At 49.8% G+C, this 115,343-nt stretch carries 107 protein-coding genes (2 of these 107 running past the window's edge); 47 read left to right on the top strand and 60 right to left on the bottom strand.

The window, feature by feature from the left end; genetic code table 11:
* On the bottom strand, window positions 1–266 hold the 5' end (the start) of the coding sequence (locus tag MKQ68_RS08145) for a decaprenyl-phosphate phosphoribosyltransferase (RefSeq protein ID WP_264282864.1). 622 nt of this gene lie to the left of the window's left edge; 266 of the gene's 888 nt are visible here — the first part of the coding sequence; the start codon lies at window positions 264–266; its stop codon lies off the left edge, out of view.
* Between the two features lie 230 nt (window positions 267–496).
* On the opposite strand from MKQ68_RS08145, the gene MKQ68_RS08150 reads away from it, so the two are divergent.
* From MKQ68_RS08150 to MKQ68_RS08165, 4 genes are all read left to right on the top strand, one after another.
* A complete protein-coding gene (locus MKQ68_RS08150) occupies window positions 497–2,134 on the top strand; it encodes a hypothetical protein (protein ID WP_264282865.1) in 1,638 nt (545 codons plus the stop codon).
* Window positions 2,135–2,288: 154 nt separating this feature from the next.
* Complete coding sequence (locus MKQ68_RS08155) at window positions 2,289–3,230, top strand: erythromycin esterase family protein (protein ID WP_264282866.1); 942 nt, start codon at window positions 2,289–2,291, stop codon at window positions 3,228–3,230.
* 85 nt (window positions 3,231–3,315) lie between these two features.
* Entirely contained in the window at window positions 3,316–4,149 is an 834-nt protein-coding gene (locus tag MKQ68_RS08160; protein ID WP_264282867.1) for a helix-turn-helix domain-containing protein, read from the top strand.
* Between the two features lie 171 nt (window positions 4,150–4,320).
* Window positions 4,321–5,079: an SDR family NAD(P)-dependent oxidoreductase gene (locus tag MKQ68_RS08165; RefSeq protein WP_264282868.1), complete on the top strand. Its 759-nt coding sequence runs from the start codon at window positions 4,321–4,323 to the stop codon at window positions 5,077–5,079.
* A gap of 80 nt (window positions 5,080–5,159) precedes the next feature.
* Here the strand turns inward: MKQ68_RS08165 and MKQ68_RS08170 are convergent, their stop codons facing one another.
* Window positions 5,160–5,762, bottom strand: coding sequence for a phage virion morphogenesis protein (locus tag MKQ68_RS08170; RefSeq protein WP_264282869.1), 603 nt, complete (start codon window positions 5,760–5,762; stop codon window positions 5,160–5,162).
* 296 nt (window positions 5,763–6,058) lie between these two features.
* Here MKQ68_RS08170 and MKQ68_RS08175 point away from each other — a divergent pair, with 296 nt between their 5' ends.
* On the top strand, window positions 6,059–6,673 hold the full coding sequence (locus MKQ68_RS08175) for a CGNR zinc finger domain-containing protein (RefSeq protein ID WP_264282870.1): 615 nt from the start codon (window positions 6,059–6,061) through the stop codon (window positions 6,671–6,673).
* Window positions 6,670–7,578, top strand: a complete 909-nt coding sequence (locus tag MKQ68_RS08180; protein WP_264282871.1) for an EamA family transporter — start codon at window positions 6,670–6,672, stop codon at window positions 7,576–7,578. The genes MKQ68_RS08175 and MKQ68_RS08180 overlap by 4 nt, the downstream gene beginning before the upstream one ends.
* Window positions 7,579–7,653: 75 nt before the next feature.
* On the opposite strand, the gene MKQ68_RS08185 is transcribed toward MKQ68_RS08180, so the two are convergent.
* Window positions 7,654–8,301: an MgtC/SapB family protein gene (locus tag MKQ68_RS08185; RefSeq protein ID WP_264282872.1), complete on the bottom strand. Its 648-nt coding sequence runs from the start codon at window positions 8,299–8,301 to the stop codon at window positions 7,654–7,656.
* A gap of 100 nt (window positions 8,302–8,401) precedes the next feature.
* Here MKQ68_RS08185 and MKQ68_RS08190 point away from each other — a divergent pair, with 100 nt between their 5' ends.
* The 5 genes from MKQ68_RS08190 (at window position 8,402) to MKQ68_RS08210 (ending at window position 12,510) form a co-directional block, all read left to right on the top strand.
* A complete protein-coding gene (locus tag MKQ68_RS08190) occupies window positions 8,402–8,611 on the top strand; it encodes a hypothetical protein (RefSeq protein ID WP_244837930.1) in 210 nt (69 codons plus the stop codon).
* Between the two features lie 18 nt (window positions 8,612–8,629).
* A complete protein-coding gene (locus tag MKQ68_RS08195; protein WP_264282873.1) occupies window positions 8,630–8,869 on the top strand; it encodes a hypothetical protein in 240 nt (79 codons plus the stop codon).
* Between the two features lie 216 nt (window positions 8,870–9,085).
* Window positions 9,086–10,015 (top strand): phosphoribosylaminoimidazolesuccinocarboxamide synthase, encoded by a 930-nt coding sequence (locus MKQ68_RS08200; protein ID WP_264282874.1) that lies wholly within the window; start codon window positions 9,086–9,088, stop codon window positions 10,013–10,015.
* A gap of 81 nt (window positions 10,016–10,096) precedes the next feature.
* Window positions 10,097–11,884 carry an ABC transporter ATP-binding protein gene (locus MKQ68_RS08205; protein ID WP_264282875.1) on the top strand — a complete coding sequence of 596 codons (1,788 nt, stop codon included), beginning with the start codon at window positions 10,097–10,099 and terminating at the stop codon, window positions 11,882–11,884.
* A gap of 176 nt (window positions 11,885–12,060) precedes the next feature.
* Complete coding sequence (locus tag MKQ68_RS08210) at window positions 12,061–12,510, top strand: DUF3276 family protein (protein ID WP_244837920.1); 450 nt, start codon at window positions 12,061–12,063, stop codon at window positions 12,508–12,510.
* 194 nt (window positions 12,511–12,704) lie between these two features.
* Here MKQ68_RS08210 and pgi read toward each other — a convergent pair whose 3' ends face one another.
* A complete protein-coding gene (gene pgi, locus MKQ68_RS08215; RefSeq protein ID WP_264282876.1) occupies window positions 12,705–14,357 on the bottom strand; it encodes a glucose-6-phosphate isomerase in 1,653 nt (550 codons plus the stop codon).
* Between the two features lie 42 nt (window positions 14,358–14,399).
* Window positions 14,400–15,218: a TspO-related membrane protein gene (locus MKQ68_RS08220; RefSeq protein ID WP_264282877.1), complete on the bottom strand. Its 819-nt coding sequence runs from the start codon at window positions 15,216–15,218 to the stop codon at window positions 14,400–14,402.
* A gap of 218 nt (window positions 15,219–15,436) precedes the next feature.
* Between MKQ68_RS08220 and prfB the strand changes: the two genes are divergently transcribed.
* A protein-coding gene (prfB, locus tag MKQ68_RS08225; RefSeq protein ID WP_264282878.1) for a peptide chain release factor 2 occupies window positions 15,437–16,532 on the top strand; the annotation gives its coding sequence in 2 pieces (ribosomal slippage) (window positions 15,437–15,496 and window positions 15,498–16,532; 1,095 coding nt in all).
* 41 nt (window positions 16,533–16,573) lie between these two features.
* Window positions 16,574–18,205, top strand: coding sequence for an L-glutamate gamma-semialdehyde dehydrogenase (gene pruA / locus MKQ68_RS08230; RefSeq protein WP_264282879.1), 1,632 nt, complete (start codon window positions 16,574–16,576; stop codon window positions 18,203–18,205).
* 101 nt (window positions 18,206–18,306) lie between these two features.
* Here the strand turns inward: pruA and MKQ68_RS08235 are convergent, their stop codons facing one another.
* From MKQ68_RS08235 to MKQ68_RS08245, 3 genes are all read right to left on the bottom strand, one after another.
* On the bottom strand, window positions 18,307–19,320 hold the full coding sequence (locus MKQ68_RS08235; RefSeq protein WP_264280063.1) for an IS110 family transposase: 1,014 nt from the start codon (window positions 19,318–19,320) through the stop codon (window positions 18,307–18,309).
* A gap of 305 nt (window positions 19,321–19,625) precedes the next feature.
* Complete coding sequence (locus MKQ68_RS08240; protein WP_264282880.1) at window positions 19,626–20,135, bottom strand: peroxiredoxin; 510 nt, start codon at window positions 20,133–20,135, stop codon at window positions 19,626–19,628.
* A 96-nt stretch (window positions 20,136–20,231) separates the two neighbouring features.
* Window positions 20,232–20,870 carry a porin family protein gene (locus tag MKQ68_RS08245; protein ID WP_264282881.1) on the bottom strand — a complete coding sequence of 213 codons (639 nt, stop codon included), beginning with the start codon at window positions 20,868–20,870 and terminating at the stop codon, window positions 20,232–20,234.
* Window positions 20,871–21,040: 170 nt separating this feature from the next.
* On the opposite strand from MKQ68_RS08245, the gene pyrR reads away from it, so the two are divergent.
* Together pyrR and MKQ68_RS08255 are read left to right on the top strand one after the other, a co-directional pair.
* Window positions 21,041–21,583: a bifunctional pyr operon transcriptional regulator/uracil phosphoribosyltransferase PyrR gene (pyrR, locus tag MKQ68_RS08250; RefSeq protein WP_244837897.1), complete on the top strand. Its 543-nt coding sequence runs from the start codon at window positions 21,041–21,043 to the stop codon at window positions 21,581–21,583.
* Window positions 21,584–21,626: 43 nt separating this feature from the next.
* The gene (locus MKQ68_RS08255; protein WP_264282882.1) at window positions 21,627–22,568 is read left to right on the top strand and encodes an aspartate carbamoyltransferase catalytic subunit; all 942 of its coding nucleotides are present in this window, start codon (window positions 21,627–21,629) and stop codon (window positions 22,566–22,568) included.
* Between the two features lie 99 nt (window positions 22,569–22,667).
* On the opposite strand, the gene MKQ68_RS08260 is transcribed toward MKQ68_RS08255, so the two are convergent.
* On the bottom strand, window positions 22,668–22,925 hold the full coding sequence (locus MKQ68_RS08260) for a hypothetical protein (protein ID WP_244837892.1): 258 nt from the start codon (window positions 22,923–22,925) through the stop codon (window positions 22,668–22,670).
* 232 nt (window positions 22,926–23,157) lie between these two features.
* Between MKQ68_RS08260 and MKQ68_RS08265 the strand changes: the two genes are divergently transcribed.
* Window positions 23,158–25,308, top strand: coding sequence for a S9 family peptidase (locus MKQ68_RS08265; protein ID WP_264282883.1), 2,151 nt, complete (start codon window positions 23,158–23,160; stop codon window positions 25,306–25,308).
* An 85-nt stretch (window positions 25,309–25,393) separates the two neighbouring features.
* Window positions 25,394–25,783, top strand: a complete 390-nt coding sequence (locus MKQ68_RS08270; RefSeq protein WP_264282884.1) for a hypothetical protein — start codon at window positions 25,394–25,396, stop codon at window positions 25,781–25,783.
* Here MKQ68_RS08270 and MKQ68_RS08275 read toward each other — a convergent pair.
* The 3 genes from MKQ68_RS08275 to MKQ68_RS08285 are packed head-to-tail and all read right to left on the bottom strand — an operon-like array spanning window position 25,780 to window position 27,967.
* A complete protein-coding gene (locus tag MKQ68_RS08275) occupies window positions 25,780–26,430 on the bottom strand; it encodes a VIT1/CCC1 transporter family protein (protein ID WP_244837883.1) in 651 nt (216 codons plus the stop codon). The two genes, MKQ68_RS08270 and MKQ68_RS08275, sit on opposite strands and share 4 nt — an antisense overlap.
* A 4-nt stretch (window positions 26,431–26,434) precedes the next feature.
* Window positions 26,435–27,670, bottom strand: a complete 1,236-nt coding sequence (gene rocD / locus MKQ68_RS08280) for an ornithine--oxo-acid transaminase (protein ID WP_264282885.1) — start codon at window positions 27,668–27,670, stop codon at window positions 26,435–26,437.
* Between the two features lie 33 nt (window positions 27,671–27,703).
* Window positions 27,704–27,967 (bottom strand): acyl-CoA-binding protein, encoded by a 264-nt coding sequence (locus tag MKQ68_RS08285; RefSeq protein ID WP_264282886.1) that lies wholly within the window; start codon window positions 27,965–27,967, stop codon window positions 27,704–27,706.
* A gap of 154 nt (window positions 27,968–28,121) precedes the next feature.
* Here MKQ68_RS08285 and lepA point away from each other — a divergent pair, with 154 nt between their 5' ends.
* Entirely contained in the window at window positions 28,122–29,909 is a 1,788-nt protein-coding gene (lepA, locus tag MKQ68_RS08290) for a translation elongation factor 4 (protein ID WP_264282887.1), read from the top strand.
* A 120-nt stretch (window positions 29,910–30,029) separates the two neighbouring features.
* A complete protein-coding gene (locus MKQ68_RS08295) occupies window positions 30,030–30,572 on the top strand; it encodes a Dph6-related ATP pyrophosphatase (protein ID WP_264282888.1) in 543 nt (180 codons plus the stop codon).
* 168 nt (window positions 30,573–30,740) lie between these two features.
* Here MKQ68_RS08295 and MKQ68_RS08300 read toward each other — a convergent pair whose 3' ends face one another.
* Together MKQ68_RS08300 and manA are read right to left on the bottom strand one after the other, a co-directional pair.
* Window positions 30,741–31,334, bottom strand: a complete 594-nt coding sequence (locus tag MKQ68_RS08300) for a DUF6580 family putative transport protein (protein WP_264282889.1) — start codon at window positions 31,332–31,334, stop codon at window positions 30,741–30,743.
* Between the two features lie 40 nt (window positions 31,335–31,374).
* Window positions 31,375–32,586, bottom strand: coding sequence for a mannose-6-phosphate isomerase, class I (gene manA, locus MKQ68_RS08305; RefSeq protein ID WP_264282890.1), 1,212 nt, complete (start codon window positions 32,584–32,586; stop codon window positions 31,375–31,377).
* Between the two features lie 50 nt (window positions 32,587–32,636).
* On the opposite strand from manA, the gene MKQ68_RS08310 reads away from it, so the two are divergent.
* The 3 genes from MKQ68_RS08310 (at window position 32,637) to MKQ68_RS08320 (ending at window position 33,993) form a co-directional block, all read left to right on the top strand.
* Window positions 32,637–32,996 (top strand): YraN family protein, encoded by a 360-nt coding sequence (locus MKQ68_RS08310; protein ID WP_244837875.1) that lies wholly within the window; start codon window positions 32,637–32,639, stop codon window positions 32,994–32,996.
* Between the two features lie 315 nt (window positions 32,997–33,311).
* Entirely contained in the window at window positions 33,312–33,653 is a 342-nt protein-coding gene (locus MKQ68_RS08315; RefSeq protein WP_244837873.1) for a hypothetical protein, read from the top strand.
* Window positions 33,654–33,867: 214 nt separating this feature from the next.
* Complete coding sequence (locus tag MKQ68_RS08320; protein ID WP_255859924.1) at window positions 33,868–33,993, top strand: hypothetical protein; 126 nt, start codon at window positions 33,868–33,870, stop codon at window positions 33,991–33,993.
* Window positions 33,994–34,332: 339 nt separating this feature from the next.
* Here MKQ68_RS08320 and MKQ68_RS08325 read toward each other — a convergent pair whose 3' ends face one another.
* The 6 genes from MKQ68_RS08325 to MKQ68_RS08350 form a co-directional block, all read right to left on the bottom strand.
* A complete protein-coding gene (locus MKQ68_RS08325) occupies window positions 34,333–34,893 on the bottom strand; it encodes a biliverdin-producing heme oxygenase (RefSeq protein ID WP_264282891.1) in 561 nt (186 codons plus the stop codon).
* A 33-nt stretch (window positions 34,894–34,926) separates the two neighbouring features.
* The gene (locus tag MKQ68_RS08330; RefSeq protein ID WP_264282892.1) at window positions 34,927–35,916 is read right to left on the bottom strand and encodes an SGBP N-terminal domain-containing protein; all 990 of its coding nucleotides are present in this window, start codon (window positions 35,914–35,916) and stop codon (window positions 34,927–34,929) included.
* A gap of 165 nt (window positions 35,917–36,081) precedes the next feature.
* The gene (locus MKQ68_RS08335; RefSeq protein ID WP_244837870.1) at window positions 36,082–36,750 is read right to left on the bottom strand and encodes a hypothetical protein; all 669 of its coding nucleotides are present in this window, start codon (window positions 36,748–36,750) and stop codon (window positions 36,082–36,084) included.
* 63 nt (window positions 36,751–36,813) lie between these two features.
* Window positions 36,814–37,566 (bottom strand): SGBP N-terminal domain-containing protein, encoded by a 753-nt coding sequence (locus MKQ68_RS08340; RefSeq protein WP_264282893.1) that lies wholly within the window; start codon window positions 37,564–37,566, stop codon window positions 36,814–36,816.
* A 29-nt stretch (window positions 37,567–37,595) separates the two neighbouring features.
* On the bottom strand, window positions 37,596–38,372 hold the full coding sequence (locus tag MKQ68_RS08345) for an HmuY family protein (protein ID WP_264282894.1): 777 nt from the start codon (window positions 38,370–38,372) through the stop codon (window positions 37,596–37,598).
* 79 nt (window positions 38,373–38,451) lie between these two features.
* Window positions 38,452–39,432 carry a helix-turn-helix domain-containing protein gene (locus MKQ68_RS08350; RefSeq protein WP_264282895.1) on the bottom strand — a complete coding sequence of 327 codons (981 nt, stop codon included), beginning with the start codon at window positions 39,430–39,432 and terminating at the stop codon, window positions 38,452–38,454.
* A gap of 261 nt (window positions 39,433–39,693) precedes the next feature.
* Between MKQ68_RS08350 and MKQ68_RS08355 the strand changes: the two genes are divergently transcribed.
* Window positions 39,694–41,871, top strand: coding sequence for a TonB-dependent receptor plug domain-containing protein (locus tag MKQ68_RS08355; RefSeq protein WP_264282896.1), 2,178 nt, complete (start codon window positions 39,694–39,696; stop codon window positions 41,869–41,871).
* A gap of 1 nt (window position 41,872) precedes the next feature.
* Entirely contained in the window at window positions 41,873–42,532 is a 660-nt protein-coding gene (locus tag MKQ68_RS08360) for an HmuY family protein (RefSeq protein ID WP_244837857.1), read from the top strand.
* 267 nt (window positions 42,533–42,799) lie between these two features.
* Here the strand turns inward: MKQ68_RS08360 and purB are convergent, their stop codons facing one another.
* Complete coding sequence (purB, locus tag MKQ68_RS08365; RefSeq protein ID WP_264282897.1) at window positions 42,800–44,137, bottom strand: adenylosuccinate lyase; 1,338 nt, start codon at window positions 44,135–44,137, stop codon at window positions 42,800–42,802.
* 107 nt (window positions 44,138–44,244) lie between these two features.
* On the opposite strand from purB, the gene MKQ68_RS08370 reads away from it, so the two are divergent.
* The gene (locus MKQ68_RS08370) at window positions 44,245–44,985 is read left to right on the top strand and encodes a menaquinone biosynthetic enzyme MqnA/MqnD family protein (protein WP_244837853.1); all 741 of its coding nucleotides are present in this window, start codon (window positions 44,245–44,247) and stop codon (window positions 44,983–44,985) included.
* A gap of 153 nt (window positions 44,986–45,138) precedes the next feature.
* Window positions 45,139–45,795, top strand: a complete 657-nt coding sequence (locus MKQ68_RS08375; RefSeq protein WP_244837852.1) for an NADPH-dependent F420 reductase — start codon at window positions 45,139–45,141, stop codon at window positions 45,793–45,795.
* A 27-nt stretch (window positions 45,796–45,822) separates the two neighbouring features.
* Here the strand turns inward: MKQ68_RS08375 and MKQ68_RS08380 are convergent, their stop codons facing one another.
* Window positions 45,823–47,451, bottom strand: a complete 1,629-nt coding sequence (locus MKQ68_RS08380; RefSeq protein WP_264282898.1) for a M1 family metallopeptidase — start codon at window positions 47,449–47,451, stop codon at window positions 45,823–45,825.
* 67 nt (window positions 47,452–47,518) lie between these two features.
* On the opposite strand from MKQ68_RS08380, the gene MKQ68_RS08385 reads away from it, so the two are divergent.
* From MKQ68_RS08385 to MKQ68_RS08420, 8 genes are all read left to right on the top strand, one after another.
* Window positions 47,519–49,123 carry an ABC transporter substrate-binding protein gene (locus MKQ68_RS08385; protein ID WP_264282899.1) on the top strand — a complete coding sequence of 535 codons (1,605 nt, stop codon included), beginning with the start codon at window positions 47,519–47,521 and terminating at the stop codon, window positions 49,121–49,123.
* Between the two features lie 133 nt (window positions 49,124–49,256).
* On the top strand, window positions 49,257–50,006 hold the full coding sequence (locus tag MKQ68_RS08390) for an acyl-CoA desaturase (protein ID WP_264282900.1): 750 nt from the start codon (window positions 49,257–49,259) through the stop codon (window positions 50,004–50,006).
* A 104-nt stretch (window positions 50,007–50,110) separates the two neighbouring features.
* The gene (locus tag MKQ68_RS08395) at window positions 50,111–51,142 is read left to right on the top strand and encodes a polysaccharide deacetylase family protein (RefSeq protein WP_264282901.1); all 1,032 of its coding nucleotides are present in this window, start codon (window positions 50,111–50,113) and stop codon (window positions 51,140–51,142) included.
* A 745-nt stretch (window positions 51,143–51,887) separates the two neighbouring features.
* Entirely contained in the window at window positions 51,888–57,722 is a 5,835-nt protein-coding gene (locus MKQ68_RS08400) for a PKD domain-containing protein (RefSeq protein WP_264282902.1), read from the top strand.
* 246 nt (window positions 57,723–57,968) lie between these two features.
* Window positions 57,969–58,130, top strand: coding sequence for a DUF1328 domain-containing protein (locus MKQ68_RS08405; RefSeq protein WP_244837831.1), 162 nt, complete (start codon window positions 57,969–57,971; stop codon window positions 58,128–58,130).
* 103 nt (window positions 58,131–58,233) lie between these two features.
* Window positions 58,234–58,521, top strand: a complete 288-nt coding sequence (locus MKQ68_RS08410) for an Rdx family protein (protein ID WP_264282903.1) — start codon at window positions 58,234–58,236, stop codon at window positions 58,519–58,521.
* A gap of 63 nt (window positions 58,522–58,584) precedes the next feature.
* Window positions 58,585–59,361: a M90 family metallopeptidase gene (locus tag MKQ68_RS08415; RefSeq protein WP_264282904.1), complete on the top strand. Its 777-nt coding sequence runs from the start codon at window positions 58,585–58,587 to the stop codon at window positions 59,359–59,361.
* 11 nt (window positions 59,362–59,372) lie between these two features.
* A complete protein-coding gene (locus MKQ68_RS08420; RefSeq protein ID WP_264282905.1) occupies window positions 59,373–59,759 on the top strand; it encodes a VOC family protein in 387 nt (128 codons plus the stop codon).
* A 436-nt stretch (window positions 59,760–60,195) separates the two neighbouring features.
* Here MKQ68_RS08420 and MKQ68_RS08425 read toward each other — a convergent pair whose 3' ends face one another.
* The 6 genes from MKQ68_RS08425 to MKQ68_RS08450 all read right to left on the bottom strand — a co-directional run bounded on the left by MKQ68_RS08425 (window position 60,196) and on the right by MKQ68_RS08450 (window position 66,607).
* Window positions 60,196–62,889 carry a TonB-dependent receptor gene (locus MKQ68_RS08425; protein ID WP_264282906.1) on the bottom strand — a complete coding sequence of 898 codons (2,694 nt, stop codon included), beginning with the start codon at window positions 62,887–62,889 and terminating at the stop codon, window positions 60,196–60,198.
* A 79-nt stretch (window positions 62,890–62,968) separates the two neighbouring features.
* The gene (locus MKQ68_RS08430) at window positions 62,969–63,877 is read right to left on the bottom strand and encodes a FecR family protein (RefSeq protein ID WP_244837819.1); all 909 of its coding nucleotides are present in this window, start codon (window positions 63,875–63,877) and stop codon (window positions 62,969–62,971) included.
* A gap of 103 nt (window positions 63,878–63,980) precedes the next feature.
* On the bottom strand, window positions 63,981–64,502 hold the full coding sequence (locus MKQ68_RS08435; RefSeq protein ID WP_264282907.1) for an RNA polymerase sigma factor: 522 nt from the start codon (window positions 64,500–64,502) through the stop codon (window positions 63,981–63,983).
* Between the two features lie 72 nt (window positions 64,503–64,574).
* On the bottom strand, window positions 64,575–65,408 hold the full coding sequence (gene ygiD, locus MKQ68_RS08440) for a 4,5-DOPA-extradiol-dioxygenase (RefSeq protein ID WP_264282908.1): 834 nt from the start codon (window positions 65,406–65,408) through the stop codon (window positions 64,575–64,577).
* Between the two features lie 70 nt (window positions 65,409–65,478).
* Window positions 65,479–66,126, bottom strand: a complete 648-nt coding sequence (locus tag MKQ68_RS08445) for an NAD(P)-dependent oxidoreductase (protein WP_264282909.1) — start codon at window positions 66,124–66,126, stop codon at window positions 65,479–65,481.
* Between the two features lie 73 nt (window positions 66,127–66,199).
* Window positions 66,200–66,607: an Rrf2 family transcriptional regulator gene (locus tag MKQ68_RS08450; protein WP_264282910.1), complete on the bottom strand. Its 408-nt coding sequence runs from the start codon at window positions 66,605–66,607 to the stop codon at window positions 66,200–66,202.
* Window positions 66,608–66,722: 115 nt separating this feature from the next.
* Between MKQ68_RS08450 and MKQ68_RS08455 the strand changes: the two genes are divergently transcribed.
* The gene (locus MKQ68_RS08455; protein WP_264282911.1) at window positions 66,723–67,703 is read left to right on the top strand and encodes an aldo/keto reductase; all 981 of its coding nucleotides are present in this window, start codon (window positions 66,723–66,725) and stop codon (window positions 67,701–67,703) included.
* A 294-nt stretch (window positions 67,704–67,997) separates the two neighbouring features.
* Here the strand turns inward: MKQ68_RS08455 and MKQ68_RS08460 are convergent, their stop codons facing one another.
* The 4 genes from MKQ68_RS08460 to gyrA all read right to left on the bottom strand — a co-directional run bounded on the left by MKQ68_RS08460 (window position 67,998) and on the right by gyrA (window position 73,837).
* On the bottom strand, window positions 67,998–68,948 hold the full coding sequence (locus tag MKQ68_RS08460) for an NADP-dependent oxidoreductase (RefSeq protein ID WP_264282912.1): 951 nt from the start codon (window positions 68,946–68,948) through the stop codon (window positions 67,998–68,000).
* 199 nt (window positions 68,949–69,147) lie between these two features.
* Window positions 69,148–69,612 carry a hypothetical protein gene (locus MKQ68_RS08465; RefSeq protein WP_264282913.1) on the bottom strand — a complete coding sequence of 155 codons (465 nt, stop codon included), beginning with the start codon at window positions 69,610–69,612 and terminating at the stop codon, window positions 69,148–69,150.
* Window positions 69,613–69,949: 337 nt separating this feature from the next.
* Window positions 69,950–71,203 (bottom strand): tetratricopeptide repeat protein, encoded by a 1,254-nt coding sequence (locus tag MKQ68_RS08470; RefSeq protein WP_264282914.1) that lies wholly within the window; start codon window positions 71,201–71,203, stop codon window positions 69,950–69,952.
* A 42-nt stretch (window positions 71,204–71,245) separates the two neighbouring features.
* Window positions 71,246–73,837 carry a DNA gyrase subunit A gene (gene gyrA, locus MKQ68_RS08475; protein WP_264282915.1) on the bottom strand — a complete coding sequence of 864 codons (2,592 nt, stop codon included), beginning with the start codon at window positions 73,835–73,837 and terminating at the stop codon, window positions 71,246–71,248.
* Between the two features lie 378 nt (window positions 73,838–74,215).
* Between gyrA and MKQ68_RS08480 the strand changes: the two genes are divergently transcribed.
* Window positions 74,216–75,541, top strand: coding sequence for a saccharopine dehydrogenase C-terminal domain-containing protein (locus MKQ68_RS08480; RefSeq protein WP_264282916.1), 1,326 nt, complete (start codon window positions 74,216–74,218; stop codon window positions 75,539–75,541).
* A gap of 80 nt (window positions 75,542–75,621) precedes the next feature.
* Here the strand turns inward: MKQ68_RS08480 and MKQ68_RS08485 are convergent, their stop codons facing one another.
* The 7 genes from MKQ68_RS08485 to pdhA all read right to left on the bottom strand — a co-directional run bounded on the left by MKQ68_RS08485 (window position 75,622) and on the right by pdhA (window position 80,900).
* Window positions 75,622–76,305, bottom strand: a complete 684-nt coding sequence (locus MKQ68_RS08485) for an SIR2 family NAD-dependent protein deacylase (protein WP_244837790.1) — start codon at window positions 76,303–76,305, stop codon at window positions 75,622–75,624.
* Between the two features lie 29 nt (window positions 76,306–76,334).
* The gene (locus MKQ68_RS08490) at window positions 76,335–77,249 is read right to left on the bottom strand and encodes a DUF4349 domain-containing protein (RefSeq protein WP_264282917.1); all 915 of its coding nucleotides are present in this window, start codon (window positions 77,247–77,249) and stop codon (window positions 76,335–76,337) included.
* Between the two features lie 114 nt (window positions 77,250–77,363).
* A complete protein-coding gene (locus tag MKQ68_RS08495; RefSeq protein WP_264282918.1) occupies window positions 77,364–77,771 on the bottom strand; it encodes an EVE domain-containing protein in 408 nt (135 codons plus the stop codon).
* A 16-nt stretch (window positions 77,772–77,787) separates the two neighbouring features.
* Window positions 77,788–78,507, bottom strand: a complete 720-nt coding sequence (locus MKQ68_RS08500; RefSeq protein ID WP_264282919.1) for a (Fe-S)-binding protein — start codon at window positions 78,505–78,507, stop codon at window positions 77,788–77,790.
* A 39-nt stretch (window positions 78,508–78,546) separates the two neighbouring features.
* On the bottom strand, window positions 78,547–79,050 hold the full coding sequence (gene ribH / locus MKQ68_RS08505) for a 6,7-dimethyl-8-ribityllumazine synthase (protein ID WP_244837784.1): 504 nt from the start codon (window positions 79,048–79,050) through the stop codon (window positions 78,547–78,549).
* A gap of 39 nt (window positions 79,051–79,089) precedes the next feature.
* Window positions 79,090–79,809, bottom strand: coding sequence for a tetratricopeptide repeat protein (locus MKQ68_RS08510; RefSeq protein WP_264282920.1), 720 nt, complete (start codon window positions 79,807–79,809; stop codon window positions 79,090–79,092).
* 98 nt (window positions 79,810–79,907) lie between these two features.
* The gene (gene pdhA, locus MKQ68_RS08515; RefSeq protein WP_244837780.1) at window positions 79,908–80,900 is read right to left on the bottom strand and encodes a pyruvate dehydrogenase (acetyl-transferring) E1 component subunit alpha; all 993 of its coding nucleotides are present in this window, start codon (window positions 80,898–80,900) and stop codon (window positions 79,908–79,910) included.
* A 157-nt stretch (window positions 80,901–81,057) separates the two neighbouring features.
* Between pdhA and recF the strand changes: the two genes are divergently transcribed.
* Together recF and MKQ68_RS08525 are read left to right on the top strand one after the other, a co-directional pair.
* Window positions 81,058–82,137 (top strand): DNA replication/repair protein RecF, encoded by a 1,080-nt coding sequence (recF, locus tag MKQ68_RS08520; protein ID WP_264282921.1) that lies wholly within the window; start codon window positions 81,058–81,060, stop codon window positions 82,135–82,137.
* A 19-nt stretch (window positions 82,138–82,156) separates the two neighbouring features.
* Window positions 82,157–82,387 carry a DUF721 domain-containing protein gene (locus tag MKQ68_RS08525; protein ID WP_264282922.1) on the top strand — a complete coding sequence of 77 codons (231 nt, stop codon included), beginning with the start codon at window positions 82,157–82,159 and terminating at the stop codon, window positions 82,385–82,387.
* A 318-nt stretch (window positions 82,388–82,705) separates the two neighbouring features.
* Here MKQ68_RS08525 and MKQ68_RS08530 read toward each other — a convergent pair whose 3' ends face one another.
* The 4 genes from MKQ68_RS08530 to MKQ68_RS08545 form a co-directional block, all read right to left on the bottom strand.
* The gene (locus tag MKQ68_RS08530; RefSeq protein ID WP_264282923.1) at window positions 82,706–83,218 is read right to left on the bottom strand and encodes a DUF4252 domain-containing protein; all 513 of its coding nucleotides are present in this window, start codon (window positions 83,216–83,218) and stop codon (window positions 82,706–82,708) included.
* 144 nt (window positions 83,219–83,362) lie between these two features.
* Complete coding sequence (locus MKQ68_RS08535) at window positions 83,363–83,887, bottom strand: DUF4252 domain-containing protein (RefSeq protein WP_244837770.1); 525 nt, start codon at window positions 83,885–83,887, stop codon at window positions 83,363–83,365.
* Between the two features lie 56 nt (window positions 83,888–83,943).
* Window positions 83,944–84,447: a PG0215 family putative anti-sigma factor gene (locus MKQ68_RS08540; protein WP_244837768.1), complete on the bottom strand. Its 504-nt coding sequence runs from the start codon at window positions 84,445–84,447 to the stop codon at window positions 83,944–83,946.
* Window positions 84,434–84,949: an RNA polymerase sigma factor gene (locus tag MKQ68_RS08545; protein ID WP_264282924.1), complete on the bottom strand. Its 516-nt coding sequence runs from the start codon at window positions 84,947–84,949 to the stop codon at window positions 84,434–84,436. The genes MKQ68_RS08540 and MKQ68_RS08545 overlap by 14 nt, the downstream gene beginning before the upstream one ends.
* A 981-nt stretch (window positions 84,950–85,930) precedes the next feature.
* On the opposite strand from MKQ68_RS08545, the gene MKQ68_RS08550 reads away from it, so the two are divergent.
* Window positions 85,931–86,248: a T9SS type A sorting domain-containing protein gene (locus MKQ68_RS08550; RefSeq protein ID WP_264282925.1), complete on the top strand. Its 318-nt coding sequence runs from the start codon at window positions 85,931–85,933 to the stop codon at window positions 86,246–86,248.
* Between the two features lie 48 nt (window positions 86,249–86,296).
* Here the strand turns inward: MKQ68_RS08550 and MKQ68_RS08555 are convergent, their stop codons facing one another.
* Genes MKQ68_RS08555 through MKQ68_RS08570 form a run of 4 tightly spaced genes read right to left on the bottom strand, consistent with a single transcriptional unit; the run spans window position 86,297 to window position 89,733 of the window.
* Complete coding sequence (locus MKQ68_RS08555; protein WP_264282926.1) at window positions 86,297–86,965, bottom strand: FAD-binding oxidoreductase; 669 nt, start codon at window positions 86,963–86,965, stop codon at window positions 86,297–86,299.
* A gap of 5 nt (window positions 86,966–86,970) precedes the next feature.
* Window positions 86,971–88,026 carry an ABC transporter permease gene (locus tag MKQ68_RS08560; protein WP_264282927.1) on the bottom strand — a complete coding sequence of 352 codons (1,056 nt, stop codon included), beginning with the start codon at window positions 88,024–88,026 and terminating at the stop codon, window positions 86,971–86,973.
* Between the two features lie 9 nt (window positions 88,027–88,035).
* A complete protein-coding gene (locus MKQ68_RS08565; protein WP_264282928.1) occupies window positions 88,036–89,139 on the bottom strand; it encodes a BT_3928 family protein in 1,104 nt (367 codons plus the stop codon).
* A gap of 27 nt (window positions 89,140–89,166) precedes the next feature.
* Window positions 89,167–89,733: a DUF1599 domain-containing protein gene (locus tag MKQ68_RS08570; RefSeq protein ID WP_264282929.1), complete on the bottom strand. Its 567-nt coding sequence runs from the start codon at window positions 89,731–89,733 to the stop codon at window positions 89,167–89,169.
* 142 nt (window positions 89,734–89,875) lie between these two features.
* Between MKQ68_RS08570 and folP the strand changes: the two genes are divergently transcribed.
* Together folP and MKQ68_RS08580 are read left to right on the top strand one after the other, a co-directional pair.
* Complete coding sequence (folP, locus tag MKQ68_RS08575; RefSeq protein WP_264282930.1) at window positions 89,876–90,721, top strand: dihydropteroate synthase; 846 nt, start codon at window positions 89,876–89,878, stop codon at window positions 90,719–90,721.
* Between the two features lie 20 nt (window positions 90,722–90,741).
* Window positions 90,742–91,548, top strand: a complete 807-nt coding sequence (locus tag MKQ68_RS08580) for a diadenylate cyclase (protein WP_264282931.1) — start codon at window positions 90,742–90,744, stop codon at window positions 91,546–91,548.
* 64 nt (window positions 91,549–91,612) lie between these two features.
* On the opposite strand, the gene MKQ68_RS08585 is transcribed toward MKQ68_RS08580, so the two are convergent.
* Both MKQ68_RS08585 and MKQ68_RS08590 read right to left on the bottom strand, forming a co-directional pair.
* Entirely contained in the window at window positions 91,613–92,497 is an 885-nt protein-coding gene (locus MKQ68_RS08585; protein WP_264282932.1) for an FKBP-type peptidyl-prolyl cis-trans isomerase, read from the bottom strand.
* A 28-nt stretch (window positions 92,498–92,525) separates the two neighbouring features.
* On the bottom strand, window positions 92,526–93,530 hold the full coding sequence (locus tag MKQ68_RS08590) for a DHH family phosphoesterase (protein WP_264282933.1): 1,005 nt from the start codon (window positions 93,528–93,530) through the stop codon (window positions 92,526–92,528).
* A gap of 211 nt (window positions 93,531–93,741) precedes the next feature.
* On the opposite strand from MKQ68_RS08590, the gene MKQ68_RS08595 reads away from it, so the two are divergent.
* Complete coding sequence (locus MKQ68_RS08595) at window positions 93,742–94,158, top strand: nucleoside-diphosphate kinase (protein WP_248070090.1); 417 nt, start codon at window positions 93,742–93,744, stop codon at window positions 94,156–94,158.
* A gap of 102 nt (window positions 94,159–94,260) precedes the next feature.
* Here the strand turns inward: MKQ68_RS08595 and MKQ68_RS08600 are convergent, their stop codons facing one another.
* Window positions 94,261–97,716, bottom strand: a complete 3,456-nt coding sequence (locus MKQ68_RS08600) for a pyruvate carboxylase (RefSeq protein WP_264282934.1) — start codon at window positions 97,714–97,716, stop codon at window positions 94,261–94,263.
* A gap of 266 nt (window positions 97,717–97,982) precedes the next feature.
* Between MKQ68_RS08600 and xerD the strand changes: the two genes are divergently transcribed.
* Window positions 97,983–98,879, top strand: a complete 897-nt coding sequence (gene xerD, locus MKQ68_RS08605; RefSeq protein ID WP_264282935.1) for a site-specific tyrosine recombinase XerD — start codon at window positions 97,983–97,985, stop codon at window positions 98,877–98,879.
* Between the two features lie 124 nt (window positions 98,880–99,003).
* Here the strand turns inward: xerD and MKQ68_RS08610 are convergent, their stop codons facing one another.
* The 5 genes from MKQ68_RS08610 to MKQ68_RS08630 are packed head-to-tail and all read right to left on the bottom strand — an operon-like array spanning window position 99,004 to window position 102,426.
* Window positions 99,004–99,849 carry a DUF2911 domain-containing protein gene (locus tag MKQ68_RS08610; protein ID WP_264282936.1) on the bottom strand — a complete coding sequence of 282 codons (846 nt, stop codon included), beginning with the start codon at window positions 99,847–99,849 and terminating at the stop codon, window positions 99,004–99,006.
* A gap of 58 nt (window positions 99,850–99,907) precedes the next feature.
* Window positions 99,908–100,567 (bottom strand): response regulator transcription factor, encoded by a 660-nt coding sequence (locus MKQ68_RS08615; protein ID WP_264282937.1) that lies wholly within the window; start codon window positions 100,565–100,567, stop codon window positions 99,908–99,910.
* Between the two features lie 10 nt (window positions 100,568–100,577).
* Entirely contained in the window at window positions 100,578–101,372 is a 795-nt protein-coding gene (locus tag MKQ68_RS08620) for a sensor histidine kinase (protein ID WP_264282938.1), read from the bottom strand.
* A complete protein-coding gene (locus tag MKQ68_RS08625) occupies window positions 101,369–102,043 on the bottom strand; it encodes a hypothetical protein (protein ID WP_264282939.1) in 675 nt (224 codons plus the stop codon). Before MKQ68_RS08625 ends, MKQ68_RS08620 begins: the two co-directional genes overlap by 4 nt.
* A complete protein-coding gene (locus MKQ68_RS08630) occupies window positions 102,043–102,426 on the bottom strand; it encodes a hypothetical protein (RefSeq protein ID WP_264282940.1) in 384 nt (127 codons plus the stop codon). The genes MKQ68_RS08625 and MKQ68_RS08630 overlap by 1 nt, the downstream gene beginning before the upstream one ends.
* 457 nt (window positions 102,427–102,883) lie before the next feature.
* Between MKQ68_RS08630 and MKQ68_RS08635 the strand changes: the two genes are divergently transcribed.
* Window positions 102,884–103,738, top strand: coding sequence for a hypothetical protein (locus tag MKQ68_RS08635; RefSeq protein WP_264282941.1), 855 nt, complete (start codon window positions 102,884–102,886; stop codon window positions 103,736–103,738).
* Window positions 103,739–103,785: 47 nt separating this feature from the next.
* Here the strand turns inward: MKQ68_RS08635 and MKQ68_RS08640 are convergent, their stop codons facing one another.
* The 5 genes from MKQ68_RS08640 to MKQ68_RS08660 all read right to left on the bottom strand — a co-directional run bounded on the left by MKQ68_RS08640 (window position 103,786) and on the right by MKQ68_RS08660 (window position 109,985).
* The gene (locus MKQ68_RS08640) at window positions 103,786–105,486 is read right to left on the bottom strand and encodes a sodium:solute symporter family protein (RefSeq protein ID WP_264282942.1); all 1,701 of its coding nucleotides are present in this window, start codon (window positions 105,484–105,486) and stop codon (window positions 103,786–103,788) included.
* A complete protein-coding gene (locus tag MKQ68_RS08645) occupies window positions 105,483–105,614 on the bottom strand; it encodes a hypothetical protein (protein WP_264282943.1) in 132 nt (43 codons plus the stop codon). Before MKQ68_RS08645 ends, MKQ68_RS08640 begins: the two co-directional genes overlap by 4 nt.
* Window positions 105,615–105,618: 4 nt before the next feature.
* Window positions 105,619–105,786, bottom strand: a complete 168-nt coding sequence (locus MKQ68_RS08650; protein ID WP_264282944.1) for a hypothetical protein — start codon at window positions 105,784–105,786, stop codon at window positions 105,619–105,621.
* The gene (locus MKQ68_RS08655) at window positions 105,786–108,203 is read right to left on the bottom strand and encodes a PIG-L family deacetylase (protein ID WP_264282945.1); all 2,418 of its coding nucleotides are present in this window, start codon (window positions 108,201–108,203) and stop codon (window positions 105,786–105,788) included. The genes MKQ68_RS08650 and MKQ68_RS08655 overlap by 1 nt, the downstream gene beginning before the upstream one ends.
* Window positions 108,204–108,542: 339 nt before the next feature.
* Window positions 108,543–109,985 carry a DMT family protein gene (locus MKQ68_RS08660; RefSeq protein WP_264282946.1) on the bottom strand — a complete coding sequence of 481 codons (1,443 nt, stop codon included), beginning with the start codon at window positions 109,983–109,985 and terminating at the stop codon, window positions 108,543–108,545.
* 189 nt (window positions 109,986–110,174) lie between these two features.
* Here MKQ68_RS08660 and MKQ68_RS08665 point away from each other — a divergent pair, with 189 nt between their 5' ends.
* From MKQ68_RS08665 to MKQ68_RS08675, 3 genes are all read left to right on the top strand, one after another.
* Window positions 110,175–110,960: a hypothetical protein gene (locus MKQ68_RS08665; RefSeq protein WP_264282947.1), complete on the top strand. Its 786-nt coding sequence runs from the start codon at window positions 110,175–110,177 to the stop codon at window positions 110,958–110,960.
* Window positions 110,961–111,290: 330 nt separating this feature from the next.
* Complete coding sequence (locus MKQ68_RS08670; protein ID WP_264282948.1) at window positions 111,291–114,428, top strand: SusC/RagA family TonB-linked outer membrane protein; 3,138 nt, start codon at window positions 111,291–111,293, stop codon at window positions 114,426–114,428.
* A gap of 18 nt (window positions 114,429–114,446) precedes the next feature.
* On the top strand, window positions 114,447–115,343 hold the 5' portion of the coding sequence (locus MKQ68_RS08675) for a RagB/SusD family nutrient uptake outer membrane protein (RefSeq protein ID WP_264282949.1). Its footprint extends 546 nt past the window's final position; 897 of the gene's 1,443 nt are visible here — the first part of the coding sequence; its start codon is at window positions 114,447–114,449; its stop codon lies off the right edge, out of view.

Raw genomic sequence — 115,343 nt, forward strand, 5'->3', positions numbered from 1 at the left:
AAGAAGATGGCCAGCCCGGCAGGTTTACTTACCGCACCGCTCGCCAGCGGACGTTTGCTCTTTTTAGGATGCTTACGGTCGTTCTCGATGTCGCGGTAGTCATTAATAATGTAGATGCTGCTCGCTATCAGGCTGAAGGCGATGAAGCCTTTTACCAGTTCAATGATCTTTTCAACATTGGTAAGCTCGCCGGCGAAGAAGAGCGGAATAAACAGGAAAAGATTCTTGGCCCAATGCGAAGGGCGTAATAGTTTAAGATATTGCACGGGGATTAAACATTATTGTTGGCCGCAAAGATAGAAGCTTTTTTTGGCACCTCCCAGTCTGCGCATCTCCATTCATCCATTAAAACCGGCCATTCACTCATTTAAACGACTGGTTCACAATAATTTAATATGAATAAATATATTGATATTAATAAATGGCTACCAATTTTGCTTCTATATAAGATAATAATCTTCTATTTTTGAGCCTTCAATTTATAACCGCCCCAATTATGTCAGGCAATTTATTAAACCGCAGGCGCGCCACGATCATTGAATGTTTAATCATTATAGGACTGGCCCTCATACCTTTATTTGTAACATTCCCGTACCGGGTAAACATCTTCCTGTCGTGGGAGGGCGCTTATCGTATGTCGGAAGGGCAGCTGCCTTACCGCGACTTCGGCACACCACTGGGTTTTGGCTTCTGGCTGATGCCGGCGCTGTTCTTTAAGCTGTTCGGCGCGCAGATGATCTCCCTGGTGAAGGCGCAGATCGCATTGAACATCATGAGCGGGTTTGCGTTCCGTTCCATCCAGAAGAGCCTGAACGTGAGTTTAGGCGTACGCGTACTCGCCGTACTGGTGTTTGCGTTATCTTATTCCTTTTTCAACTTCTGGCCCTGGTACAACCACACCGTAATCGTGTACGAACTGGTGGGACTGGCCTTTTTGCTGGCGGCTATCACGAACGAACAGCCTTCTAAATGGCGCATTCCGCAGCTGCTGGCCGCGGCGTTCTTCCTGTTCCTGTCGTTCTTTACCAAGCAGGATGGGGGCGGACTGGCCTTGTTACTGGCGCTGGCGCTGATGGGCTACCATGTCATTCAATCAAAAAAATGGAAAGACGCGCTGTATTTCCTGGGTTTCTATATCGTAATCGCTGTCGTGACCTTCAAAAGTTTTGCCGGTTACGGTATCGGCTACTGGTTTAACCACGGTCAGCCGCCGCACAATTCCCGTTTATCCATTGGCGATATACTGGCCGAGGTGCTGGGCGCTTCGCAGTGGATCAAGTTCTACCTGTTACTGATCGTGTTGTTACTGGCACCTGCGGTGAAGGATATAAAGGCCGCATGGAATAACAGGCAGCTGATGTTCTTTTTGCTCGTGACGTTGGGCATCCTGGCCGAGGCAGCCATCTTCCAGGTGACCAGTTACACGCCGCCGGATAATAATATATTCTTCCACGCTTTTGCCTTTGCGTTCATCCTGAGCCAGGCGGCCGGTGTATTGAGGTTCAACCTGGAAGAGTGGAAACCATTCGTAGTAGCGGGTGCGCTCGTACTGCTCTGGTGGTCCGGATCCTACTGGAAGTACCTCGACCGCGTATTCTCCCGGTTCATGACGCCGGCCGAATCGGGCATCGTGCAGTCAGCCACGGGCGAGAACGTCATTTCCCGTAACAACTTCATGCTCAGCTACGATACCACGGACGTGCCTACGTCGGAGTGGATCTACACGCCATATAAAGAGTTTGCGAAAATATACATGCCGCCATCCACCGTACACGGTATGGCCCGCTTCCTGGAGATGCCGGAAATCAAAACCGCCAACGGTAACGCGAAAGTGCTCAACATGACGGAGCTAACACCGCTGGCGAGCATTACCCCCTTCAAACTGGAAACAGGCACCAACTACCCGCTCTGGTACCACCTGGGCGTGGGTATGTTCAATAAACAGCTGGATGAGTTTACCGGCAAGGTGCGCAATAAGTATTATGACGTGGTGCTGTATGAGTACGCACCTTATAATAATAACTTTTACCCATTCGCCCTGCGGGATGAACTGAAGAAGCATTACCGCCAGGTAGACAGCTTCCTCGCACCGCGCAGGCCCACAAATGCGATGATCGAGGTGTACGCGCGGTAAAAGCGCGAAGACAGGAGCGGAGGATTGCTTCCCTCGGTTATAAGGACGACGAGGGGAGACAGTCACTCCCACATTCGTCATTGCGACGAAGGAAGCAAACATCCGCTCCAGTCTCCACCGTTATGGAAAATCCCACCCCGCACATCTAACGGTTATGAGATACACGTTACTGATCCTGCTGTTCGCGATCAACACTACCTACGCCCAGCAACAGAAAATCGACTGGGTGAACGCACATGCACATCCACTAAGCACCGAATACGAAACGCCGGGTATAAAGGACTTGTCTTTCCTGGCCGACGAACTGGCGGGTAAGCAGGTAGTTGCGTTGGGTGAGGCTTCACATGGCACCCGGGAGTTTTACCTGCAGAAAGCACGGATCATCGCTTACCTCGTGATCCGGCAACAGTTTCGTGTGCTGACCTTCGAATTCCAGGATAGCCTGTTGCAACCCGTTAACCGGTTTGTACGAACGGGCGAAGGCAACCTGAAAGCCGCGATGAAATCGTTTGCCCTTTACAACACAGAGGAGATTTACCGACTGCTGATGTGGATACGCCAGTACAATACATCGCGCACACCCGCCGACCAGGTGACCATCCACGGAGTGGATCACGCAGATTACTGGCCCGACCCGTTTACCCGCGACAGACACATGGCTGCCAACTTGGTACGCCACTATGAAGCGCAGCCCCGCAAAACGATGCTCTGGGCACATAACGTACACATCATCAAGGATACCACCGCGAAATATCAAAGCATGGGAGCGTACCTCATGCGGCACTTCGGAGACCGCTTCTACGCACTTTGCATGGATACCTACAGCGGTTCTGTAAACGTGATCAACGGCGGCGGTTTCGAAGTACACCCGTTCTCCGGCATGCCGGATGGCTTCTCCTCCCTGCTGGCAAAGGCGAAACACGAGGCGTTCTACCTGTCGTTCCGGGGCAATCAACCGTTCGCTAATGATACCGTGTCGCTTACAACGATACATTCGAACTGGCAGGGTACCAAACCTTTGCCCGTAAAACCGGGTACCGACATGGATGCGCTCGTTTTTATCCGGAATAGTACGGCCTCCGTTAAAGTAGAATAAATGCCGGTTGCTGATAGCGGAGCGTTTATGTAGTGAATTTCCCTTATTTTTACCGGAACACCTTACTCGTAAAGCTCACTGGTGCATGAAGACAATGATCAACATCCCCGTCCACCAGCTTAATGACATTCAGTTCCTGGCCTCGGAACACAGCGTTACATTCGGCGAACATGAGCCGAATCACCGTATAGACTTCTACGCGCTCGTATGGTTCAAAGAGGATGCGGGTTCCCACTTCATCGATTTCGAAACTTATCCGATCCAGAAGGATACCGTGTACCTCATCGGTAAACACCAGGTGCACAGCATTCCCTCCAAAGACCGTCCCGATGCGCGGGTCATCGTATTTACCGAAGATTTTTACCATTTAATAGAGGAGCCTTACCTGCGTTTGCTGTTCCTGCCTTTTAATAATGTAGGCATCGTGATACCAGACGAAATGGTAGAACCGATGGCGGCGCTGTTTCGCCTCATCGTGCTGGAATACGAAGGCGGCGGCGAGCCGGCGTTATTATTAAAGTATATGACGGCTTTGCTGATGCACCTGTATCGCTTCAGTAAACAATCGCCGGGCGGCGTGGCCATGTACGACGAGCGTGTCGAGAAGTTGTTCCGCCTGCTGGATGAGAATTATAAGGAGGAACGTTCGGTTTCCTTTTATGCAGATAAAATAGGCATCACCCCTAAAAGACTGAACGAGATCGTGCGGGAGAAGTTCGGCTTTACCGTCAGCCAGATCATTTATCACCTGCTGCTCATAGAGGCTAAACGCGAAATCGGCCATGGGCGAAAGTCTATCAAAGAAATCGCCTACGAGTTAGGCTTTAGCGAACAATCCTATTTCTCCCGGTTCTTCAAGAAACAGACCGGCACCACCCCCGAAAACTTCCGTCAGCAGGCGTTGATGCCTGTAAGCTAGCTGCTTAGCTCCGCCGTTTAGCAACAACTTCGCTTAAACGGCTATCTATCAAAGAATTGTTAATGTTCGGATTGTGCTAGTTATTGGGCACATAGTACCTTTTTTCCCGTTTAAAAACCGGGAACTTTGTGATGTAATTGATAATCGAAGAACGACGAAAAACAGAAGAACATGAGCAGATTAGCAAACAAAACAGCCATCATTACCGGCGGTGCCGGTTCGATTGGCGCGGTAACCGCCCGCAAGTTCCTGGACTACGGTGCGAAAGTAGTACTGGTAGATTTGAGTGAAGAGGCGTTAAAGCAAACCGTAAAAGAGCTTAACAGCAAGGAAGTTGATTATATAGTGGCGGACGTAACCAAAAGCGCGGACGTGGAGCGATATGTGAAAGAGGCCGTGAAGCGCTTAGGTAAGATCGATATCTTCTTTAACAATGCAGGTATCGAAGGTGTGGTAAAACCCATTACGGACTACCCTGAAGAGGTTTTTGACAAGGTGATAGCAGTGAACGTGAAAGGCGTCTGGCTCGGATGTAAGTATGTGCTCCCCGAAATGAGTGACGGTGGCAGCATTATTATTACTTCATCCGTAGCCGGCGTAATGGGTTCGCCCGGCACCAGTGCTTACAACACCAGCAAACACGCCACAATAGGAATTATGCGCAGCGTAGCATTAGAAGCGGCGCCGAGGAAGATCCGGGTTAACACCGTGAATCCCAGCCCGGTAGATAATCGCATGATGCGCTCCCTGGAAGATGGATTTAGCAATGGACATGGAGAAGAAGCGAAAAAAGAGCTGGAAAAATCAATACCATTCGGCCGGTACGCACAACCTTCGGAAATAGCCGATACCGTTGTGTTCCTGGCATCTGATGATAGCAAATTTGTTTCGGGCACCCTTCATTTGGTGGACGGAGCCTCACAAGCTTAGAACCATTCCTGAGAAAGATAGAAAGATAGATTAAGGTGTGAAAATAGCCGGCCGGAATTTTTTCCATGCCGGCTTCTTTTTTATCGTTGGGCCGATGTGCTGTCGGTTGCCGTCTTTTTATCCTGCCACGACTTTACCGGCTGCCCGGGTATAGGTTGATAGCAGAACGAGTTGTATGCCTCCACGGAGGCCACCATATTCTTAAGCGCCCGCTTTTGATGAATAGCCCCGATAATGACCCCGGTGCCAATCACCACTGACCCTGCACCGATCTGGGTAAGCATTTTCCCCGTATGACGATGATGAATGTAAGGCGACGAAACAGCGATCAGCCCGCCGGCAATTCCCAGTCCAATCGACGCAATCTTAGCATGTTTCCGGTTTTTATTCATTTTATTAATGAAGTCCCGGGACTGCGGGCAGCGGTTGTAATACCGTGAAAGTACCAATCCCTGTTTATCGATCTTCAAAGGCTTAGCGCCGTTGATGCTGATCCACGGACGGGCGTGGGCAGATATGGACCCGACTTTTGCATCGTCGCGGTAGATCAGTTCCAGGTGAGTGGTGTTGGGTGTTTTTTTGGTAACCGGCTTTTGCGGTCTGGTAGAATCGGATTGTGCAAACAAGAGGGCCGGGCAAATAAGCAGGCAGCCCACTAACGGAGCAAATAGTTTGGGTGACATATTTCAGAAGTAAGGGATCAGAAAATTACTTGACGGGGGCGAAGATAGCTAACTGGTCGGGTTCTTTCTATTTTTTTGCTCAATTAAGGTTGATATTGTGTACGGCAGATATCGTTTGCGCACAGGTGCGGCAGCATTGCCGGATGCCAGGTTGACTTCTGTTAACCATTAATAGGCAAGGAGTTAACTTACAGGACTTGACAGGCTACTTGAAACCGGCTAAACACTTGGACGTACGGCCGAAAAGGCGTACATTTAACTAACCATCTAAAAGACTTTTACAGGTTAATTATATCATGGAAAAGCACCTTTCTAAACTGCGGCTCGACGGTGGCGCGCTTTGTCTCGATTTCACCAATACGATCCATGATCGTACGAAGGAAGGTTCGTTCGACTACCTGGGGAGTTACCAGGACGTGCTGAAGTGGTGCCGGCACGCTGGCGTACTGACGGCGCCCGTCATGAAAACCCTGGAGCGGCTGGCTAAAGCTTATCCGCCCAAAGCGGATGCAGTCTTTAGGAAGACGATCTTGTTGCGTGCGCTGTTGTTTCAACTTTTTTCAGACCAGGCAACCGGTAAAACGCCTGATCCTATGCTGGTTGAACAGTTAAATCCGTACCTTGCAGCCGCTTTTGAGCAATTGAGTCTTCAACATTTATCTAAAAAGACCCCTGCAACGCTTTCATTTATAACCCCGGAGCTGGATTTACCCTGGTGGCTCGTAGTGAAGTCGGCGGTGGATGTGCTGGTAAGTGAACAGCTGTTACGGGTACGACGTTGCCCGGCCTGTTACTGGCTATTTATCGACAAGAGCAAAAATCGGTCGCGCCGGTGGTGCAATATGGCTACCTGCGGCGACCTGCATAAAGTGAAACAATTCTACGAACGGAAAAAGCAAACAGACAAATGAACGCACCCGATCAACAGCATGGACAGCGGTCTACCGTGATGATCGCCTGCCTGGCAGCGGTTTATATTATTTGGGGATCTACCTACCTGGGAATGAAAGTGGCCACGGAAGTGCTGCCGCCATTCCTGTTATCGGCTTTCCGATTCTTTACTGCGGGGCTCATCATGTTCATTATCGGTATGGCGAAGGAAAAGGAATGGCCATCCGGTAAACAGTGGGCGTCGGCGTCGCTGGTGGGCGTGTTGCTCATCGGCATCGGTAACGGTGGCGTAGCGCTGGCGGTGCATTATATGCCCTCCGGCCTGGTGGCGTTGCTGATTGCTGCAGCACCGGCGTACTTCGTGGCGCAGGACTGGTTGTTTTTTTCGCGCAAGCGACCGGCCGCTATGACCTTATGGGGCATCCTGATCGGGTTCATCGGTTTGTTCTTCATATTCAATCCTTTCCGTTCGGGTGCTACCTATGACTTTCCAGCCTGGCCACTGCTCGTGATCGTAGCCGGTTGTATCTGCTGGACGCTCGGTTCCCTGCTGGTGCCACGACTGCCCATGCCACGGCAGCTTACCTCCACGGCCATCCAGATGCTGGCGGGCTGCGTATTTACGATTGTACTGAGTGTTTTCCTCGAACGGGATAACTGGCATACCGTATCTCAGATGAACCTGCGTACCTGGACCGCCTTCCTGCACCTGGTATTCCTCGGGTCGTTGGTGGGATATACGTCTTATAGCTGGCTGGCCAAGAACGCGCCACCCCGCATTACTTCTACCTACGCCTACGTTAACCCGGTGGTAGCCTTATTCCTCGGTTGGGTGGTGTTAAACGAAACCCTGAACGTGGACGGTATTATCGGCTCTATTATCGTGATATTGGGGGTGGTATTGATGACGTGGAAGAAGAAGTAGCCGCAAACGCTTTTGGATACCTGTAGCCCACTAACGGAGATTTTTTCATAATTAAATTTCATATCTCGTTATTTATCAATAGGTCACTTCCACATTAAAGCTGAATACTCTTTTTTCAGCTAAAAGATACTCATTCAGGTCGTCAAGGGCCGAAACTGAGCCGGTTATCTCGTATTTATATTCAAACCTATCGTCGTGACGGCTAATAACCAATGATTTAAATTTAAGACCTTTTTCGGCGAATATGGCTTCAAGTTGAATGTGAGATAGGTCTGGTCCGCAGTGGATCGAAAACTGTTTGCGCTTGCGTTGCAATTCGAGTCGGTGTTCGAGGTAACGGAGTCCGGTAAGGACGAGCAGCGATCCCGCGAGCGTGAGCAAAGCCAGCATATAGTGATTCATGCCTATCGCCATACCCAGGGCGGCAGCTATCCATATAGTAGTAGCGGTAGTTATACCATCTACCGAATATTTTCCTTTAAATATGACACCGGCACCAATGAAACCAACTCCCGTGAGGATGTTGGAGGCTACGCGGTCCATACTGTCCGGCGCGCCCATTTCCCGGGAAAGAACGGTAAAGAGGGTAGAGCCGGCGCTGATGAGGGCAATCGTGCGGATGCCGGCGGCCTTCCGGCGATACTCGCGTTCCAGTCCTAAAACAGATCCCATCGCCAGGGAAGCGAGAATTTGTAATGATTCATTAAATAAATGGAGGTCCATATAAGAAGGCATTCAAAAATGTGACCGGCCAGTTGGCATAATTATTATGGGATGGTAGGTAAGACACAACATCGTGTTCCCCAACTATATAAACGTTCGTATGAGGAAGAATAATATTATTGCTGGTTTTCTGAGAGCAGCCGTAACGGCCATGGTAGCCCTGTTTTTTATGATCCTGTTATACTCCTGCAGCAGCAGTTCCCGGACCAATAGTGGCGATACATCCAGTATGCCGAATGATTCCGTAAGTACTGTTCCGGGGCAGGATACAACCGTGCCTGCGCCTACGGATACTACGACGAGGCTATAACGATTAAACCTACATCATATGAGATCCACTTTATGTAAAACCGGGTTGGCGCTGTTTTGTAGTACTTTGCTACTGGCGGCCTGTAACAACAACCGGACGAATACCGAAAACGACTCCATCCAGCCGTTCAACGACAGCACGGGCGTATTCGATACCGCTAACCTGCGGCACGATACATCCGCTGCCAGTGACACTTCGCCGGCTAAAAGGCCGAATGCGGGCGGCCAGGATACAGTCCGTTTTTCTGAACACGATTAAAGTAATCTATTGATAAGTGAGAGGCTGGCCATACCGTGGTCAGCCTTTCGTGTTTATCGCCCATGTTGGGGAGATAAGCGCCGATCGGGGGAAATATTTGCACGCGCGGCAATAACTTTTTCTGAATTTGAAAGGCCTAAGTTATTTTTGCAACAGTTTCTGCAAACGGTGCATCCGGGGGTAGTAAACATTCAAACAATTAACCAAGCAAGTATAATGGCAGAACCTACTTTTCAGTTTCCCGGACAAACGGCTTTCTATAAAGGCAAAGTGCGTGACGTATATACAATAGAAGATAAATGGATGGTGATGCAGGTGAGCGACCGGATTTCTGCATTTGACGTGGTGCTGCCAAGGCCAATCCCTTATAAAGGGCAGGTACTGAACCAGATCGCGGCTATTATGCTGGATGCCACGCAGGACATTGTGCCTAACTGGAAAAAAGCGGTGCCGGTAGCTAACGTTACCGTTGGGATGAAGTGTGATACCTACCCGGTGGAAATGGTGGTACGCGGCAACCTGACCGGCCACGCCTGGCGTACTTACAAAAGCGGTAAAAGGGAACTTTGCGGCGTAACCCTGCCCGAAGGCATGAAGGAGAACGACTTCTTCCCCGAGCCGATCATCACGCCGACCAGCAAAGCCCACGAAGGCCATGACGAGGACATCTCCCGCGAGGAGATCATTGCCTCTGGCCGGGTGAGCAAAGAAGAATACGAGCAACTGGAAAAATATACCCTCGCACTGTTCAAACGCGGCCGCGAACTGGCTGCAAAGCAGGGGCTCATTCTGGTCGATACCAAATACGAGTTTGGGCATCAGAACGGTACCATCTACCTGATCGACGAAATTCATACGCCTGACTCTTCCCGCTACTTTTATGCAGAGGGCTACGAGGCCAACCAGGCCGCCGGTCAGCCACAGAAACAACTCAGCAAGGAGTTCGTACGCGAATGGCTGATGGCTAACGGCTTCCAGGGTAAAGATGGGCAGCAGGTGCCCAATATGGACGACGCCTTCGTGGCCAGCGTGAGTGAGCGTTACATCGAGCTGTTCGAAAAGATCACCGGTCAGCAGTTTAAAAAAGAAGACGTATCTGCCGAAGAAGCAAAACAGCGCATCATCGATACGATCGCTAAGTTGTAAGCAATAAAACCTATTATAAGAAATGGCGCCGTTCATCCGGCGCCATTTCTGTTTTATATCCAATCTCTGTAATTTGCAGGAATGAAGCACCTTCTTGCACTGAATAAGTATTTCGTCAAGTATAAATGGAGATTTTCGCTGGGATTGGTTTTTACGGTGGTGTCTATCATCTTCAGCGTATTCCAGCCAATTATGGTCCGCCAGATATTCGACCTGCTGGAACAAAATCTCAATAACTACCGCATTATCAGCGATACATCCGCTAAGTCTGTGTTCCGCGGCGAGTTTACCAAGGTCCTGGCGCTCTATGGCGTAGGCATTTTGCTGATGGCCTTGTTGAGCGGGTTTTTTATGTTCCTGCAAAGGCAAACCCTCATTGTGATGTCGCGCCACATCGAGTACGACCTCAAGAACGAGATTTACCGTCATTACCAGCAGCTGGACCTTAACTTCTTTAAGATGCACCGGACGGGCGACCTGATGAGCCGCATCACCGAAGATGTGTCCCGCGTGCGCATGTATGTTGGTCCGGCCGTGATGTACGCCACCCGTACCGTGTTCATGCTGGTGATCATCGTATACCTCATGTGGCAGGTAAATCCCATGCTCACCATCTACACGATCTCCCCGCTGCCGTTCCTGGCGCTCACCATTTATTACGTAAACCACATCATCCACCGCAAAAGCGAGCGGATACAGGCGCAGTTATCGAACATTACGTCCATCGCCCAGGAATCTTACTCCGGCATCCGCGTTATTAAATCCTATGTGCAGGAAGATGCCACCACCGGGCACTTTGACGTGGCGAGTGAATCGTATAAGGAAAGCTCTGTAAGCCTCGCCAAGACCGACGCCCTTTACCAACCCGTCATGGCATTGATGATCGGGCTGAGCGTGATCATCACCATATATATAGGTGGTGTGCAGGTGAGCCGCGGCACCATTACCATCGGTAACCTGGCCGAGTTCGTGATTTATGTGAACATGCTCACCTTTCCTTTCTTTTCTATAGGATGGGTAGCCTCGATGATACAACGTGCTGCGGCATCACAGCAGCGGTTAAACGAGTTTCTTGACATTGTGCCGGAAATTAAGGACAACGGCCCGGTGCAGGACATTACCGTAAAAGGTGAAGTGAAGTTCGATCATGTATCGTTTACCTATCCGCATACGGGCATACAGGCATTGAAAGACTTTAACCTGACGATCCGTCCGGGTGAAAAGGTAGCGGTTATCGGCCGTACCGGTTCCGGTAAAAGTACGCTGGCGCAGTTGCTGATACGCATGTACGATCCGCAGGAGGGTAGCATCAGTATTGATGGGCAGGACTTAAGAAACATCCGGTTATCCAGTTTGCGTAACCAGGTAAGTTATGTGCCGCAGGACGTGTTCCTGTTTTCGGATACCATTACCAACAACATTCGTTTCGGCGAGCCGGCCGCCACCCAGGAGCTGGTGCAGCTGGCAGCGCGGCAGGCATCTGTGGAACGCGATATTCTTAACTTTCCCGGTGGATTCGATACCGTGGTGGGAGAGCGGGGTGTAACCCTCAGTGGTGGCCAGAAACAACGTATATCCATTGCCAGGGGCCTCATCCGTAATCCGAACCTGATGGTGTTTGATGACTGCCTTTCCGCTGTGGACGCGCGTACAGAGAAAGAAATTATCGGCAACCTGTACGCTTTCCTGAAAGACAAAACCGCTATCATCATCACCCACCGCATATTTGCGCTGTTTTCGTTTGATAAGATCATCGTACTGGATGAAGGCCGTATCGTGGAAACGGGCACCCATGAACAGTTGATGGCCAATAACGGTTACTATGCGGAACTATATGCAAGGCAGCAACAAACCGAAGAAGAAGGGTAAAATTGATACGCTTTGAAACCGTCGTAACGCCCTGTGAAGGCATATTTCAGCCAATTTTAGATGATTTTTTAAAATCATCTAAAATTATTTTGTTATCTGAGAAACAATTGTATATTTGTTGATTATTGATAATAAAAACAGGATTTGATTCGTTAACAACCTTAAATCTATCAACTGTGGCGTACGAAAACAACAATCAACAGGAAAGAAACAACGACAGCATCTTTTCCAAGCGATTGAAAGCGGGTAAAAGAAGAACTTATTTCTTTGACGTTAAAACCACTCGTGGCAACGACTACTTTCTGACCATCACGGAAAGCAAGAAGCGCTTCAACGACAACGGCTATGACAGACACAAAGTATTCCTCTACAAAGAAGACTTCAATAAGTTCCTGAACGCCCTCACCGAAACGATCAATTATGTGAAAACAGAATTGATGCCCGACTTTGATTTTGATGCTTACAACCACGATTATTCGAGGGATGAAGAAGATGGCCTGGATACAGAAGTTAGCGCTGTTACTGCTGAAGAAGTAGTAGCTGCCGTTGAAGCCGAAGCGAAAGCTGAAGCTCCTGTAGCCGCCGAAGCCACTACCGGATCCGGCGATGATGTCGACAAATGGTAATCCATTCCCTTTGTTATCGAAATAATTGTAAGCCTCCGGAGTTTCCGGGGGCTTTTTTTGTCGCCCTTACCCTGGTGCGTTATTGCGAATGAAATGAAGCAAACCTCCGCACCAGTTTTCGCATTCCTCTACGCCCGAAAACAAAAATGCCTGGAAACCAACGCTTCCAGGCATTTCGTGTATTTATTACAGTATTACTTACGCATCGCTTTAAAAGCGTTGATCAGTCCGTTGGTAGACGAATCATGGCTGGTGATCTTTTCGTCGCCGCCCAGTTCCGGGAGGATTTTGTTGGCGAGTTGTTTGCCCAGCTCAACGCCCCACTGGTCGAAGCTGTAGATATTCCAGATAACGCCCTGTACGAATATTTTGTGTTCGTATAACGCAATTAAGGTTCCCAGGGTGCGGGGGGTAATTTCTTTCACCAGGAACGAGTTTGTTGGACGGTTGCCGGTGAACACCTTAAATGGCGTCAGTTCTTTGATCGCAGCTTCGTCAAGTTTGGCAGCTTTCAGTTCGGCACGCACTTCTTCTTCGGTTTTGCCGTTCATGAGCGCTTCGGTTTGTGCGAAGAAGTTGCTCAGTAATTTGTTGTGATGATCGCTCACCGGGTTCTGGCTGATTGCCGGGGCAATGAAATCGCACGGGATCAGTTTAGTGCCCTGGTGAATCAGTTGATAGAATGCGTGTTGGCCATTGGTGCCAGGTTCGCCCCAAACGATAGGGCCGGTCTGGTAACTAACGGGGTTGCCTGCACGATCTACATACTTACCGTTACTTTCCATATTACCCTGCTGGAAGTAAGCGGCAAAGCGGTGCATATACTGGTCATAAGGCAAAATAGCTTCAGAATCCGCATCAAAGAAGTTGCCGTACCAAAGCCCGATAAGGGCCATGATCACCGGGATGTTCTCTTCAAATGCCGCTGTGCGGAAGTGCTCGTCCGCTGCAAAAGCGCCTTCAAGCAAACCTTTAAAGTGGCTGAAACCTACCGTGAGTGCGATAGACATGCCGATCGCGGACCATAAAGAATAACGGCCGCCTACCCAATCCCAGAAGCCGAACATGTTATCGGTATCAATACCAAAAGCTTTAACGGCCTTTTCGTTGGTAGATAATGCTGCGAAGTGTTTCGCTACATGTGCTTCATCCTTTGCATGCTCCAGGAACCATTCGCGTGCCGTATTGGCGTTGGTCATCGTTTCCTGGGTGGTAAAGGTTTTAGAAGCGATGAGGAATAACGTTTCCTCTGGGCTCACCTTCTTCAGCGTTTCCACGATGTGGGTGCCGTCGACGTTCGATACGAAGTAAGGCTGCATACCCGGTACCCAGTAAGGTTTCAGGGCTTCCGTTACCATTACCGGACCGAGGTCGGAGCCGCCGATACCGATGTTTACGATGTAGCGTATAGGCTTACCCGTGTAACCTTTCCATTCGCCTGCGTGCACGCGGTTGCAGAATACTTCCATGCGGGTAAGTACATCCTGCACATCTTTCATCACATCTGCACCATCGAGCATCACCGGTTTGCCGGAGAAGTTGCGCAGGGCGGTGTGCAGCACGGCGCGGCCTTCAGTGGCGTTGATCTTTTCGGCCTCAAACATCGCCTTAATCGCCTCCGGCACCTGGGTTTCTTTGGCCAGGGACTGCAGCAGCGTTAAGGTTTTATCGGTAACAATATTCTTGGAATAGTCGAACAGGATATTTTCCAGCTGGAGGTGATACTTGTTGTATCGTTCCGGGTCTTCTGCGAATAGTTTGCGCATCTGCACCTTTTTCATCTCCGTGGCATGTGCGCTAAGCTCGGTCCATGCTTTCGTAGCGGTCAAATCAGTCTTTGGGAACATGTTGCTTATTTTAGATGGTATCAAATGTATAAATTTCTGACCTTAAACCCTTGCACTGATCATGGATTTTCTTGAACGGAACAATTGAATGATCACGGCCAGTACGATAATCACCATACAAACCGTGGCCGCGAGGATAATATTCTGATTTTCGAGCCCGCCCGCGGCCGAACGTTTCAGGTTAATGCCGGTAATGGCCCACAGGCTTACCAGGGCATAGGGAATGTTGTTCCGCACAAACACGGCCAGCAACGTAAACCCGGTCGCCACGATGACCATAATCACCGCCCAACCCGGCGACATGGCGGGCGTCCAGTTGATATGTACCAGCAGGGCAGTGGTGTTGGCAATAATGGCCACGGCTATCCAGCCCAGGTAAAGGCTGAACGGAATATGCACCAGCGCGCGTTCACGGCCGCCTGCCCCGGGATAAAACATACGAAAGCGGTGTTGAATGACGAGCAGCGTTATCAGTATAAAAACCATGATACCCAGCGACAAGGCCACCTGCTCATAATGCCAGGCGAATATCCAGCCCGCATTGCCCACACAATTTAACAGGAACCAGCCACGCATCCGCGTCATAAAGTTGTGCAGCTCCTCGATGTGCCCACGCGAAAAGGCAAGCCATAACTGGTAAATCACACAAAGGATTAGTCCCAGGTAGATCACACTCCATATACTGAAGGTCAGACCGGCCGGCGTAAAGTAGTTGGGGTACTGGTCTGACAAGGTGCCGGTATCTTTCCCATTGATCGGTAAAATGTTTGCGAGGGCGTTTACAGTGATCATGAGGATCAGCCCTATCAGGTTAAATACCGCCTGCTGGCGGTACCTGGCGAGGTTAATGGAAATGCTCATACAGATAAAGGTTTTCAATCTGCTGGTTTTGAACAAATATTGTTCCTTAATTCAATTAACGCCGGATGTCGCAAATGGTTGCCACATCAGCGTCGTTTAACATGACGGCCAATAGCAGTTTATCAGATGATAATTGCCGTTTATGGCCACTTTGCAGCGATTGTCCATCTGCGCGGCCTGCGGTGCTTTCTCTCAAAATTTATGTACATTTGCGCCCTATGACAATCGAGCAACTTAAACATATGAGGGACCGTCTGTACGTCCTGGGAGGTTTTCTTTGACGTCCAGGACCGTATAGCCAAAAATGAAAATGATAAACAGCTTACGCTGGCCCCCGGTTTTTGGGACGACAATGCCAGGGCCACGGGTATTCTGAAGGAAATCAAGGTCAACAAATTCTGGATAGACCTCTACGAAAGCGTGCGTAACGCCGTGGAGGACAGCGCCGTGCTGCTCGACTTTCAGAAGGAGGGTGAAGCAACCGAAGAGGAGGTGGAGGAAGCGTACCGTAAAGCATTAACCGCACTGGACGAGCTGGAGTTTAAGTCCACGCTTAACCAGCCGGAAGATGAAATGCCGGGCGTACTCACCATTAACTCAGGAGCGGGCGGCACCGAAAGCCAGGATTGGGCGGAAATGCTGCTGCGCATGTATCGCATGTATGGCGAAAAACAGGGCTGGAAAGTTTCTGAGATCGACGTACAGTATGGCGATGGTGCCGGTATTAAATCAGCCACCCTGGAGTTTGACGGCGACTTCGCCTACGGATTGCTCAAAGCGGAAAGCGGCGTACACCGGCTTGTACGTATTTCACCTTTCGACTCCAACGCCCGCAGGCATACCTCTTTCGCCTCTGTATTCGTGTACCCGCTGGTAGATGATACCATCGAAGTAACCGTAAACCCGGCCGACCTGGAATGGGAATTTTACCGTTCCGGTGGTAAAGGCGGACAGAACGTGAACAAGGTAGAAACCGCGGTGCGACTGAAGCACATCCCGAGCGGGATTATCATCGAGTGCCAGCAGGCCAGAACGCAGGGCGAGAACCGTGAAAAGGCGCTCACCATGCTCAAATCCCGCTTGTACGAAGAGGAGATCCGCAAACGCGAAGAATTGAAAAATGCGACCAACGCCAATAAACGTAAGATCGAATGGGGCTCCCAGATAAGGTCTTATGTGTTCCATCCTTATAAAATGATCAAAGACCACCGCACGGACTTCGAAGTAGGTAACGTGGGACCGGTAATGGATGGCGAACTGGAAGGATTTATCAAGGCTTACCTGATGTTGCAGAAAGAAGAAGATCAGCAGTAACCATGTGAATGTGTATACCAACCTTTTAAAAATCAACACCAATGCATAACGCTTATTTTGACTTTGCAGCACCTGCAAACGAACCCGTGTTAAGCTATGCACCGGGCACCCCGGAACGCGCAGCACTCAAAAAGCAACTGTCGGCATTCAAAGCCGAACAGGTTGACATACCCATGTACATCGGCGGACAGGAAGTTCGTACAGGCAAGACCGTAGACATTCGTCCCCCGCATGAACACAAACACAAGCTGGGGCATTTCCACGCTGGTGACGCTTCTCACGTTACAGCCGCTATCGAAGCAGCTTTAAAAGCGAGAGAAGAATGGGCCAACACGCCGTGGGAACACCGCGCAGCCATTTTCCTGAAAGCGGCTGAACTCATGGCCACCAAGTATCGCTACCACATGAACGGTACCACGATGCTGGCCCAGAGCAAGAACGCTTACCAGGCAGAAATCGACAGCGCCTGCGAAATCATTGACTTCCTGCGTTTTAACGTTCATTATCTTACGGAGATATATCGCCAGCAGCCAGCCAGCTCACCCGGCGTACATAACAGGCTGGAGTACCGTCCGCTCGAGGGTTTCGTTTTAGCGGTTACGCCGTTCAACTTTACAGCGATCGCCGGTAACCTGCCTACGTCTGCTGCGATGTGCGGTAACGTAGTGGTATGGAAACCAGCGAACACCCAGGTATACTCCGCCAACATGATCATGAAAATCCTGATCGAAGCAGGTTTGCCCGCTGGTGTAATCAACCTGGTGTATGCCGACGGCCCCACCATCGGCGACATCTGTTTTGCGCATCCTGACTTTGCCGGTATTCACTTTACAGGCTCGACAGGTGTGTTCCAGACGATGTGGAAAACGATCGGTAACAATATTCACAAGTACAAAACTTACCCGCGCATTGTTGGTGAAACAGGTGGTAAAGACTTTGTGCTGGCGCATAAATCTGCTAACGTAGATGTGGTGGTAACCGCACTGGCCCGCGGCGCTTTCGAGTACCAGGGGCAAAAATGTTCCGCTGCATCAAGGGCTTACCTGCCGAGCAATATTGCCGACGAGGTAAAGACCAAACTGGCAGCCGAGCTTAAAACGATGAAGCAGGGTACCACAGAGGATTTCTCTAACTTCGTAAACGCCGTAATCGACGAGCGCTCTTTCGATAAGATCGCGAAGTACATCGATAATGCGAAAAACGATCCGAAAGCGAAAATCATCGCTGGTGGTAATTATAATAAATCAGAAGGTTACTTCATCGAGCCGACTGTCATCGAAACGGCCGATCCTAAATATGTAACCATGTGCGAAGAGATCTTCGGCCCGGTGCTTACGATCTACACGTACGATGCAGACAAGTTCGAAGAGGCGCTGGTAACGGTGGATACTACTTCCGAGTATGCGTTGACTGGCTCCATCCTGGCGCAGGACCGCTATGCGGTGGAACTGGCTACCCGTAAACTGGTGAACAGTGCCGGTAACTTCTATATCAACGATAAACCTACCGGTGCAGTAGTGGGCCAGCAGCCATTCGGCGGCGCACGCGCATCCGGTACCAACGACAAAGCCGGTTCCGCATTGAACCTGTATCGTTGGCTGAGCGCACGCACGGTAAAAGAAACTCTCGTGCCGCCTACGGATTATCGTTATCCGTTCCTGAAAGAAAGTTAGTGCTAATTAATATTTTGGAGAGAAGGTTGATAGCGTAAGCTGTCAACCTTTTTTTGTGTCCTTAGCAGCCGTTCATTGATCATCCCCCGTTGCGTCGATTTCTATGACACGTCCAAATTATAGCAATAGTCTTTCTGGTAGTATTTTCTCTCATTCACACAGGCGAAAATTCTTAATATGATTTTGTTCCTAATGGCATTTAGCACACTCATTTTGGGTTTCCCTTCGGCGACCTTTCGATCGTAATATTGTTTAAGCTCTCCATTCCCCCGTATTGATCCTACAGCCAGCAGGTGTAATAGCTTCTTGATATTTTTATTGGCTTTATGAGAGATCCGCTCTCGTTTACGAAGCTTACCCGACGCATTCATAAACGGAACAACGCCACTGTAACAGGCATATTTTTTAGCCTCTTTAATGTTGATAAACTCATTTGTGGTCACGATCATGCTCACCGAGGTAATTAATCCTACCTGGTCCACGCTTTGGATGTAACCATCTAATTCTTCGAGCCGTTGATCACTGGCAATCAGGCGCTTCATTTCTTTTTCGATCCTGCTGATCTCGCTGTTTACCAGCTCAATCACAGGCTTACAATTAGCAACTATCATTTGATGGGTAGCTTCTGTATTAAACTCCCTGCTTTCATTTAAGGTTGTTTCATACCGATGCTTAGTGACTCTATGCTTTTCCCTTAGCATCAGCAGCGTCTTTAACTGCATCACGATCTCTCGTGGCTGGTTCCACAAACGAACCAGTTCAATATTTTTAGCGGCGTAAAGAGCAATGCGTTGGGCATCCTGCTGATCACTTTTTCCCCGCTCCAACCCCTTGCTCTCTGTAATCTGTGCTCCAGGTATCACCCAGACCTTGGCACCCATCTCTACTAATACAGCTAATAAGTGATGGTTATAGATACCGGTAAATTCCATGGTAAAAAGGCTGTTCTGCAGGGTATAACCCAAAAGCTTCCGGGTTCGTCGGAGCCAACTTATGACAGCGGAAGGCTTGTTTTTGATTTGCTGCTTATCTAATATGCCTTCTTTTGCATATATGCACATGTCCAGCCAGTCTTTACTAACATCTGTACCTACGAAATACGTAACTTGTTCCATCATTATGTTTTTAATGTAGTCAACCCATACCGGTTTCAATCAAAGCCTTACTAATGGGTTTAAGACCCAAATTTCTATTTGAAGCATAACCGGTAACACCACGGCATGGGATTAAAACGACGCTTAGGACGCGAACCTGGCACTCTGTTAATGCGCCCATGCTGTGGGTTGACTTATCCACATATCCACGTGGATTGTAAAAGAAAAAGAACCAAAAAGAAAAGATAGTATTAGTAATAATAGATTTTCTTTTAAATCTATTCTCCTACAAACTTAAAGGCACACAGCAACCGCAACAAGTCTTATCAGCTTTTTTTAATCGCCTGCAAGGCCTCTGTAACGTGTTTGGTGGCCTGCAGCTGGGAGTTGAACAGGTGAATGATCTTACCCTCGTTATCAATCACATACGTTACCCTTCCTGTCATTCCTAATGACTTGGGTACGCCGAACAATTTGCGCACTTTGCCGCCTTCATCTGCGAGCAGTGTAAACGGCAGCCGGTACTTCTCCGCAAACTTTTTGTGCGACGCTATATCATCGCTGCTGATGCCGATTACTTTGGCACCCAGGTCCTGGAACGAGGTGAAGGAGTCGCGGAAGGAACAGGCTTCCTTCGTGCAACCGGGTGTTTCATCTTTCGGATAAAAATAAATAACGAGTGGACCTTTGCCCAGTTCGTTCTTTAAATGAAACGTTTGTCTGTTTTGGTCCTGCAGTTGAAAATCAGGCAGTTTATCGCCGACTTTCAATTGTCCGGCAACAGGCCCCCAGTTAAAAAGCGAAAGTGTAAGCATCGTGATCCAGCGCGTTTTCATGGTGAGGTAATATAGTATAAAGGTACGGGGATCGTATCATATTAAAAAAGCCCGGCAGATGACCGCCGGGCTTTTCAAAATCAGAAGGAGATGTAATTAGAATTTCAGCTGGATACCAAAACGGAATTGGTCCAGGATTTTGTTCGCGTTGATACCGAAAGCCTGGGTAGAAGTTTTGTCGTCGATACCTTCTACTTTCTCCTGCGTGTACTGGTAGCTTACCAGTTCGCCGAAGTTAGCCAGCAGCGCGATGTTGTCTTTCAGGTGGAACAGGATACCTGGTCTGTAGAAAGCACCCAGACCCATTACTTTTGTTTCAGCTTCAGCACCACCGGCAGCAGCTTCGAATTTGTCGCTACCGAAAGACGCTGCGATACCGAGGTCGCTGTATACAGAGAATTTAGTCTGCCACAGTTGTTTTTCGATACGTGCGAATGGAGCTACACGGAACAATGAAGTTTTAGTTTCGCCGGCAACACCACCGATAGATTCGGTAACTGTACCACCAGCATAGCCGAGCTCAAGACCGAGAGCCAGGTTGTCTTTGATGAAATGACCGTACTGAACGCCTACGCCAAAAGAATTGTCTTTAGCATCAGAACCGTCAACTTTGGTAGAATTGAAATTTGCGTCACCGCTCAGGAAGTTAGTCTTCTTGGTCTGCGCGTTTGCGATTTGAGTCATACCGAGCAGGAAAGCGCCTGCCATCATCATTTTAATCGTAACTTTTTTCATTTTCGTGTGATATGGTGAATAAATATGATGAGCAAAACTAATGTTTACTTCAATACGAACAAGCGAAAAAATAATTTTTTGTTAATATGTAAATTCATAAATTATCGCGCGCTTGATAACTATTGTGTTTAGCGAATAATGTTTATTTTTGGCGTCTAAAACGCAAACTTTTGAAGACCATTTTGAGCGACAAACAACTGGACATTACGATAGACAGGCTTTGTCATCAGCTTATAGAAAATCATTTCCCCTTTGAGAACTCCGTGCTGATCGGCTTACAACCGCGCGGCATTTATTTGTCCGACAGGATTTACAACAACCTGAAAAAGTTATTGCCGGATACGGACATTCGTTACGGTAAACTGGACATTACTTTTTATCGCGATGATTTTAATAAGGGTAATGCATTGCATGTACCGAATGAAACCGATATCGATTTTTCTATTGAGAATAAACGCATCGTACTGATCGATGACGTGTTATATACCGGTCGTACCACGCGCTCCGCACTGGATGCGATGCTTGACTTTGGCCGGCCGTCGGCGGTAGAGCTGCTTGTACTCATCGACCGTCGTTTCAGCCGCGAATTGCCGATTCAGCCAGACTATACCGGCCGTACGATCGACGCCTTCATCACACAGAAAGTAAAGGTGTTATGGAAAGAGCGTGACGGAAAAGATGAAGTAGTGCTGGAGAACGGTACTGCGAATTAGTGTTTTGACAATTCCATTTTCGCCTTTATATTTGCAAATTAGCATGTCATTATCAGTAAAACATCTTCTCGGTATACGCGATCTGAAGCGTCAGGATATAGAAACTATTTTTCAAACTGCCGATCAATTCAAGGAAGTTTTACAGCGGCCTATTAAGAAGGTTCCCACGCTCAGAGACACTACCATCGTCAACGTTTTCTTCGAGAACTCTACCCGCACAAGGATTTCCTTTGAGCTGGCAGAAAAACGCCTGGGCGCCGATGTAGTGAACTTCTCCGCTTCCGGTTCTTCCGTATCTAAAGGCGAAACCCTGATCGACACTGTCAACAACATCCTGTCCATGAAAGTGGATATGGTGGTGATGCGGCACTCGGCCAGCGGCGCTCCGCACTTCCTTGCCAAACACATCGACGTTCCCATCGTGAACGCCGGCGACGGCATCAACGAGCATCCGACGCAGGCACTGCTCGACGCCTTTTCCATCCGTGAAAAACTGGGTGGGGTAGAAGGTAAGAAGGTGGCCATCTGCGGCGATATTATGCATTCCCGTGTAGCACTATCCAACATCTATTGCCTGCGTAAACTGGGAGCAGAAGTAACAGTAGTGGGTCCGCCCACGCTGATTCCCAAACACCTGGCAGCAGCGCTGGACGTAAACGTTACATACAACCTGCGCGAGGCGCTGGAATGGTGTGATGTGGCCAACGTATTAAGGATACAGCTCGAAAGGCAGAATACCCCGCTGTTTAGCTCCCTGCGCGAGTACTCACTCGTGTACGGTATAAACAGGGCATTACTCGAAAGCCTGAACAAAGAAATCGTGATCATGCACCCGGGGCCGATCAACAGGGGCGTAGAATTAAGCTCCGATGCGGCAGACAGCGGACAGTCCATCATCCTGCAACAGGTGGAGAATGGCGTGGCCATTCGCATGGCAGCACTGTACCTGCTTTCCAGCAGGGGCGGCAAGAAACTCGAAGCGTAATATTTACCAAATAGCAAACGGCGCAAGTCAACTTCTTATAGTTGTTGTCTTGCGCCGTCTCGTTTCCGTAAATATCGTTGGGAATTAAATCGCTTGTCCTTAGTTCACTTCGTCCTCATCGCCTCGTAACGTACACTCAATTTTGTGTTTCATAGCAGCACTAAATCCTTCCAGCTCAATATTAGGTCGTTCGTCAAGGCAAATACGGATTTTACCGTTTTCCGTCATAAGCAGGTCTTCCATGGGTTCCAATAATGCGAACAACAAACGTTTGCCGCTCTCGGCTAGCTGGTTCAGCAATCGGTCCTCCATTTGAAAGAACTCCCGGTTCTTGTAAGAATAGGTTACCTGTACCATAGTTCCTTTTTTTCTCAAATAGGATTTTAATATTCTAAATAGGATTTTATCGTATGATCCATAAAAATACGTAAAAAAATAAATTGTCAAAATAATTGATTGGTTTTTTTTAGTAATGCGTATCATGATGACTACACCAGCGGTCGCTGAATGTGAAGGATTTCCATTATTTTTAAGCCTCATCATACAAACAACTATGTATTTCAACCGGTTGACCATCACCCGATATTTTTTGGCGATTTGTTGCCTCTCTGCCCTCAACACCGCCCAGGCACAGATGCCCGGCGAAGGATTTAAATGGACCAGCGACGGCCAGTCATTCTACAGTCTTGAGAACGACGGCATCTACACCATCAGCCTGAAAGACCTGAAAAGCACACCTGCCTTAGCTTTATCCGAATTGAAGGACGCAACCGGCAAAAGCCTTAGTATCAGGGACTTTGCCTTTTCTGCCGACGAAAAACAAGTGCTCATATTTGCGAATACCCGCAAAGTATGGCGTTATCATACGCGTGGTGATTACTGGTTGTATAATATCGCCACTAAAAAGCTACAACAGCTTGGCAAAGGGCGCCCCGAGGCTTCTTTGATGTTCGCTAAGTTTTCGCCGGACGGTAAAAAGGTGGCGTATGTGAGTGACCGTAATATATATGTTGAAGATGTGGCAACTGGCATTATTCAGCCACTTACCAAAGACGGTACCCGCCGGTTCATTAACGGTACTTTCGATTGGGTATACGAAGAGGAATTTGGCTGCCGCGATGGTTTTCGCTGGAGCCCGGACAGTAAGTCCATCGCCTTCTGGCAGATAGACGCGACCAAGATCCGCGACTTCTACATGATCAATAATACCGATTCTATTTACTCCCACATCGTGCCGGTGGAATATCCTAAAGTAGGCCAAAGCCCGTCTGCCTGCCGTGTAGGCGTGATCGACATCAACACAAAAAAGACCACCTGGCTGCAGGTGCCCGGCGATGCACAGCAGCATTATATTCCGCGTATGGAATGGCTGCCCGGCAAAAATGAATTGATTCTCCAGCAACTGGACCGCAAACAGCAGGTAGGTAAACTGATGCTCGCACAGGCAGCTACCGGTAAAACACAAACGATCTGGCAGGAGCGCGACAGTGCCTGGCTGGATGTAAAGAGCCGCTGGGACGATGATAAGATATCTGGCTGGGACTGGCTGCAGGGCGGTAAATCGTTCCTGTGGGTGAGTGAAAAAGACGGATGGCGCCACCTGTACAGCATTACCGCCGACGGTAAACAGGAAAAACTGATCACGAAAGGCAACTATGACGTGATCAAGATCAACCGCATAGATGAAGCGAACAACGCCATCTATTTTATGGCTTCGCCGGACAACGCCACACAGGCCTACCTGTACAAAGTAAACCTCGACGGCACCGGAACGGCACAACGGTTAACACCTGCCGATGCTCCAGGTACGCATGAATACCAGGTGAGCCCGAACGGCGCTTTTGCCTTTCATAGTATGGAAAGCCACCTCAAACGGGGCCAGAGCAGTATTGTCAGCCTGCCCGATCATAGAACAATCCGCGAACTGAACGCCGGCAGCGCCAATGCCGGCCAAAACGTGTCCTTCTTCCAGGTAACTACCGCCGACGGTGTTACGATGGACGGCTGGATGGTGAAGCCGTTGAACTTCGATTCTACCAAAAAATACCCTGTTGTATTTTATGTATATGGCGAACCTGCCGGTACCACTGTGACCGATAACGGCGCCGCCGGTTACAACCGCCTGTACGCCGGCAACATGGCAAAGGACGGTTACATCTACATTTCGCTTGACAACCGCGGCACACCTGCACCGAAAGGTCGCGCATGGCGCAAGTCCATCTACCGCAAAGTGGGTATTATAAATGCCCGCGACCAGGCGATGGGTGCTAAGGAAATCATGAAATGGCCGTTCGTAGATGCCAGCCGCATTGCGGTTTGGGGCTGGAGTGGTGGCGGCTCCATGACGCTCAACCTGTTGTTCCAATACCCGGAAATTTACAGCACCGGCATTTCTATTGCCGCAGTAGGCAATCAACTCACTTACGACAATATTTACCAGGAGCGTTACATGGGCCTGCCACAGGAAAACCGCGAGGACTTTGTAAAAGGTTCGCCCATCACTTACGCCGCCAACCTGAAAGGCAAGCTGTTGTACATTCACGGCACCGGTGACGATAACGTACATTACCAGAATGCGGAAATGCTGATCAACGAGTTGATCAAAAACGGCAAACAGTTCCAGATGATGGCTTATCCGAACAGGACGCATAGTATTAATGAAGGTGCGGGTACAACCGGGCACCTGTCACAATTGTATACTAACTTTTTGAAGGAGCATTGTCCTCCGGGAGGGAGGTAATACTGGCATCTATATTTAAGAAAGACGGGTGGCGAGGTATTGCTGCCCGTCTTTCTTATCTTTGCCCCCGCAACAACAAAACATCATGTCCAAATTAAGTATAACAGGAATTATCGCAGCGATCATCGTGATTATCAGTGCCTTCTTGCCGTGGCTGACGATTGAGAGTAAAGGCCTTACCTTTACGGGGCTCGATACAAAAGGCTCCTCGTTCGGTGAGCCGGCGATCTTAAATATCGCGCTGGCAGTGTTCTGTATCGTACTGTTGCTCGTCAACAAACGTCCTGCTGTACTGGCGGCTTTATTTTGCGCTACACTGCTTACGGCCTGGAGTTTCCGTAACCTTTTACTCTTTTCCCGTTGCGAAATGGGCGAATGCCCCCACCGCGAAGCAGGTTTGTTCCTGTCGCTGGTAGGAGCTATTGCTGTATTAGTTTGTGTATTGTTTCAGAAAGGCCCTGCGAAACGGGCTTAGGCCATGTTCCAGGCCAGGGAGATGATATAAACGCCTAACACTACGGCACCACCGATCAGCATCTGGCGGATGGCCATCGGGATAGGGCGTTGTTTGGTCATACGTGATTTCACGTACGCGAACACCAACATCGCCAGCAAGCCGGTCATTAAACCTGCCCTGGATGCGGCTTCAAAGTTTTCGTTTATAAAGAAGGGGAGTAGTGGCAAAAATGCACCTACTATGAAAAAGAAGCCCGTCAGCACAGCGCTGCGAAACGCGCTTGGCGGATGATAATGCACTTCCTGCACTTGTTCCTTCACCAGCATATCTTCCCACTTCTTCTGATCTTCTTCCATTTCGGTGCCGATGTGATCGATCACATGGTCGGCAATGTCCAGTTTCTTCAGTTTCTGTTTTTCCTCCGGCGTCATGGTGCCGCCATCGTGGTCGGCGTTGCCGCGGTTGGCGAAAAAGGTTGTCACCACCAGCAAGGCAGTAACGGCCGCTATAATAATGAAGTGAATGTAATAGAAGTCCTGCACGTTCAGTCCTTTGTCCCAAAGGAGCTGCGAGCTGAATAAAATCACCAGTAATCCATCGGGGAAGCCCAGCAGGAAGTCGGTCCTCCAACCGGTGCTGCGAATTGCTTTTTCTTGTTTCGTCATTCCGTTAATCTAATGTTTTGAGGCTGTGTGCGATAATGTTTACGCACTCCTCTATTTGTGATGCGTTGATAGTCAGTGGTGGCGCGAATCGTATTTTGTCGCCGTGCGTTGGCTTTGCCAGCAGTCCGTTTTCCTTTAGCGCGAGGCACAGGTCCCAGGCTGCGTCTGCATTCGCGTGTTTGATAACGATGGCGTTCAGTAATCCTTTGCCACGCACGAGAGAAGTGTGCGGCGACTGGATGTTCCGGATGCCCGTACGTAACAGTTCGCCCATTGCCACAGCATTTTCTGCCATCTTCTCTTCCTTTAGCACGCCCAGCGCCGTAATGGCTACTTTGCAGGCCAGCGGGTTACCGCCGTACGTGGAGCCATGTTCGCCCGGTTTGATGGTGAGCATGATCTCATCATCTGCGAGCACCGCCGACACCGGCAGCATGCCGCCTGAGAGGGCTTTGCCCAAAATGAGAATGTCGGGCCGCACGTTTTCGTGATCGCAGGCCAGCATGGCGCCTGTACGGGCCAATCCCGTCTGGATCTCATCTGCCAGGAACAATACCTTCGCATCGCTACAGTACTGGCGGGCTTTGGCAAGATAACCTTCGTCGGGTACTACCACACCCGCTTCACCCTGGATAGGTTCTACCAAAAAGCCTGCTACATTTTTGTCCTGCAGCGCTTTTTCCAGGGCGGGTAAATTATTATACGGAATGATTTCGTAGCCTGGCATGAACGGACCGAAGCCGGAACGAGCGGAAGGATCAGTACTAAAAGAAATAACGTTCAGGGTGCGGCCATGAAAATTGTTAGCGCAGATGATCACCTTCGCCTGGTTTTCGGGGATGCCTTTCACCAGGTAACCCCAGCGGCGGCACAGTTTGAGGGCGGTTTCCACGGCTTCTACGCCGGTGTTCATCGGCAGCACTTTATCGTACTCGAAGTAATCGGTGATGTACCTGGTATATTCGCCCAGCATATCACTGTGAAAAGCGCGGGAAGTAAGCGTTAGTCGCTGCGCCTGGTGAATGAGGGACGATACGATCTTCGGATGGCAGTGCCCCTGGTTTACAGCGGAGTAGCCGGAAAGGAAGTCGTAATATCTTTTGTCATCCACATCCCATAAAAAAACACCTTCTCCACGGTCCAACACCACCGGCAGCGGGTGATAATTGTGTGCGCCATACTGTTCTTCCAGTGACAGGTAATGTTGCGATCTCTCGCTGATCGTGAATCCAGGTGCCATACTACACAAAAGTAATGATTGTCAGCATAAATGCTACGCCTCGCCGCGGAGCTTGTTTACCAGTGCAATGTACTCCTGCATGGCAGTGGTGGCGTCTTTACCTTTTAGCGATGCCCAGGCGTCGTATTTGGCGCGGGCCACGAAATCGAAAGGATTAGCGGGCGGCTCGCTATTGAGGTCGCCTTCGGTAGCCTGCTTATAAAGAGAGTAGAGTTGTAAAAGGATGTCGTTATCAGGTTTTTCCGCCAGGGTTTTGCTATTGGCGACGGCTGCTTCGAATTGTTCGCGGAGTTCCATATTAATTTTTGATGATAAATGTAGCTAAATAGGGGCAATTAGCAAGTTGCCTCGCATTTAATAATAACAAAATTTAAATACCTTTGCGCTTTGAAAGAGGTTGTTTTTGGAAGATGTAAGGACACGTACTCTGAGCCGCCTCACTGGAACATTTATGAAGAATATCCGTAATTTTTGCATTATTGCGCATATCGACCACGGTAAAAGCACCCTGGCCGATCGTTTACTGGAGCACACCAAAACCATTTCGGACCGCGACATGCAGGCGCAGGTACTGGACGATATGGACCTGGAACGCGAAAAAGGCATCACTATCAAGAGCCACGCTATCCAGATGACCTACGTGGTTGGCAAAGAGAAATATACGTTTAACCTGATCGACACCCCAGGCCACGTGGACTTCAGCTATGAAGTGTCCCGCGCACTGGCCGCCTGTGAAGGTGCGCTGCTGCTGGTAGACGCTGCCCAGGGCATCCAGGCACAAACGATCTCCAACCTTTACCTGGCGTTGGATAACGACCTGGAAATCATTCCCGTCATTAACAAGATCGACATGGACGGCGCCATGATCCCGGAGGTAAAAGACCAGATCATGGACCTGATCGGCTGCAAGGAGGAAGACATCCTGCTGGCATCCGGCAAAACCGGCATTGGTATCGAAGAAATATTATCCGCTATCGTAGCACGCATCCCCGCCCCTAAAGGCGATCCGGAAGCGCCGCTGCAGGCGTTGCTGTTCGACAGCGTATTTAACTCTTTCCGCGGTATTATCGCTTACTTCCGCGTTTATAATGGCGTGATCAAGAAGGGTGACAAGATCAAATTCGTGAATACCGATGAGGAATACGAAGCCGATGAGGTAGGTATCCTTAAACTGGGCCTGGAACCGAAAAGTGAAGTTTCTACGGGGGACGTAGGCTACATCATTACCGGTATCAAAAATGCGAAGGAAGTAAAAGTAGGTGATACCATTACCCACGTTGCCCGTCCGGGTGAAGGCATTAAAGGTTTCGAAGAGGTAAAACCGATGGTATTCGCGGGTATTTTCCCCGTAGTGACCGACGACTTCGAGGAGCTGCGCGAGTGTATGGAAAAACTCCAGCTGAACGACGCGTCCCTCACGTTCGAAACTGAAACTTCACAGGCGCTTGGCTTCGGTTTCCGTTGTGGCTTCCTTGGTATGCTGCACATGGAAATCATCCAGGAAAGGCTGGAAAGGGAGTTTAATCAAACTGTGATCACGACGGTACCGAATGTAAGCTTCATCGCTTATGACTCAAAAGGTAACAAGTCTACGGTGAACAACCCGTCCGAAATGCCCGATCCTACCAAGCTGGAGAAGATCGAGGAGCCTTTTATCCGCGCCCAGATCATCAGCTTGCCGGAGTACATTGGTAACATTATGACCCTTTGCCTTGGCAAACGTGGTTTGCTCATCAATCAAAGCTACCTTACCACCACCCGTGTGGAACTGATATTCGAAATGCCACTGGCCGAGATCGTGTTCGACTTCTATGATAAACTGAAGTCCAGCACACGCGGTTACGCATCCTTCGATTACCACCCGATCGATTACCGCGAGTCGGACATTGCGAAGATGGATATCCTGCTGAATAGTGAGAAAGTGGATGCCCTCAGCGCCCTGATCCACCGCAGTCGTGCGAACGACTTCGGTCGCAAGCTAGTATCCAAGCTGAAAGAGTTGCTGCCTCGTCAGCAGTTCATGATCGCGATACAGGCAGCCATCGGTGCCAAGATCGTGGCCAGGGAAACCATCAGTGCGATGCGTAAAGACGTTACTGCCAAGTGTTATGGTGGTGACATCTCCCGTAAACGTAAACTGTTGGAGAAACAGAAAGAAGGTAAGAAGAGGATGCGCCAGATCGGTTCCGTAGAGGTGCCGCAGGAAGCCTTCCTCGCCGTATTGAAACTCGACGAATAGTACCCTCACATATCGCCTCAACATGAAAACATTGGTTTCGTGGAGCGGGGGCAAAGACAGTTGTTTTGCAATGATGCAAAGTATCGCAGCAGGCCATGAGCCTCTGTGTTGCTTAATATCATGAACGAGAACGGCCGTATATCCCGCTCACACGCTCTTCCCGCCTCCATTTTGCAGCAACAGGCCGCCGCGCTTGGCTTGCCCATGCAAAACACGCCTTCTTCCTGGCAGGAGTACGAGTTCCATTTCGTGAATGCCTTACAACAACTGAAAGCTACTTACTCGCTGGAAGCCGCCGTATTTGGCGACATCGACCTGCAGGCACACCGTGACTGGGAGGAGATGGTTTGTGCCAAGGCTGGTTTACAGGCTGTACTACCGCTCTGGCAGCAGGACCGCAAACAACTTGTTCTGCAGATGCTGGACGCCGGCATTCAAACGATGATCGTATCCTGCAATACCACCATGGGCCCCGACTTTTTGGGGCGGGTGATGGACAGGCTGCTGATTGCCGACCTGGAAGCGATTGGGGTAGACGTGTGCGGCGAGAACGGGGAGTTTCATACGGTGGTGATCGATTGCCCGCTGTTTAAGACGCCGTTGGCACTGCCAGCGTATTCGAAAGTGCAGCATGAGCAGTACCATTTTCTGCAATGGGAGTAGAGTGATCCGAACGCCGGTATACGAATGATCATGACCGGCAGCGTACCGGTGACTTAGTGCCGCCTGAGGCATCTAAGCATTTTTGAAGCGCAGTACGATTGGATGTACCGCATAAAAAAATCCCCGCAGTATACGCTGCGGGGATTTTCTTTTTATTCAACAAACTTATTAAGCGAGTTGTTTGCTATCCTGCTCCTGGCGGGCAAATACGGGTTGCAGCAAATGGTAAGCGGCAAACAGGAACGCGCTGTAAAACACGTTGCTCATAATGCCGTTCAGGAAAAAGCTGCCGAACACGTCGTTGCGGTAAAAGGGAATAGCGGCCGCGTAGCATTGAATCAGGCCCGCACCGGTTTTGGGGTACAGGTCCTGGAACGCCCAGGTGCCAAAGTTCGAAATGAGGAAGTACAGCAGACCGGTGCCGATAGATGCGAGCAACACGGTGATGGTGTTAACCTTCTTCATTTGGGTGCCAATCCAGGTAATGAGGATGAACGCGCCGTAGTTTACGGCCATGCTGATGCCATAGAAACCCTGGATGGACGTAAACAGTTCGAAAAACAGGTCGCTGAGCAACATCGCCGCAAGCGGAACGAGGTAAGCGAGGCGTTTATCTTTGATCACGATACCGGAAAACAGGGCGCTGGCGCCAATAGCGGTAAAGTTGTAGATGGCCATTTGATTAGTCACCAGGCGGCCGAAGGCGCTCAGGAATATCAGTACGGCGATCAGGACTAAGTGAGAAATCGTTTCTTTCTTCATGTAAAGAGGGATGATTCGCTACAAAGGTAATTAAAATATCTTAGGCAGGAATCGCCGCCTTGAAGATAACGGTTGAAGCAGAAGCCGTTACGCTGTAAGTCTCACCGAAAGCCACAAACGCGCACTGTCCCTTCGTTAACGCCAGTGTGTCCGAACCCGTTACAGTCGCGGCGCCTGACATTAATATAAGGATCTCTGCCGCTGTGCTGGTGTGCTTGTACGTAATACCAGCCTCCAGTTGAATACGGCTTACCTGGAAGTCCGGGGCAGGAGAGTGGTAGATAGCCTCTGCCGGATCGTCGGCCAGCTCACCTCTTACGATTACCGGGTGTACCGCTTCAAAACGCGTATGTTTCAGCAGCTCGGGCACATCGATGTGTTTGGGTGTAAGACCACCACGCAGCACATTGTCTGAGTTGGCCATCAGCTCCACGTTTTGCCCTTCGAGGTAGGCGTGTGGGATGCCCGCGTCCTGGAACACCGCTTCGCCTTCCTGCACCTGCATAATATTAAAGAAGTAGATCGAGAAGATGCCACGGTCCAGGCGCTCGAAGCCAGCCGGATCATTTGCCACCGCGCGGCCTGTCCAGAAAGCAGGATCTGATTTGGACAACGTGCCTGCCTGGTAGTCCGCCAGTGCTTGGTCTGCCAGCGGAGCCAGCATCGTGTTCACTTCATCCTGTGGCATTTCCATCACCTTTTTATACAAACCGAAGTACCCTTCTTTTTCGAAGATAGGCGCCAGCGATGTAAACGCAGGTGTGTTCGCTAATACTGCTTTCAGTTTATCTTCCGGTAAGAAGCCATGCAGCAGCCAGAACTCACCTAAAGCCACCATGATCTCCGGCTTGTGGTTCGCATCTTTATAATTACGATGAGGAGCGTTTAATGGAATACCCGCTTCGTTCTCCCGCGCAAAACCTTTTTCTGCTTCCACTTTGGTGGGGTGCACCTGGATGGAAAGCATATCTTTTACGTCGAGAATTTTGAACAGGTAAGGCAGTTCACCAAAGCGCGATTGTGTTGCAGCACCCAGTACTTCCTGCGGATTGGCCGCCACGAGTTTGTCCAGCGACACATCACCTTCAGGCGTCTGTATCATAGATGGTGCGCTCACGTGTGCGCCCATCCAGTATTCCGCGCTGGGCTGCCCGTTCGGCGCGATGTTCAGTAATTGGGGGATGTAGTCGTATCCGCCCCAGGCATAATGTTGTACCTTTCCTTTTAATAAAAACAGCTTCTTGTTATTCACGCCTGACAATTTTTTCCGGGTTTATAAGGCTGTAAAAATAGAAAAATAGCATGGCTTCTCATCATGAACTGGGTAAAAAAGGCGAAGCGCTCGCAGCCGCGTTCCTGCGTGGCAAAGGACATCGCGTTTTACACACCAACTGGCGCTGGGGTAAAAAGGAGATCGATATTATATCCGAACACGAACGACTCATCATCTTCACAGAAGTGAAAACCCGCAGCAGTTCACTGTTCGGGTGGCCGGAGGAAGCGGTGGATGTACACAAGAGCGATCTCCTGCAACGCGCTGCCAGCCGGTACTTAGAGCAGTATGACCACGAACCGCTGGATATACGCTTTGATATTATTGCCATCACTTTTTCTTCTGAAGAAAATTATGAATTGCTTCATTTGGTGGATGCGATTTCATAAAGCCTAACCAACCCGATCGCATGCCCAGACGTTCTCCTGTAACGGGCGAATGTTTCTTGCAAACACATCGTCCTGTTGTAAAGCAGAAACAGCCTCACATGATATCAATTCATCATGCCTTCCTCATATACATACTTCATTACAACATGATTTCCAAGAGGTTATAAGGTCTTAACATCCAGTTAACAATGAAAAGCATGTGAAATAATTGTAATTATATTTTCCCGCCATACATTTGTACTGTTATCGTTAATCAATCCTACGCAAGAACCTTCGAACTGATCAAATCAGTATTCATAACCCAAAAAGGTTCTTATGACTATCTGGAATTTATTCATCATCGCACTTCACGCCACCGGCGCATCAAGTGTTTTGCCTGTGCAAAATGCTACTGCTCCGGGAGTAATGTATGTGCAGCAGCTCGATGCTCCGAAAGGCGCATTAAGACTGGAAGTGAAGAATATGGATCAGCTGGAAGGCGTAGCGCAGGTCACCATCTATGACGATGCTTATACACCACTGAGAATGATACCCCTGGCGCTGGAGCGTTCATCTGTAAAACACACGGTTGTATTGCAGCAGGTGAAGGATAAGGCAGCCCGTTACTTCCAGTTGAGTGCAGGAAACCAAATGTCAGCAATTACGGAAATCAGATAAGATTAATACACGCAATTAGTACACGCCCGCGGGCAGGATGTACGGAGCTTTCGAGAGTCATTTTACGTTTTTTTGGATGTAGCCGATAAGATTGTTTTAACCGATTTATTCATCATTGTGTGCGTGCTGATTACAATTATCAGTAGGCACCACCGGCAAAAGTTTTAAAATAATGTAATGACCGAAGGCCGGTAACCCCTTTAAAATCAAAATTATGAACACATTTGTTACTTACTTTTTCCTGATCGTTGGTGCTATTTGGGTATACAGGTTGTTGTCGTATTTCTACGGGAACGACGACACGAAGACCTCTAAGACCTACCGCGTAAAACGTTTTTAACATTTTTTATGCGGGCCCGGCTGTTTCGGCTGAAACTTTTGCACAGCATGAGTTTCAGTGATTTACGGTCATCACCGGTCACAACTACTCCGCTCTTTTTGGTATATAGTTTGAATAATTAATTACAAGTTCACCGTTTAAGCAGTAACGTGAACTTCTCATTAGGTCAATTTTTTATGTCATGTAACGCTGGTGTACTTACCGGCACGTTTGTACACCGGCGTTCATGAAAATCGTGTGAATGTTCCCTAATATTTTTTTGATACAAGGCTATATATAATTGGAAATGCAAAAGCCAGGTCGACGGACCTGGCTTTTTTTATGCACTTATTATTTTACTTAACTCACGGTTGCTTCATCAAACACGTCTGCAAAATGAGAAAAGGTATCGTTCGCAGCCTGTATCGCCTGCGCTTCCGCTGCTGCATCGGGTGCCACACTGTTTAATACGCCGATAAACGTGCCCCACATTTGTCCTGTTGCTTCGCCGTAACCGGAGAAGAACGACACGCCTTCGGTAATGCCGCCTTTTGCCAGCATCTGCACAATAATGCTACCACCCATGATCGAGCCTTCCATCACATACAATGCGCCCATGGCCTGTGCTGCATTGGTAATTTCGGGTACGGTGGTGTGCGGTAATTCGTTGGTGTCAAATCCTAATGCTTCCATATCATTCTTGATGTAAGCAGCATGACGGCGGTCTTTATAATCAGGCAGCAGGTCTGCAGTGATATAAGGTTCAATAGCAGTTTCGAGGTGACTGAAATAAGCGTAAAAGTGTTTTAACAGGGTAGCGTAGTCCGCGTGGCTGCGAACGGTTTTTAATTTCTTTACAACGATTTTCTCCAGGTGTAAGTGAGCTTCCCTGGTAGCTTCTTTAATATTTGCGCTGAGCATGTTTCAGATAATTGAGCGGTACAAAAATACGTGTTATTCTACGACTTCGAGGCGATAAGTAAGGTTCTTGTTACCAACAGTAGTGCCAAGTCGCAACCCGGTGTAGGTGCCGACAGGCAAAGTTTCCGGCAGGCGGAAGGTTACCTGGTCGGCGGCGGTGTTGGCCTCCAGGGTTACAGGAACGTACACGCTGGCATCATTGCGCAGAAATGCACCGGTGCCCACGCCTGCGAGATGCTGGCCGCGTACGACGAGCGATTGTCCGCGTTTAGCTGTTTTGGGTAAACCGCCTGCATGAATTAGTACCGCCGTTGTTACCGGCTCCACGATAAACGTTTCCACACCAGGTTCCGGCGTAACGTGCAGGGTGTACAATCCGTTTACGAGGCGCATGGTATACTCGCCTGGCAATACGGTAGGCGGTAATACGAAGGCGGGTCCGGCAGGAGCTACATGCGTAAGCGGCAGCCTGTACTCGCGGGTACTATCGAGTGAGGTGAGGTAGATGCGCGTTTGCGCGGTGTCGGTAATGTAATAATCGCCGTGGTACCATTCATAGTAGCCGTAATGGTTCAAAACCGGGTTAGCAAATTCGCCCGGTGTAATCGCGCGCTGGCGGATCACGACTTTGAGGAAGTATTCTTTTTTACTGCCTACGGCTGCGGTTACGGTATACTTTGTACCGGTCACAAACGGTACTTCCGTGCCGGTGGCCGGACTCACAGTCGCCGAATCGGGCAGCAGGATGGCAGGCTTAATTGTTTTGGGAGGCGTGGCATAATAAGGCCAGTAAATGATGATGCTGTCGCCGATCAGGCTGGCATGCAGCAGCGTGTCCTTACTATAGTTATCGATGGCAAAGTCGACGATGTGTGTACGCCCGGATACCTGTAACGTATCAGGCGCAATGATTTTTTCTTTGTCTATATATTCCTTCTGGCAGCCGGTAGTAGCCACAATGCTACCCAGTGCAATCAGCAAAATCGTTATCGGTAAATGAAAAGCGTTACGGATGTTGTCCATATATTTTTTGATAAACAGTTTTTTTAGCTAATTTTACTACCCTAAACAAGGCAGATGTTTTTGATCTCCTGGTTAATGAATGGTCTTGTGGAATGTTCGAGATTACACAAGTCTTTTGTTAAGGCCGGCGCTGGGTTCCAGTACCGGCTTTCGCTTTTTTATACGTTACAGTGCACGCCAGTTGATGATCACCTGGTTAGCAAGTGTTGGAGGCGCACCAGTTACCGTAAATGATTGTACGGAAATTACGTAAGCTTGTGCACCTGCTGGTGGAGCAGCATCGTAACAATCGCTGGTACCGTTAGCATTATACCACAGCACGACGTTACGGGTAACTACCGGTACGTTCGGAGGCGTTTGTGAGTAAGCATAATAGCCAGTGCCGTAAGAAGTGAGCACGGTATTGTAACCTACTACGTTACAAGGATTGCTCGCAGGGGCAGCACCTTTGTGAGCTGCGTTGTTTTTTCTCAGGATGCCTAAGCGGATAGTGCTCCAGTCTTCGCATGCATTTTCCAGCGCATCTACACCGATAAACCAGTCGGTTGTAACGGGACGAATAAAGCTGGCTGCATTACCTTCAAACTGGATGGTAGGGCCACCAGGGAAAGTGAAGCTGGTGGGAACGGTACCTGCATAGGCATAACTAGTGCCGGTTGCATTAATGGTATCTGTATTCCACTCACAGTCCTGCAACAGTGCGCTGCTGGCGCGGGTAGCACCGTTAAGGGTCAGTACTTCTTCTGATTTGGTTACGCCTTCTTTCTGACAGGCGGTGGCAAACATGCCGACGATAGCTACGGCAGCAATAGAACGGATTAACTTGTAATTCATAAGGCTTATTATTTCGGAGATCAAAAACATCTGCACTTAATATGTTGCAGCGGAGAAATATGGTTATTGTGGTATGTTGCTAAAGCGAATCGGGTATTTCATTTTCGTTTTGAGTGCGTAGCTGCTCACCTGCACCCAGTAGTTCGTTCCGGCTGTTATGCCAGCTGTTTTAGCGGCTGCGGGCGACAATGAAAAGGTAATCTCGGTGGATTTTTCGGCCGTTGCTTCATACGCACCGGAAAGCACTGTTTTGCCCTCCGCATCGAGTACCTGCATGCTCGTAATCGCTCCGTTCGGAATGATGTTTTCGCCTTTGATGAGCATGAATACAGCTGCTGCGAACGAGTACACTTTGGGAACGTTGGAAGTACTCAGCTCCGCCAGTATCAGTTGCGGCTGTTGCACGACGATGTTCACTTTGTATTGCGCCGTTTCCTTGCTTTTACCGGTTACCGTGTAGGTGATCGGTGTGGTGCTGAACACAGGCAGTAACTCCGTAGCGGCCGGACTAATGGTCGCACCCTGCGGCAGTGTGATGTCCGGTTCTATGAAATTAAAAGCGTAGTCGGACGGCAGGTAGATGGTAACTTCTTTTTTGCTGTTGTTCACATTGGCGTAAATGCCTTGCTCATCGGCGGTGGCCACGGCGAAGCTGATAATGCGGTTGTCTGCCTGGGTGGTCACGGTATCGGTTACAGGATCTGGTTTTGTTTCGGTCCAGTTGATGACTTCTTTTTTACACCCGGCCATGATCACGAGACCAGCGGTGACGAAAAATAGCGGCAATGATTTTATAAGGCGCTGCTGATGGTTCATTATCTATCTGATTTTGGGAGAATACTTGCTTACTTGATTTCGAATTTTTTACTGCCGGCAGGTACCATCACGTATTCAAACGTAAAGTACATATGCGGCACATCACGCAGCCATTTGTCGGGAGTAAAGGCATCTTTATAGCAACTGATCATACGCAGTTTCGCATAGTTGCCTTTCGCTGTTTTTACAACAAGTGTACGGGGCGCCATTTTTTGTCCGCTCGCGAGTTTGAGACTATCGGCCAATGCGTAGGCTACGTGTTGTTTGTCACGTGTGCCATTACCCACCGTGTTGCCGGTAAAGTCGTAGAGATACCAACCAATGCCCTGGCCAAACTCACCCGCATCGTCCGTTCCGTAAACATCTTTGCCGGTTTTGAACTCCGCATCTGCAGGAATATCTACCACATCTTCAAACTTCTTTTGAAAGATGATGATGCCGCCTTGCGAAGGTGCGCCGGCGCCGTGGTTCTTTGTGTCTTTACCGTTGTTGCCGGATAAAAAGCTTTGGTACAAACCGCCCATCGCCAGGTCCCAGGTGCTGGTGCGAACGTATTTGTCTTCGATGGATTTATGCTGCTCGAGGCTGTAGAACAAAGTAGCTTTAGGTTCCAGCCGATTGCTGTCCGTAGTATCGCCTTTGAAGTTTTCTACGCGTAACAGTTTGTAAAAGTTACCGTGGTTGACAGTCGTAGTATCTTCCGGGTTGGGTGTTGCGTCGCCGTTTTTACCGCAGGACGCCATTAATACAGGCAACACGGCAACAAACAGGTAAAACAAAATGGGCACTCGTAACTTCGGGATCATGGTGTAGATTTAATTGCTTGCGCAAATGTCTGCATAAGCATTGACCATGAAAGGAGAAGTAGTAGCCATTAAAGGAAAACTACCTGCGCACTTTGTTGGGCGCTACACCGAAGTGTTTCTTGAACGCACGCGTGAAGTGCGATACATACTTATAGCCGGTTAAGAACGCCACCTGCGACACCGGGATGTCGTTCAGTAACATCGTTTTCGCTTCATTCATCTTTACCTGGTTCAGGTAACCATAAACGGTGTTGCCGAATACTTCTTTAAAGTGTTTCTTCAGATACGCTTCGTTGGTGCCCACCTGGTGCGCCAGGTCGATAAGCGAGCAGGGACTTTGCATATTGGACAGGATGATCGATCGTGCCTGGTGCATGCGTTCTATCTCGACAGACTTTAGGCCGGATGCGGGTTGACGGCTGTTACGCTGCTCGTACGCCTCCAGCTCCATCGACAATAATTCACCTAACTTACTTTTGATGTAAAGCTGTTTGTAGCGCCCTTCCATAGGGCAGCTGAGCATTTCGTACAGGATGCTGCTGCTTTTGCCTTGTATAGATAGATTGGCGTTGCTCATCGGCGTGGGCGTGTTTTTCTCCAGGCTGTTATGCAGCGTAGAAAAGAACGGATGCTCCTCGGGCACATAACGCAACATCAGTTCGGGACTCACGCCCAGTTCGAATATTTCGAGCCGTTCGCCGGGTTGCCATTGTAGTTGTATATCTTCTTTAGGAAGGAAAAGGTAATTGTATTCCTGCTTTTTGAAAGATGCGAGCTGCTGCCTGCTGCCATTTACCTGGTATGCTTTGCTGCCGCTGATGGTATAACTCAGCTGGATAAACGGACTGTTATTCTTAAAGGTAATCGCGCCGGGTTCCGAAGACTGTACATTATAATATCCCAGGCTGATGCCATCGGGCGATGCCAGTTCATAGATGTTCCCCTGGTGGCCCGGCCTGTTGACCGGTCGCCTGTTTTCCCTGATCGCGGAGCCGTGGTTTTGATTGATGTCAAAACTGCACGATAGGGAAGTGGGTTGTTGTTTAATCATTCCTTCCATGGATGTGGATGTCTGAGGTTATCGGTGCAATACTATTCTTTTTACAGCCGTTTGAACCCTCAAATCGGGAAATCCTCTGGCCAACATGCGTAAGCAGTTTATTTTCAATACCTGTGCTGTTTTTAAAATTCCCTCTATGGCTATTTTATTACCGCAGATGGTAAGTGATAAGGCTAACATTTCCCGATATGGTTACTCTTTTTCCTTCGGTGGTCGGTGAAATGGAAGAGTTTTGCAACTGTTTTTCATAAAACTTAAGGAGTGTTCATTTTCCCAGTAGCCCATATATCACGCTCGTTCCTGCTCATAGCCGCTATGGTGGCGCTCACGGTGCCAGCCATGGCGCAGCAGTCTGGCAGGGCCGACACTACCGGTACGCCTGTCGGTCTGAAAGCGGTAACCGTAGCCGGTAACGCTTACCAGAAGCAAGACGACGTGATCGATATTAAAAAGATCGCGCAGCCGGTAACGGTGATCACCAAACAAACTATTGCGCTGATGGGCAGCCGCCGACTGGACGAAGTGATGCGCGAACAAACAGGCATGTCGCTCGTGAGTGACCTGGGCAGCGGCAACCGGTCGGTGGGACTGCAAATGCAGGGCTTCGGGTCGGAGTACATCATGATACTGATCAACGGTCAGCCCATGGCCGGCAGGTTCAACGGCAACTTCGACCTTTCGCGCATCAGCGTATCCGATATAGAAAGAATTGAGATCATCAAAGGCGCATCATCGAGCCTGTATGGCTGCGAGGCGCTCGGTGGTGTGGTGAACATCATTACCCGGCAGGTGGTCACGCAGGCGCAGGGTAGTGCCAGCCTGCAATACGGCAGTTTTAATTCGGTAGATGCGATACTCGAAGGCGAAACACCTTTTGCTAATCACAAGGGCTCCGCTTACCTCTCCGGTAACTTTTATAAGACAGACGGCTTCAACGTTAACACACAATACCTGAAGCAGGGACAAACGGGCCCGCCGTACAACAGCCTGAACCTGCAAGGCCGCCTGAACTACAAACTGAACGACGTACATACCTTACAGTTAAGTGGCCGCTACGCGGGCCGCAATTCTCTAATGCAGCGCTCTTACGGCACCCAGCAGTTCGACGATCAGCTGGACGAAAAAGACCTGAACGCTGGTCTGTCGTTGAACAGTAAACTGAACAGCGGTACCCGTTTACTCACCCGCTATTACCTTACCCGCAACGCCACCGACCAGGAAGTAACTTTTCAGCAAACGGGCACCGCGTTGCAGACGAACCGCTTCGTGCAAAGCATACACCGCCTGGAATTACAGGCCTCGCATGACTTTATAGGAACGGGAGTATCGCTTACCGGCGGTGCTGGTGGCGATTATCAATTAATGACTAACCGCGCTGAGGGCGGGCAGCATGACATGTACAATTACTTTGGCTATGTGCAGGCGAACTACAAAAAAGGCAGCAAGTACGACCTCATCCTCGGTGCCCGTTACGACGGCAACAATGTATACGGCGGTAAGCTGAATGGTACATTCGGTGCAGGTTATCAGCCCGCCAAATGGGTAAAGCTGAAGCTCTCCGTCGGACAAGGTTTCAAATCGCCCACCTACGCACAGCTGTACCAGGTGTTTACCAACGTGATGCAAGGTTACACCGTCATCGGTGCCAATGTATTTGCCGAAAAGGCGGAAGAGATGCGGAAGGCCGGTATGATACAGTCACTCTGGCCACTGGCCGCACAAGTGGGCGAACTGCAACCGGAAACCTCTACTTCGTTTAACCTGGGCGTTACCTTCATGCCTGTGAAAGCGTTGGAAGTAAACGTGAATGGCTTTTACAACAACATCAAAAACCAGCTATTCAACCAGCAGGTGGGCATCATGTCCAACAGCCAACAGCTGTATACCTTCTTCAACGTGGAGCGTGCCTATACCACCGGCCTCGAATCGGTGGCGAAATGGATGCCGTTAACGGGCCTCAGTTTCTCTGCCGGCTACCAATATCTCATTGCGAAGGATCGGGGCGTAGAAGACTCCATTAAGGCAGGTGCGGGCAAGTATGCCACGGTGCGTGCAGATGGAGGCGTTCGGAATGCGTCGGTGTCAGATTATTACAACCTGCCTAACCGCAGCCGTCACAGTGCCAACTTCCAGGTATTTTATGAATACCAGCCATGGGGCCTCGGCGTATCGCTGCGGGGCAATTATCGCGGGAAGTACGGCTTTATGGATATGGATAACAACGGCTTCATCGACCCGTACGATGTGTATGTGGAAGGTTATTTCATGGGGTATGTATCGGTGCAGAAAAAGCTGTTCAACAAACGCATGACGCTGCAGTTATCGGTCGATAACGTATTTGACTACACGGATTACCTCATGCCCGCGCAGCCAGGCCGTATGGTGATGGGCGGCGTAAGCTGGCAGTTCTCTAAAAAAACGGACAAACTATACTTTTGATATGACTATGCGTATAACTTCCCTGATGTGTTTGAGTGTGGCTTTATTTTTTACTGCCTGTACGAAAGAGCGCACCGGTCCTGAGTTACAAGACGGCACCAGTGTCGTGATCAAAGACCTGCCCGGCGACACCCTCGCTAATATGGCAGGCGGCTCGTCTTTTAAGAATCTCTATTTCAGTTTCACCGCCAACGATAAAATAGAAGTAAGTACTACGGAGAAGCCTACTCTCAAATGGGACCTGGCCTTCACCGGCCCCTATAATTCAGAAGTGTTCGTGAACGACGGCAGCTACGAATATAACCCCGGCTACGGCGGTCCTGGTAAAGGTGCGGTGGTTATCATCGACAAACCTTACGACCAGGTGCACGAAGTGCCTACAGAGGCGCAGTTTGAAGCATCGGATTTTAAGAAGATCGGCTGGGATGCCGGCAACGGGCGCGGCTGGTTCTTTTATTCGCTGGATAATCACATTTGCGTTCCGATTAAGAACCGCACTTTCGCTATACGCACAGCTACCGGCAAGTACGCGAAACTGGAGCTGATCAACATTTACAAAGGCAACCCGCCTGTGGTAACCGATTTGTTCTGGCCCGCGCCGTATGTGACGTTCCGGTATTTTGTGCAGGAAGATGGGAGCAGGAATGTAAGGACGAAGTAGCTCGGCATATGTTTGCGAACGCGAAGATTACACACGAAGTTTGCTTCGCTTTGCTCGCAATGACGGCGCGGGGCGGGCGTTCGTTTTCACTGTCATTGCGTCTTCACCCGTCATCGCGTCTCTACCGTCATTGCGTCTCCACCGTCATTATTAGCGTGAGCGAAGCAAACCTCCGCACCAGTAAATGACCAATAAAGAAAAAGCCGCCGAAGTGAGTGACACAACGGCGGCTGATGAGCGAACTAATGTTAGTTCCCAAAAATGTATTTAGAAGATCCCCGTGTAGTTATGCGGGGTGATGGCTTTCAATTCTTTTTTCAGCGCTGCGCTGATCTTTAATCCGTCGATAAACTTCGCGATCGTTTTCTGGTCGATGGCTTCGCCGCCGCGGGTCAGCTCTTTCAGGGCCTCGTATGGGGACGGATAGTTTTCGCGGCGCAGGACGGTCTGGATAGCTTCTGCTACCACGGCCCAGTTGGCGTCCAGGTCAGCTTTCAGCTTCGCTTCGTTTAGGATCAGTTTGCCCATGCCTTTTTCCAGCGATTTAAACGCCAGCACCGTGTGACCGAAGGGCACGCCGATGTTGCGCAGCACTGTAGAATCCGTGAGGTCTCGCTGCAGGCGGGAGATCGGCAGTTTGCCGGCCAGGTGTTCGAACAGGGCGTTCGCAATGCCGAAGTTGCCTTCTGCATTCTCGAAATCGATCGGGTTTACTTTGTGCGGCATGGCCGATGATCCTACTTCATTCTTCTTGATCTTCTGTTTGAAGTAATCCATGGAAATGTAGGTCCACACGTCGCGCGCGAAGTCGATGAGGATATTGTTGATGCGTTTCAGCGTATCGAATTGTGCGCCGATGTTATCATAATGCTCGATCTGCGTGGTAAACTGCATACGTTGCAGGCCCAGCGTGTTGTTCACGAACTTATTACCGAACTTTTCCCAGTTGATTTTCGGGAAAGCGATGTTATGTGCGTTAAAGTTACCGGTAGCACCACCAAACTTCGCCGCGAAAGGGATTTCGCTTAACAGTTTGATTTGTCCTTCGAGGCGCTCCACGAACACCTGGATCTCTTTACCTAATTTGGTGGGCGATGCTGGTTGTCCGTGGGTACGTGCCAGCATGGGAACGTTTTTCCAGTCGTTCGCCATCTTTTTCAGCTGCAGGATCAGGTTGGACAGGGCAGGGAGGTACACATGTTCTACCGCTTCTTTCCACAGCAAAGGCGTTGCGGTATTGTTCACATCCTGCGAAGTGAGGCCGAAGTGTACCCATTCCAGTTTGTCTTCCAGTCCCAGGTTTTTCAATTCATTTTTGAGGAAATACTCCACCGCCTTCACGTCGTGGTTGGTAATTTTCTCGGTATCCTTGATCACCTGTGCGTTTTCTACCGTAAAAGACTGGTAAATATTGCGTAAAGCCGTAGCTTTTCCTTTAGGGAGCGTAAACAGTTTCTGTTCTGCCAGCGCGATGAAGTACTCCACTTCTACGAGTACCCGGTACCGGATCAGCGCAAATTCAGAGAAATAAGGGGCCAGTTCTTCGAGTTGTCCCCTGTAACGCCCGTCTATGGGGGAAATAGCTGTTAAGGCTTGTAATTGCATAAATATTTGTTCCGGTTTGTGGTGTATCCCGTTTTTCGGTCCTGCAAAGGTATTTGAAAGCCGGGAACAGTAAATTAGTTATTTTTGCGGCCTCAAAATTACAGAAATTGGAACGGAAAGTAAAAGTAGCGGCAGTAAGTTATCTGAATACGAAGCCATTATTATATGGTTTCAAGGGTCATGAAGTGATGAAATCCACCGAACTGACGATGGACTATCCGGCCAGCATAGCACGGCAACTGATCGATGGAGAAGTAGATATGGCTTTGGTGCCGGTGGCCATTATTCCACGTATGAAGGAATATCATATTATTTCTGATTATTGTATAGGGGCAGATGGGCCCGTTGCTTCGGTATGCCTCTTTTCTGAAGTACCGTTACATGATATAAAGCGCATATATCTCGATTACCAGAGCCGCACTTCCGTGGCCCTGCTCAAAGTGCTCGTTGCCAATCACTGGAAGCTGGACGTAGAATTCATCGAAACCACCGGCGGCTATGAGGGCCTCATTAAAGGTACCGACGCCGGCTTAGTGATCGGCGACCGTGCCCTCGAGCAACGTCTTATATCCCCGTTTATCTACGATCTGGCCGAAGCCTGGATGCATTTTACCAGCCTGCCCTTCGTTTTCGCCACCTGGATCAGTAATAAACCGTTGCCGGTGGAGTACATCCAGCAGTTTAACAACGCCAACAGCATTGGTCTTAACAATCTGCCTGCCGTGGTAGCCGAAAATAGGTACCCGACGTACGACCTCACGTTGTATTACACGAAAAACATCAGTTACCCGCTTACCCCGGCCAAGCGGCAGGGGATGCAGCGGTTCCTCAGTTATTTGCATAAGTAGCAGATAGGCTCCCCGGCTTTTGGCCGGGGATTTTTTTTCGGTCGGACAGGCCTGCTCAACCATCACCCAACCATCACCCGACCATCACTGAACCATCGGATTGGTAGTTATCTCATGCTAAAATTTCGTACATTCCCTATAAATCCTGTGAATATGAGAGTCGGCATCTTAGGCTCCGGCGTCGTAGGGCGTACCCTGGCGAGCGGACTTTCCCGTATAGGACATCATGTGATGATCGGCACCCGGGACATTCAAAAGGAAGAGCTCGAAGCATGGCTGGAGCAAGATCGCGAGAAGCACAAACTGGGCTCCTTTAAGGAGGCCAGCATCTTTGGCGACCTCATTGTACTGTGTACACAGTGGACGGGCACTAAAAACGTCATTGAACAGGCGGGCATCTGGAATTTTAAGAAGAAAGTGGTGGTGGACGTCACCAACCCGCTCGACGGTAAAGGTCCGGACGATCAGGGGCGCGTGCACTTTGCCCTGCATAACAACGCCTCGGCAGGGGAGCAGGTACAGGCCTGGCTGCCCGATTCGCATGTGGTAAAGGCGCTGAACTGTGTAGGCAACATCCACATGGTGCAACCCCAGCTCGAAGAGGGCGACCCTACGATGTTCATCGCCGGCAACGACGACCTGGCCAAGAAGGCGGTCGCCGACATCCTGCAGCACCTCGGCTGGCGCGATGTGGCCGATATGGGAAAGATCGATATGTCGCGGGACATTGAGGCGCTTTGCGTGCTGTGGTGGGCTTACGGCTTCCGCACCGGTGTGTGGACGCACGCCTTTAAGCTGCTTAAAAAATAAAGGCCCCGCACTGCGGAGCCTTCTGCTTTATGATTTCTTCACTTTGATATAGAAGTTCGGGTCTATCGCAAACTTCGAGGGGTCGCTCAGTTGCAGCTTTGTCGTTTTCCAACTTTGCAAAGGATAGATAAAGCTATACTGGCCATCGCTCAATGTCACCTTTATCGGCATATTGAACCCTTTTACGCTGTTGCTCCACCGGTAACTGAGTACACCGTTCTCTATCTTATATTCCAGTTCCGGAATCACGATCGTTGTGAGGTACTGCTCGTACACTTTATCGAAGTTTTTGCCGGTGGCGTTATTGATGTATTGCTGTACCTGGCGGCCTGTTACGGTCTGGTGATAGAACTTTTTGTTGAGTCCGCGCAGTATCTGGCGGAACTTTTCGTCGTCGTTAATGATCTGGCGGATGTTGTGGATCATGGCGGAGGCTTTTGGGTACATGTCGCCGCTGCCTTCGTTATTCACGCCGTATTTGCCGATAATCGGGATGTCGTTCTGCACGTTCCTGCGGCTGCCGCGGTTGTATTCGTTGGCGGCCTGTAAACCGTCGGCGCATTGCGTGAAGATGGTTTCGGAGTAGTTAGTGAACCCTTCATGCACCCACATATCTGCAATATCTTTCGTGGTGATATTGTTGCCGAACCATTCGTGGCCTGTTTCGTGGATGATGATGAAGTCCCACTTGAGTCCCCAGCCAGAGCCGGAGAGGTCGCGGCCGAGGTAGCCCATCTTGTACTTATTACCATAGGCCACAGCGCTCTGGTGTTCCATACCGAGATGCGGTGTTTCTACCAGTTTATAGCTGTCTTCATAAAAAGGATACGGCCCGAACCAGTGTTCGAAACACTTCATCATCGGCTTCACTACTTCGAAATGTTTCTTCGCACGATCGAGGTTGTAGTCCAGCACCCAGAAGCTCATGTCCAGCTTACCTTTTTCGCCGGTAAAGCTGTCGGTAAACTCCGTGTAATGCGCAATATTCAGTGATACATCATAGTTGTTGATCGGGTTGCTCACGAACCAGTTGAACGTCGTGGTGCCGTCACCGTTGTCTTTGCGGCTGCGCAGGCGCCCATTAGAAACGTTGGTGAGGTCGGAGGGGACCGTAACCGTAATGTTTGTGCTGTCTGCTTCCTCCGTTTGGTGGTCCTTATTCGGCCACCATACGCTGGCGCCGAGGTTCTGACAGGCGGTGGCGATCCATGGGCGGTTCAGCGAGTCGAGGCTCCATTGCACGCCGCCATCCCAGGGTGCACGTATGGCTTTGCGGGGCAAACCGTGATAATATACCGTAAGCTGGTTGATTTTACCGGCGACCTGTGCGGCCTGCATTGTGATGAAGAATGCATTGCCATCTCGCCTGAACTTCAGGCTTTTGCCCGCCTGCACCACGCTGTCGATCTGCATCGGCTGCTGCAGGTCGATCTGCATTGTTTTGTAGGGCTTTAATACCCGGTAGTGAATAATATTTTTACCGCTCAGAGAGCTGTCGGCCAGCGATACTTTTACATGTAAGTCGTAATAAGTCACATCCCACCAGTTGCGGTCGGCCGTAAGCGTTCCGCGCAGCGTATCCTGGCGGGTAAACTGTTGCGCGTTGGCAGCCAGTGCGGCCGATAATACTACCAGTAACAAAACTATGCTTCGCATCTTCTATTGATTATTTTCGCTGAAAGATATTAATTTAACAGCAAATGAGACGTCAGGTATTAGCTAGATGTATACAGATATTAACCTTGTTGCTGTTGGCCGGCTGCGGAATGAACGGGGGCACGACAAAATGGTGTTCCGCTATAACCAGCAGGAGGGCATTCCCACGTTAGACCCCGCCTTTGCCAAAACGCAGGCCATTATCTGGGCCATTCACCAGTTGTACAATACCCTTGTGGAGCCGGATAGTCTGCTGAACATCGTGCCCTCGCTCGCTAAAAGCTGGGACGTATCTGCCGACCGCCTTACTTACACCTTTCACCTGCGGGATGATGTGTACTTTCATGACAACGAGGCCTTTCCCGGCGGCAAAGGCCGTAAGATGACAGCTGCCGACGTCGTGTACAGCTTCCGGCGGCTGATGGACCCGTCCGTTGCATCCACCGGCGCCTGGGTGTTCAATGATAAGATCGATCCGAAGCAAGGTTTTAGAGCCCTTGACGATACTACGTTTCAGCTCACCTTACTGCACCCGTTCCACCCGATCATGGGCATCCTGAGCATGCAATATTGTTCCATCGTGCCGCACGAAGTGATCACGAAATACGGCAAAGACTTCCGCAAACATCCCTGTGGTACCGGCCCTTTCCAGTTTCATTTCTGGGACGAGGGGCAGGCACTGGTGCTGCATAAAAACCCGCGTTACTTCGAAACTGATGCTTCCGGCAATCGCCTTCCGTATGTAGATGCGGTGCAGGTAAGTTTTGTGGACAGTAAAGGGACGGAATTTCTCCTGTTCCGCCAGGGCCAGCTGGACTTTGTGAATGAAGTGGAGCCATCCTTTAAAGATGAAGTGCTTACTAAAACGGGCATACTCAAAAAGGAGTGGGAGGGCAAGATCGTACTGGAAAAAACGCCTTTGTTGAACACCGAATACTTTGGGATACTGATGGATACCGCTAATCAGCACGCGAAGAACTCGCCCCTGAAGCAGCGGTTGTTGCGGCAGGCCATCAATTATGGGTTGGACCGCCGCAAGATGATGACCTACCTGCGGAACAACATTGGCAGGCCCGCCAACTCCGGGTTTGTGCCGTACGGGCTGCCTTCATTTGATGCAGAAAAAGTGAAAGGGTACGAGTATAATCCGGCTAAGGCGCTGGAGCTGCTCGCACAGGCAGGTTATCCGAATGGGAGACGACTACCACCTATTAAACTGCTGTCCATCCCCAACTACTCCGACATGGCCAACTTTGCGGCCAACCAGCTGCAGGCGATCGGTATTCCCTTAGCGATAGAAATTGTGCAGAAAGGCACTCTCATCGACCAGGTATCCAAATCCCAGTTACCGTTTTTCCGCGGGAGCTGGATCGCCGATTACCCTGATGCGGAGAGCTACCTGGCCATGTTCTATAGCCGCAATCCCGCGCCGCCGAACTATACACGCTACAACAACCCTGCGTTCGACAAGCTGTACGAACAAGCCATCCGCGAGAACAACGACAGCCTGCGTTACACCCTTTACCAGCAAATGGACCGTATGATCGTGGCCGACGCGCCGGTAATACCGATCTTCTATGACGAGGTGATGCATCTGCTGCAACCAAATGTTAAAGGTTTGGTAAATAATGGGTTAAACATGCTGGAGCTGCGTACGGTGCGCCTGCGGTAAATGCCGCTGCCATTAGTTTTCAGCCATTTGTTAAGAGAGAAATAGCGCAGTCCGCCTGCGAAACCGTTGAATTATGCCTGAATTGGCCTACCTTTGCGGCTTCATTTAATTAATAACTGCGAACACCGGACTAATGATTGCAATTCTGACCTTCCTTTGCGTGCACTGGTTTTTGTCTCTCTTCTTCCACACGTTTTTCCTGCACAGGTATGCATCTCACCAAATGTACACGACCAGCAAAGGCTGGGAGCGTTTCTTCTACCTGTGTACCTGGTTTTTCCAGGGTTCTTCCTACCTGATTCCCCGTGCTTACGGTACGATGCACCGTATGCACCATGAATATAGCGATACCGAACACGATCCACATTCTCCCCACTTCTTTAAAGACGTATGGACGATGATGGTGCGCACCCGCGAGATTTATAATGACTTTGCTACCCGGAAGATCGTGGTGGACGAGAAGTTTACCAAAGATCCGCTGCCTGAGTGGGATGCACTGGACCGTTTCGGCGATCATAATATTACCCGCCTCGTATTTGCACTGGGTTATATCGGCTTTTATGTAGCGTTCGCGCCACACTGGGCGTACTTCCTGTTGCTGCCTATTCACTTCCTGATCGGACCTGTACAGGGCGCAGTAGTGAACTGGTGTGGTCACAAATACGGTTATAGCAACTTTGATAACGGCGATAAATCTAAAAATACTTCCCCCTGGGGCATTCTGCTGATGGGTGAACTTTTCCAGAATAACCACCACAAGTTTAAGGACAGCCCGAACTTCGCAAAGAAATGGTATGAGTTCGATCCTTCTTTTGCGGTGATGAAAATGATGCATGCTGTAGGCATCATCAAACTGAAACCAGTTCCCGTTAGAGCACACTGATAAAGCAATTGTTACGCAAACGCTGCATAATATGATGAAAATATTATGCAGCGTTTGCATTTTGGCTACGCTCGGCTTATTTTGCGTTTCTAATCAAATCTTGCATGAACCCCCTGAAGAAAGTTTACTACCAAGGCGTAAAGATGATGAATCTCGCAGTACTGAAAAAGCTGTACCGCGGGCATATAATATTACCGTATCATCACCTGGTGAACGATGGGGAAGTGCCACATATCAAACACCTCTATCCCTGGAAGGGTACCAAAGCCTTTGAGGCCGATCTCGATTACCTGGCGGCAAACTTTACTGCGATCACACTGCCGGAAATCCTTACGTGCGTGCGCGAAGGTCGCCCTATTCCCGACAACACCTTCCTGCTTACCTTCGACGATGGATTGCGGGAGGTGAAAGAAGTGATTGCGCCTATGCTGCAACGTAAAGGGCTACCCGCAATATTTTTCCTTAATTCTGCTTTTGTTGATAATAAAGAACTGTTCTACCAGTTTAAAATCAGTTTACTGATTGAAGCGCTGGAGAAGCAAACGTATAGTCCTGCCACACTCGCCGAGATCCGCCGCATTGTGCAGGAGCCTGCGGGCAGTCCTGTAGATGCGCTGATCCGCCACATCCGCCAGATCAAGTATGGCGAGCGCGCTATTTGTGATAAGCTGGCCCAGGTAATGAACATCTCTTTCGCCGATTACCTGAAGAATGTACGTCCATTCATGAACAGCGATGAAATTCAAACACTTGTTAACCAGGGCTTCAGCATTGGCGGGCATAGCATCGATCATCCCTTTTATCCGCCATTAACGCTGGAAGAGCAACTGCGTCAAACCACTACCTCTGTTGACTTTGTGGCCAACCGTTTCAATCTCGATTACAAAGTATTCGCCTTTCCGCACTACGACACCGGCTTAAGCAAAACCTTCTTCGACACACTGCTAAGTGGTCCTAATCCACGCATCGATCTCATTTTCGGCACTGCTAATCATAAGATGGATATGTCTCCCCGCATTCTGCATCGTTTTAACTGCGAGCGGCCTTCCGTAGGCATCGAAGAGCAGGTGAAAGGGATACTTGCTTATGGTGTGTTACACTCATGGGCGGGGAAGAATAAGGTGGTGCGGATTTAATTTGGTCATACAGTTAAGCCTTAATTGCGGCCGGGTCTGTCGCCTGTACGTCGGCAACGCTCACTGTAGCTGAATCGTAGCCCAGTATATTACAGCTGTACGTCATCAACTGTTACTGCGGCTGCATAGCTCCAAGTCGTGGAGGTGTGCTGCCGGGATTCGCAACCTTTACTGCCACTGATCGCCTGAATGGACAAGCCGGGAGACAAAAAATGGTATGTATTCATCCTTCACTGCGGCTGGTTCGCTTTTTGTGTTTCTTCTAAAGTGTAGAATGTTGTGGTGTCAATAGTGGCGTACATGTTACACTTCTACCCAAACCTCTAGAAGCTTACCTGTGGCCGCTTACGAGCGGGATAAACGTTATGAATTTTGTGTTTGATGGTATAATAATGCGTTATGACTGGTCGGAATGATCCATGTCCGGCAAAAGGGGGCAATTGTACACTTCCGGCACCGCCCTTTCCTAGTAAAAATTCCTTTAATGTTTAAAAATGCATATGTGTGTTATGACATCAACCAGACAGTTTAAAGAATAAATTAATAGATAAATATCGCAGTTATTTTATATTCAGTGCTTTATATAGAGAAATTAAACATAAATTAAATAAAAATTTATATTTGTTTTTCTGCCAAAATTTACCATTGAATGTTAACTTTGCAATAGTTCAAAAGACCGGATATTAGGATCAACAGTGTAAGTATAGGATTGAACTTTTAACCATCATTAAAATTTTGACCTTTTGTGAAGAACCTACTGCAACTAATGCCAAAGGTACGTGCCGGTATCTTTTGCATGATCATGCTGCATATGCTGCAGCCTCGCGCCATGGCGCAAGGAGACCAGACGGCAATCAAGGCTGGCAATTTTAATGCCTGGCTACATCTGCCAGACGATTACAATTCCACTACCGAGACTTATCCGCTGCTACTGTTCTTCCACGGTGTGGGAGAAGGGGGCTCGCTGAACGCGGTATTGACGCACGGTCTACCTAAATTGATCGCCCGGGGTGCCAAAATGGAGTACACTGTGGGCGGTAAGTTATTTAAGTTCATCGTCGTTTCGCCACAGGTAAGTACAGGTGGATGGATGAATGCCGACAACCTTGACGGTGTGCTCGAATCCATTAAGAAGAATTACCGTGTCGATCTGAGCCGTATTTACATTACGGGCTTAAGCGCAGGCGGCTATGCTACCTGGAACTACCCGGCCGCCAAGCCGGAGTACGCGAAAAAGATCGCGGCGATTGCACCGGTATCTGCTGCTGGTGTTGACTACGAGAATACACTTTGTAATATCGCTACCTACGACGTGAAGCTCCGCACTTACTGCGGCAGCAACGATCAGTTTTACTACCTGGTAGATAAATACCTCACACAGATCAATGCCTGTAATCCACCAGTGAAGGCGACTTCCGTGATCACTGCCGGTGCAGGGCACACAGGTTCTTACTGGGACCAGGCCTTTGCTACAGACAACAGGTATAACACCCCGAACATGTACGAGTGGATGCTGCAATATCGCCGCACAGACGTAGGTGTTCCGGGCAATACGCTTCCTACCGCGAATGCCGGAAGCGATGTAACGATCACCCTGCCAACTGCCAGCGTTAGCCTGGACGGTTCGGCCTCAAGAGATGCTGATGGCACAATAGCTACATATTCCTGGACGAAAAAGTCCGGCCCTGCGGTAGGCACTATTACACCTGCCAACGCGGCTAAAACTTCTATTACCGGTCTTACTACGGCCGGTACTTACGTTTATACGCTTACCGTAACAGATAACGCAGGTGGTACCGCCTCCGATGATGTTACTATAATCGTAAGAAGCAGTGCAAACACTGCCCCGGTAGCGAATGCCGGTACAGCGCAGACGATTACATTGCCTACTAACACGGTATCGCTTGATGGTTCCGCGTCTACGGACGCAGAAGGTACAATTACCTATGCCTGGACGAAAGTGAGCGGCGGCACAGCTGCTATTTCTACCGCGAATGCAGCGAAAACCAATGTGACCGGTCTTGCAGCCGGCACTTACGTATTTCAACTCACCGTTACTGACGCGGGCGGACTGACTAACTCATCTACCGTGACCGTAACTGTGAATGCAGCTCCAGCCGCACCGGTAGCGAAAGTGGCAGCCAGCGCAATTTCCATTACCTTACCTACAACAACTGCTACACTCGATGGCAGCGTTTCTACCGGAACGATCACCAGCTACGCCTGGACGAAAGTATCGGGTCCTACCGGCGGTACGATCAGCACATCTTCTGCTTCTAAAACCACGGTGAGCGGTTTGCAGGCGGGGGCTTATGTGTACAAACTGGCGGTAACCAGCGCGGCTGGTACTTCAGAAGCGACTGTTACTGTAAACGTTACGGCAGCTGCCACTTCAGGCGACTGCGCGAGCTGTAAACTAACGGTTACACCCAATGCTGAAGGCGGCGTATGGATGGACCTCTCCGGTAAAGGCTTGCAGCCTGGCGACACTATCTGTATCAAAGCAGGTAAATACACTTATATTGAATTCTTTAACGCTACCGGTAGCGCGGAGAAACCATTGGTATTCATCAACTGTGGTGGTATCGTGGAATCCGGCGACGGTGGTGACCGTGGCTTTAGCTTCCGCAACGTGAAGTACTTCAAGTTTACGGGTACAGGCACCGGTGATAAATACGGTTTTAAAGCGAATGGCGCGAGCAAGTACATTCCAAGCGGCTTCTCTGCCGGTAAAGGTTGTACAGATTACGAGGTAGAACACCTCGAAATCACGAAAGCCGAAGCAGGTATTCTTTGTAAGATCAACCCCGATTGTGATCCTGAAACATGGTATCCGAACTTCGCGATCCGCAACCTGAAATTCCACGACATCTATATTCATGATGTACTGGGTGAAGGTATGTATATCGGTCACACATCGCAGAACGGCGTAACGATGACCTGTAACGGCGCCACCATTACGCAGCCTCCTCCAAGGATTTACAACTGTAAAGTATATAACGTAACAACCGACGGTACCGGTTGGGACGGCATCCAGGTATCCACAGTTCCGGAAGGACTGGAGATCTATAATAATAAGGTGCTGAATTACGGTCTCGAAAATAAAGGCAGCCAGCAGGCCGGTATCATCTTCGGTGGTGAAGGTATTGGCAGCATCCACGATAACCTCGTGAGCAAAGGTACCGGTAACGGTATCCAGGTGTTCGGCAGCACGCACATCGACGTTTATAACAACGTGGTGAACGAGGCTGGTTACGATGGTACGTCCGAAGGTCAGGATGCGATCTTTATCGACGATAAACCAACTAAACTGCTATATAAACCTATCCAGGTTTATGTATTTAATAATACCGTGGTTAAATCCAAACGTAACGGTATCATGTTCTTCAACTCCCAGGGTACGGTAGCCGCGGGCAACCTGTTCTACAATAACCTTATTGTAGCACCGGGCAGTCTGGCTACTAAAGGCACAAGAGCTTACCTGGAAGTAGACAGATCCATCGACTTTAAAGAAGCGAATAACTACTTTGAAGCCGATATCAACAACGTGAAATTCGTTAATCCTGCGGGCAACGACTTCCACCTCCAGGCTTCTTCCCCGGCGATCGACAAAGGGCAGGACCTGAGTGCGTACGGCATTAAACGTGATTTTGACGGCGAAGCTCGTCCTTACGGCGCGGCCTACGATGCAGGTGCGGATGAGTATACAGGTGCAACGCCCACTAATAAAACGCCTACTGCGAATGCAGGCACTGATATTACAGTAACGCTGCCAACCAATACCGCTTCTCTGGATGGTTCAGGTTCTACAGATGCTGATGGCAATATCGCCACCTGGGCATGGGTGAAGAAATCTGGTCCAACCGCGGGCGGTGGTGCTATCACTACAGCAGGTGCATCTAAAACCACCGTTACCGGTTTGGTAGAAGGTACTTACGTATTTACGCTCACTGTAACCGATGACAAAGGTGCTACGCACAGCGACGACGTAACTGTAACTGTGAAAGCAGCAGCTGTTAACGTAGCGCCGGTAGCGAAAGCTGGTGCGGACGTGACCATTACACTGCCAACAAACAGCGTATCGCTGGATGGCAGCACTTCTACCGACAGCGATGGCACGATCACCAAATGGGCCTGGACCAAAAAATCGGGTCCGACTGCAGGTGGCGGCACCATTACTACGGCTGCTGCGTCTAAAACGACAGTAACCGGTTTGCTGGAAGGTACTTACACCTTTACATTGACTGTTACCGACGACAAAGGTGCTACGCACAGCGACGACGTAACTGTAACTGTGAAAGCAGCAGCTGTTAACGTAGCGCCGGTAGCGAAAGCTGGTGCGGACGTGACCATTACACTGCCAACAAACAGCGTATCGCTGGATGGCAGCACTTCTACCGATAGCGATGGCACGATCACCAAATGGGCCTGGACCAAAAAATCGGGTCCGACTGCAGGTGGCGGCACCATTACTACGGCTGCTGCGTCTAAAACGACAGTAACCGGTTTGCTGGAAGGTACTTACATCTTTACGCTCACTGTTACCGACGACAAAGGTGCTACGCACAGCGACGACGTGGTGATCACTGTAAAAGCGGCTGCGAATGTTGCCCCGGTAGCGAAAGCAGGTGCAGATGTATCGGTTTCACTTCCAACCAATACCGTAGCGCTGGATGGTGGTTCATCTACCGACAGCGACGGCACGATCGCCAAATGGGCCTGGACGAAACAGAGCGGCCCGACTGGTGGTGCTATCGCATCTCCCGCTGCTGCTAAAACAAATATTACCAGCCTTATCGAAGGCACATACGTTTACCGGCTGACGGTTACCGACGATAAAGGTCTTACTCATTTTGATGATGTAACCATTACCGTTAAACCAGCAGCTGCGAACGATGCACCAACGGCTAATGCAGGTGCAGATATCACGATCACCCTACCAACATCATCTGCAGCATTGGATGCCAGCGGGTCTACAGACACAGACGGTACCATTGCAAAATATGTATGGACGAAAGTATCTGGTCCGGCAGGCGGCGCCATCAGCAATGCTGCGGTAGCAAAAACAACCGTTACCGGCCTGTTGGAAGGTACTTATGTATATGCTGTAACGGTAACCGATAATAATGGCGCCACTGCCACCGACGAGGTAACAATCGTTGTGAAAGCAGCAATCGCCAACGTGAAGCCTGTAGCCAATGCCGGCAGCACGCAAACGATCACGCTGCCTACTTCGGCGGTATCGCTCGACGGATCGGCTTCTTCCGATGCTGACGGTAGCATTGCATCTTACCAATGGAAGAAAACCAGCGGTCCTGCAGGAGGTGCTATTGCCAATACTTCATCTGCCCGTACGAACGTAACTGGTCTTACAGAAGGTACTTATGTGTTTACATTGACAGTAACGGATGATGGTGGATTAACTTCTACTGCGGATGTGACTGTGGTTGTGAGCCCTGCGCCCAACAGGCCGCCGGTAGTTTACGCTGGTGCGGATATTACGATCACGCTGCCAACGAATTCAACCACGCTGGACGCAAGCCTGTCTTACGACCCTGATGGTGCCATCGTGAACTATTCCTGGAAGAAAACCAGTGGTCCGAGCGGATTCGCATTTGCAAACGGCAGCAGCGCCAAAACGCTCGTAACAAACCTGGTGGCCGGCACTTACGTGTTTACGGTTACAGCTACGGACGATAAAGGCCTTACTGCTTTCGACGATATCATTGTAACCGTTCAGGCGATAAATAACGCTGCACCGATCGCCAATGCTGGTCCGGATGTATCGATTACGTTGCCTGCCAGCGAAACGCAGCTTAACGGCTCTGGCTCGCTCGACACAGATGGCACGATCGCCTCCTACAAATGGGTACAGGTGTATGGTCCGGCTGCTTCGATTGCGAACAGCAATGTGGCTAATACTTCGGTAAGCGGCCTGGCGCAAGGTGAGTACATTTTTGAACTGACGGTAGTAGATAATAACGGCGCAACGGCATCTGACCGTATCACCATCCTGGTGCTGGCTGAGCCTAATGGAAAGCCAGTAGCAAATGCAGGTGGCGATCGCACCGTAACGCTTCCATTTACCGCGCTTGAATTGGACGGTACAGGTTCTTACGATACAGACGGCACCATCACCGGTTACAGCTGGAAAAAGATCTCTGGTCCTGCGGAAGGTGAGATCGTAGGCAGCAACGCTGCCGGTCCTAACCTGGTGGGCTTGGTGGCAGGTGTATACGAATTCGAACTGACCGTTACAGATAACAAGTTCGAAACGGCTACGGATGTGGTGAGAATCACGGTGAAAGCCCCTGAAGACGAACCGGTACAAATAAACATGTATCCGAACCCAGCCAGGGACAATCTCCGTGTAGAACTGAAAAATAAGGAGCTGAAAAACGTCACTGTCGTGATCTACAACTCCTTCGGGCAGGTGGTTAAAATGATCCGGGTGGGCAATACAAACGGCGGTTGGCATAACAACATCCAGATCACCGATCTTGCTAGTGGCGTATATGTGTTGAAGGTTGACGCTGATGGCGTGAAGTACGCGAAGATGTTTATTAAAGCCGGTCACTAAGTTTAGTTACCGCAACTTATAGTCGAAGGCCTTTACCGGTATAAGCTGGTAAAGGCCTTCGTGTTTTTAGTGCATATTGCGTGGAAAATACCACGATCGATCCTGGTGGCAGCTGTTTGTGTGGTGATTGTAACATGTTGATATATTGATCGTTACAGCGCATTTTTCGTTTTGGAATGATCCTTGTAAAACTGTATACAGACTATTAATTGTTTACACATTGTTTCACCTTAAAACCTCTTAGTTATGTTACGTTGGGCAGTTATATTTTTTATCGTAGCGATTATCGCAGCCATTTTTGGATTCGGTGGTATCGCAGCTGGTGCAGTATCTATTGCTAAGATCCTGTTCTTTGTTTTCGTAGTACTGTTCCTCATTTCCTTGATCTCAGGACTGGCTAGAAGATAATTATATTATTTCTTCCTTTTGCAGAAGGCTGCTTACGATAACGCGTTATCGTAAGCAGCCTTCTGCTTTGTTATTACAGTCGTGAAAGCTTACATTTACAAGCATGAAACCAGTTGTTACCATTACGTATTGCCCGAAGTGTGGCTGGCTGTTGCGGGCGGCTTATATGGCCCAGGAACTGTTAACTACATTCGAAGAAGATCTTGGCGGCGTTACGTTAAAGCCGGCTGAAATTGCGGGTAGTTACCAGGTTTTCGTGGATGATTTTATGCTGTTCGATCGTAAGCGGGAAGGGCGTTTCCCCGACATTAAAGAGCTGAAACAACTCGTGCGCGATCGGGTTAATCCTGGTAAAAGTCTGGGGCATTCGGACCGCAAAACAGAAGGTTAAAATCGGCAGGAGAGGGGCTCCTATCCTGCTTCAGCATTGTATTTAAGCATCATTTAAGGACTTATGGAACCGGGATATTTTTTAGGGATTGTAGTGTTGATCGTCGTGCTGGTCATCTGGCGGCGTAAATCCAAACAGCGTGCGCGCAAAGAACTGGCTGTGCCGTCTAACTATATTGAATTGCTGGCGCAAACGGTCCCATATTATCAGCGGTTAAGCGATCCCGAAAAGTCGCGGTTTGCCGCGCAGGTAAAATCTTTTTTAGAAACCGTGAACATCGAAGGCGTAAGGACCAGCGTGGAACCGCTGGACCGCATACTGGTAGCTGCAGCATCTGTTATTCCGTCCTTCGGTTTCCAGGACTGGAAATATTTCAACCTCACGAATATTATTTTGTACCCGGGCGCATTTGACGAGGAATATCGTTTGGATGGCGAGCGTCGACCGATTGCCGGTATGGTCGGCAGCGGCGCTTTGAACGGGCAGATGTTGCTTTCACGGCCAGCGGTGCGTGCAGGCTTCTTTGACATTCATGGTAAACATAATACCGCTGTGCACGAATTCGTGCATTTGCTGGATAAGGCGGACGGTATCGTGGATGGCGTGCCTGAAAAATTCTTGCGCCACACACAAACCGAGGAATGGGAACAAATTGTAGCGCATGAAATTGAAATGATCGATCAGGGTGAGTCAGATATTAATCCGTACGGCGCCACCAATCATGGCGAGTTTCTTGCGGTGGCATCGGAGTATTTTTTTCAACAGCCCGAACGGATGAAGGAAAATCATCCTGATCTGTTCCGGATGTTGTCGCTGATATTTCATCAACAACTCGCATAAAACCTCACATCATGTCAAACGCAAAAATTCCACTAGGCCACCAGACCGTCGTTCCATATCTGATCCTGGATGGCGCCGCCAAATTCCTGCAGTTTGTGAAAACCGTACTCAACGCCGAAGAAAAATACAATTATCCGCGTGAAGAAGACCCTGCGAAAATTATGCATGGCGAAGTGCGCATCGGTACCGCGACAATCATGTTTGCTGATGCGACCGACAAATACGGCGTTCAAACCGCTGGCTTGTACGTGTACGTTGATGATGCTGACGCCACCTACAAAAAAGCCCTCGCCGCCGGTGCCGAATCTGTCACTGAAATGGCTGACCAGCCGTACGGCCGTTCGGGCGGTGTTAAAGATCCGACTGGCGTAACCTGGTGGTTGACGACTGTTAAGTAATTGATCGCCAGTATCTTGTTTCTAACTTTCCTCTCATAATTTATATTATGTTAAATAGATGATTCTAGGTTTCGGTAAGGTATCCTCGGATTACAAGCTTTTATGTTAAATAGATGATTCTAGGTTCCGGTGAGGTATCCTCGGATTACAACCTTTTATGTTAAATAGATGATTCTAGGTTCCGGTGATGTATCCTCAGATTACAACCTTTCTGGCTTTGTCAGTCGTTCATCTTGCCTTATAAGTATGTTTGCAATTTGATAGCTGTAAGTCCTATCCTGTTTATCTGATTCGCATGGCTGTCGGGAATTGCAGTTTGTTTTGGCAGCAAAAGTTCCCATCGTAAAATAAAGTCCTGTGCATGTTTCGATTAATCTGATAAAAAAAAGGCGCCCGCAACTGCGAGCGCCCAGTACAAACAATAAATAAAAAATCCTTAAAACTTCACAGTCACGTTCGCATTCATGTTGAACGGCAATTGCGGCGTTAACACGCCCTGTCCCGCAAAATAAAGTTGATCGGTCAGGTTGTCGGCCTTCACGCCCAGCCTGAAACGTTTGGTATCGTAAAACACGGTCGCGTTAAGGATTGTGTAAGATGGCAGCGTGAATATGCCCGTAACAGTTGTGTTAGACGTCAAATGTTCTCCGACGTAGTTGCCCCCTATGCCCACACCCAGGCCTTTCACTTTGCCACGGGGTTGCGTATAACTGATCCAGGCGTTTGCCAGGTTCGCAGGACCTGCAGATGGCGGACGGCGGCCTTCCACGTTCGATGCTGCTTTCACCAGTTTGCTGTCATTATAGGCGTAGCCAGCAAGCAAGTTCAATCCGGGTAATGGATTGGCGATGAGTTCGAATTCAATCCCGCGGCTGTCTTGCGTGCCGTTCTGTACAGTGATGTCATACCTTGTTCCTTCCACGGTGATGGATTCCTGCCGGGTCATATTGTCGACAGTGATATCGTAGTAGCTGGCGGTAAAACTCAGTTTACTGCGGAACAGGTCCAGTTTCACCCCTCCTTCAAACTGATTAGCCTGTTGTGGTTTCATGGCGCCTGACAGTCCGGGTAACGACTGTGTTACGGGCTGTACGTAAGCAAAGCCGTTCATGTAGTTGGCGAACAAACTGATCTGCTCTTTTACTACCTGGTACACCAAACCGAATTTAGGCGATACGGCAGATTTGTCGAACTTGCTGTTGACTATCGGCTGATTGGTGGCGTGATTAATTGTTCCTTTCGAGCTGAATTTGTCGAGACGAACACTCATCATCGCGAGTAAACGATCGGTTACATTTATAACGTCCGACGCATACACGCTGAATATTTCGCTGGAACCGTGATTACGCGTCGGCGCCAGCGTAGAGCTGTTCAAACGTGCGTCCAGTGCGTAGCGGGATATTTTTACATAGTTCGGATCAGCAGCCAGGCTGCCATCTACAAAGTCGAACGCGATGTATGGAGAATTATCATTGCTTACACGCATATTCACGTAATCAAAACCTACGACCAGCCTGTTACGCAGCGTACCAATCCTGAAATCGCCGGTAAAGTTCTGTTGGATGTCGATCGCGGTATTGCTGGTGTTTTGCAGGCTCACTGTTCTTTCCAGTGAATCTTCACTCGCCGCTTTGCGGATAAACTGGTATTGATAATAGCCGTCAGACTTACGGGTATTGGTAGAAATGATCGTCTGCGACGTCCACTGGTCGGAGATTTTATACAGCACTTGCGCACGGGCGTTCATCGTTGGGTTTTTCATCGTGATGTCGCTGCTCGTGTACGAACGTTTCCAGTCAAAGTTCAGCTCATCCGGTGACTGCGCAATAAACGGACGCACACGATTGAGGAAGATCGACGAAGGATTCGTGCTTTCTGTCTGGTAAAACTCCGCGTTCAGGAAGATGTTCAGCCGGTCACCCGCGCGGTAATGTAAGGCCGGGGCGATAAACATCGATTTCCTGAAACCCGCGTCCTGCCAGCTGCTTGTATTCTGATAAGCTGTGTTCACGCGAAACAGCAGGCTGCTGTCTTTACTCACCGGCCCGTGTACATCGGCGGTAATACGGTTCAGGTTGAAGCTGCCCGCAGTATAACTCACCTCGCCGCCGAAAGCTTCCATCGGTTTCTTCGATACAATGTTGATCAAGCCGCCAAAGGAAGTGAGCGTGCTGCCGTAAAGTGTGGCAGACGGACCTTTCAGCACTTCTATCCTTTCGATATTGGCCGGGTCGATCTCCCCGTTGGTTTGTCCGGGTACGCCATCCATCATCGACGCTTCCGTCCGGAAACCCCTGATGGTATATGACGATGTTCCGTCCGTATTGATGCCGCGGTTACCCTGAATTTTGTAAATGCCCGGCATATTTTTGATCGCGTTGCCAATATCGGTAATCACCTGTTCTTTGATCAGCTCAGAAGAAACGGTGGTATATACTTGCGGATTCTCCAGGTTTTTGATGGGCAGTTTGGCGATATTGTTACTCTCTTTTTTAGCGAAACGACTGCGGTTCGCATTCACCTCAAACTGTTGCAGCTGGCGGCTGTTGGCGTACAGGGAAAAATCTGCGGTGATAAGTTTACCATCCGTTAAATTGATTTGCTGCGTTAATGGCGGCAGCCCTGGATATTGCAGCTCCAACATGTACGAACCGGCCGGCGCCTTCAGGATGTAGATACCATTGTCGTCGGTCAGCGTGCTGACGCCGGCGCCTTTCAGGGTTACTTTTGCACCCGCTGCAGGCTCACTGTCGACCGTCATTACCTGTCCGCGCACCTGGCCACTTTCTTTTCTGGATATTTCACGAACGGTGATCTGGTTGCCTGTAAACTCAAAACGCAACTGCGCTTTACCACTTACATCCGCCAGAATATCTTTTAAGCTACCGCTGGTATTACTAAGCGTAACCGTCTTATCGATGCCGGAAAATTTGTTGCTGTAAATGAAACTGAATCCTGACTGGCGCTCAGCTTCTTCCAGCAAGGATTTAACGGTAATGGTAGCACGACTGATATTGATTTGCTGCTGACTGTTTTGGGCAGACAACTGCATCGAACTAAAAATAAAAGTGATGGCGAGCCATAGGGACACAACATTGCTGCTGGCTATCTTAAAGCCATTAATTTTCATATTTTTGAATGTTTTTAAATGATGACGTATGTGTTGTTTAGGAACAGTGGCCGGATGTGTTGCGAGCGCATCCGGTTTTTTATCTCGTAACTGTTACACGTTTCTCCTGCAGTTTGAATTTAACATCTGTTGTTTTTTCTATTAAGGATAATATTTCTTCCAGTGAACGGCTGCTAAACTTGCCGCTGATCGTTTGCGGCGTTAATGGCTCAGCTATCTCAAACGTAACGCCGTAGCGGCTTTCCAAAGCTTCAAATACTTCTTTCAACGGCGTATTGCGAAAGTGTAGTAGGTTGCCCGTCCAGCTAAGCACCACGCCCGTATCAGCCGTAATCGCCGGTGATATTTCTTTACTGGCGAGCGTATAAGTTAGCTGCTGACCGGGCATCAGGGCCACCTGCTGCGCTGCGGTAGAGAATTTGATCTTGCCGCTCGCGAGCGTCAGTTCTAGCGTCGACTGCCGGGTGTATTTTACATTGAAGCTGGTGCCCAATACCTGTATTCGCCCCTCTCCCGCCGTTTCCACGAAAAACGGCCATTTTGCATCCTGTGCAATATCAAAGAACGCTTCACCTGCTAGCAATTTCACCGTACGCTCATCACGGAACGCGCTCGGGTATTGTAAGGTTGTGCCGCCGTTAAGTTGTATCACGCTGTTATCGGGCAAGGTGATTCTTACTTCCTTCCCACCCGGGTTGTTGATCGTTTGCCAGGTAATGGCTGTTGAAGACCGGTTCAATGTGACGTAAAGCGTGGTCGCGACGGCGAGTAAAGTGGCTGCCGCCGCCGCCATACGCAGGTAAGGGCGTCGATCACGTACATTTATTTTTTGACGTAATGACTTCCAGATCGCCTTGCCTGTAGCCTCATTGACGGGCGCACCGGGTGTAGGCAACGGCTCGTGCGTACCGAGCCAGCGCTCGATCTCGGCCGCTTCGCGTTCGGTACATTCTCCGGAAAAGTATTTGTCAAGAAGCTCCTTGTTCATAGGTGCTGTGTTATAGCATTTACCTATAAGTTCCCGGAATCGGCATCAGGGTAAAACAAGTAAGGAATAATTATTTAGGAATGACATGGGGTTGACAAACGGCCTACAGGTGGTGCTTCAATTTCTCTTTAAGTTGATGACGGGCATTGCTTACATAATACTTCACCATCTGCACCGACCGTCCGGTTTTTTCTGCAATCTCTTTTTGGGATAGACGTTCAGATTGGCTGAGGAGGAAAATCTCTTTGCCAGGTTCCGGCAGTTCGTCGATCGCCTGGCTGAACCCGAGTTCCAGCTCCTTATAGGCCATCGGCTGCCGCGTTTCCAAAGTCTCAACGGGCGTGGGTATGCGATTGATGCGCTGCTGACTGCGATGCTGATTTCGCAGGTGCTGAAAAGCCTTCAATTTGGCGGAACCATGCAGGTAATGGGAAAGCTCGGATTGCAGGCAAAGTTCTTCTCTCCGTTGCCATAACGAATAGAAGATGTCCTGCGTTAATTCCTCCGCATCCGCTTCGGACGCAGTGTATTTAAGCAGTACGTTATACACGCTTTGCCAGTAAGTATCGAAGATGGTTTTGAAGGCCAGCTCATCCCCGCTCCTAAGCCTGTTTAGTAAATCCATACCGGCAGCAATGATAGTAAACCATGCGGAGGCCGGCTAATCCAATTGGGAATTTTTTTACGCGAACAGGAATTATACTTTACCGATTTTAACGGAGGTCATCGTAAGGGAGCCCATTACCGCTTTATCATTAAAGAAGTGCGCCTGTTCCTTTTGGCCCTGTAAACCAAGGATGTACATCAGCGGATAATAGTGATCGGGCGTAGGAATAGCGTATTTGGCAGCGGTACCCATCTGCTCATAGTGGATCAGCGGTTGGTGATTGCCATCCGTAATCAGCTGCTTAAACTTGTTATTCATTTCAATCGCCCAGTCGTAGCCGTATTCTGGTTGTTGCATTTTATCCCACGCAATCATGCGCAGGTTATGTACCATGTTACCGCTGCCGATGATCAGCACTCCTTTTTTTCGCAGTTCCGCCAGCTCTTTCGCAAGCTGGTAATGATATTCAGCGGGTTTGCTATAATCGATGCTGAGTTGTAAAACCGGGATGTTCGCCTTGGGGTACATATGTCTTACAACAGTCCAGGTGCCATGATCAAGTCCCCATTCGTGATCAAGGCCCACATGCGTCGATTTGATCAGCTGGGACGTTTCCTTTGCCAATTCCGGGCTGCCGGGCGAAGGATATTGCACATCAAACAGCGCTTGCGGAAAGCCGCCGAAATCGTGGATGGTTTTCGGGTTCGGCATGGCGGTTATTTTTGTGCCCTGCGTTAACCAGTGCGCGGAAATCACTAACACCGCAGTGGGTGTTTCGATCTCCTCTCCCATTTTCCGCCAGCTTTGCGAAAACGGGTTGTCTTCAATGCCGTTCATCGGCGAGCCGTGACCGATAAACAGCACGGGCATTTGCGCCGTGCTGCTAAAGGTGTCGGTGATATTTTTAAATTCCTGTAGTCTCATATTGCTTATCCCCAATGGCAACAAAGATATTGCCTTTAAAAACGTTTTACGCTGCATGAGTATTCGCAGTTTAGTAGGCTGCAGTAAAGCGCGCTTTAATGAATTTGGGCTGCTCAACTTCGTCTGCCAGTACGATTGCCAGGTCTTCTACCGACAAAATACTACGACCGTTTTCATCGAACACCGGATTTTCGGTACCTGTGCGGTATTTACCCGTTCTGCCAGTGGTAATGCCCTGGTGCATTTCAATAGCCGGACTAAAGAACGTCCAGTCCAGGGTTGATTCGCCTTTCAGGATATCGAGGTACTTGCGCGCACCGTTGGCGCCGTTATAGTATTCCTTCGGGAAGTTGGGTGTGTCGATCAGCTGTTGATCGCCTACGTACAGGCTGCCAGCGCCGCCTACTACGATGAAACGCTTTACGCCCGCCTTTTTAGTAGCCGCCTGTATCGCTTCGGAACCTTTAATGAACTCCTGCTCAATATTTGGATTCGTCCAGCCGGGATTGTAGGCGCTCAGTACGAGATCGTTGCCGGCAAGTACGGATGCAGTAGCATCTATATCGAAGATATCTGCCTGTCTTACAGTGAGGTTAGATTTAGCTTCGAGTTTGGAGGTGTTACGGGCGACAGCGGTTACTTCGTGGCCCCTGTTAAGTAATTCGTTCAATACTTGTGTGCCCACAAAACCAGTTGCTCCTATTAATGCGATTTTCATGATGTTCAGTGTTTAATCTTCAGAAATAACAATCTGTATTAAAATATGTTACAGTTATGGGTAAAAAAATAGCTTAGTGAAACTGCCGTACGAATTCGGCAAGGGTCTTTTTACCCAGGCTCTTCAGCAGCGAGGCTTCCGCCTCTGCATAAAGCGCGTCCAGGTGGTCGTTAATTTGCCTGCCCACGGTGCACTCGGGGTTGGGCTCATTTCGATTTTTCCCTAGTAAGGTAGCGGGTTTAACAGCTTCATAAACGTCCGACATCCTGATGCTGTTTGCCGGTTTGGCCAGGGTACTTCCGCCTCCCTTGCCTTCCTTACTTTCCACTAAACCAAAATTGCGCAGATTGGCCAGTTCTTTCCTTACCAGTACGGGATTGACTTTCATGCTGCCCGCTAAATACTCGGACGACACCAACCCATCTTCGCAAGCAAGTAAGGTTAAAATGTGAACTGATATGGCAAATCTGCCGTTATTCATACTGTAATGTTTTTTATTACAGTACAAAGGTAAGTTAATTCTCCGAATCACCAAATTCTGCGCAACGATGGTATTAATTTTGTGCGATAAGGGAACATTTAAAAGAGGAAGAGTTATGGTAAAGAAAAAATTGGGAAATACGGAGCTGTCCTTCGCACCCCTGGCCTTTGGTGGCAATGTGTTCGGCTGGACGGCCGACGAGCAGCGCTCTTTTGAGCTATTGGACGCGTTTACGGCGAGCGGATTTACTTTTATAGATACAGCGGATGTGTATTCGTACTGGGCGCCGGGCGCCAAAGGCGGCGAGTCTGAAACGATCATCGGCAACTGGTTAAAGCAGCGCGGCAATCGCGATAAAGTGATCATCGCCACCAAGGTCGGCTCCAAACCAGGCCCCGGACCAAAAGATCTGTCCAGGAAATACATTATAGAAAAGGTGGAAGAGTCATTGCAACGCCTGCAAACCGACTATATCGACCTGTACCAGTCGCATTACGACGATATCAGCACGCCGGTGGAAGAAACGTTGGAAGCCTACGCCGAGCTCGTAAAAGCCGGTAAAGTGCGTTACATCGGCGCGTCCAACATGACGCCGGAGCGACTGTTGCAATCATTACAGGCCAGCCAGGAGCATGGTTATCCGCGTTACGAAAGCCTGCAGCCACAGTACAATCTGTACGAACGGGAAGGCTTCGAAAAGGCATTCGAGCCGCTTTGTCAGCAGTACGGCCTGAGCGTAATCCCTTACTATTCTCTTGCCAGCGGATTCCTCACGGGTAAATATCGCACGGAGCAAGACTTAAATAAAAGTGTTCGCGGACAGGGTTTAAAGAAATACCTCGATGATCGCGGACTGCGCATCCTGGAGGCGTTGGATTCGGTAGCTGCTCAGTACAGCGCCTCGCCAGCACAAATTGCGCTTGCCTGGCTCAATGCGAAAACGACCATTGCCGCGCCCATCGCCAGCGCTACTTCTGTAGAGCAACTTGAAGAACTGACCAAAGCAGCAGACATTCGTCTGGATGATCTCGCCGTACAGCAGTTGGATGAAGCGAGCAGCTACAACAAAAATGAAGATATCACTATAGGTGCTTAATGGCGTAAAAGCTGATCCAAAAGTAAAATGAACCTATCAGGTACCCGAAAAAAATAGGGCTGACCATTACTTTTTGGTCAGCCCTTTAGTTTTGAATATCTCAAACAATTGACATATCCATACCAGCCAATATTGAGACGACTGTGCTAAGGTTGTTCACTTGATTCGGGCAGATGCATTCGCTTGAACTATTGCGGTCGACGAGCCCCCGCATAATGTGCTGTTTTCGAGTTTACGACATAGCGTCACCATCACTCGGATGTGATAACGCGAGCCGCGTTTGATCCGCTCTTCTTAATTAATAACGATCACCGTTTTCCCCTTCCCTTTGCCCATCCTACTCTGTGCTACCGCCACGGGCGCTTCTTCCAGCGGAATGCGGCTTTCCACTGGTACCTTCAGCGTACCCTGTTGAAGCAGGGAGGTCAACTTCTCCATCTCCTCAACGGTGCTTTTCGTTTCGAAGTTGCCGCCGTGTAGTTTTTGGTCTTTCAGGAAGAAATCGTTCGTTACAAATTTAGTCGTGAGCGTTACCTTGCCTTTTTTCACCTGCTCGCTGAGCGCTTCAAACTTACTTTTATCGTTCACCGTGTCGATCAGCGCATCAATACCATTAGGATGTAATTTCTTCAGCTGCTCGTCCACCGGCGCCTCCATGTAGTTAATTGTTTCTTTCGCCCCCAATGCCTTTACACGCGTTGCTCCTTCTTCCGACGACACAGTGGCGATTACGTGTATCCCGTTACTGGCTGCTACCTGTATGGCAAACGAGCCTACGCCCCCTGTACCACCAACGATCAACAATACCTGTCCGGCGGCTAATTCAGCTGCCTCCACGAGTTGGATCGCGGTCATACCGGCGGTGGGTGCAGCAGCTGCATCTTCCAAAGGAATATTACCTGGCGCGATCGTAATTGCGGCCTTTTCAGGTACCACCACGTATTCTGCATAAGCGCCTTCGCCAACGGGCTTGTGAAGGAATTGTCCGTACACTTTATCGCCCGTTTTAAAGCGCGTAACCCCCGCCCCTACTTCCTCTACCACACCTGCGCCATCATTGCCCATGATCAGCGGGAACACGTGCGGCATATGATCTTTCATGATGCCATCTACTAATTTCCAGTCGTAAGGATTCACGGCTGCTGCAGCAATGCGTATCAAAATACATCCGGGTTTTACTTCCGGTCTTGGCAGGTCCATTAAGAGTGGGGTATCGCCGAAATGTGCTACTGCTATGGCTTTCATGATCGTCTGATATTTTTGGGTTTGAGGTATTAAGTTAATGTTTTTGCGTTATAAAAAGAATGGTTAACCATAGCATACGCTACGATTAACCATTTTACACTATAACTACACACTAATAATGAATGTCAGAGTATTGGAGAAGTGTTAATGCGTTAACGTTGCAGCATGCTGTACATCGCTGCGTCGTCGTGCTATCACGTTACTTCTTTTCTGTTGATCCTTTTCGTGCTTTAGGTGTAGCTGCTCCTGCACGCTGTTTGTAGCCCTGCTCACGGTTTCTTTCGCCGGTTACGGAATGCTCGTGCCGGTCAGTCACCTTGTTCGCTCTCGAACGGCCCCCTGCGCTTTTTATCGCCTCGCGGCGCTGATGCATCGTGGCGGCATCCAGGTCCTCGTCCTCTTCATAGTCTTCGTCATATCCGCTCACAAATGTATCGTCAAAATTTTCACCCTGACGGTCGTCTTCGGCATGGCGGCCCACATTTGTTTCGTCATAACCGTCGTAGTCTTCCTGGTCTTCGTACCGGTTTTTGCGCGCGTCAGTGTCGATGTGCTGCCTGGCTTGTCCATCCTCCTGTACTCGGCGATTGCCGCGATCAACAGTCTGCGGACGGCTGTTCGCCACGGTCGCTTTTCTATTAATGTCGTTTGATTTCGTCGCCATAAAAACAAGGTTTTGGTAGTTAAGAATAGTGAATGGCTCTAACGATTGATCTGTCAATTTCATGCCAATTGCGCTAACGTGTTGTGCTCAAATCAGTAAAGTATGACGGGCTACTGGTTATTGTACGAAATATGCATATCTGAATGGTCTGCGTTACAACCGTTTACAGCCCAGCCGTAGCAAGTGTCTGGTAGATTGTTAAAATCGGGGCAGCCCTCTTACCGGATGAATCGGAACATGCTGCATGCTGCGGCATTTCCACAGGTGGCGAATCTGCATAAACAAAAAAGGTGGCGCAAATGCACCACCTTTTAAGCGAAATATCTTGAGTTGCCGGTTATTCCAGCGCTTTCAGTTTTTTCTTGGTCGCTTCTACTTTATCGTTCATGTTTTTGATAGCGTAGATCTTCGACAATGCAGTCAGGCAGTTGTAGTAGGTTTCCCTATCGCCTGGCTCCAGGTTAGCACCTTTAGCAGTAAAAGAAGCATCGGCTTTTTCGAAGAAAGGCAGGGATTGACCCATCAGCGTTTCCATTTTACCTTGCAGTTCTTTTGCTTTAGGGCCAGTCTGTGATTTGCTGTCCAGCGCGTTCAGTTCTTTGTTGAAAACAACTGCACGGTTGAAGTACAATGCACCCAGCTGGAAGTTAGCGGTAGCGTCTTCCGGATTGATTTCCAGTGCCTTTTTATAAGCGCCTTCTGCTTTGTTCATCAGCTCATCGTAATTAGCTGGTTTAGGCAGGTCAGCACCGTTGTCGCCGCGAGGGTTGGCCACGTTATCTACGCGAATAGCGTAGTCGAGGGTAGCAGCGAAATCGGTAGGATTAGCAGCTACTTTCTTTTCCAGCATATCCAGCAGTTCAGATGTTTTACCGGTTTTAGAGTAGTAAATCATCTCCATATCGTTAAAACGTTTGTCACCTGGGAAGGTTTTCTTCGCGTCTTCGATTGTTTTCAGCCAGTTAGCGTTGTCTGCTTTCTCTTCATACAGTTGAGCGAGCAATACGTAAAGTGCTGGTTCTTTCTCAAATTTCAGGTCTACCGCTTTCTTCAGGTAAGTGAAGGCTTCTTCCTTTTTACCGGCTTGTTGGGCCGCGTAACCAGTGTAAAACACCATTGCAGTATCTGTAGGGATGCTGCCACTTAAACCTTTTGAGTTATAGTAGTTTGAAATTTCGACAGCTTTCTGGAAGTTGACGAAAGCGGAATCCCACTTCTGGTCGTTAAGGCCGGCGTAACCAGCGTTACCTACAGTAGCGTACACGTTAAACATGCGGCCGTTGATCTCGAGCAGCATCTCAGGCAATTTAGCATTCTTATCGATCGCGGTTTTGTACGCGTCGTAAGCCGTTAATGCATCTGCGAGGCTTTTCTTCTCAGTGGCGAGCGCTTCATAAATCTTACCTTTTACGAAAAAGGTTTTCGCATCATCTTTAGTTTTATCGTGCTGAAGTGCGGCTTCAATGTCTGCTTTCGCTTTGTCGTATTCCTTCTTAGATAAACTTTCTTCTGCGCTGCTCACTTTTGCCCTTTGCGCCATTACGGACGCGGCTGCAGAGCAAAAGAGAAAAGACAACATAAGTTTTTTCATGTGGCTCAGGTTTTTTAAATTATGATTAACATTAATTAGATGCTATTCCTCTGTTGGCGCCGGGGCTTCTTCTCCTTCAGCGGCTGCAGTACCTTCTTCTGTAGCTTCGCCTTCTACAGCTTCTGTTTCGATACCTTCTTCGCCCTCCAGTAAGTCTTCCGGTTGTTCTTCCTGCTCGTCGATCCTTGCTACAGCTGCAATTTCGTCTGTTTCGTCGAGACGGATCAAACGAACGCCCTGCGTAGCACGACCCGCTTCGCGGATGTCCGCCACTGCCATACGGATGGTGATGCCAGATTTACAAGTGATCATCAGGTCATCTTTTTCCGTTACGTCCAGGATGGCGATCAGGCTGCCTGTCTTCTCCGTAACGCTGATGGTCTTAACACCTTTACCACCACGGTTCGTAACACGATACTCTTCGATCTCGGTACGTTTACCGAAGCCTTTTTCGGATACAACCAGCACCGTGCGCGTTTCGTCCTCCTTATTAACACAAATCATACCAACAACTTCGTCCTTCTCGTTGTCTACCTCAATACCACGCACCCCGATCGCACCACGACCAGTTTCACGAACGGTATTTTCATTAAAGCGGATGGCGCGGCCACTGCGGATGGCCATCATCATTTCACTGTTTCCGTCGGTGAGTTTAGCTTCCAGCAGCTGGTCGCCTTCGTTGATGGTAATGGCGTTTACGCCGTTCTGGCGCGGACGCGAAAACTCTTCCAAAAGGGTCTTTTTAATGATACCGTTTTTGGTACAGAGCATGATATAGTGACTGTTAATGAAGTCTTTATCCTGCAGATCCTTGATGTCGATGATCGTACGGATCTTATCGTCGGAAGGCAGGGTGATCAGGTTCTGGATCGCGCGGCCCTTACCGGATTTTTCGCCCTCTGGGATCTCGTATACCTTCAGCCAGTAACAACGGCCTTTTTCGGTAAAGAAAAGCATAGTGTGGTGCGTAGAGGCTACGAACAGGTGTTCGATATAATCCTCGTCGCGGGTTTTGCCGCCGATAGCGCCACGGCCACCGCGTTTCTGCTGGCGGTAGTCGTAAGCAGAAGTACGTTTGATATAACCCAGGTGAGAGATGGTGATCACCACATCTTCTTCAGCGATAATGTCTTCGATACGCATTTCGCTCGCCAGGTACTGGATCTCGGTTTTACGCTCGTCACCAAACCTTTTCTTCACATCTTCCAGTTCTTCCTTGATGATTTTGAAACGCAGTCCTTCATCACCCAGGATCTCTTTCAGGTAGTTGATCAGTTTCATGATCTCTTCGTATTCTTCACGGATCTTGTCGCGTTCCATGCCTGTTAAACGCTGGAGACGCAGTTCCAGGATGGCTTTAGACTGTATTTCGGTCAAACCGAAGTTGCTCATCAAACCTTCTTTCGCGATATCCGGAGTAGCCGAGTTGCGGATGAGGGCGATCACTTCGTCCAGGTGATCCAGTGCGATGAGGTAACCGGCGAGTATGTGCGCCTTTTTCTCGGCTTCGCGCAGTTCGTACTGGGTCCTTCTTACTACAACTTCGTGACGGAACTCGATGAACTCGGAGATCATGTCTTTCAGGTTAAACACACGCGGACGGCCTTTCGACAGGGCTACGTTGTTAATACCGTAAGATGTTTGCAGTTCCGAGTATTTGTACAGTTGGTTGATGATCACGTTCGGGATAGCCTCACGTTTCAGGTCGATCACGAGGCGCATACCTTCGCGGTCAGATTCGTCGCGCACGTCGGAAATGCCTTCGATGATCTTATCGTTCACCAGTTGAGCGATCTTCTGGTGTAATACTGCTTTGTTGATCTGGTAAGGCAATTCGTAAATCACCAGTCTCTCGCGACCCGCTTTGGTCGTTTCAGAAGTGATTTTACCTCTCACCACTACCCTGCCACGGCCGGTTTCAAAGCCTTGTTTAACGCCGTCGAAGCCGTAAATGATACCGCCGGTCGGGAAGTCGGGCGCTTTAACGTGTTTGATCAGTTCTTCGATGGTGATCTCACGGTTGTCGATGTAAGCGATACAGCCGTCCACCACTTCCGACAGGTTGTGAGGCATGATGTTGGTTGCCATACCTACCGCGATACCGGAAGCACCGTTGATCAGCAGGTTTGGAACACGTGTGGGCAACACCGTCGGCTCTTCCAGGGTGTCGTCGAAGTTGAGGGTGAAGTCAACGGTTTCTTTATCGATGTCTTCCAGCATTGCTTCTGCGATCTTGCGCAAACGGATCTCCGTATAACGCATAGCCGCCGGCATGTCGCCATCCACAGAACCGAAGTTACCCTGGCCGTCGACCATCATGTAACGCATGCTCCAGGGCTGGGCCAGACGTACGATCGTATCATAGATAGACGCATCGCCGTGAGGGTGGAATTTACCCATTACCTCACCCACGATACGCGCGGATTTCTTATAAGGTTTGTTACTGTTGTTCCCCAGCTCGTTCATGCCGAATAGTACGCGGCGGTGAACGGGCTTCAGGCCGTCCCGTACATCGGGCAATGCGCGGCCTACGATCACCGACATGGAGTAGTCGATGTAGGCCGTTTTCATTTGTTCCTCAATGTTGATCTGAACAATTCTACCTTCCTGTGGATTTTCCGTATTTTCTATCATTATTTTATTGGTTTACAGGTTTTTCAGCTGTAAATTTTGAAGAGCAAATATAACTTATTCAGGCCGTATTCAGTGCGGATTTACCCCCAATGTTGATAAAATCTGGATACTATTTTCACCGCTTTTTTTCGCCCCGCTTTGCAATTATCTAAAATTTTAATGATAAATTCGTATCATCTCCAGTTAAATTTCAATATGCGCATTATGGTTAATGCGTCTTTGCCCTCCACCGGGCAGATGAGTAGTTTGTAACCGCGTGAAAATCAGCTTAAATTGGGCAAAAATATTTTAACATTGCAAAACGAAACGGGATTATGTTTCGAACATTATAGGGTAGTTTAGTTACACCGATAGTTTTTTTAACCATTTTCCAGATTTATGAAGCAAATTCTATTGTTTGGAGCCGGGAAGTCAGCCACTGTATTGATTGATTACCTGCTATCAAACGCTCCACGTCAGAAATGGCATGTGACAGTAGCGGACCATGACTTAATGTTGATCAAATCGAAGATCGGAAAATCGTATTATGCAACTCCCGCAGCAATTGACATCACCAGCGATGCAGCCCGGCAACCGCTCATTGCGGAAGCGGACCTGGTACTTTCCCTCCTGCCCCCTGCCCTGCATATTGTAGTCGCCAGGGACTGCCTTAAACTGGGCAAAAATCTCATTACGGCCTCTTACATCGACCCGGAAATAAGGCAGCTCGCGCCGGACATCGAAAAAGCAGGCCTCCTGTTCATGTATGAAATGGGCCTCGACCCTGGCATCGATCATATGTCGGCCATGAAGCTGATCCACTCGATCGAAAAGAAGGGCGGACAGATCTACGCCTTCAAATCGTATTGCGGCGGACTCGTTTCGCCCGAAAGCAATGATAATCCCTGGCAGTACAAGGTGTCCTGGAACCCACGGAATATCGTGCTGGCCGGCTCCTCAGGCGCCATCTACCGGGAAAAGGGGAAGATTAAAGATATTCCCTACGAAACGCTGTTCGACCAGGCTAAAACGGTTATGGTACCGGGCATTGGCAAACTGGCGTTCTATCCTAATCGAGATTCGCTCAATTACGTGGAAGTGTATCAGCTCGAAAATATACCCACTTTTATGCGGGCCACCCTGCGCTATCCTGACTTTATAGAGGGCTGGAGCGCCATCGTGAAATTAGGGCTTACTGCCGAGGGCGGGCCGTTCAATACCGATAACATGACTTACTTCAAGTGGGCCGCTCAAAAGGTGACGCTTGATAAACACCTGAGCAACGAGGAAAACATCGCAGGCTTCCTGGGCGTGTCCAGCAAGTCGAAACTCATTCGCCAGCTTAAGTTTTTGGGGATTTTAAACGGGGAAATGATTAATTTAGGAGAGCAAACGAACGTGAGCCTCCTGCAACACATCCTCGAAACGAAACTTCGCATGGAGCCTGCCGATAAAGACATGATCGTGATGCTGCACGAAATTGAGTTTGAGCGACGCAACATGGCCACCCGCCTGCACAGCTATATGATCGCGCAAGGGGAAGATAATCTTCGCACGGCAATGGCTAAGACAGTAGGTTTACCCATGGGTATACTGGCGAAACTGATGCTGAGCGATAAGGTTGAATTAACAGGGCTGCACATCCCTGTAATGCCCGAAATTTATAACCCGGTCCTTCGGGAACTGGAAGACTACGATATCAGGTTTGAAGAGAGTTTTGAGTAGAAAGATATTTTCCTATGATAACACTGTCTTTAATACAAAACTAAAATGGAGAAAAGGCCATCCTGCGGGACGGCCTTTTTTTATTGTGTAAGCAATGTAATCAGTTCCTGTACCCCTTCTGTCGCCGGCTTTTCGATCACCTGCACATTGGGCAAACCATGTACCTCCGGCGCTTTTTTGTCGATCACGAACTTTGGTACATGGTCGCCGGCAAAGTCAACCAGTCCCGCTGCCGGATATACGTTAAGCGAGGTGCCGATCACCACGAACATATCGGCTTTCGCTACTTCGGCAGCCGCCCGTTCGATCATGGGCACTGCCTCGCCAAACCACACGATGTGCGGGCGGTACTGTCCACCGTCCGGTGCCAGGTCGCCGAGACGAATATCGTCGGTGTATGGGTAAATGGTATCCTCGTCATGAATACTTCTCATTTTACAGATCTCGCCATGTAAGTGCAAAACATTGGTAGAGCCGGCGCGTTCGTGCAGGTCGTCTATGTTTTGTGTGATGATGCGTACGTCGAATACTTCTTCCAGTTGTGCTAACCCGAAGTGGGCGGCATTCGGTTGCGCATTGCAAACATCGCGGCGGCGCATGTTGTAAAAGTCCAGCACGAGCTGCGGATTTTTATTCCAGCCGATGGGCGATGCCACTTCGTAAATATCATATCCTTCCCACAGGCCATCGCTATCACGAAACGTGCGGAGGCCGCTTTCAGCGCTGATTCCAGCTCCTGTTAAAACTACGAGTACGGGTTTCATACCCGTAAGTTATCGATAAAAACAACAACTTATACCGCCACTGTTTTTTCTTTTTTGAAACGTTTGTAGATGCGTTTGCCCGCGAAGAAAGCCACGATCAACAGCAGCCATGCAGGCCAGGCGGCGGTGACGCCAAGTGCCGCATCCAACACATTATTCCAGCCTTCTTTCAACGAAATGCCTAGTCTGCCGAAGAAGCCCGGCGTGTTATGTACAGTTTGTGCAAACGGTTGATAAAAATTAAGGGTGATGGTGCTCATCGCTACCTGCTGGTCCATGTAACGGAGCGATGCCTCAGCTGCTTCAATCTCTTCACGGGTTTCATTCAGCTTTTCTTCTACCGCAAGTATGTCTTCCACTTTACCTGCTTTCTGCAGAATGGCCAGGTACCGTTGCTCTACAGCTTTGCGGGCGAGCATGCGGGCTTCGGTATCTACATATTGTTTGGTCACATCTTCTGAGGTAATGTTTTTTTCGTCGAGCTGTTTGGCGAAGCCGGCTAATCCTGCCAGGCAGGCGTCGAACTTGTCGGCGGGTACGCGTACCTGCATCGTAGTGCGGGCCTCGAGATCGTTGCGGGTTTCGTTTTCGGAGGAGATGTAACCTTTGTGACCGGTGATCGATTGACGTATCTGCGCTTTGATCTTTTCATAGTTGTCAACGGAAAAGCTGACGGTCGCATTGCGAATGATTTTTTGTGTAATGGTGGCCTGGGGCGGCGCAACTGGCGGGGCTGCCTGTATCGCAAGGTCCGCAAGCGCGTACGAGTTGGCAGCAACCATGTCGTCCTTCGCCTCCAGCATCTGTTTCGATGCCACGGCTGCTTCTTCTTCCGCCCTTGCCGAAGCCGCTACCTGGGCTTCCACCGCAGCCGCCTGTCTTTGGCGGCAACCAGTCAGCACTAAAAAACAAACTAAGGTGATAATCGGAATGCGCGTAATCATAGTATATCGATTTGCTACAGGATGAATTTCGCCGACCGATTCCATAAAGTATGTATAAAAAAATGCCCGACCGCTGCGCGGCCGGGCATCCCCTATCGTCATAAATTTTTCGTCTTACATACCGCCCATCTCCAGGATGGTATTAAACTCCTCTTCGGTGACATTACAAACCGATAACCTTCCCTGGCGGATCAGCGACAGGTTGGCGAGGCGTTTTTCTATCTTCATCTGCGCCAGCGTTACCGGCGTTTTGATGGCCTTCACAGGCTTCAGGTCAACCACTACCCAATTGGCATCGTCGGTAGTAGGGTCCTGGTAATGTTCTTTCGCTACCTTGGCGATGCCCACTACGGCAAGACCTTCGTTGCTGTGATAAAATAGTACCTGGTCGCCTTTTTTCATGGCTTTCAGGTTGTTGCGCGCCTGGTAGTTACGTACGCCGTCCCAAAAGGTCTGGCCGTCTTTTACGAACTGGTCCCAGGAGTATTTAAATGGTTCTGACTTAACGAGCCAATAATTCATGTGATCGGTTTTATAATTACCACCCGCTGGCCAGCACATCGGCAATGTGCATGGTTTTAACGGTGTGGCCATGTTTGCGGATATAGCCATCCAGGTGCATGAGGCAACTCAGGTCGGTGCTGATCAGGTAATCGGCGCCGGCGTCGATAGCGTTTAATACCTTCTGTTCGCCCATGCCAACGGATATCGGTTCAAATTTAACGGAGAAGGTACCGCCGAAACCACAGCAGGTTTCACAGTCGGTCATTTCTCTCATTTCCAGTCCCTTTACGTTTTCGAGCAACTTGCGCGGGCCTTCCTTAATGCCGCATTCGCGTAAGGCGCCACAAGCGTCGTGGTAGGTGCCAACACCGTTGAGCGTGGCGCCCAGGTTGGTAACGCCCAGCTTTTCGGTAAGGAACTCTGTAAATTCGAACAGGTTCTTTTTCAGCAGTTTTACATCGTTATGCGTAGCGGAGTTGTCGAACAACTTACCGTAGTAGTTGCGCACAAAGCCTGTACACGAGCCGCTGGGGGCCACGATGTAATCGTATGTACGAAAGTCTTTTACAAATTTGGTGGCGACGGACTTACATTCGTCGCGGTAACCTGCGTTAAAAGCGGGCTGGCCGCAGCAGGTTTGTTCGGGGTTATAGTTCACATTACACCCCAGTTTCTCCAGCACTTTTACCATGTTGAAGGCGGTCTCCGGAAAGAGCTGGTCCACGAAGCATGGTATGAATAATTGTACGTTCATGGGTGTTTGAGTCGGTTTACTGTCCTGGTGTAGAAAAAACTAGCGGTTGGTCGCTAACTGGCGCTGGTACGCGATCATTTTGAGTGCCGTGATGGCTGCTTCGTCACCTTTATGCCCATGCTCGCCACCGAGTCGCTCCTGTGCCTGTTCCATGTTGTCGACAGTCAATACGCCGAAGATCACCGGTACGGGCAGTTCGAGGTTCAGTTGCAGAATGCCGTCGGTTACTGCTTTACATACGTAATCGAAATGGGGTGTCGCGCCACGGATCACACAGCCAAAGGCAATGATAGCGCTTGGCTGATCGGCCGTGCCGCGGGTGTTCTCCCACAGTTGTTTTACCGCGAAAGGCAGCTCAAAAGCGCCGGGCACCTGGTATTTGGAGGTCTTTTTAATGTTGTAGCCGGCCAGGGTGCGTTCGCATCCCGCTACCAGCTCATTCGTTACGAAATCGTTCCATTCCGTATAGATCATAACAACACTGGCACTCTCCAGTTGGAGAATGCCAGCATCATTCAGTACGCTTTGATTATGTATAGACATACCAGAAATTTCTTAATCACTAAATCCTTGCGCTAAATCCTATTCCTTCACTACACCCAGTCTGGCCAGGTACATATCAACGTTCCTCGCTTCCTGGGAAGTAGGATATTTATCTTTGATCTGTTTGTAGATCTCGATCGCTTCGTCGTTCTTTTTGTTCTTTTCGAGTGCCAGTGCAGCGCGGAACAGGTACAGCGGGCTGGTAAGCTCGTTGTTGTTGTAGTTGCCGGCTTTTTTGTAGTACTCGATCGCTTCTGCATCTTTGCCCAGTTCCATGTAAGCATCACCGGTAATACCGTATGCCATTGACTGTACAAGCAGATCGTTTGCGTTAAATTCTTTCAGCAGGTCGATGCCTTTCTGAAAATCACCCAGTCTTACATAAGAAACACCTGCCTGGTATTTGGCGAGGTTGCCTGCTTTTGTACCACCGTATTTTTTAATCACTTCCAGGAAGCCGTAGTTGCTACCGTCGCCGTTCAGCGCCAGTTTAAACGAGTCTACCTCGAAGTAGTGCTGTGCCGGGAAAGCCATTTCCTGAGCTTTTTGCTCATTAGGGCCTTTCACGAAGCGGTTATAGGCGAAAAATCCGCCAACGATCACTACTACTGCCACGAGGCCGATAGTAATCACCTTTTTGTTTTTCTGGAAGAAATCTTCTGCATTGTGCATGGATGACTCCAGGTCAAAGTCCCTCGATTTCTTAGGACCCTGTCCGGCGCCTTGTGGTTGCTGGATATCTGTTTTGTTCTCTACCATTTGTAGATGTGTTAAATATTTCCGTAAGGAGCGTTATAAATAAAAAGAAGGTTGACGAAGATCCATGCAGATGCACCGTCAACCTTGCTTTTATGGTATTAATCAACAATAAAAGGATAATCCTGCTGTACGTACACGTCTTTCAGCAACTCGTCGTCTGAAGGCCATGGAGATTCTTCTGCAAAGGTTACAGATTCTTCCACTTCGTTCTTCACGCGCTCGTTGATGGCTTCGATTTCTTCTTCAGTAGCCCATTTGTTGGTCTGGATCACTTTCAGTACCTGGTTAATCGGGTCCTGATCACGATATTCTTCTACTTCCTCTTTGGTGCGGTATTTCGCAGGGTCGCTCATGGAGTGACCACGGTAGCGGTAAGTTTTGATTTCCAGCAGGGTCGGGCCACCGTTTTCACGGGCGCGTTTCACTGCCCTGTCAATACCTTCGTGAACCGCTTCGCAGCTCATACCGTCGATAGAATCCGCCGGCATTTCGTAGGCATCAGCCAGTTTATAGATGTCCAGTACGTTAGAAGTACGTTCTACAGAAGTACCCATCGCGTAACGGTTGTTCTCACAAATAAAGATCACCGGCAGTTTCCACAGCATGGCCATGTTGAAGGTCTCATGCAGCATACCCTGGCGGGATGCACCGTCACCGAAGAAGCAAAGGGCTACATTGTCTGTGCCTTTATACTGCTCGGCAAATGCCAGACCTGCGCCTGTACCGATCTGCGCGCCTACGATACCGTGACCGCCGAAAAAGTTGTGTTCCAGTGAGAAGAAGTGCATACTACCGCCCTTACCTTTCGAACAACCTGTTGCCTTACCATACAGTTCCGCCATACATGCCTTCGCAGAAATACCTTTAGCAATCGCCAGCGCGTGGTCGCGGTAAGCGGTGATAAATTTATCCTCCGGGCGTGTAGCTGTCATCGCACCGGCTGCAATAGCTTCCTGACCTATATACAGGTGACAGAAACCGCGTATCTTCTGCATACCATACAGCTGGCCTGATTTTTCCTCGAAGCGACGCAGCAACAGCATCAGTTCGTACCAGTATAGATATGTTTCCTTGGTGAATTTCGTCTTCACGTCCTTAACCTTTTTAGTTTGCACTAGTTTCTAAATTTGTCCGCAAATATAACAGGAAAATCCTAAAAATGTAATATGAATTACTATTCCTGTCAAATTATGCAATTTCATCAAATTCAAGCACTTTTGCATATCGTTCATAATCGAAGCACCAATTTTGCTCCAGGTCAGGAAAATATCACTCGTTCAGTTTAAGAATTACCCGCAACGCGTTTTCGGGTTCGAGAAGCGTATTGTGGGCATTACAGGCCGTAACGGCTCAGGTAAAACTAACCTGCTGGATGCTATATATTACCTCTGCTTTACCAAAAGTTACTTCACCACTACCGAGGCGCAAAACGTCCTGTACAATACAAATGGTTTCCGCCTCGAGGGATTACTCGAGCGCGGCGGCAGTACGGAAAAGATCGTTTGCACGCTGAAAGAAGGTAAAAAGGACGTGGCCTTGAACGACGACAGCTACGACAAATTCTCCCGCCACATCGGCCAGTTTCCTGCGGTGATGATCGCCCCGGACGATGCTGAGATCATTCTCGGGGGCAGTGAAGAACGCCGCCGCTGGCTGGATGCCCTGCTCTGCCAGCTCAATCCCGGCTACCTCGACCACCTCATCGCCTATCAGAAGATATTGTTACAACGCAACGGCCTGCTGAAGGCGATCGCCGAAACCGGCCATAACCAGGATGCGCTGCTCGAAATATTCGACGACCAGCTGGCCGACCACGGTATTCCTGTCTTCGAGGCCCGCCGCAACTTCCTGGGACCGTTCATTCCAAGGGTACAGGCGCTGTACGATTATTTGTCAGGCACGCATGAGGTCGTAGATATTAAATACCAGAGCCACCTGCATGAAGGCGACTTTCGTAAAATGTTGATCCAGCAGCAGCTGAAAGATAAAACCCTGCAACGCACGTCTACGGGCATCCATCGCGACGACCTCCAGTTCCTGCTGAATGGCTACCCGATGAAGTCCAGCGCCTCACAGGGACAGCGAAAAAGCTTCCTGTTCGCCTTAAAGCTCGCCCAGTACGAGGTAATCCGCCAATTTAAACAGTTCCCTCCCCTCCTGCTGCTCGACGATGTGTTCGAGAAACTCGACCAGGAAAGGGTGTCGCGGCTAATTCAATTAGTCAAGAGCGGCGAGTACGGACAGGTTTTTATCACCGACACACACGCCGACCGCCTGCTGGCGGCCTTTGACGGCGATGGGGATATTATCCAGCTTATCCACATGTAGAATTACGTACATTTGCTGTATGCGTTACGGTATTACAAGTATGGGCGACGCCCTCCGCGATTATCTCAACAAAAGCCGCCTGAAACCCAGGCTGCTCGAAGTAAAGATCCAGGAAAACTGGGGAATGCTTATGGGAAAAACCATCGCCCGTTACACCGAAAGCATTGCCCTCATCGACGGTAAGCTCATCATCACCACCGCCGTAGGCCCCTTAAACAGGAACTCATGTACTCGAAAGACAAGATCGTAAAGATCGTGAACGAGATGCTGGAGGAACCTGCCGTAAGGGAAGTAATTATTAAGTAGTCATCTTCCGACCCTCTCTTCAGCCGCCGTTGTGTCACTCACTTGTGCGGCATTTTCGCTATTCAGCTTTCCGTTATGGCGAGCGAAGTGCGGCCAGCCTCGTGTTCAGTCTTCGGATAAGTGATTCGTGGCGCCTGCTTACCAGCCTCGAAGACATCGGCGAAAATTGCTTCATTTTATTCGTCATGACCAGCCACAAAAAAGGCCCGGTGCGCAAACCACCAGGCCACAATTACTATATCTAGCTTGAAAAACGTACTTGTTAATCCATATCCTTAAAATACTTAGCCGCTTTCGCCAGGTCGTTCATGCTGATCTTAGTGTTGAGCGACACCATCACCATTTCGGAGTCGTCCTGTACGAGCATTACCACGCGACCGAGTTTGTTTTCGCTGCCGCGGCTCATGATCTCTACCCGGCTACCGTCGTCGCGAATTTCCATCAGTGGTTCGAAACGTTTGTTTACCAGTTTGGTTTTCAGGTCGGCCACATCTGCAGATGCGATGTTGGCGTTTTCGATGGTGTGAATACGGATATTTTTGATCTTACGCAGCAGGCGCTTCACCTCGCGGCCTTCCCCTTCAAAAGAATTTTTACCGATAAACATACCGGCGAGGCGTAAAGGCACAAAGCCTAAACCGATGGTGAATGTTTCACCTTTGCCCCAATACGATTTGCGAAAATCGCGAAGTACGTGTTTTTGCGCGCTGGCAGAGGTTACAGAAAGCATGCAGGCGATGAAGGCGATGCAGCAGATGGCTAATCTTTTAAGCATACAGGAGGATGTTGGTAAAACGCGGCAGTTGCTGTAGAACGGCGGTAATGCAACAACTGCCGCGTTTCGGGTTAAGGTAGCTGTGTTTGAATACCGCAACGCCTGTAGAATGGCGGTAATGCAAGCGCTGCGGTATTTTGTGTGTTACTTCTTTTTAGGTGCTTTGTCCACCGCGGTCAGTTTATCAAACCCGCTGATGTCCATATCTTTCGCGATAGAAGATATCTCGCTCAGGCTGATGTCGCCGGTGATGGTGAGGGCAACAAACTCGTCGCCGCCTACCAGCATGATCAGTTCTGCAATATTGCCTTTCGCGTTTTCTTTCACCATGAACTTAAGGTTCGTTTCCTTGTCCTTAATCGTCATCAGCTCTTCAAAGTCTTTCGACAGCAGCCCGGATGCTTCGTGGAACAACCGGTTGGCGTCTTTACCACCTTCATTCACCAGGATGCGCAGGCCGGTCAGTTTCTTCGCTACCTGCATCACCTTTTTCGCATCGGGGTCGTTGGAATCGACCTTACTGAACATAGTGAACATTTTAGGCGTGATATTGATGACGGTGAAGCTTTCGTCGTTGGCGTACTTCTGGTAAAACTTGTCGATACTGCTCTGGGCCCACAGCGACGCTGTGGTGAGGGTAAAGGCAAGCAGCATGATTATCTTTTTCATCTGAATTGATTTAATCTTGATTGTAATACTGGTTATATATTGGTTCTAGAACGGTCTTAGTTTGCTCTTACTTTCTCCGATGCCTCGTTGAAGTAAGCGAGTTTTTCCATCTGGCGGGTACCCTTATTCATATTTTTGGCGATGAGTTTAAGGGCGCGCTGCGTTTCTTCAAAAGCCTTCTGCGGGTCCTGGTAAGTATCCATTTTGAGGGCTACGGCACTGGCGCTTTTTTCTTCATACTGATGAATGGAGTAGCCCACACCAAATGCCATGAGCAGAATCGCTGCTACCTTCATCCAATCCTGCCAGAAGGGCCTGATCACCTTAGCGGCGGGCTTTACCGGCTGCACTACAAAAATACTTTCGTCCAGTTGAGGCATATCCAGCTCGAGGCCGGCGGCTGCATGGAAGTACCGGAACATGGGGGCAGCTTCGCGGAGGTCTTCCGGTAATGCGTCCGTATGGCTGGCAAAGAAGTTGCGCAGGTCGGCTTCTTCTTGTTCCGATGTTTCACAGGCCCAATACTTGGCCAGCAGGGCCCTTGTTTTATTGTAATCCATATACATGCATGTTTTGTAGCTGCTCGCGTACCGTTTTACGGGCGCGGTGCAAATTAACTTTCACTTCGTTCAGGTCTATCTCCAGGATGTCTGCTATTTCCTGGTAAGCGTAACCGTCCATATCCCGAAGCTGGATGAGGGTACGGTATTTTTCCGGCAGCGATTGTATTACCTGATGAACTTTTTTCATCGTATCGCTTTGTTCCATGTTCGCGTGCGGGTTCCGCGTGTTGGCCGGCAACTCCCGCACATGGTCCAGGTCGTCCGACTGGCGGAACTTTTTAGACTTCATACGGTCCAGTGCCAGGTTACGTGTGATGCGCATGCACCAGGCTTCAAGGTTCTGCAGTTCATTCATCCTTTCCTTATGGTGCCACACTTTCATTAACGCGTCCTGGATGATGTCCTTAGCATCTTCCTCATTTCCTAGCAGGCGGTAAGCAAAGCGTAGCAGCTTTGGCTTTACGGGCATTACCTGGGAAAGAAATAGTTCTAATGACATAGTACTAGGAAGACGACTGTTAAAATCGTTTGTTACAGAAAATAGTAACTTTTTTTTGATTTTTTTAAAGAGGGTTGATTTTGAAGGGCTTAGGGTGTTTGTGATGTACTCCGCGACGTGGCGGCTCCGGGTGTGAACCTTAACTCCGGATGATTTGACCGGGGTGTAAATCTGCTTTAGCCCCGGTTCTCACCCCTGTTTCAGCATCGCGTCCACTGGGTCAGTCCCGATTATCCCCTGCTTCAGCATCGCGTCCACTGCTTCACCCTTGATCCCTCCCCCTCTTCAGCACGGCGTCCACTGCTTCACCCTCGACTCCTTCCCTCTTCGGGACGGCGTCCACTGCTGCAGCCCACTGGCCGCCTGGTACATCCTAGCTGCATCGTTGCTGCTTCCTTGCTGCATCCTAGGTTCATCTTACGTTCATCCTTCGTTCATCCTTCGTTCAACCTTCGTTCGTGAGCCTAAGTTGAACCTAGGTTGAACGAAGGATGAACCTAGGATGAACCTAGGCTGTTCGAAGGATCCTCGAAGGATCTTCGAAGGATCCTGCACCTATTTTCGACCTGTCACTCTGCTGACACACCGCTGCAGTACGTTCCCTATTTCGTGTTATTGTACTGCTCTGCCCGATTCCGTTCTTTTACGATCAGGAAACCTCGATTTATCTGTAACCCTCTAAATATCCCCTTCATGAAAAGATCACAACTCCTTTTGTTTTCCCTGTTGCTATGCATGTCCGCATTTGCACAACCTACCGGGCATGTGCCGGACGCAGATTTGCTGGACGTACAACGGCCGGGAGCACGGTTATTTTAAGTCGCCGGGTAACGGCGAAAGGCACATCCTGCTATCCTTCACCGGCGACGGACAATACACCTGTAACCAGAATGTGGAGGCGCCGCAGAAGCTGTTCGTAGATAATGACATAACTGGGACGGCCGTACGGTACGCGGGCCCGGCGATACGATCGTTTGGGAGGTGCTGACTATACCCAGGCCGGTTTGGAACTTTGCCGATGTGGTAGATGATGTGAATTACTTTTTCGCCAATATCGCGCCTATCGATACGTCGGAGCACTGGCGCTTCCATACGGTAGGATTCAGTGGCGGTGTTAGCCGGCAACCGGGGGGCTATCGCATCCACATCATCGATTTAAATGGCCGGGTGATCAGGGATGTAAGTAATGTGAAGGGAGGCCTGTACCAGGCAGACGTATCTACACTTAGTAAAGGGATGTACATTTTACAAATACAACATGGAGAAACGAAGGAACAGCGAAAGTTCATCAGGGAATAATCGCCTGTTTATGAGAGAAAAAGCGTCGCAGACCAGGCGGCGCTTTTTTTATTGTTCAAAAACGAGTACTTCCGCCTTGGCTCCCAGTTCGGCCAGGTGCCCGTTCACTTCCGCGATCATTTTATCGGGGCCGCAAACATAGAAGTACTGGTCAAAGTCGGCTACATGTTGTTTCAGAAAGGTGCTGTCGATGCGCGCATGGCCGTAACCGGTTTTCTCTTCGCGGCTGAGCATAAAGTGCGCTTCAGGACCAAGTATGTCGCGCAGTTCATCTTCGCAGATCACGTCTGCAGCGGTTTTATTGGAAAAGAAAAGCGTGTTGCCCAATATCTTATCATCCTTTTTCAGCTGGCGCAAAATGGCCAGGAAGGGCGTGATACCGGCGCCACCGGCAATGAAGTAACCGCGCCCTTTATATTCGATCGCGCCCCATACATCGTGGATCAACAGTTCATCACCTTCGGATAACCTGTGCAGTTGATGGGTAACACCGTTATGGTCGTGGTAACCTTTGATGGTAAACTCCAGGTACAGATTTTCGTTGAGGGAAGTAAACGTAAAAGGCCTTCGCTCCTGCTCCCAGCCAGGTTTATTGATGGCTACTTCTGTGGCCTGTCCGGGCGAAAAGCGATAACCTTCGGGCTTCTCGAAACGGAAACATTTTACGTCGTGGGTAACGGGTGTAATGGAAAGGATTTTTACGATATGTTGTTCCATGGCAGTTATCCCATTTTAATCCTGGGGTCCACTATACTATACAATATATCTGCCAGAAGGTTGATGATCACAAATATTCCGGCTGTGAAAAGTACGGCGCCCATGACTACCGGGAAGTCGAATTTCTCCAGCGCATCTACGGTTACTTTACCGATTCCTTTCCATCCGAAGATGTATTCCACGAAGAAGGCGCCGGCAAGTAACTCCGCGAACCAGCCGGTGATGGCGGTTATCACGGGATTAAGGGCGTTGCGTAAAGCATGTTTGTAAAGTATAACGCCGCTGCGCAAACCTTTAGCGCGGGCGGTGCGGATGTAGTCCTGCCCGAGTACGTCGAGCATAGCGCTGCGGGTAAGCTGCACGATGATCGCGAGCGGACGAATACCGAGTGTGATAGCGGGCAGTACGAGGTTGCGGAGGTTTAGTACCCGGCCGGCAAAGGGATCGATGTCGTACAGGCTGCCCGTCATATGCAGCCCCGTGTAATCGGTCAGCACAAAGCCGAACAGGTAAGCCAGTACAATGCCCGCGAAGAAAGACGGGGCAGAGATGCCGATCACGCTGGCAAATACCGCGCTGGTATCCATCCAGGTGTTTTGTTTTACGGCCGACAAAATACCGAGCGCTATACCGACCACCGTGGCGAACAGCATTGCCGCCAGGGCCAGTACGAGCGTGCCTGGTAAGGCTTCGGTCAGTATCTCCCAAACATCTTTTTTACCCTGGTAAGACCGCCGCAGGTAGGGTGTTTTAAGCACGAGTAAACGGTCGTTGCTCAGTGCACTTATCTGCAGGTAATTAAGATTGGCCTCCGCCTCTGCGCGTGGATGCACGGCGATGGGCGAAAGGTCGTTGAGGTACAATAAGAATTGCACCGGGAGCGGCTTATCGAGGTGCAGCTCCCGGCGCACATTTTCCAGAGAGGCCACATCGGCGCGCTGGCCCAAAGTTAAACGGGCAGGATCGCCAGGCAGTACGTTGAAGAGGAAAAATACCACCATCACTACGCCCAGTAACACTAGCAGCCCGTAAAACAGTTTCCTTAGAATGAAACGCGCCATGTTGCTTATTTAGTTGCCGCTGAATGCGGGAATGTCGTTATAATGCCACTTACCGGTAATAGTGCCTTTGTTCAGCTCTATCAATGTAGGATTAGCCCTGCCGGCGGTTTTGATCGCCGTGCCATCCATCTGCAGGAAAGGGAAGCTGATACCATGGGTCTTCTTGAACACGTCCACCGCTTCTTTGCCGGAAGAGGTAACACCATAGATATAGAAGCCTTTCGCCTGCGCGAGTTTCTCCAGGTCCTGGATCTGTTTATCCCAACCGCTGCCGGCTTCGTCCACGCTCTTCACAAGGAAAAGGTAAATGGTCGTTCCTTCGCTCAGGATGCTCTGTGTAAAGTCGCCACCATCAAAGTCTTTCAGGGAGAAGTCTTTAATGGCCGGCATCGCGTCACCTTTTACGATCAGTTTATCGGTACGGTCCACGAACTTCCAGGTAGTATCCTGCCATGGATAGCTGTCGTCAGGGAACTCCTGCCGTTTACCATCTTTCTCGTAAATCAGGATGGTTTTGTATACGTCGGGCCGGGAGCCTGGCGGTACTTTCATCTTTTCAGGAATGTTGTTGCCTACTTTATAAGGCAGGCAGTCTACAATCGGCAAATGCGACAGCGTATACCATTGCAGCCCGAAAGAGAATACGGTGGCTGCTGCCAGTATACCAATGGATGCTTTCGCGCCAAACAGCGGCTGTATCCGTTTGTGGAAGATGAAGATCACCACGATCATCACGGTAAGGATCACATCTTTCCAGAAGCTTTGTTCTGCTTCCAGTTTGATACAGTCCCCGAAACAGCCGCATTCTTTGATCAGTCCACTGAAAAGTGCAAAGCCGGTCAGGAAGGTGAAAAATATGATCAGTATTAATAATAGTGTAGAGAAAAGGCGCATGCGGTAACCCACGAGTACGGCTACACCGGCAATGATCTCGAAGGCGTTCATAAGTATCGACAGCACCAGCGAATACGGTACCATCCAATACATATGTAATACTTCAAAAAACTCATCCATCTTGTAACTGAGGCCCAGCGGGTCATTCGCTTTTATCAGCCCGGAAAAGATGAACAGTACTCCTACTATGATTCTAAACAGGATCAGGATAACTTTCATGGTTGGATCTATGGTTTTAGTAACAAATTAAAGTTTACCGGCTGCCTCTCCGGCTTTGATCAGCGCGAAGATGGCATAGTTTACAATGTCAACGAAGTTGGCGTCCATCCCTTCGGAGATGAGCGTTTTACCGTCGTTGCGTAATATTTGTTTAATGCGCAGCAGTTTAGTAAGAATGAGATCCACAAAAGATTCCTGGCTCATATCGCGCCAGGCCTCGCCGTAGTCGTGGTTCTTAGCCTCCATCACGTCGCGGATGAACTGTATCTTCTGATCATACAGCACTGCCACTTCATCTGCAGGAATGTCGGTGTACGGATCGTTGGGCAGCTCCATCTGCAAAAGTGCGATCACGCCGTAGTTGATGATCGCGGCAAATTCGCCGTCGATGTGGTCGTCTACTTTCTGCTTACCGCCCAGTTCCTGGATGGTACGGATGCGCTGTGCTTTGATGAAGATCTGGTCCACGATTGAAATGGGCCGCAGCACGCGCCACGAAGTGCCGTAGTCGCGGGCCTTTTTTACGAATGTGTCTTTACAGGCGTTGATCACCTGGCTGTATTGCGCTGCTGTGTTCCGGATCGTTTTCGTCAAAGCGTTTTTAGTTTGAAATAATTGCTAATCAATTACATTTGCAGCCAAAATAAGCCTGCGTGATGTTCAAAAATACATCATTCGGATAGAAATCATACAGTATTCTGTATTATTGTGATAAGCGTTCAACCTAACATATCCCATGACTTATACGATCAATTGCCGCGGCAAACTGCTTGACCTTTCACAACCAGTGGCCATGGGCATTATGAATATTAATGAAGATTCGTTTTATGCGGGCAGCCGCAGCCACCAGCTGCATGAGGTAACAGCGCGGGCCGGCCAGATGCTGGCCGGCGGGGCGGCTATACTCGACCTGGGCGGACAAAGCACCCGTCCGGGCAGTGTACAGGTAAGCGCCGAAGAAGAGGCCAGCCGGGTGATACCGGCCATTCATGCGATCGTGCATCACTATCCGGAAGCGGTTATTTCGGTGGATACTTATTATGCCGCCGTAGCCGAAAAGGCCGTGCTGGCAGGCGCAGCGATCGTTAACGATATTAGTGCCGGCGACCTGGACAAACAGATGATCCCGACCGTAGCGCGGTTAAAGGTGCCATACATTGCCATGCATATGAAGGGCACGCCCGAAACGATGCAGAAGGAAGCGCGCTATCATGATGTGGTGCAGGATGTGCTGGATTACTTTATCCTGAAATTAGAGGTACTTCGCCAGGCAGGCATCCGCGACGTGATCATCGATCCCGGCTTTGGTTTCGCGAAGAACATGGAGCACAATTACCAGCTCCTGAACGGACTGCACGCGTTTAAAATGCTGAACGTACCGATATTGGCCGGGGTAAGCCGTAAGGGAATGATCTACAAACTGCTCGAAACCACAGCCGAACAGGCGCTGAACGGCACTACGGTACTGCATACCCTGGCATTACAGCAGGGCGCGGCCATCCTGCGGGTACATGATGTAAAGGAAGCGAACGAAGTTATCAGGATCATGCAATATGCACAGCAACATCTATCAAGAGACTAAAAATCTGTTACATTTACAATATGGACGTAATTAACTTCTATGGATACAATTTTCGATGGCTGAATTTACTGGACCTTGCGATTGTTATTTTCCTGATCATTCAACTCTACCGGCTGCTGAAAGGGAGCCTCGCTTTTAATATATTCCTGGGATTACTGTGTATCTACGCCGCCTACTTCCTCGTGCGTGCGCTGAAAATGCCGATCCTCACCAATGTATTGCAGAACTTTATTAACGTCGGGCTTATCGCGATCATCATCATCTTTCAACCCGAAATCCGCAAATTTCTGCTGGTATTAGGCAAAAAGACACCGCTCAGTAAAGACAGTTTTCTAACCAAACTGTTCCTGCCCGACCGATTTAAGAGTTATAAGGAAGAAGAACACATCATCAACGAGATCATCACCGCCATCGGACACATGGCCGCCAGTCAGACCGGCGCGCTCATTGTGCTGGCCACTACTTACCGCGTAAAGTTCGATACGGCGTCCAGCATACCCATCGACGGGAATGTGAGTGCTAAGCTGATCGAAAGCATCTTTGAAAAGAATGCCCCGCTGCATGATGGAGCGCTCATCATCGTGGGCAACAAAATATTGGCCGCCAAGGTAATTCTCCCCCTTTCGGAGAATCCGAACCTGCCCACCCGCATCGGTATGCGCCACCGCTCCGCGGTAGGTATCACCGAACATAGCGATAACCTGGCCATTTGCGTTTCGGAAGAGCGGGGAACTATTTCTTATGCGGAAGACGGTATTCTCACACAGGATGTTTCGCTGGAGGAACTGAAAGTCAAGTTATACGAAACCCTCGTCGAAGGACTTTAAAACAAAAAGGCTATCTCGTAAGAAGATAGCCTTTTTTATATTCTCAAAATTCGCTTAACGCTGATTAGTTAGCCGGAGCAGCAGGAGCTGTTGGAGCAACTTCAGGTGCTGCAGCGCTACCAGGGATCACATCCAGCAGTTCAACAGTGAACGCCAGGATAGAGTTACCCGGGATAGTCGGAGGGTTACCCTGGAAACCGTAAGCTACGGCAGAAGGGATTACCAGTGTAGCTTTGGTGCCTTTTTTCAGGGCAGCAATGCCTTCATCCCAACCTTTGATTACAAAACCACGGCCAATCGGGAAGCGCAGGGGCTCCAGCGGCATACCCGGACGGATAGTGGAATCAACGTTAGAATCAAATACTTTACCATCCAGCAAAGAACCAGTGTAGTTCACTACAACAGTATCACCTGGCTGAGGCTGGGCGCCGGCGCCTTCTGCAGTAACGGCTACGTTAACGCCGGAAGCAGTTTTAGTGGTAGTAGTGAGGCTCTTTTTCTTCAGGTACTCAGAGATCTCTTTTTCTTCTTTAGCAGTCTGGCCAGCAATGGTGTATTTGCTGTCAACTACGAAAGTCAGTCTGATTTTGTCGCCTTTTTTAGCAAACGGAGGCATCTGTGGCAGAGAGTCTACCAGCAGTACGAAAGTTGCGCTATCACCTACATGCAGTTCAGAGAAACCGTCCATCAGGTCATATTTCTCAACAGATTTCTGGATAGGTACGGGAATGGCGCCGCCTTGCTGTTTGCGGGACTCAAACATGATAGAGTCGTTCAGGCGGGTGTAGATAAACATCATTGCAGTATCGCCGATCTTAAGCTGTTCGCCGCTACCGGATTTATCGATTGTATAGTCGATGCCACCGGGAGTTTTCCTTTGCTTGGGAGCGCAGCTGGCCAGCAGCAGCAAGCCGCAAGACGCAACAAGTAACAGGTTGTTCTTTTTCATTTGAAATTGTTAGGTGATGTATTTAAAGTTATTGTAACAAGTCTTCATTGGCGTGCATCGCATCGATAAAACGCTGTATCGTTTTGTCGAGCGGGTCGCCGCTTCTGCCCCCGGCTGCGTTAAAGTGCCCTCCCCCGTCGAAGTAACGGCGGGCGAAGGTATTCACGTCAAAGTCGCCTTTCGAGCGGAAAGAGAGTTTCACCTCCACGTTCCGGTCAATGATCAGCGCCGCTAATTTAATGCCTTGGATGGACAATAGGAAATTAACGATCCCTTCTGTGTCGCCCGTTTGCAGGTCAAACTTACGTAAGTCGCTGTAAGGGATAGCGATCATGGCCGTATTACACTCGTAAAATACCTCCATCCGGTTCAGCAGGCTGTTGCCCAGGAAGCGGAGGCGGTTTTCGAGGAAGTTGTCATAAATCGCCTGGTGAATGAACTCGTGCTTTAATCCGCGGTCCATCAGGTCGGCCACCATGCGGTGTACCCGGGAGGAGGTGGAGGAAAAGCGGAAAGAGCCCGTATCGGTAAGGGTGCCGGCGTAAATACACTCGCCCATGGCTGGGTTGATGTATTTTTCCTCGCCCAGTGTGTACAGCATTTCGTAGATCATCTGCGCCGTTGCCGCCGCCGTATTATCACTCACACCGTAGTCAAACTGGTCTTTCGGCTCCAGGTGGTGGTCTACCAGGATGCGGATGGCCGTCATCTTTTCAATAACCGGCGCCATGTTCTTGGTGCGGTCGATGTTGTTAAAGTCCAGGCAGAACAACAGTTCCGCTCCTTTCATCACCTCCAGTGCCTTGTCATTGGCCGATTCAAAGTCTATCACCAGGTCGCATCCCGGCATCCATTTCAGGAAGTCTGGATAGTTGGTGGGAGAAATGACGGTCGTTTGGTGACCCTTCTGCTGCAAATAGTGAAACAGGGCCAGGGAAGAACCCATGGCATCTGCATCGGGTTTCTGATGCATGGTGATCACCACTTTCTTGGGGCTTTCCAGCAAAGGTTTGATTTCCTCAATTGGCTTCATCAAAGACTATAATGTTATATTTTACAAGCTGTTAAAGCGCCTACCGGTTTATGGGAAAACGAAGTGCGAAGTTCTTTATTTGGGGCAGAATTTCAAAATTTTTTACGGCATCGAAAAAACTGGTTACTTTTGCGCCCTAACCGGCAGGAAACCAGGCTACCCGGGCTCCTGTTCCGGTATTACTTAAATCAGGCAAATACGCAACAACAATATGAGTAACAGAACTTTTACAATGATTAAGCCGGATGCGGTTGCCAATGGCCACATCGGCGGCATCCTCGCCCAGATCAACGAAGCTGGTTTCCGCATCGTAGCAATGAAAATGCTGCGCCTTTCTACCGAAAAAGCTGGTGAATTTTACGCTGTACACAAAGAGCGTCCTTTCTACGGCGAACTGGTAGAGTTCATGAGCAGCGGTCACATCGTGGCAGCTATCCTGGAAAAAGACAATGCAGTAGAGGAGTTCCGCAAACTGATCGGCGCTACTAACCCTGCCAACGCAGAGGAAGGTACCATCCGCAAAAAATACGCAGAATCTATCGGCCGCAACGCCGTTCACGGTTCTGACTCCGACGAAAACGCTGCGATCGAAGGCAACTTCTTCTTCAGCGGTCTGGAGAAATTCTAATCCGGAAAAATTAAAGAATGAATATGGGGGAAGCTTTTTGGGGCTTCCCCCTTTTTATTACTATTCAGCCGCCGTTGCGTCGCACACTTCAGCTTTTGTTCGCTACTTATCCAATTCCACCACCAGGTCGTCCTGGCTCACCATCGTACCCTCCGGTAAATGCACCGCTTTCACTTTACAGGCTCTGGTGGCGGTTACCGTGGTTTCCATCTTCATCGCCTCGATGATGAATAACGGGGTATTATTAGTCACCGCATCACCTGTCTTCACCAGCAATTTCGACAACTTACCCTGCAAAGGCGCGCCCACTTCCATTTCCGGGTTGCCCACTTTTTTGTTACTCACCACTTTCGACACCACCGACCGGTCGCGTATCTGCACCCGGCGGCCATACCCGTTCAGCTCAAACACCACGGTACGAATGCCCGTAGGGTCGGGCGGCATCACGAATACGAGCTTCACGATAATGGTTTTGCCCTTACTCAGCGGGATCAGTATCTCCTCGCCCGGCTTCAGCCCGTAAAAGAAGGCTGGTGTAGGAATGGCTTCCACGTTGCCGAAGGACTGTGCATGATGATAATACTCATCAAACACCTTGGGGAACATATGGTAACTCAGGTAATCGTTAAACTCTGCCTGCGGGTATTTCAGCTGGAAGGTCGCAAAGTCCTTATCGAAGTCCACAGGTGGCAGGTGTTCGTTCGGTTTACCCTTCAACGGCTCCTGTCCTTTCAGCACGATCTTTTGTAACTGCTCCGGGAACCCGCCGAACGGCACGCCCAGGTCGCCCTTAAAAAATCCCTGTACCGAAGCCGGGAAGGCCAGGTTGCGGCTCTCGTCCAGCACGTCTTCGGCCGAAAGATTATTGGAGGTCATGAAAAGTGCCATATCCCCTACTACTTTTGAGCTGGGTGTTACTTTCACGATGTCGCCGAACAGGTGGTTCACCACCGCGTAGTTCTGTTTGATCGTTTCCAGTTTGTCGCCCAGTCCCAGTGAGTCGGCCTGCTGGCGGAGGTTGGAGTACTGTCCGCCCGGGATTTCATTTTCATAGATCTGCGCGGTGCCGGCTTTCATATCGGACTCGAACGGGTAGTAAAACTCGCGTACATCTTCCCAGTAGTTGCTGTACTGGTTCAGGGAGTGTAAGTCCATCGGCTGGTAACGTTCATGGCCCTGCAGGATGGCCGTCATTGCGTTCAAGTTGGGCTGTGAAGTAAGGCCGCTGAGCGAGGCAATGGCACAATCGACCACGTTTACACCGGCTTCGATGGCCTTCAGGTAAGTCGCTGCCTGCACGGATGCTGTGTCATGGGTATGCAGCACGATCGGCAGTTTCACCGCATCTTTCAGCGCATGAACGAGCGTGCTGGCGGCCTGCGGTTTCAGCAGCCCGGCCATGTCCTTAATCGCCAGCATATGCGCGCCTGCGTCTTCCAGGCGTTTGGCCAGGTCTACATAGTATTGCAGCGTGTACTTTTTATTATCCGGGTTACTGATGTCGCCCGTGTAGCTGATCGCCGCCTGTGCCAGTGCGTTCGTATGCTCCCGAACGAACCGGATGCTCGGCGCCATGGCCTCCACCCAGTTCAGCGAATCGAAAATGCGGAAGATGTCGATGCCCGTTTCCGCTGCCTTCTCGATGAACTTGGCGATCAGGTTCTCGGGGTAAGCGGAATAGCCGACTGCATTCGATCCGCGGAACAACATCTGCAACAACATGTTCGGCATCGCCTGCCGCAGTTGCTGCAATCGCCGCCAGGGACATTCATGCAGGAAGCGCATCGACACGTCGAAGGTGGCGCCGCCCCACACTTCCATGGAAAACAGTTGCGGGTTCGCTTTTGCATATCCTTCCGCTGCCGCCAGTATGTCTTTGGTGCGCACGCGCGTCGCGAGCAAGCTTTGATGCGCATCCCGGTAGGTAGTATCGGTCATGTATACCGGCTTCTCCTGCCGGAGCCATTGCGCAAAGTCCTCCCGTCCCATCTGCGTCAGTTTGTCCTTCATGCCCGCCGGGTAAGGCTGCACCGGATCGAAGTTGGGCACCTTGGGTGTTCTGAACTTCTTGTTAGGGTCGGCGATCTTAATGTCGGGGTGACCATTCACCGTTACATCGGCCAGGTACATGAGTGTTTTAGTAGCCCGGTCACGTATCTGCGAAAGCTTAAACAGTTCAGGATGTTGCTCGATAAAGCTCACCGTACAGTTACCGCGGCGGAAGATGTCGTGGTTGATCACGTTCTCCAGGAAGCCGATGTTCGTTTTCACACCCCGTATGCGGAACTCACGTAACGTGCGCTGTAAACGGCTGGAAGCGCCCGATAACGTGCGTCCCCAGGCGGTCACTTTTACAAGCATCGAATCAAAGAAAGGAGAAATATTTACACCGCTATATGTACTGCCTTCATCCAGCCGTATGCCGAAACCGCCAGCGTTACGATAGGCGATCACCGTACCGTAGTCGGGTTTAAAGTTGTTCTCGGGGTCTTCGGTGGTAATACGGCATTGTATCGCAAAGCCATTAATTTTTACATCATCCTGGTCTTTGAGAAAGATCTCCGGATCGCTCAGCTGGTGGCCTGCGGCAATGAGTATCTGCGAACGCACGATGTCGATGCCGGTCACCTGTTCGGTCACCGTATGCTCCACCTGTATACGCGGGTTTACTTCGATGAAATACACCTTGTTTTGCCGGTCTACCAAAAACTCCACGGTACCCACGTTATTGTACTTCACTTTACGCGCCAGTTGCAGCGCATAGTCATAGATCTCGTTGCGCGTTTCTAACGGCAGGTTAGGCGACGGGGCTATTTCCACCACCTTCTGGAAGCGGCGTTGCACCGAGCAGTCGCGCTCATACAGGTGCAGGATGTTGCCATGGTTGTCGCCCATGAGCTGCACTTCGATGTGTTTGGGCTCTTCGATGAACTTTTCGATGAAGATGGTGTCGTTGCCGAATGCTTTGCCGGCTTCTCCCCTGGCCTCGTTGAAGGCACGTTCGAGGTCGTTGGCATCGCGAACTACGCGCATCCCCCGCCCGCCGCCGCCGGCGGCGGCTTTCAGAATAATTGGGAAGCCGATGCGCGTTGCTTCCTGTAACACCGTGTCGATATGATCGAGCGGCACCTGGCTGTCTTCGATCAACGGTACACCCACAGCGCGTGCCAGGGTTTTAGCGGCTACCTTGTCACCCAGCTGCGCCATCACTTCCGGGTCCGGGCCCACAAAGATGATCCCTTCCTCCTTACAGCGACGTGCAAATTGTACGTTCTCGCTCAGGAAGCCGTAGCCGGGGTGGATCGCATCTACCTGTTGTAACTTCGCCTGGTGTATGATGGCCTCTATGTCCAGGTAAGGCTTCAGCGGATCATCGTCTGCCCCTACCTGGTAAGCTTCGTCTGCTTTGTACCGGTGCAGCGAATACCGGTCTTCGTACGTAAAAATGGCTACAGTGCTGATCCTGAGCTCGGCGGCTGCGCGTAATATCCTAACGGCAATCTCGCCACGGTTGGCGACCAGTAATTTCCTGATCTTTTTTAGTGTTAACTCCGACATGTTGAGGTTTAAAATGGTTGATTGAAAGTGGAACGCGTCTAAAATAATGGAATTGAATAACTTCGATCATGATGCCGATAGCCAACGAACCGCACGTTTCCTTAGCGCCTGTTCAATGATTGAGGCGCATCTGTAAAAAGTATTTACCGAAGTTGTGGATTCCCGTTGCATCCGTTTAAAAACAATGTTTACCATAAATTTGCTAAATAATTTGCAGCGTTATATTTCATTCGGTTGCATCGCTGCAATGAACTATTTTGCGCTTTATGTGGGAATCGCATCTGAACGGATTTAAGGCATACCTGCGCCTGGAGCGCTCGCTGGCAGGCAACTCTATCGAGGCTTACCTGCGCGATGTAGAGAAACTCACGCAATACCTGCAGTCGGTGAACCAGCCGTTAGCGCCCGGCGAGCTGGAGTTATCGCATTTACAGGCGTTCGTACAATGGGTGGCCTCACTGGGCATGAGCGCTACGTCCCAGGCACGCATCATCTCGGGCATCAAAGGGTTCTATAAATACCTGTTGCTGGAAGATATGGTACGCACCGATCCCACGCAGCTACTCGATGCGCCGAAAACGAGCCGCAAGTTACCGGATGTACTCAGCTTTCATGAAATAGAACAGCTCATCGGCTGCCTCGATCTCAGCAAACCCGAAGGCACACGCAATAAAGCTATTCTCGAAACCATGTACAGCTGCGGACTGCGCGTAAGCGAGGTAACCGGCTTAAAAATATCGCATCTCTATACAGAAGAAGGTTTCATCCGCGTCATCGGTAAAGGCGATAAGGAACGCCTCATTCCCATCGGCAGCGACGCCCTGCGGTACATCGACATCTACCGCCAACAGGTGCGTGTACATGTGCCGGTAAAGAAAGGCCAGGAAGATATATTGTTCCTCAACCGCCGCGGCAGCGCGCTTACCAGGGTGATGATCTTTTTAGTGATAAAAGACCTGGTGTTAAAAGCCGGTATCAAAAAAGATGTATCGCCCCATACCTTCCGCCACTCCTTCGCTACCCACCTGGTAGAAGGCGGCGCAGACTTACGGGCAGTGCAGGAAATGCTGGGGCATGAGAGCATTACGACGACGGAAATTTACACGCATCTCGACCGGGAGTATTTGAGAGATACGTTGCATCGGTATCATCCGAGGTTTTAATGTAAAAAGGGTACGCCCGTTACAGGCATAGCCGTTTCTATACTTTATTAATTGCACGCTCCGTCCCCCGGCACAAAAAAAGGCCCCCGGTGAGGGAGCCCTTTCTTACACAAGCAGTTTATTACTATAAAGTCTTAATCAGCTTCTCGTTCAACGCTACATAATCAGCATTGTTAGCTGCTTTCGCCAGTTCGATGGAACGCATAGCCGTGGTTTTAGCACCTGCTTTGTCGCCCAGTTTCGCCTGGATCTTCGCTTTCATGTGTACCATGTAGAAAGGCTCTTTACCTTCTTTGATAGCCTCGTCGATCCAAACCAACGCCTGTTTCAGGTCGCGGTTGTTCTCGTAGTAGTAGCTGGCAGCAGCCCAGTAAGGCTTTTTGTCGCCTTTCATGGCTTTTTCAATTTCTGCCATTACGGTTGCATCCATGTTCGGAGCAGTGATCTTAACCGGAACGGTCAGTTTGTCCCAGCTGATGTTCATGGTCATGCTGGCAGCAGCAATGTTGTCGAAGCTGATGGTGAATGATTCTACTTTAGAAGCATTTTTAACAGGCTTTACTTTGAATTTAGCCACGTCGTCTTCGGCCTTGTAACCATTGTCGCCCCAGTTCTTTACGCCTTTGTTCAGCACGATCTGCCATTCTGTTTTGCCAGGAATGGTGTACAGTGCATAATCACCGGCAGGCACTTTTACGCCTTCGAACGCCAGCTCTTCACCCAGGGTGATTTTAGTAGCGTTGTTAGCGCCGGTGCGCCATACTTTGTCGTACGGAACGAGGTCGCCATAAATGGTACGTCCTTTTACCGCCGGGCGGGAATAGGCTACTTCTACGGTCGACAGCGCAAAGCTCTGTTTGATAGTTTGGGCAGGGCTTGGAGCAGGCGTTTTTACGCCTTGTGCCACTGCGCTAACGGAGATGGCAACGCCTAATGCGGTTGCGCATACATAGGTGGAAAGATTTTTCATATACAGCAGATTTGATGTTTAATGCATCATTGTCGCCGCAAATATACAGGTATTAGGGTTATTCTATCAAACCATTCCGGAAAGCATATAAAACCAGTCCAACGGTATTTTTTACGTTTATCTTTTCCAGCAGCTTCTGGCGAATGCCTTCCACCGTGCGTGGGCTCAGGAATATTTTTTCGGATATCTCCTGGGTGGTGAGTTCACTGCAGATCATTTTCAGCACTTCCAGTTCCCGTTCATTGAGTTGGATCTCATTCTTGAACGTGGGTTTGAACTGTTGTTTGTTTTTATGCAGTACTTTTTTGAGCAGGGCGAGGTTTACGTTCTCGTTAAAGTAGAAGCCTTTCTCGAACGTAGTACAGATGGCCTCATAAATCTCTTCCGGCTCGCTGTTCTTCAGCAGGTAAGCATTGGCGCCATTCTCTACCAGGTGTACAATAAAGTTGTCGTCTTCGTACATGGTGAGGATGATCACTTTTACGTCCGGGTACTTTTCCTTTACCTGTACAGTAGCTGCAATGCCATCAAGTTTGGGCATTTTAAGGTCCATCAGTATAACATCGGGCAATTGCCTGGTCATGATATCGAGGAGGTGCTCCCCGTCTTCCGCTTCAAATACGACGTTTATGTTCTCGTATGGGGTAAGGGTGTTGATCACACCACTGCGGAATATCTTATGATCGTCGGCAATAGCTACTTTTATGGGAGGTAGCATATCGTGCGCTTTATATTACGGGTTGATAATTTTCCACCCTCACAACGGCCATTGTGCCGGCGGGTGCTTTCTTTACAAAGTTGATGTTTCCCCCGATAATATTCAAGCGGCTTTCTATATTTTTTAGTCCCAGGCTGCCCGTCTTCTTCCGCGATTCTTCCAAACCTCCGGCCAGCTTGCCGTTGCCATCATCTTCCACGGTAATGGTAAGTTGCCCGCCGTTGCTCTGGTAGCTGATCAGGATGTTTTTGGCCTGGGCGTGTTTGATGATGTTGTTGATCAGTTCCTGTACCACGCGGTATATGTTCAGCGCCTTCTCACGGTCTACCGGAAACTGGCTGTTATCGGTCTGGAACTTTACGGCCACTTCCTTGTTCTTGTTCATCAGGCTGGCAAAGCTGTCCAGCGCATGCGACAAGCCCAGGTTATCGAGGGTTTGGGGGTGCAGGCTTTGGGAAATGAAGCGTAACTGCTGGATGATCGTATCGGTAAACTCTTTCGTTTCTTTGATGATCTCCACCTGCCCGTTCTGCGATTGTTGTTGCAGGTGGTTCAGGCTCAGTTTTAGTACCGATAACTGGGCGCCTACTTCATCGTGCAGGTCTTCCGCAATACGTTTGCGTTCGGTTTCCTGGCCTTGTATCACCGCTACCAGGCGTTCTTTTTGCAGCAGCAGGTCTTTATCCCGCAGGGTCAGTTTATACTGGATCACCTGCTTCTGCTGCATTACGACCATTACCACTACGATCACGCCGAGGGTGATCATCACAATGGTGCCGATCAGTATCATTTCCAGCATATTCATACACTAACTCTTTTAATCTTGAGGAAACCGACATAGAAAAAGATGATCTCTACCACTCCGCCAATGTAGTGCAGGGACATGGTGAGGGACTGTGCGGTCTTCATGTCTTCGGGGAGCAATGTTCTTTGCATGAGGTTATAACCAAGGGTGAGAATAAAAGAGCAGCAGAGGTAAACAAATAGTCCGGCATTGAACCAGAAATCGGGTACCATATTGATAAAGATCGATTGTTCGAGTAGTTGTTCATCCTTTTGCAGTTCCATGAAAAAGATAATGCCGTAGATCAGCAGTACGAGGGTGCGTGCGGAGGAGAAGATCGAATTGAACGTACGGGAACCTTCGATGAAAAGGATGTCGGCGATGAAAAGGACGGTAATGCCTGCGAGCAGGATGCCGATTACCCGGTGCACCTTCTGGCTTTTGATCACGGTGAAGTAGTACATGGAGAGCAGGTAGAACTGCAGCAGCGTCATGAGGTTCACAAAAAGCATGTTATTGCCTACGGTCGCCTGCAATATCTTGGAGCCTGCCGCAAATACGAAACTTACCGCCAGGTAGTAAAATATCCACCGTTCGTTTTTGGCCAGTGTTGCAAAGCGAAGTGAAAAGGGGATCAGAACCAGAAATTCGATCCCCAGAAGAAAGTAAAAAATGATAAGGTGAGTACCCACTAGATGTCTGAATTTAACGGATTGTTGATGGCACAGTCGAGCGGGCAATAAAGGCCACCGTCCAGGAGGTCTTGTTCAACGGCTCCTTTCTGCAGGTGTGACTCTTTCGCGATAAGGTCGTTGCCTTCAGCATCTACCGCTACGATAACAAATTTGTTATCTGCTTTACCGTCGCCGTCTACATCCAGGCCATAATAGATACGCATACCTACTGCCTTGGGGTTCGACAGGATCTGTTCGATTTTGTTGGTACCGAAAAAGGCGGCGATAGAGCGACCGGTTTTCCTTTTCATCTCGTGTTGTTCGAGACGGAAAGCGGCAGTGAATTTGGCGCCTTTTTCGAGAGAGATGAACTCGCCGGTGTCTTTGTTGTACTTACTCATAATAGTGTTGTTTTGAGAGGTTAGTTATAATGTCCGGTAAAATTATCATAAAATACCAGTTGTCAAAATGCCATGCGTGTTGTCACACGGAAAGCCAAAACTGCGGTTTCCCACAGGTATCTAGGACTGCATTGAGTTTCAATGTATCAGGTAGATGCGTAGAAAGGGCAGATTATCCGTACCCTTTGATCAAAATTGCGTAGAACTACGTATTCTTAAATATCGGTGGCTTAACGCTTGTAAGGGTAGTATTAGTTTGCAACCTTTGTGTTACTGACCGGAGATAGTGGTTTATCAACCAAAAGGCGTATTTGAGAGAAAGTTGTAGGTCCCGGCCTTTCCGCCATTTGTTTCGCTAGTATATATGCAGGGAATTTGCCAGGCCATAAGCCGGCGTAGTTAATCAAATAGGTCTCAAGTTGACCCCCATTTTTTTATATCAAAACTATTTTTAGCTATGAGTTACCTGTTAATCGGAAACATTTCTGCCCTCATTTGCGATGAATGCATCGAGCCCCTGGCCCATGCCCGCATCAGGATTTACCTGCCTGTTAGCCCCCGCCCCGCTCACGAATTACAGGCTGGATTGTTCAGCACCTTACGTGTGGTAGGCGAAAAAGAGTATACCCGTAAAGAAGAACGCCTGCTGGCGTCTACTACCATGGACGAACGAGGCAATTTCTCCCTCAGCTGGGAACAGGTTCACTTGTTTACCGAGCCGCTGGAAATTGATATTGAACTGGCGCGTGTACCCGGACAAAGAAACCCTGCCGGACCGGCGAGGCGTTATCACTTGGCCTTGCAGGTGCCTGCCTGGAAACGGGCGAGGGATAAGTACGTAGCTGCTTTTGCTTATGTGGTGCCATCAGAGAACTGGGCAGAGATGAGGGCTGACTTTGGTGCCGGTGTAGTAACAGGAGCTGTAAGACATTACGAAACTTACAGCGCGATGCCCGGACTGCGGGTGGAGGCGTATAATGCGCTGACCGACCGTATTGTGGGCTGGGGTAATACGAACGAACATGGCCGCTATAAGCTGTTTTTCAACATTGCTTCCGGCGGACCGGCACAGGCTTTTCCAGAAATCTATTTTAAAGTATATAGTAACGACCAACTGGTTTGGAGCGAAGATAAGGACATGGCCTTCCAACCGGAAAGGCAACGTATGGCTCCGTGTTCACGAATGAATCTGTTTGTTAAGCCTGCCAGTGAGGCCCGCAAGGCCCCCCGCTACTTTGGCGACTGGCTCAACGACTTGATGCATACTACGAAAACAAAGATGCTTTATAAGGACCTGCACGTAACTGCGTAGGACCCGCCCATCGTTGGAAAGCCCCAATATGTCTGAAACAGCTATCCTTACCGGATAGCTGTTTTTTTATCGTATATCAGCACCTGGAAAAGGTAAGCCAGTCCGCACACGAGCGAGCACCCCACCACGTTCAGCCACAGGAACGACACGACGTCCCAGCGGTACACGGCGATCACAATTACTTCTGCCACCAGCGCCGCCGCAAAGGCCGCGTCGCCTTTTACACGTTTGATCCAGAAGGCCACGAGGAAAATGCCAAGAATGGTGCCGTAAAACAGGGAGCCCAGGATGTTCACCGCTTCGATGAGGCTACCCAACCCGGTAGCAAACTGCGCCACCATAATACTGAACATACCCCATACGAGCGTCCACAAACGCGATACTTTCAGGTACTGCGCCTCGGTGCCGTTGGGGTTCATCATGCGTTTATAAATATCGATCACCGTGGTGGACGCCAGCGAGTTGAGCGCCGCTGCAATACTGCCCCACGAAGCGAGGAAGATGATCGCGATCAATAGCCCTACCAGCCCTTTGGGTAAACTGTTCACCACGAAATGGAGAAACACGTAATTCGTGTCGTTCGTATCGGCCGTAGGATCTGCTTTCTTGATCACGTCCAATGCCTGTTCGCGTACTTCGCCTGCTGCAGCATCGGTTTGTGCCAGTGCTGCCTGCTTTTCCGTAATCGCGGTCTGTTCACCGCTCTTTAATGCGGCAGACAAAGCCCGTACCTGCTGTGTTTTTTGCTCACCGAGTGTCGCGTATTGCTGTTCAAGCGCCTGTAACGCCGCTCCCTGTTCGGTTTGCCGCACTTTACGCAGCTGGGCTTCGTTAAAGAAGATGGGCGATTTGAAGTAGAGGTAGAACACGAATACCAAAGCGCCAAGCAGCAGGATCAGGAACTGCATAGGCACTTTAACCAGGCCGTTCATCAGCAGGCCTATTTTACTTTCCGACTCGGTGCGAGCGGTCAGGTAACGGCCAACCTGCGACTGATCGGTGCCGAAGTAGGATAATGCGAGGAAGAACCCTCCTATCACCCCACTCCATATGTTATAACGGTCTTTAAAGCTAAAGTCGGTAACGATTACGTTGAGTTTACCCATTTTACCCGATACCTTCAGTGCGTCGGTAAATCCGATGTCCGAAGGCAACAGGTGTATCACCATCCAGCCTGCCAGGAACATACCGGCGAAGATGATGGCGAGTTGCAGGGTTTGGGTGTACGATACGGCTTTGGTACCGCCCGCCATGGTATAGATGATAAGCAGTCCGCCCATAAAAAGGTTGGTCCAGTAAATGTTCCAGCCGAGCAGCGACGACAGAATGATCGAGGGGGCGCAGATGCTGATGCCGGTAGACAGGCCGCGTTGGATAAGAAACAATACGGAGGTGATCGTACGCGTCTTCAGATCGAACCGTTGTTCGAGGTACTCGTACGCGGTGTATACGTTCAACTTACGGAAGATGGGTACGAAGGCCACACAGATCACGACCATGGCCAGCGGAAGGCCAAAGTAGTATTGCACGAAACGCATACCGTCCATATAAGCCTGTCCGGGTGCGGAAATGAACGTCACCGCGCTGGCCTGGGTGCCCATGATAGACAGCAGCACGATGTACCAGGGCATGCTGCGGCTGCCCATGAAATAGTCGTCCATATTCTGCTGGCCGCGGCTTTTCCATACGCCATAGCATATGATAATGATTAACGTGGCGGACAATACTATCCAGTCCGTAATGCTCATGAGAAGGTTTTGGTGAAATAATAAAACAACACAACCTGGGTGACGAGCCATGCAATCACCAGGATGTACCAGTAACGCCACCTGCTAAAAAGCGGTGGCTTTTCCTGTTGCGTATTCTTCGTGGTCATAAGTTTATTTTCGCTTGGATAACAGGCCCCCGCTAAGCAGACCCAGTGCCAGCCCTATCATCAGGCCGATGTGCATCCTTTTAATACCGAAACCGATGACCAGCCCGATAAGGATGCAAACGCCCGCGGCGATGTTCAGTCTGGCCCTGCTGTCTCCCCTCTTTTGCGCCATTATTTGCTTTTATTAGGTTGATCCGATATCAGGTTCACAAAAAGCCTGTACGCACCGGGCACGCCTGCAGGCAACTGCCGGAAGAATGCCAGGCTGGTATATACATAACGTCCTTTGCCATAATTAGCCACGATCGTCGAGCCTTCGAGGTCGCGCTCTTTTGGATCGGCCATGCGGAACAGCGACTGGTACTTAGCGTCGGCATTGCCTGTGAAATACAGGCCGCGTTCCTGCACCCATCCTTCAAAGTCCTGCTGACCGATTTCGTTCGGGTAGTGCAACAGCGGGTTAGCGGGATCAACAAAAGTGATCTTCGCGTGTTCGTCTGTTACACGATCGCGGGAAAGGCTGAAAGGGTAAGGCCCGAGGTTAGGGGTAACCAGCTGGCCGTTGGTGTTGTATTGTACGAGCAGTGTGCCGCCGTTTTTCACGTAGTTCATCAGGTTATCCTGCCAGTAGCGCAGTCTGTCCTGGGTGTTGTACGCCCTCACACCGGTAATGATGGCGTTGTACTGCTCCAGGTTACCGCTCATGATCTCTTTCTCACCGAGAATAGTCACGTCGTACCCTACCTGGCGCAAAGATTCCGCCACCTTATCACCCGCCCCGGGAATGTAACCCAGCTTACGGCCGTTGTATTTCAGGTTTACGGAAACCAACCTTGCCTGCGCTTCCGGGAACAGGGTGATGGCCGGAATATGATCGTATTCGATCTGCAACATGCTTTGCGTATAGGTTTTGCCGTTATATTCTACTGCTACGGCTAATGTATCTGCCACATCGTGACCATTCATCTTCACGGGCGATACACTGAACATTACTTCGGTCTCGTCGCCTGCATTGGTCAGTGTAAAAGGCCTGCTGGCCGGCTCCGCACGGAAGCCTGCCGGGAGTTTCAGTTTCACCTGGCCGCTTACACCGGCTTTCATGCTTTTTACTTTTACAGGAATGTTGTGCGCTTCCGCTTTCGTATAGATGTACACAGGGCTGGCAAGGGTGGCAATCACCGGCGGTGCGATCACCAGCGGACGAAACACCTCTCCTTTCACCGGGTCGGTATATTTGTAGACGAACGGCCTGTTCACCTTCATCTCTTGTCCTCCGACGTTGAGCGTGATCAATGCGCTTAACGGATTCGGGTTGCCCGGATTGCCCACCAGCTGTTGCGTAGCAATCGCGTAAAGGCCGATCGGGTGTGGCTTTTCGAGCCAGTAAGGTTGCGTAACGTGCGTGGTGTCGGTAAGGTTGACGTTGCCACTGCGCGTTACCAGGTTGTTGTAGGTTAACGGTTCATTGATCGTTTCGTTCTGACCGTTAAAGCTGATGCTGTTCAGCTGTACTTGCGTTTTGCTGCGGTTGATCAGCTGTACCGTCGTTTTCAACTGCTGGCCCGGTGTGGCTTCGGCGCTGCTGCTGTATGCTTCTATCCAGATACCGGCGCAATTCAGGATCAGCTGCTCAGTTTCTTTCAGTTTCTGCGATTTCCAGTACCCCTCGGGCAATGCCTGTATGGCTTTGCGCACCTGTAACAAGGCTGGCACAGAGGCTGCCGGGTTACTTACGTTAAAGGCATTGATGATGATGCCTACCTGGCGGGCAATATCTTCGCCGCCGGGCACCCTGCTCCAGCTGGTGTTAACACCGTCGAACAGGTCTTCTTTGGCGATGTCGCCTTTAATGTGCTGAAATGTTTCGTTGGACGTGCCACGGGTAGCCGCTACGCCGAAACCCTGGCTCTTGTGCTGCGAGCGGCTTTCTGCGGCGATCTCGCCGTAACCGCGGCCCAGCAGGTAGTTGTAGCTGCCTACATCCAGGCGCAGGTCGTTCTCGCCCTGGTTGTTGAAGCCGTTCCATAGGAGGCGCTTCGTTTGCCAGGTTTTTACGTATTTCAGCTGTTCGGGAAATTGCTTCGGGTCGGCAGCGGCGTCAAAGGCTTCTGCAGCGATCATGGCGGAGGCGGTGTGATGACCGTGGCCCGCGCGGCTATCTGCCGGGAAACGGCAAACGATCACGTCTGGCTGAAAGTTGCGGATCACCCACACGGCGTCGCCTAATATCTTTTGTTTATCCCAGATGTTGAAGGTTTCTTCCGGGTTTTTAGAGAAGCCGAAGTCGTTGGCGCGGGTAAAGAACTGCTCGCCCCCGTCGGTGCGGCGGGCTGCCAGTAACTCCTGGGTGCGGATGAGGCCCAGTAATTCGGCCTGCTCATTACCAATCAGGTTTTGTCCGCCATCGCCACGGGTGAGTGACAGGTAGCCGGTACGGTATAATCGCTCTTTGGCGAGATACGCGATCAGGCGGGTATTTTCATCGTCCGGGTGGGCGGCGAAGTACAGCACGCTGCCGAGGGTATTGAGTTTACCCATCTGCAAACGGATGTCTGCCGCGCTGGCCGGTGCGGAGGATTGTGCTTTCACGGATAGGCGTCCTGCTATCAGTAACAGGACGAGGAAAGGCAAGTAGCGTTTTGAAACCATGTATATGAAGCTCTGCGTTTTACAAGGTTTCAAAAATAGGAATTATATCGCGCTTGCCGATACCACTTATCGAAAAAGGTGGTGCCACGCATTTTAACCCGTTGTCTTCGGCGGCATCCGGTAGTTGCACCTGTACGATTATGCCTAGACTTGACTAGCCGCAACCACCTATTGTGCCGCAGTTTCAGCCCACAAAACGCTCAACCATCCGTAACCGCACCTTATCACCCCGGCCGATATTGTCCACCGGTCACGGTTGCGCATCAAAACACTAATATATTACAATCCATACATCCACTTCATCAGCTGCTGCCCGATATTATTCTGCTGCGCGCGGTTACACAGCACCGTCACACCGATCTTCTCCACCGGGTCGAAGGCCGTGTAAGAGGCAAAGCCACCGGTACCCCCGTTATGGTGATAAAACCTGTGACCGGACGGAACACCAATGTGCCATGCCAGCCCCACGATCGCCTGCGGATCGTTAAAGGTCTCTGTACGGCAAAGGGTCATGGCCTTCTTCAACGCAGGCGGCGCGTCGCCGATATTGGCTTCTACGAACCGCACAATGTCGCTTACGGTCGAGCGGATGCCGCCCAGGCCGGCGATCTCCCCGAAGGTCCAGGGTTCTGTGGCCCGGCCTTCTGCGTCGTAGCCGCTGGCAAAACGGGCGGCCATAGCCGGGGTAAGCGTCACCGCCGTGCTGTTCATCCGTAATGGCCGGGTGATCTTTTCCTGCAACAGCTGCGCAAAAGGCTTGCCCGCCTGTCTTCCCAAAATAGTGCTCATCAGCCCCGGGGCCAGGTTGGAGTACTCGTATTTCGTACCCGCTGCCCTTATAAGCTGATAGTTTTTCAGGAAGGCAAATAACAGGTCGGTGCTATATTTCGCGTAGGGATTGGTGACGTCGGCGGTCTGGAAAATATTCGAAGGTAACCGCGGCAGCCCGGACGTATGGTTCACCAGGTGCAGCAGGGTTACGACCGTATCGCGGTATTGCAGCAAAGGAATACTGTCCGGCAGGTACTTGTTTACCGGATCGTTGATGCGCATCTTTTTCTCATTCACCGCCAGGGCAAATAAGGTGGCAGTAAAGGTTTTGGAGAGCGACCCGATTTCATAAACGGTATTACTGTCCGGCAGCTGGCCGAGTCCTTTTTTAACTTCGCCATAGTTATAGATAAAATGCCGCCCGTTCCGCACCACCCCGATAGACACGCCACCCACCACGTTCGGCTGACGAAAGTAGGCACGGGCCAGACTGTCCACATGGCGATCGAGCGTGGTTTGTAAAGGGTTATCGGTACGGGTAGCAGTAGTGTCCTGGGCTAAAGTTGGCAGAGCCACCGCCAGCAATGCAAGGCCGGCCAGGCGTTGAAGCACGCGCATGATCATTTTTTTAAACATGAAGTAAACGGCCCCCAGCAGCAGCCCGAAAGCGATCAGGTAGTTCCAGCGAAGGGACTCTTTGAGGTAAAGTACGGCAAAAATACAGAAAACGGTAAGGGTGATCACTTCCTGGATCATTTTCAATTGAAAGCTGTTAATCCCGTCCAGGAAGCCATAGCGGTTAGCCGGCACCTGGAAGCAGTACTCGAAGAAAGCAATTCCCCAACTTACCAGGATGGCCTTCCACAAGGCGGTGTTGTTATGTTTGAGGTGCCCATACCAGGCAAAGGTCATAAATACGTTGGAAACCAACAGCAGTATCACTGTACGCATAAAAAGAACGGATTAGGTTTACTAAAGCTAGGCAAATTCATCAAATGGAGTGCCGGTCCCATCTACTCATCCGTATTACTACCTACTTTATAAATTGTGGTTCTTACTAAAAAACAGGCGGTTATGCCGCGCTACTTTTGTACCGACTAATCAGCTATAAACGGAACCTCTTATTTAAACATCACCAACATGAACAAGAATATTTTGTTTGGCAGCCTTACCCTCCTCTTCCTTGCTGTCATCGCGTGCGAAAAGGTGGTATGCCCCGAGCCGGACGATAAACCTTCCTGTAAGGTGCAAACTTTACGCTTTTACTATGTTGACGGTACCTACTATACGGAAACGTATACCTACAACGAACTTGGCTTCATCAGCGAGGTGACGGATAAAAACCATAACGGTGGCTTTATGAGCCGCCAGGAGTATATGTACGCCGGCAACAAGGTGGCAAAGAAAAAACTGTATGACTTTAACAACAAGCAGGTGGCGGAGTTTCACTTTTCCTACACCGGTAATAAATTGGACAAAGAAGAGTATTACGAGTTTAGCCCAGATACAGCGCTGATCATCGAACGCACGTACCAGTACAAGAACAACCGCGTGTACCGAATAGATGAAAAGAACCTGAATGTAAACACTGCCAACTACAGCATTTATACCTTTACCGGCGCTAACGTTACCCGTATTAAAACATACAAGACCGCAGACAATACGCTCACCAACGACGTAGAATTGGCGTACGATAACAAGAAAAACCCTTACTATGGCGCTTATCCGGATGATCCCGGCAACTTTCGCGCTAACTCGCCAAACAACATGATCAAACTGATAGAGCATGTGAAACAGGGCAATCCCGTAGGAACTTCATTCGTTACAGAATACACCTATAACGTGAATGGATACCCTGTTGATCAGAGCACGATTTACGGAGATAAGAAGATTCATGAACTCAGCTATAGTTATCTCTGTAAATAGTCATTTATGACCAAATCGTCAAGATAACTTCCCATAGTTAAGGTTTTTACAAATAATTATTATTTTTGTCCCAGCGGGGATGAAACGAGGTTGCCAGCGCAGGCAACCTCGTTTTGTTTAAGCCCTACCTATGCTGGCCGAGTCATCAACCAAAAAGCCTGCAACAACCATTATTACACACTCATCCGTTTGTGCCACTTTAAAACAATTGCTTTATAACACGTGATTTTCACTGCAAGAGGTTTGTGACCGTACTGTTACCGTGATGTTGTATACCCGTTGCCATCAGGCGGCAATTGCCGTTAAGAGACACTTATCAGATCAAGACATATGGACAGGACTTCTACACAATGGGTCAAAAGGTTTATTTCATGTACTATTCCGTTAAGTTTGCTGGCACCAGCCATGGTGCAGCAGGCAAAGGCGGTTGTGCCGGTACATATTGTGTTTTATGAAGACCTGGTAAAAGGAAAAGTAACCGACGAAAAGGGGCAGCCCCTGCCTGGCGTGACGGTAAAGCTGAAACAGAACAGCAAAGCCGTACAAACCGATGGCGAGGGCAACTTCAGTATTGCGGTGCAGCCTGGCGAACAGGTACTCATCTTTTCCTTTATTGGTTTTAAGACACAGGAAATTACCGTGACCAGCGGCCGCGAGGCAAACGTGACTTTAGAAACGGATGCGACACATCTCAGCGATGTGACGGTGTTTGGGTATTATGCAAAAGAAAAACGGGGTGTAACGCAGGCGGCGGCGAAGATGAACGCCTCCCAGTTACAGGTCCCGGTCAATAACTTCGACCTGCTGATGAGCGGCCGTATGGCTGGCGTGCAGGTGATCGCTGGCTCCGGCCTCGTGGGTGAAGCGCCGGCAGTAAGGGTGAGAGGCGCATCTTCCATCTCTGCCACTTCTTCCAGTTATCCGTTGGTGGTGATTGATGGGGTGCCTGTAAATGCAGGTAACACTTCTGCCCTTATCACTTATAACCCGCTGAATGGCCTCTCTGCTATTAATCCGGCAGACATCGAAAGTATACAAGTATTGAAAGATGCAGCTGCAGCGGCCCTGTACGGCTCGCGCGGTGCAGCAGGCGTTATATTGGTGACCACGAAAAGAGGCCGCCCTGGCGCAAGCAATATTACGTACCACGGCGATCTTGGACTGGTGCAACCCGGTAACCAGGTAGATGTGCTGAACGCAGCACAATATAACATGACGATCAACGGCATCCGTGCCAACGCAGGACTAACGCCACTGGCCGCCTATGGTAAAAACGACGACGGCAGCGACCGCGTAGTGGACACCGACTGGCAGGATGTGCTCTACCGCGACGGCGTCGTGCAGCAACACCAGCTTAGCTTTAGCGGCGGTGCGGAGAAATATGATTACTATGGCTCGGGGACTTACTACAATTACGACAGCTACCTGCGCAACAATAGCCTGCAACGCGCTACCGGACGGTTGAACGCATCTGCCCAGGTAAAAGAATGGCTGAGGGCCGGATTGAATATGCAGTTCGCGCGCAGCTACCAGTCAGGCATCAGCCGCGTGGGTGGTACGCATGTAAACGCTATTCCCCGCTCCTTCTTCACTTACTTTCCGAACGTTTGGTTGCACAATGCTGACGGCTCTTATTACCATGGCCGCGGCGGCAACGCGGCACCATTGGGTACGAGCATCTATCCCAATCCCCTGGCCACTTTGGAGCAGAACTTCGAATTCCAGGAGGTGCGTAAGTTTTTGGGTAACATGTACCTGGAAGCCAAGCCGGTCGATGGTCTTACGCTGCGCTCACAGTTTAATACAGACCTGACCAATAGCACCGAAAACCACTTCTGGCATCCTAAAACGCCGGATGGTACTGCCTTTAATGGTCTTAACAACAACGGCTTCGGCACGTACAATACCTGGTCGTGGTATACCACGGCGCAGTATGAGCGTTACTTCGGCGATCATCATGCATCGCTGCTCGCCGGTATGGAGTTCACCCGCCGCAAAGCCCGCGCCATCAGGCCTTTCGGCTACGGTATCAAGGACGGCACTTTTCAATACCTCTCGCAGGAGAATTACACCACCTTTGGTGCCGACGGCCGCTTTGATTATAATGACGGCCTGGCCTCGTACTTCGCTGCGCTTAACTACGACTTCCGGGACAAGTATTTCGTGACGGCCAATATGCGCCTCGACTACAACTCCGCCTTCATCGGTCGCAACCAGCGGGGCCTCTTCCCTGCCCTTTCTGCCGGATGGCGTTTAACGGAAGAAGGTTTCCTGGAGAACAATCGCGTACTGTCGGAACTCAAACTCCGCGGCAGTTATGGTGTTACAGGCAACTCTAATATCGGCTACTTCCCGGCTGCTGCCATGTATCAATATGCCAATTATGCTGATTCATCGGTGTTGACGATCAGCACCCCCGGGAACGCCGCACTTCGTTGGGAAAAAAGCCGTCAGCTTGACTTTGGAGCGGAAGCAAGCCTCTGGGATGGCGCGTTGAATGTGACTGCCGATTGGTATGTAAAGAACACCAAAGACCTGATACTGGCGAACCCGGTGTTGAGTACCGTAGGTATGCCAGGCAATATGTTGTTGCAAAACATTGGTAAGCTGCGCACACAGGGCGTGGAGCTCACCTTACAGGCAGCGCCGTTCCGCAAAGGCAAATGGCGTTGGCAGTCGGACTTCAACATTAGTTACTCGAAAAATAATGTACTCGCCACTAATCGTAACGGCGACCAGGTTGCCGAAGGCGTGAGCATTGCCCGTCCGGGTGAAGAGCTGGGAACATACAACCTGCTTCGTTTCCATGGCGTAGATCCGACCAGCGGTCGTGCGATCTTTCTAAACAAAGACGGCGACCAGCGGATGTATAATCCGGCTACCGCCAGCTGGACCGATCCGCTGACCGGACAGGCGGCGACGGCTATTACCGGTGCGGACAAAGTTCCCTTATCAGGTAAAACGCCTTATCCTAAATGGCAGGGCGGTTTCTATAATACCGTGAGTTACGGACAGTTTGATTTCACGCTTGGCCTGCAGTACGCGCTGGACTTCTATGTGTACAATCAAACACTGGCCACGCTGATGGACAATAGCTCGGCCTATAACAAGAGCACCGAAATCCTCAAGGCCTGGAGCAAAGCCGGCGATCGCGCGGCCTATCCGGCTACGTACTGGAACGATGCACAGTCCTGGCAGGAATCCAGTCTCTGGCTGGAAAAAGGAAATTATGTAAGGGTGAAAGAAATGACATTGGGATACAATGTGCCGGGCAACTGGCTGCGTCGTGCAAAGATCGATCGGGTGCGCTTGTATATCCAGGCACAGAACCCTTTCCTGTTTACGAATTATAAAGGCATAGATCCCGAAGCGAATGCCAACGGGAATGTAAATATTGGAATGGGCATAGACAGCTTCCGTCCGTACATCGCGAAAACCTGGATGGCGGGCGTGCATATCAGTTTATAACCTTAAGACGACAGACACATGAAAAAGACACATGGCTGGCTGCTGGCCCTAATGTTCTTAGCGACCGCATGCCACGATAATGTAACAGATATAAATCCCGAGAACCGCATTAACGCGGGCCTCGTATTTTCTTCTCCCGAAAAGATGAACCAGGCCGTATTGGGCTGCTACAACTCCCTGCAGGCAGGCGATATGCTACAGGCAAGAGCATTGGTGCTGGCGGATGTGATGGGCGAAGATGTGGTGAACCGCAGTAATAACTTTGGTGCATTGGCGAGATACGATGCGCTGTCATCTAACGCGATGGCCGCCCGTACGTGGCAGGCAGGCTACAAAGCCATTGCAGATGCGAACCGGGTGATCGACGGCATCAGGAACAATGCGGATAAAACCATCCCGGTACAGGCCGAACGCTGGATCGCAGAAGCGAAGTTTGTACGGGCAGTGGCGCATTTCTATTTGGTGAACCTCTACGCACAGTCGTACGGTTTTACGACGGATGCCTCTCACCCCGGCATCCCGATCATGACGCAGGCTTTTTATTCGAATGATCCTGCTGCCAACAAACCACGCAGCCCGGTGAAACAGGTATATGACCAGATCATTACAGATTTAAAGGATGCGTTAGATACGTTGCCCACTAATCACGCCACCACGTACATGGATAAAACCCGCGCCACCAAAGCTGCTGCTGCGGCGATGCTGAGCCGTGTATATCTTTACAAGTATGACTACACGAACGCAAAGGCCATGGCCTGGGCGGTGATCAATAAAGATTACGGGGACTTTATACTGAACGTGCAGCCTTCCATGACGTATGGCGCGAATAACTATCTTACGAAAGAAAGTATATTTTCTATACCCAGCAAGGCGGGCGACTTTGAAGCAGGTTATACGCTCACGGCTAACTACACT

This window comes from Chitinophaga horti, from assembly GCF_022867795.2.
In the GTDB taxonomy this organism is placed as follows: domain Bacteria; phylum Bacteroidota; class Bacteroidia; order Chitinophagales; family Chitinophagaceae; genus Chitinophaga; species Chitinophaga horti.

Bases quoted from the DNA above. Each gene is read 5' to 3' on its own strand.
- MKQ68_RS08150 (WP_264282865.1), top strand. From the start codon at position 497: ATGTCAGGCAATTTATTAAACCGCAGGCGCGCCACGATCATTGAATGT.
- MKQ68_RS08155 (WP_264282866.1), top strand. From the start codon at position 2,289: ATGAGATACACGTTACTGATCCTGCTGTTCGCGATCAACACTACCTAC.
- MKQ68_RS08160 (WP_264282867.1), top strand. From the start codon at position 3,316: ATGAAGACAATGATCAACATCCCCGTCCACCAGCTTAATGACATTCAG.
- MKQ68_RS08165 (WP_264282868.1), top strand. From the start codon at position 4,321: ATGAGCAGATTAGCAAACAAAACAGCCATCATTACCGGCGGTGCCGGT.
- MKQ68_RS08170 (WP_264282869.1), bottom strand. From the start codon at position 5,762: ATGTCACCCAAACTATTTGCTCCGTTAGTGGGCTGCCTGCTTATTTGC.
- MKQ68_RS08175 (WP_264282870.1), top strand. From the start codon at position 6,059: ATGGAAAAGCACCTTTCTAAACTGCGGCTCGACGGTGGCGCGCTTTGT.
- MKQ68_RS08180 (WP_264282871.1), top strand. From the start codon at position 6,670: ATGAACGCACCCGATCAACAGCATGGACAGCGGTCTACCGTGATGATC.
- MKQ68_RS08185 (WP_264282872.1), bottom strand. From the start codon at position 8,301: ATGGACCTCCATTTATTTAATGAATCATTACAAATTCTCGCTTCCCTG.
- MKQ68_RS08190 (WP_244837930.1), top strand. From the start codon at position 8,402: ATGAGGAAGAATAATATTATTGCTGGTTTTCTGAGAGCAGCCGTAACG.
- MKQ68_RS08195 (WP_264282873.1), top strand. From the start codon at position 8,630: ATGAGATCCACTTTATGTAAAACCGGGTTGGCGCTGTTTTGTAGTACT.
- MKQ68_RS08200 (WP_264282874.1), top strand. From the start codon at position 9,086: ATGGCAGAACCTACTTTTCAGTTTCCCGGACAAACGGCTTTCTATAAA.
- MKQ68_RS08205 (WP_264282875.1), top strand. From the start codon at position 10,097: ATGAAGCACCTTCTTGCACTGAATAAGTATTTCGTCAAGTATAAATGG.
- pgi (WP_264282876.1), bottom strand. From the start codon at position 14,357: ATGTTCCCAAAGACTGATTTGACCGCTACGAAAGCATGGACCGAGCTT.
- MKQ68_RS08220 (WP_264282877.1), bottom strand. From the start codon at position 15,218: ATGAGCATTTCCATTAACCTCGCCAGGTACCGCCAGCAGGCGGTATTT.
- pruA (WP_264282879.1), top strand. From the start codon at position 16,574: ATGCATAACGCTTATTTTGACTTTGCAGCACCTGCAAACGAACCCGTG.
- MKQ68_RS08235 (WP_264280063.1), bottom strand. From the start codon at position 19,320: ATGGAACAAGTTACGTATTTCGTAGGTACAGATGTTAGTAAAGACTGG.
- MKQ68_RS08240 (WP_264282880.1), bottom strand. From the start codon at position 20,135: ATGAAAACGCGCTGGATCACGATGCTTACACTTTCGCTTTTTAACTGG.
- MKQ68_RS08245 (WP_264282881.1), bottom strand. From the start codon at position 20,870: ATGAAAAAAGTTACGATTAAAATGATGATGGCAGGCGCTTTCCTGCTC.
- MKQ68_RS08255 (WP_264282882.1), top strand. From the start codon at position 21,627: ATGTCATTATCAGTAAAACATCTTCTCGGTATACGCGATCTGAAGCGT.
- MKQ68_RS08260 (WP_244837892.1), bottom strand. From the start codon at position 22,925: ATGGTACAGGTAACCTATTCTTACAAGAACCGGGAGTTCTTTCAAATG.
- MKQ68_RS08270 (WP_264282884.1), top strand. From the start codon at position 25,394: ATGTCCAAATTAAGTATAACAGGAATTATCGCAGCGATCATCGTGATT.
- MKQ68_RS08275 (WP_244837883.1), bottom strand. From the start codon at position 26,430: ATGACGAAACAAGAAAAAGCAATTCGCAGCACCGGTTGGAGGACCGAC.
- rocD (WP_264282885.1), bottom strand. From the start codon at position 27,670: ATGGCACCTGGATTCACGATCAGCGAGAGATCGCAACATTACCTGTCA.
- MKQ68_RS08285 (WP_264282886.1), bottom strand. From the start codon at position 27,967: ATGGAACTCCGCGAACAATTCGAAGCAGCCGTCGCCAATAGCAAAACC.
- lepA (WP_264282887.1), top strand. From the start codon at position 28,122: ATGAAGAATATCCGTAATTTTTGCATTATTGCGCATATCGACCACGGT.
- MKQ68_RS08295 (WP_264282888.1), top strand. From the start codon at position 30,030: ATGAACGAGAACGGCCGTATATCCCGCTCACACGCTCTTCCCGCCTCC.
- MKQ68_RS08300 (WP_264282889.1), bottom strand. From the start codon at position 31,334: ATGAAGAAAGAAACGATTTCTCACTTAGTCCTGATCGCCGTACTGATA.
- MKQ68_RS08310 (WP_244837875.1), top strand. From the start codon at position 32,637: ATGGCTTCTCATCATGAACTGGGTAAAAAAGGCGAAGCGCTCGCAGCC.
- MKQ68_RS08315 (WP_244837873.1), top strand. From the start codon at position 33,312: ATGACTATCTGGAATTTATTCATCATCGCACTTCACGCCACCGGCGCA.
- MKQ68_RS08320 (WP_255859924.1), top strand. From the start codon at position 33,868: ATGAACACATTTGTTACTTACTTTTTCCTGATCGTTGGTGCTATTTGG.
- MKQ68_RS08325 (WP_264282891.1), bottom strand. From the start codon at position 34,893: ATGCTCAGCGCAAATATTAAAGAAGCTACCAGGGAAGCTCACTTACAC.
- MKQ68_RS08330 (WP_264282892.1), bottom strand. From the start codon at position 35,916: ATGGACAACATCCGTAACGCTTTTCATTTACCGATAACGATTTTGCTG.
- MKQ68_RS08335 (WP_244837870.1), bottom strand. From the start codon at position 36,750: ATGAATTACAAGTTAATCCGTTCTATTGCTGCCGTAGCTATCGTCGGC.
- MKQ68_RS08340 (WP_264282893.1), bottom strand. From the start codon at position 37,566: ATGAACCATCAGCAGCGCCTTATAAAATCATTGCCGCTATTTTTCGTC.
- MKQ68_RS08345 (WP_264282894.1), bottom strand. From the start codon at position 38,372: ATGATCCCGAAGTTACGAGTGCCCATTTTGTTTTACCTGTTTGTTGCC.
- MKQ68_RS08350 (WP_264282895.1), bottom strand. From the start codon at position 39,432: ATGGAAGGAATGATTAAACAACAACCCACTTCCCTATCGTGCAGTTTT.
- MKQ68_RS08360 (WP_244837857.1), top strand. From the start codon at position 41,873: ATGACTATGCGTATAACTTCCCTGATGTGTTTGAGTGTGGCTTTATTT.
- purB (WP_264282897.1), bottom strand. From the start codon at position 44,137: ATGCAATTACAAGCCTTAACAGCTATTTCCCCCATAGACGGGCGTTAC.
- MKQ68_RS08375 (WP_244837852.1), top strand. From the start codon at position 45,139: ATGAGAGTCGGCATCTTAGGCTCCGGCGTCGTAGGGCGTACCCTGGCG.
- MKQ68_RS08380 (WP_264282898.1), bottom strand. From the start codon at position 47,451: ATGCGAAGCATAGTTTTGTTACTGGTAGTATTATCGGCCGCACTGGCT.
- MKQ68_RS08385 (WP_264282899.1), top strand. From the start codon at position 47,519: ATGTATACAGATATTAACCTTGTTGCTGTTGGCCGGCTGCGGAATGAA.
- MKQ68_RS08390 (WP_264282900.1), top strand. From the start codon at position 49,257: ATGATTGCAATTCTGACCTTCCTTTGCGTGCACTGGTTTTTGTCTCTC.
- MKQ68_RS08395 (WP_264282901.1), top strand. From the start codon at position 50,111: ATGAACCCCCTGAAGAAAGTTTACTACCAAGGCGTAAAGATGATGAAT.
- MKQ68_RS08405 (WP_244837831.1), top strand. From the start codon at position 57,969: ATGTTACGTTGGGCAGTTATATTTTTTATCGTAGCGATTATCGCAGCC.
- MKQ68_RS08410 (WP_264282903.1), top strand. From the start codon at position 58,234: ATGAAACCAGTTGTTACCATTACGTATTGCCCGAAGTGTGGCTGGCTG.
- MKQ68_RS08415 (WP_264282904.1), top strand. From the start codon at position 58,585: ATGGAACCGGGATATTTTTTAGGGATTGTAGTGTTGATCGTCGTGCTG.
- MKQ68_RS08420 (WP_264282905.1), top strand. From the start codon at position 59,373: ATGTCAAACGCAAAAATTCCACTAGGCCACCAGACCGTCGTTCCATAT.
- MKQ68_RS08425 (WP_264282906.1), bottom strand. From the start codon at position 62,889: ATGAAAATTAATGGCTTTAAGATAGCCAGCAGCAATGTTGTGTCCCTA.
- MKQ68_RS08430 (WP_244837819.1), bottom strand. From the start codon at position 63,877: ATGAACAAGGAGCTTCTTGACAAATACTTTTCCGGAGAATGTACCGAA.
- MKQ68_RS08435 (WP_264282907.1), bottom strand. From the start codon at position 64,502: ATGGATTTACTAAACAGGCTTAGGAGCGGGGATGAGCTGGCCTTCAAA.
- ygiD (WP_264282908.1), bottom strand. From the start codon at position 65,408: ATGAGACTACAGGAATTTAAAAATATCACCGACACCTTTAGCAGCACG.
- MKQ68_RS08445 (WP_264282909.1), bottom strand. From the start codon at position 66,126: ATGAAAATCGCATTAATAGGAGCAACTGGTTTTGTGGGCACACAAGTA.
- MKQ68_RS08450 (WP_264282910.1), bottom strand. From the start codon at position 66,607: ATGAATAACGGCAGATTTGCCATATCAGTTCACATTTTAACCTTACTT.
- MKQ68_RS08455 (WP_264282911.1), top strand. From the start codon at position 66,723: ATGGTAAAGAAAAAATTGGGAAATACGGAGCTGTCCTTCGCACCCCTG.
- MKQ68_RS08460 (WP_264282912.1), bottom strand. From the start codon at position 68,948: ATGAAAGCCATAGCAGTAGCACATTTCGGCGATACCCCACTCTTAATG.
- MKQ68_RS08465 (WP_264282913.1), bottom strand. From the start codon at position 69,612: ATGGCGACGAAATCAAACGACATTAATAGAAAAGCGACCGTGGCGAAC.
- MKQ68_RS08470 (WP_264282914.1), bottom strand. From the start codon at position 71,203: ATGAAAAAACTTATGTTGTCTTTTCTCTTTTGCTCTGCAGCCGCGTCC.
- gyrA (WP_264282915.1), bottom strand. From the start codon at position 73,837: ATGATAGAAAATACGGAAAATCCACAGGAAGGTAGAATTGTTCAGATC.
- MKQ68_RS08480 (WP_264282916.1), top strand. From the start codon at position 74,216: ATGAAGCAAATTCTATTGTTTGGAGCCGGGAAGTCAGCCACTGTATTG.
- MKQ68_RS08485 (WP_244837790.1), bottom strand. From the start codon at position 76,305: ATGAAACCCGTACTCGTAGTTTTAACAGGAGCTGGAATCAGCGCTGAA.
- MKQ68_RS08490 (WP_264282917.1), bottom strand. From the start codon at position 77,249: ATGATTACGCGCATTCCGATTATCACCTTAGTTTGTTTTTTAGTGCTG.
- MKQ68_RS08495 (WP_264282918.1), bottom strand. From the start codon at position 77,771: ATGAATTATTGGCTCGTTAAGTCAGAACCATTTAAATACTCCTGGGAC.
- MKQ68_RS08500 (WP_264282919.1), bottom strand. From the start codon at position 78,507: ATGAACGTACAATTATTCATACCATGCTTCGTGGACCAGCTCTTTCCG.
- ribH (WP_244837784.1), bottom strand. From the start codon at position 79,050: ATGTCTATACATAATCAAAGCGTACTGAATGATGCTGGCATTCTCCAA.
- MKQ68_RS08510 (WP_264282920.1), bottom strand. From the start codon at position 79,809: ATGGTAGAGAACAAAACAGATATCCAGCAACCACAAGGCGCCGGACAG.
- MKQ68_RS08525 (WP_264282922.1), top strand. From the start codon at position 82,157: ATGCGTTACGGTATTACAAGTATGGGCGACGCCCTCCGCGATTATCTC.
- MKQ68_RS08530 (WP_264282923.1), bottom strand. From the start codon at position 83,218: ATGCTTAAAAGATTAGCCATCTGCTGCATCGCCTTCATCGCCTGCATG.
- MKQ68_RS08535 (WP_244837770.1), bottom strand. From the start codon at position 83,887: ATGAAAAAGATAATCATGCTGCTTGCCTTTACCCTCACCACAGCGTCG.
- MKQ68_RS08540 (WP_244837768.1), bottom strand. From the start codon at position 84,447: ATGGATTACAATAAAACAAGGGCCCTGCTGGCCAAGTATTGGGCCTGT.
- MKQ68_RS08545 (WP_264282924.1), bottom strand. From the start codon at position 84,949: ATGTCATTAGAACTATTTCTTTCCCAGGTAATGCCCGTAAAGCCAAAG.
- MKQ68_RS08555 (WP_264282926.1), bottom strand. From the start codon at position 86,965: ATGGAACAACATATCGTAAAAATCCTTTCCATTACACCCGTTACCCAC.
- MKQ68_RS08560 (WP_264282927.1), bottom strand. From the start codon at position 88,026: ATGGCGCGTTTCATTCTAAGGAAACTGTTTTACGGGCTGCTAGTGTTA.
- MKQ68_RS08565 (WP_264282928.1), bottom strand. From the start codon at position 89,139: ATGAAAGTTATCCTGATCCTGTTTAGAATCATAGTAGGAGTACTGTTC.
- folP (WP_264282930.1), top strand. From the start codon at position 89,876: ATGACTTATACGATCAATTGCCGCGGCAAACTGCTTGACCTTTCACAA.
- MKQ68_RS08580 (WP_264282931.1), top strand. From the start codon at position 90,742: ATGGACGTAATTAACTTCTATGGATACAATTTTCGATGGCTGAATTTA.
- MKQ68_RS08585 (WP_264282932.1), bottom strand. From the start codon at position 92,497: ATGAAAAAGAACAACCTGTTACTTGTTGCGTCTTGCGGCTTGCTGCTG.
- MKQ68_RS08590 (WP_264282933.1), bottom strand. From the start codon at position 93,530: ATGAAGCCAATTGAGGAAATCAAACCTTTGCTGGAAAGCCCCAAGAAA.
- MKQ68_RS08595 (WP_248070090.1), top strand. From the start codon at position 93,742: ATGAGTAACAGAACTTTTACAATGATTAAGCCGGATGCGGTTGCCAAT.
- MKQ68_RS08600 (WP_264282934.1), bottom strand. From the start codon at position 97,716: ATGTCGGAGTTAACACTAAAAAAGATCAGGAAATTACTGGTCGCCAAC.
- xerD (WP_264282935.1), top strand. From the start codon at position 97,983: ATGTGGGAATCGCATCTGAACGGATTTAAGGCATACCTGCGCCTGGAG.
- MKQ68_RS08610 (WP_264282936.1), bottom strand. From the start codon at position 99,849: ATGAAAAATCTTTCCACCTATGTATGCGCAACCGCATTAGGCGTTGCC.
- MKQ68_RS08615 (WP_264282937.1), bottom strand. From the start codon at position 100,567: ATGCTACCTCCCATAAAAGTAGCTATTGCCGACGATCATAAGATATTC.
- MKQ68_RS08620 (WP_264282938.1), bottom strand. From the start codon at position 101,372: ATGAATATGCTGGAAATGATACTGATCGGCACCATTGTGATGATCACC.
- MKQ68_RS08630 (WP_264282940.1), bottom strand. From the start codon at position 102,426: ATGAGTAAGTACAACAAAGACACCGGCGAGTTCATCTCTCTCGAAAAA.
- MKQ68_RS08635 (WP_264282941.1), top strand. From the start codon at position 102,884: ATGAGTTACCTGTTAATCGGAAACATTTCTGCCCTCATTTGCGATGAA.
- MKQ68_RS08640 (WP_264282942.1), bottom strand. From the start codon at position 105,486: ATGAGCATTACGGACTGGATAGTATTGTCCGCCACGTTAATCATTATC.
- MKQ68_RS08645 (WP_264282943.1), bottom strand. From the start codon at position 105,614: ATGACCACGAAGAATACGCAACAGGAAAAGCCACCGCTTTTTAGCAGG.
- MKQ68_RS08650 (WP_264282944.1), bottom strand. From the start codon at position 105,786: ATGGCGCAAAAGAGGGGAGACAGCAGGGCCAGACTGAACATCGCCGCG.
- MKQ68_RS08660 (WP_264282946.1), bottom strand. From the start codon at position 109,985: ATGCGTACAGTGATACTGCTGTTGGTTTCCAACGTATTTATGACCTTT.
- MKQ68_RS08665 (WP_264282947.1), top strand. From the start codon at position 110,175: ATGAACAAGAATATTTTGTTTGGCAGCCTTACCCTCCTCTTCCTTGCT.
- MKQ68_RS08670 (WP_264282948.1), top strand. From the start codon at position 111,291: ATGGACAGGACTTCTACACAATGGGTCAAAAGGTTTATTTCATGTACT.